The organism is Paenibacillus sp. Y916 (assembly GCF_056786435.1).
Genome location: NZ_JBXCJA010000003.1, coordinates 319,417 through 434,759, shown reverse-complemented (window position 1 = coordinate 434,759; position 115,343 = coordinate 319,417). Strand labels below are relative to the sequence as shown.

Here is a 115,343-nt window from a genome sequence, read left to right as displayed (position 1 = left end):
ACGTATCGTAACTTCGGCCTTTTTAACGGATCTCACAGACACTATTCCGCGAAAAGGCACCTGTATGAAGTTGTAACGGAAATGCAAGCCTCTATATGCGAATAAACGACCCCAACTTGGAGAAAAGGTCCAAATAAGGTCGCTCAGTTTCGTTAAAATTACAAAAGTGGCGTTTTTGCTAACATAAGGTCTGTGGCTTCCGTTAAATCTGTATAAGTCGCGTTTGGGGAGGGAAAGAGGAGGAATGGGGCGTGGCACACGACGGTAGCAGCTGTAGTGTGCACGTAGTGGTGGCCGATACGAGAAAGGGAGCCGTACAATATAACAAGCTGAATAGCAGGTGTGAGGTATTGATACATGCGAGCGCGGATACGCGGCGGTAGCCGACACAAGCTGCTAGTAGCGAAAAACCTGCGATTGTACATCCTTTCTTCGCATGATCTAGCCGTTGCGGGAGATGCCTGCGATAATACATCCTTTTCCCGCTGTAAAGACGATTCCAACCACTTATGGATGAAATACCTGCACAATTGTAGGCACTCTCGCTAGATTGTTCCTTTTGAAAGAAATACCTGCACTTTCGCGCGAATTTCTATTCATTTAGAATAACCCTTTGACCCAATCCACGATTCCACATAAAAAGTCCCATAGAAAGAAGCGCACTTCCGGATCTTGCTCGACAGTAGACGAAACTTGCTTTATGTTCGAACTATTAGAACCTTCTGGTCCAGTTACTTGTACCGAACCTTCTTCGGATTGAGCTACCGCATCACCACTTCCAGCATCAATGAAACATAATGGAGGGAATAGTACACACCACCAATTCTGACCTCTTCCTTCACCCAGGGTAACTCGCAAAGCTTCATATTCACCTGCCGGGTATACCATACCTCCGTACATTTTGGTTGGGAAAGGAACTACGCCTAACTCCACGTTATAAGAATAGTTAATTCCTCGATTGCGCAACTCTCTACCCACTAATATATTCAAGTCTACTATATGATTCTGAATGGTTTCTCTCGCCTGATCCAGATCTTGCGGATCTTCCAACTCTGCCACCCAACCGTTCATCTCTGCAACAATGGCATCTCTAATTTCTCTTTTGACAAGTTGGTCACCCACCGAATCTGAATTGGCCAGAATGCGCAACCGAATAGATTCCTGCGGAATCGAACCTCCTACAATTGAAGCATCTGTACGCTGTCCATCCCATGACATCACAAGCATAAATAATATACTAAAAATAATAGCTGTATTCTTCAACAATAAGCGCAGTTCATCTGCTTTCTTCTCATTCCACTGTATCGCATTCCATTTCACAGCAGCCGGCCCCTCTCTATCAGTTCATACTTGTTAGCATGTCCGGATCTGATAGAGTCTAAACCTATGAATCTACTAAACGGGAAGGAATGGGTTGCAGCATTTAGGGAAAGTCAAACCAGAATACGACCAGCTGTGAAAAAAATGATTGGCGAAGCAGTCAAAGTTGCACGCAATCATACAAGCGGGGACAACCCGATTGCCGATCTATTCGCTGATGTTATGGAGGAGTAGTGCACATAGAAATACCCCTCCAAGTTCACTCGTTCCTTCATAACTAAGTATGAGGGTGCTTTGAGTGTCCACTTAAAGGGGTTCGTAATATAAACGCTGAACCGAAGGCTATTGTCCATTCTAGTATTGGAGTAGCCTTACGTTCTCTGCTTCGTAACATTAGAGTAACTCAACGGTTGAACCACCATTTCTTCTTCCGTATCCTGCCCATGAACTCGCACACTCATCACGATGCCAATGCTAGCCATATTAATAAGCAGTGATGTTCCCCCGTAACTTATGAATGGTAGTGTAATCCCAGTTAAAGGCATGATTCCAAGAAAAGCACCAATATTCACGAAAATTTGATATAACATCATGGCCACGACGCCCACAATGAGATAGGGTCCTGCACGATCCCTACATTCTAATGCGATCAGAATTATTCGATGAATCATTACAAAATATAATAGTAGCAACACCGATGCTCCAACGAAGCCAAATTCCTCGGCAATTTGCACAAAGATAGAATCAGAATACGTATAAGGTACACGTTCGGTTTGAACCGATGTCCCTTTCGCATACCCTTCTCCACTCATTCCTCCAGAAGCAATAGCAAGCTTGGCATTGTCTGTATGGTAACTAGCTTTAGCCGTTGCCTTCTCAGGAACAAGCCAAGGATCAAGTCTTTCCACCCAGTGAGCCTTATCAATGGACTCCAGTGATACTTTGATCTCGTCATGGTAATGAATGTATCCTTGAATGCCACCAATGAGAGCTCCAATCATGATGACTACACCAATCAAGGCATGAGAAAACTTGATGTTCCCAATCCACAGCAGACCAATGAGAATAACAATATAACTGAATGAATTCCCCAGATCGTTCTGTGCAATAACGATAATAAATGGAATGAAGGCTATCACACTAATTGGTACAACATTTCTCCAAAAGGATAACTTATTCTTATTAACACGAACAAGGACGTAGGTTAAAAAAATGATTAAACATAATTTGAAAAGCTCTGCCGGTTGCAATGAAAGATTATCTCCAATTTTGATCCATCCCGTTGCTCCGTTCGTCGTTTCACCTATATAACTCGCTACTCCAAGTAAAACCAAACCAAGTAAAAAAATGACCCAGGCATATTTAATCAAAATTCTGTAATCAAAAAATACCAATATGATGAAGGCAACAAAAGAAATACCATAGAATATCAACATCTTCATGTGATGTCCATCTAAGCCGGTGCTAGTTCTTCCATTAGTCACGCTAAATAAAGACAAGATACTAATCACCATGAGGGCAATCAGGACAGCCACTATAATATAATCTATCTTTTTTAACTTCTGAAGCATGTGTCGCCCTCCTGTACTAAGGCTTCCCGCCCATTGTGCCCCAAAGTGCACTTCTTTCTATTGTATAGGATGTTCAGTACCTAATTCAATTGATTACTTGAACCAAATTCATGAATCATGAAAGAGGCGCACTACGGCGTCCTAAGTGAACAAGTTGTTTTGGTAGGCGGAATGCGAATGTAACAATACCCGTTAGTTGCATAAAGCGCACTTAAATTCGGCCAATCTCGCCTATCGCTACATTTAGTTGCACAGGGTACATCTAGATTACTCGAAAACCCTACTTTTCATGGATTCCCCTACTTTAAGTAGCACTTTTGCAACTATTCTACGTATCCTCTACTTTTCCATCAAAATAAGTGCAGTTTCTGCAGCTATTCCATCTTCAACTCTATATTAACTCCGAGTACATGCCGTTCAATTCCGGCAAGGTCAGGAACGATGATGATCTCATTCCAATGTCCCGCTTGACGCAGCAACTCGGCAACTTCTTCAGCTTGTCCCATACCCAATTCAAAGCCTATAAGCCGAGGCGGGGCGGCTAGCATCGCGATCTGCTCCATCATGATGCGGTAGGGCAGCAACCCATCCGCACCTCCATCCAGTGCGAGGCGCGGTTCGAAGTCGCGCACCTCACGCTGCAGACCGGCGATATCTTCAGCCGGTATATAGGGCGGGTTGGACACCAATATGTCCAACTTCATCCCGGCAAACGGCGCCAGCAGGTTGCCTTCCCGGAAGGCAACGGCTGCTGCATGCCGTGCCGCATTGCCCGCGGCTACGCGTAGCGCCGCGGGCGAGATGTCGCTGGCGTATACGCGCCAGCGAGGGGCATGCGCCGCGAGCGTCACGGCAATGGCACCGCTGCCGGTGCCGATGTCCGCGGCTACGAGCGGCGCGAGCTCGGCGGACGCTGCTGGCAGCATCGCTGCCGTGAGCGAGGCGCCAGCAGCGGCGAGCGCGCCCAGCGCAGCGGGCGGCACGGCTGCCGTGGCAGCATCGCTGCCTGGCTGTGGCGCCGCTAGCGTAGCGCGGCCAGGCCACAGCCGCTCGGCCTGCTGCAGGACGGCCTCGACTAGCAGCTCGGTCTCCGGTCGAGGGATCAGCACAGCCGGCGTCACTTCAAAGAGCAGGCCGTAGAATTCCTGCTCGCCCATGATGTATTGCGCGGGTTCACCTGCCGCTTTACGGGTGACCGCGTCTTCCCATGCAGTTATAGCAGCTGCAGGGAAGGGCTCTGGCAACGCCATGTAATAGGCGGTGCTAGACAAGCCCAGCACATGCTCCAGCAGAAGCTGGGCATTCCTTTGCGGCTCCATCACGCCGCAATTTATGAAAAAAGAGGAAGCCTCCGCGAAGGCTTCCCGTATACTGAGCTTTGGTGTCATGACAAATACGTCGTTGTTCAAAGCATTATTCCCCTTTATCCATCATTTCTGCCTGTTCAGCAATACTTAGAGCAGCAATAATATCTTCGATATCCCCATTCATGATCTGATCCAACTTATGAACGGTCAGTCCAATTCGGTGATCAGTTACCCGGCTCTGTGGGAAGTTATACGTACGAATCCGCTCACTTCGATCCCCCGTACCCACTTTCCCCTTACGTTCACCAGCATACTTCGCTTCTTCTTCCTGACGCTTCGTATCTGATATACGGGTACGTAGTACTTTAAGAGCCGACTCTTTATTCTTGTTCTGCGATTTACCATCTTGGCAAGTTGCCACAATGCCCGTAGGGATGTGTGTCACACGTACAGCAGATTTGGTCGTATTAACGGATTGTCCACCCGCACCACTAGAACAGAATGTATCTACACGAATATCTTTATCAAGAATTTCAATCTCAAAAGATTCCGCTTCTGGCAGTACTGCCACAGTCGATGTCGATGTATGAATCCGTCCACCCGACTCTGTCGTTGGGATGCGTTGCACACGATGTGCGCCACTTTCATATTTCATTTTGCTATATGCCCCACGACCGTTAATGGAGAAGATCACTTCTTTAAATCCGCCAAGATCATTGCTATTAACATCCATAATCTCTACTTGCCATCCCTGTGCATCCGCGTAACGAGTGTACATACGATAAAGATCAGCAGCAAACAAAGCCGCCTCATCTCCACCCGCAGCACCTCTAATTTCCACAATGACGTTCTTATCATCATTCGGATCTTTCGGTAATAGCAAGATACGAATATGACTATCTAACTCGACGTGCCGAGATGCTAATTCATCAATTTCCATCTTGACCATCTCACGCATGTCATCATCTAACTTCTCTGATTGCATCGCCTTCGCAGCATCTAGTTCTTCCGTCACGGTTCTATATTCAGTGAAAGCCTCAAACGCAGGCTGCAAATCCGATTGTTCTTTAGAATATTCCCGCAACTTTGCAGTATCACTTGCAACGTTAGGATCACAGAGCAGTTCGCTCAGCTTTTCATAGCGGTCCGCCAAGGATTGTAATTTGTCCAACATTGGGGGTCACCTCTCCTATTTAAAATACACCGATTATTATTTCGACTCTTTATTTTATCATAATTTTTAAAAAATAACTATATTTAATCACCCACTTACAAGATACCCTAATTAAGACATAATATATAAATTTCGTCCTTTAGTAAATGAGTATATATCGCTAGGATATGTCGTTAGGAAAATGGTTTAGTTGCAAAATGAATCATTACATCGGCCTTCTCCTTTCCACTTTTCATTATCTACACATCCAATATAAACAACAAATAAGCTTACCTAGCCCAAAGCCGGTAAGCTTATTCCTATCTATTCAGATCATTCACTACACGTTCTATACGTTGAAACGGAAATGCATAACGTCTCCATCTTTTACGATGTATTCCTTACCTTCAAGTCGAAGCTGGCCGCGCTCTTTAGCACCATTCATAGATCCTGCGGCAACAAGATCATCATACGATACTACCTCTGCACGAATAAATCCGCGTTCGAAATCGGTATGAATAACACCCGCTGCTTGTGGCGCTTTCGTCCCATTGATGATCGTCCATGCACGAACCTCTTGAACTCCTGCTGTGAAATACGTATACAAGCCTAGCAAGCGGTAAGCTGCTTTGATCAGAAGATTAAGACCAGACTCCGAAAGTCCTAGCTCTTCTAGGAACATCTCCTTATCTTCGCCATCCAGTTCGGCAATTTCCGATTCTACTTTAGCACTGATTGGCACAACTGCTGCGTTCTCTGCTGCTGCGAAATCCTTCACTTGCTGCACATACGGATTGTTGTCCGCATCCGCAACGCCATCTTCACTCACATTCGCTGCATACAGGACAGGCTTAAGTGTCAGCAAATGAAGATCGCGAATAATCGCTAGATCATCTTCACTAAGCTCAATACTACGCGCAGGCATATCGTTATAAAGTGCTTCTTTTACACGTTCAAGCACTTCAACTTCTAGCGCAACTTTCTTGTCACCGTTCTTAATGTTTTTACGAGAACGATCAATCTTCTTCTCAATACTTTCAAGATCGGCAAGAATAAGTTCCAGGTTAATCGTCTGGATATCGCTGACTGGATTTATTTTTCCATCCACATGCGTCACGTTCTCATCTTCAAAACATCTCACCACATGTACAATCGCATCCACTTCACGAATATGAGCTAGAAATTTATTACCCAACCCTTCGCCTTTGCTCGCACCACGCACTAATCCAGCAATATCAACAAATTCGAATGCCGTAGGCACCGTCTTGTTCGGCACAACTAACTCAGTCAACTTATCCAAACGCTCATCAGGTACTTCAACAACCCCAACGTTCGGATCGATCGTACAGAAAGGATAATTGGCAGCTTCTGCCCCTGCTTGTGTGATCGCATTAAACAACGTGGACTTTCCTACGTTCGGTAAACCGACGATTCCGGCTCTTAAAACCATTTATATGACAACTCCCATTTTAGGTGATAGATCTTACTATATTATACGGTTCAATCCTATCTATTATATATTAGAACACTTAACCCGGCAAGGATTACAGCATAGCCATCTATACGTGCGAGTAAATTTCTATATTCACAGCTACAATCTGCTCACACTTAGGTTCTTTTACCGTTAAATCGATTAAATATAAAAAAGACTGGTTCGTAGTTTCAGGTAAAAACGCTACCCGCTCACAGCGATATTCCAATTCATTATCGTCATAGTGTAACTTTGCAGAGATCCCATTCCCCGCTTGTAGCACAATTTCTCCATCCTTCTGAAGTACTGGCTCAATAAAAGTAACGAATCTTTCTGTAATCGAGACAGGCGTTCTAGCGAAGCTATATTCATCCTCTATACGAAGCGTATCGGTATGAAATCGACACCTTCGGGTCAATGATATGAGATTGTCCGTTTTGTACGCATTCGTTAAATCTAGAACTAAGACATCTCCTTCTTCAGAAGGAGCAATCTGAACCCATTGTGCCGCATATTGTTCTCCCTCCTGTTGACGGAGCCCTTCAATAATCGGGACGGAGTGCCCATGCGAACCATTATAGATCATGGAATAACGTTGATCACCGAAGTATTCCTTCGTGTACGTGCCGAGACCTGGATCAACAAAGATCGGTTGTTCTCCAGCATGGAGAATAAAGCTACCGATATCATTATGATTATGCGGTTCAGCATTATGGCCACCTTTTAAAGAGAAAGCGACGTTCGTACCGTTCCATTCACTACGACGAATGAAGATCTGCGCTTCTTCTAATACATAACAAGCTTCGGGTAGCTTATCTGTAACATAATCTTCTCTGCTCCACAGTAAATTACGAATACCATGAGAGAATCGGAAACAATGATCACCCCAAGGACCTGAATGAAACTCAAAGGGAGGTACATCGATTTCCTCAAAAAGAGATTTAAGATAATGAGTCAGACCGATCTGATACTGATATGTAAGAGGTGTGTCCGAATAACTGATTACGTAATTATTACTTAAATAACATTTCTGCTGAAACATCGCGATTGATTTGATCTTGTCATTATTGTGCATTAAGTCGATCTCTCCAGCAGTTCTCTGCTTCAACAGAACTGCGAAATAAACATAATATCCGAAACCATAGGCCCAGTATCCCACGCCTTCGCGACATGCCCCATCCGCTGCAAAGCCGTCTAAGAAACAATCCATAGTGTCCAACACTCGATGAAGCAGTGGCGCTAGCGTATCATCCTCTTGAATCAGGTACATCGCTGTCGCTCCAATAGACCCACCACATACCGCCGCCCAATTCATATCCGTCGTCTCCCACCAGCTTGATGGTTTGAGAGAAGCATAGGATTCTAATACTCGCTCCTTGATCTCCTTCACCACACGATGAACAACGATTTCTGATAAACGTTTCCCTAGTAAATGAATCACTTCGCTCAAAGAAAACGCTGTTTCAGTTGCAAATAAATCTAGCACCTCTCGATGTCCGCGTGCCTCATCATGTTTCAGCGATAGACTTCCGCCTAAGTGAGCAGGTAAACACCATGTATATTCATCACAAATAGCCCAAAGAACATCCTCTAAGGCGGCTATATACTTGTCATCCTCATCCAATAAGGATAGGAACACGAAGGCATCTAGCCTACGTCTTCGCTCGAAGTAAGCATTCTGGAATAATTCTCGGTCACCAGTTGTATCGAACATTTTGTACAATGAAAATGGAATGACAGGCATGGGCTCTTCTAGAAGACTCTCGCCAAGCTCACGAATTTCACAAATCATCTCAGAATAAAAGGAATCTGTGGAGATTCTACCCCAGGTTGCCTTGTTCCGCCCCTCTGAGAATAGAAGCTCTCTCCCATTCCCTCCAGCTATTTCCGTACCATATTGTAGCGCTTTCAACAATGACTTCATGATTTGCGTAAAGGACACTCGCGACTGTAGTCGTGAGGGGAATTCACGTTGCGTGTTCCCTTCTACGGATGAGTCTCGAATTCTTTACTTCCCTCCCTTCAAAGGATGTATTCACGAGTTAGCTACCCGGCCGCTCTATTTCTAATACCACAATAAGTAGTCCTATCTTCCCTAGTGTATCAAATCCCTTCACTTCCGCCACATATGTGGATACAAATATTTATTTCCTTATATAAAGATAAACGGCTTCACCGTCCTTCTCTTATGCGAAGAAGGGCCGTTTGTCCAAAAATATAGGGGATAAAAGTAACGAAAACTTATTCTTTCCTATATTTCAAGTAGAACTGGCTATGCCGTCCTTATTCAAAGAGATTATGCTTCCGATGCTAGCGATACTTCGTATTACTTTAAGGCATCCGTTTCAGCGGAAATATAAGAATTAGAGTATCAAGAATAAATTTCATCATTACGCAATCCAATTTAGCTGCTTTGGCGATTATGAAATTGATTCAAGTGAAACTTGTGCTTTCTTATATTTTAATAACAAATGCCCTCCCCCGCTTAGATTTCGAAATCCTGCGGTGGAGGGCGTCTGTTATTTCATTGTCCGCTTTCCTTATTTCTCTTGGGTATCCGATGCTTCTCAGGTTTCAGGTTGGCTCTCGGAATGATTCTCAAGGGCGAATTCAGTCATCTTCCATTCCGTTCTTCCTAGCACAAGATCGGAAGGGAACTCTTCCCCTCTACGCAAGTACATCTCTCGTCCTTCTTCATTCTCGTATACCCCTTCCACTTCGACCGTTTCCTACGACATTGGAAGCATATCTTCATCTTTATTGCTCATAACCTGGATGTCTCCCGGAGTGTGAATTAGTGAATATTACGCTTCTTTAATATATTCCAAATTAACTCACGTTATCCAAACCAAAGGAATTCCCCCTAGGTCTTCACAGAGATATTGCAATAGTTGCAAAAAGCACATCTAAATCCGACCAATTACCTCTAACGCTAATTTTAGTTGCACAGAGTACATCTAGATTACTCAAAACCTGGCTTTTCATCGTTATCGCCAATTTTAACTGTAGGTAGTGCAACTATTCCTCGCTAACACATCTTTTCCACTAATTTAAGTGCAGTTTACACATCTATTCCACTATGCGGGGATCACGGAGTACCTAGCTCAGGGAAGTCCCTGGATTCGACAGTTGCTCGACTACGACACTCATTGGTGCTTTCCGCATCTATCACAGCACCTTCCTGCACCTTCACATCACCTTCACAGCACCTTCCTGCACCTTCCTAGCATTTTACTAGCATCTTCACAGCACCTTCACAGCACCTTCCTGCACCTTCCTAGCATCTTACTACTAATTCACCCGCACTAAGCGCTGGGTTGAACGGAGTGCTGAAATATCCGCGACGCCAATGCCGAACATCGCTGTCCGTAGCTCCAACTCCACCCTCGCGAGGGTCGCGTCCAACGCTTCCTCGGACTCCACAGCGGCCGCCAACAAGCTGCGACCGAACCCCGCGAGATCGGCGCCAAGCGCTATTGCTTTAGCGGCATCCACACCGCTATTCAATCCGCCGCTGCCAATCAATCCTCCGTGCGGGGACACCTCTCGCACCTCCGTGATGCATTCCGCGGTGGGTATTCCCCACCCCGCAAAGGCATCCGCTGCCGCGCGCCGAACCTCGTCGCGGTTGCGGAACTTCTCGACTTGGCTCCACGAGGTGCCACCAGCACCTGCCACGTCTATGAATGCAACACCCGCATTATACAATCTCGACGCAGTCTCACCATCGATGCCCCAACCTACTTCTTTCACACCTACAGGGACAGTAAGTTCGCGACATACCTTCTCGATTTGTGATAATAATCCGCTGAAGTTCAGATTGCCTTCAGGCTGAAAAACCTCTTGCAGTCCGTTTAGATGCAATACCAGCATGTCCGCACCCGCAATCTCTACAGCACGCAAACAATGATCAGATCCAAATCCATAATTCAACTGTACCGCTCCCAGATTAGCAATGATAGGAATATTCGGTGCCTTATCTCTAACACGAAAGGTGTATGCTAAATCTTCTTGCTCCACCGCAGCACGAATCGATCCGACTCCAAGCGCCCAACCACGTCGCTCAGCAACCTCAGCCAGGCGTGCGTTAATAGCTCCCGTCGTCTCGCTTCCTCCAGTCATAGAGCTGATCAATAGCGGTGTGCGTAGCGAAGCTCCTAAGAAGGTTGACTTGATATTTATATCATCATAATTAATCTCTGGTAGCGCACAATGCTTGAAACGATATCGTTCGAAGCCTGCTGTTATACCGCTTGCATTTACTTCTTCTTCTAAGCATAAGCGTACATGTTCTATTTTGCGTTCACCCGTTGGTACTTCAGGCATTAAAGAGTTTATTGATTTATTTATCATCATGATTTCTCCTCCTTCATCCGCTATAAAGGTTGTCCAAAAAGGTCAACTTTTGTGAACTTCCTAGAGCAATGGTGACATTAAACGAGCAGCAGATTCTAGAATCCGCTCCCATACTTTCTTGCCTTTCAATTGTTCTGAGCTCATTAAATTAGCTGTTAATAGATCACGCTCAAAGTCGGCAACCATCTTCTGAACACTAGATGTCTTTACGAGAAGAGCATTCACTTCAAAATTTAAATTCAGGCTACGCATGTCCATGTTCGCCGTTCCTATAGTCGCTACTTCACCGTCGACGATCAACAGTTTAGAATGGAGGAACCCTTTCTCATACTCGTAGATCTTCACCCCAACTTCCATCAACGTTGGGAAATAGGAATGTGAAGCGAAGAACGGAACCCATTTGTCAGGTTTAGCAGGAAATAAAATTCTAACATCCACGCCACCTAGAGCAGCTACTCTCAGTGCCGTTAATATATCGTCATCCGGTATAAAATACGGAGTCGCTAACCATACACTCTTCTCCGCTGAAGTGATCATGGAGAAGAAGAGATTTCGAAGTACACGTCTCTCATTATCTGGACCACTCGCAATCATCTGAACAACACCATCATTCCCGCTAGTCAGTGTTGGTGACAAATACTCTTGCTCAAGGAATCGTTCTCCTGTCATATAAAGCCAGTCCCGCAAGAAAATAATTTGAAGTGTTCTAACCGCTTCTCCCTTAACAAGCATATGTGTATCTCGCCAGAATCCGTAAGTCTTACTTCTGCTTAGATACTCATCCCCCACGTTCAGCCCACCGATCAAGCCCACGCCCCCATCTATCACAACAATCTTGCGGTGATTTCGGAAATTCACGCGGCTAGAGAAGAAATTCGTCTTGACACTACCGAAAGCAACCAGCTTCACACCAGCCTCTTCCATCTCCTTCAAGAAGGTTTTGGGAATCTGAATGCTACCCACTGCATCATACATAAATCGTACCGCAACACCCAGCTTCGCTTTATTGATCAGGATTTGTTGAATTTGCGTTCCGATATCATCTGCTCGAAATATATAATATTCCATATGTATATGATGTTTGGCATTCTCAAGCTCGGTAAGCAAAGTTGAGAAGGTCTGTTGCCCATTCGTAAGAATCGTTGTTTCTGTAGAGAAAGAGATTGGAGTGCGTGCCAACCGTTGGGATAATTTCAGAAATTGTTGCTGACGCGTTGTAAATTTCGAAAGATCTTGATGAATTCGAAGTTCCTCATTCTCGATTCTTTCGTATGCTTCCATATCACGTAGCGCCTTTTTGTCGTACTTCCGACGGTTGAAGAAGTTCTGTCCGAACAAGAAATAGAATATTAAGCCCACAATAGGCACTAATGCAAGTAACAATATCCAGGACATCGTTGTCGAAGGATTCCGATTCTCCATAGAGATCATGAAACATAGAGAAATAACCGTTAGGGTTGAGAACACACTAACAATCGTTCCCGCAGTCCTCCCTACAACACCAAATCCAAAATAATAAAATGCGAATACAATTGCTGAAATTAATACAACTTGCAACCCGCGTCTCATATATTTCCTCACCTTTTCCATTCCCATTTGGATTAAACATATAACAATATCTATAACATATACCCTTAACTATTGTACATGATGCTTCCCATATTTGCCTATCTAGATGAATAGTAGATGAGAATGCTCGGCAGTGGACTTAGTGTTAGCGTATTCGGAGATCGCTTAGAGGATATTAAGCCAGTGTCCGATGAGATCCTGAGACTTGTACAAAAAGATACGACACATTTTGAATAGGCAAAGTCTAGTCTATCCACTTGCTATGATCAATACACGATTGTAGCTGATCAGCAGAAGTTAAGTTCACTAGGTCTTACGGCTGGGCAGATCACTCTGAAGCTAAGCCCTGTTCGGTAGCGTCCGGTTCTAACTGAAATTGAAGTTGAGAACAAAACCTATAAAGTTTATATTGAAACTGATAGATCTGTAAGTTATCGTACCTATCGTGTATGAATTACTAATAAAATTCAGCAAACCTAAAGTACTTAATTAAGATACCCATAATGACTATTGCATCAACAATAGGACGTACACCCATTTACTTCTGAAATGGGCGTATGTCCTTTTTCTTATAGTATGGGAAAGAGGAATAGCAGTGGAAATATAAGATACACAAGTAGAAACGGGTGCCTTAAAGCGATACTTCGTATCGCTTTAAGGCACCCGTTTCAGCGGAAATTTAAGAAATATAGTATCGAGTGAAACTTATACTTTCCTATATACCAAAAAAGCCGACTCCTGTTCACGCTTGAGGAATCAGCTTAAAGCTATCTTCATATATTTAATGGTCAAAGATGCCTTCTCAAGCAACTTCTACTAGGCAAGTTCCTCTCTCCATACACGTAACATAGCCATATCATACGGTATAAAGTCCTTCAGAATACTTCCAATAGCGGTATACATCGGACTTTGTGCTAGACACATTAAATCTTCACCGAAGGTTGGAATCCACTTCACTAGATGTTCCTCTAAGAACTGAATCTGATCATCAATTAATTCTAGTTGTGCCGTCCTGATTCGTCGATCATCTGATGCTCGTTCAGCAAGAATAGCCATGTACTCAAGCTCAAGCGAAATATTATCGTCCTGTTCATGGTTCAATTTATTGAATGCAATACCTGACTGAACGTAAATCTCACGAACGTCAGCAGTACAGTCCACATCCTTCTCACTCAACCTACTCACATAATCGCTTTCACATAGCGATGGGAATATGGGACGCATACAGTGAAATAAACGTTGGTACTCTGCCTTCTCCAATTCACAAACCTTTGCAAGTTGACCTGGCATAATATCGGATAAGTAACTCTTCAACAGTTGACCGCCTTCTGTTAACAGAATTTCCTCCCTAGTAACTATATGCTGTCGCCATTGTGCAACGAGTGACAAGTTTGGCGGACTCCCCAAGAAATCTATAAGCAATTGATATACCCAGCCTCTACCTTGCTTCCAGCGTACACATTCCTCAGTATCCTTAACAAGTTCCATGGTTAGTAACACAGAGTTCAACCCCCTTTATGTCCTAGCAATGAGTCGAGACGATACAATAAACATCATATATTTGTTCTTTTAAAGGTAGCGCTTTCTTATATATTCATAATACATCAAATGTTAGATATCTCATGTGACATTCTTCACGATATTATAACCATTTCTTTTTACTAGGAGAACCAACTAAGTCACCTTTTTTCAAAGATGGACCCGTCTCGAGGGATATATAAGAAATATCGTATTCTGTGAAACTTATACTTTTTTATATTTCGCAAAAAAAATGACTTCCATCAGCGATGGAAATCATATCAATTGAAATTCCGGCATACGATTACTAGGGGGAATCGTCACCTTATAAATATATAATAACTTATTTTGTAAGCGCTTACCAGTCCTTTTTATTTCTTTCCCTCCTTTTTTGCACTAAATGATGAATTTATGCTGATATGGAAATTTGTTGGTTTGAATCCCTTTTCAACACATGTTAAAGTGGAATGGTTGATCTAAACACCATAAATAACCATTAACAATTCGTATTTAGGATGATCTTTGGTTAAGCCAAGTATAATAGGGCTCAACTATTCCTCCTATGGAAAGGAATGTACATATTGAATGAACCCATAGAAACCAAATCTTCCTTAACGTCACTTAGACTTTTCAATTTCTTCCTATATGGCTCCATGGTGCTCTTTACTAGCTTTTTTCAACTTTATCTTCATGATGTCGGCATGACGAAATTTGAAATTGGTAGTCTAATGGCTCTCGGGCCCTTCGTCTCTTTGTTTGCTAATCCCTTTTGGAGAAGCTGGGGTGACCGCTTGCATAATATGAGACGTATTATCGTCATTATGATGAGTGGAAGCGTGTTGCTGATACAGTTTGTTTTTCAAGCTGATAGCTATCCTATGGTGTATTTAACAATGACCTTATTCTTTTTCTTTCAGACACCTCTCTTCTCTCATAGTAACAGTCTTATACTAGGATATATTCAGGATACACCTCATAAATTTGGTAGTTTCCGCATATGGGGGTCTATCGGTTGGGCAGTAACCGCCATTGCAGCAGGACAAATCCTTGACTCGACGGGGATATCACGAGTATCAACCCTATTTACTGCTCTTCTTATCTTGACCATTGGGATGGTAATGCTTCTTCCACCCTTGCATCGTTCTTCCTACACTCCAAAGTTAAATCTTAAAGGATTTGCAGCGATCATGACTAATCCATACTTTCTTTTCTTTATCCTTTTGGGTGTTCTAGTATCTGTTCCGAATGCTATGAATAATACATTTATGTCATTATATATAACGGAAATTGGTGGATCTAAACGAATTGTTGGATTAGCAGTATTCCTGTCTTCTTTGTTTGAAATGGGGATGTTCTTCTTGTTTGATCGTTTCATGAAACGTAAAATATCATGGCTATTCGGTTGCCTTGCCTTAGTAAGTCTGCTTTTCAGTCTGCGTTGGCTTCTCATGGCTGAGGCTACAGTTCCGTTAGAAGTCGCTGCCATTCAGATTCTGCACTGTGTGACATTCGGTGGATTCTTCTACGTGGGTACCCAGCTTACGATGCTGTTGATCCCTCGTCCTTTTCGTGCAACGGGCCAAGCCGTATATACTCTCTCATGGAGTGGTCTCTCAGGCGTGATTGGTGGATTTGTTGGAGGGTGGTTATTTCAAAGCTTTGGTGCAGAAGCCATGTATAAGACGGGTATGCTATTCTCCTTAATCGGCGCCGCTGGCTTTGCGCAGATCTGGTCACTCATTCGAAAACATGGTTATAAATTACCTGGTACAACTCACGAAGGGGAACCTGACGAGGATCCACTCTATTAGAGGAAGTTCAAAAGGGCATCTTTTGATCACGAGGTTAGTGAGAGGCGTATTCAACATCGAATATTGAATTCAGCCGGTCATTCTTAGTCAATAAACAAGCCCGCAGATACATCACTGCGGGCTTGTTTATACTTGTTAAGTTGTTGTCTTTATTTCGTTATTGGAAATGAACTTTTGAGTGAAACGACGCGATTAAATACCGGATGTCCTGGCGTCGAGTACTTAGAGTCTACGTTAAAGTATCCATGTCGGAAAAATTGGAACTTATCCTGAGCAACTACATCTCTCATACCAGGTTCTATATAGCCTTGGATAATTTCCATCGAATTCGGATTGATTTGATCAAGGAACGTCTTCTCTTGGGTCTCATCAATAGATTCTTCCGCTTCCTCATCCAATATAAGCGGCTCATACAAACGGAATTCAGCAGGAACAGCTTGAGTGGCCTCGACCCAATGGATCGTTCCCTTCACTTTGCGTCCAGTAAATCCACTTCCGCTCTTCGTCTCAACATCGTAGGTACAATGAATTTCGACAACATGACCTTCTTCATCCTTAATTACTTCATTGCATTTAATGAAATAGGCATTCTTTAATCTAACTTCATTACCAGGAAATAATCGGAAGTATTTGTTCGGTGGATTCTCCATGAAGTCCTCTTGCTCAATATATATTTCCCGAGAGAATGGAATTTGACGATTACCCATTTCAGGATTCTCGCTATTATTCTCCGCTTCCAGTAGCTCTACTTGATCCTCTGGATAGTTGGTAATTACGACTTTGAGTGGATTCAATACTGCCATCGTACGTGGTGCTTTCAGCTTCAGATCTTCGCGGACAAAATGCTCCATCATTTGTCGATCTACGACACCTTGGCTCTTAGAGATACCCGTCTCATAAATAAAGCTACGGATCGCCTCAGGAGTGTATCCCAGACGACGCAAGCCCGAGATCGTCGGCATCCGTGGATCGTCCCAGCCATCCACATGATGCTGATCTACAAGTAACTTCAGCTTCCGTTTACTCGTTAGAGTCTGCCCCACGTTCAGACGACCGAATTCGTATTGATGAGGAATATTCGGCATTTCACATTCTGTTACAACCCAATCATAGAAAGGACGTTGATCTTCAAATTCCAACGAACAAAGGGAGTGTGTTATAGCTTCAATAGCATCTTCTAATGGATGAGCGAAAGTATACATCGGATAGATACACCATTTATCCCCTGTATTATGATGATGAGTGTGAGAAATACGGTAGATCACCGGATCACGCAAGTTTATATTAGGTGACGACATATCAATTTTGGCACGTAATACTTTTGCACCATCACTAAATTCGCCTGCGCGCATCCCTTCAAACATAGCCAAATTCTCTTCCACACTACGATCGCGATAAGGACTATTACTCCCAGGTTCCGTCAATGTTCCACGAGTCTCCCGAATTTGATCGGCACTGAGATCATCAATGTAGGCTTTGCCTTTCTTGATCAAGATGACTGCACGATCATACATCTCATCGAAATAGTCTGAGGCGAAACGTAACTCGTCCCACTCATATCCGAGCCACTTCACATCTTCCTGAATGGATTTCACATATTCTGTATCCTCTTTAATCGGGTTGGTATCATCGAATCGTAGATTCGTCTTCCCGCCAAACTCAGCTGCTAAAGTAAAGCTAATCCAGATCGCTTTAGCATGTCCGATATGTAAATACCCGTTAGGTTCTGGTGGAAAACGCGTCAAAATTTCCTTCACCTTACCGGATTTCAGATCATCCGTAATAATAGTCTTAATAAAATTGGGAGGTGTACTTGGGTTCTCCATTACAATCAACCTTTCATCCTTGAGTTTTCTGTCTCGTCCTTTATACACTAGCTTCATACAAATATACCTGTTATATGCGTATTGTTCAATCATGACACCTTGATACATTCCTTGAAAGCATATGCTAAGAGCGGTCGAATTCATTCTTCGATCACGAAGTATTGACTTCCTATTACAATAGGTACCCCATCAGAATATCATCTACATACCTTCCGCCCACATGGAATTCGTTAACAAGCCGACCTTCTCTAACAAATCCACATTTATCATAAAACTCCAAAGCAGCCGAATTAGAAGCCAGAACTCGCAAACTAAGCTTCTTCATCCCCTGTTCAGTTGCCCATTCCTTTACCGTTTCCATCAGCCTTGTTCCAACTCCCCCATGCTGATATTGTGGGTGAACGGCTATATTAATCTCATATACATGGCGATTACTTTTAATCAATGTGGGATAGCGAAAGCCAACATAACCACAAAGTCTTTGATCAATGAAGGCTACAAACTGCGAACCAGGTTGGCAATGTCGTAGGAAGTCCTCGCGAGAAGTCCAATTTAATGGTTCCGGAGAGCTATAATCATCCCATACAACAGCGTCTAAATCCATAATCTGCTGCGCATCTTTCATTTCTGAAAGGCGGATCGTTAACATTTGTTCATTAAGCTTCATCTTTTTCACCTCTTTTCAAAACCTTACTTCCGAAACTAGACCGCTACTGGCCAGCATCTCAAAATTATTATCGTTGATTCTATCATAAGTCCCCTGCAATTATTGTGCAAAGTCTAAAACAAGTACCATATCTACAACTATTTCATCGCCGTCACTATCCTCGCTAACGTCAACATCGATCATTCAGTATCCGTCTCAGACGAATTATAAGAAATAGGGTATCCAATCTCTTCTATTTAAATAAAAGAACTACAGTATAAGCTCAATTTCATACTGTAGTCCTTTTATTATGTGTTCCCTAAGCATGCTTACGCAGTGCATTTACTTGTGAAGATTGAACTTTATGTGCTACTGGGACTACTTGAGGATCACGTAGATAGGCCACCCAATACGCAAGAGCAACGAAAATTGCCCCACCGGTTAAATTACCTAGCCACACAGGAACGAAATTCATTACATATTCTCCCCAAGAATAGTAACCTGCAAAGATAGCCGCCGGGATCAGGAACATATTCGCGACAACGTGTTGAAAGCCTATAGCCACAAAAGCCATCGTCGGGAACCAAATTCCCATGATTTTCCCACTCATACTATCCGCTCCATAGGACAGCCATACAGCTAATGCCACTAACCAGTTACAACCGATCCCCGAAACAAATGCCTGAAGGAATGTCACGTCTAACTTGTGCCCTGCCATTTCCACCACTTTCTCTAAATACATGCCCGTTTCCGTTAAACCAACGATATGTCCGAAGAAGTAAGCAACGAATACAGCTCCTATAAAGTTACTCAATGTGATCAATATAAGGTTCTTAAATGTCTCTCTTGTAGAAATCTTCTTCGCTATACGCGCTAAAGGCACTGCCATCATATTCCCCGTTAGTAATTCCCCACCAGCTAAAAGTACAAGTATGAGTCCTACAGGAAACACCGCTGCTCCAATCAAATTAGAAAGAGAACTCCATTCTTCTGAAGTTCCTGCAGTAACACGAATATCCAGTAAATATCCTAGCGCAATAAATGCGCCTCCCAAGAAACCAAGAACAAGTACCGTCGAAAGTCGATTATGTGCCTTCTTCGTCCCGCTCTCTACTGTTACTTCAGCAATTTGCTGAGGTTTATAATAGGTCATGATCCTATCCCCTATTCCTTTTGATGTTAAAGTGATATATCAAGTCCATTAGTTAAAATTTAAAATGAAAATAAGTTAATGATAAATGATTTGTTAATCATATCATTTCTGAAATACCATTAAAATGATCTAAGTTACAGAAAATTATGAAACTTGCATTCGCAGGGTTTGTTCCATCTTTTTCATCTATATTTATAACTGTTTATTGTAAGGAAAAAAATGGGATTCACTATGCGTGAAAAAAATAACGGGAACCCTTATATATTCACGGATTTTCCATATTTAAATTTACTTAAATTTGTGATATATCTAATAGTTACTACTCATAAGCCATGATTAAATAGGGGTTAATGATATTTCATAATTATAGAGGAGAGAATACGTCATGAAGACAAAAAACCGCTGGTTAATTGCCTGCTCTGCAATTGCCATACATTTATCCATTGGTTCTACTTATGCCTACAGTGTATTTAAAAATCCGCTGTCTGAAAAATTAGGTTGGGAAGGGACACAGGTTGCCTTCTCATTTACAATTGCCATATTCTTCTTAGGTTTATCAGCTGCAACCTTTGGCCAATTTGTTGAAAAGAAGGGCCCAAAAGTGTCCGCCATGCTCGCAGCTTGTTTATTCACTGCGGGTCTGATTGGTAGTGGAATTGCAATATCTGCTGGATCTCTAATCGGATTCTATTTGACCTATGGAGTACTTGGCGGAATGGGATTAGGGATTGGGTATATCTCTCCCGTGTCTACCTTAGTTAAATGGTTCCCAGATAGAAGAGGATTAGCTACAGGTATGGCTGTTATGGGTTTTGGAGCAGGTGCCTTAATTGCAAGTCCTGTTGCAGCTAAATTAATCGTGTCGGTAGGTCTTTCTAACACTTTCTTTATCTTGGGGGCATGTTACGCCGTCCTTATGTTCTTAGGAGCATCTTACATTAGTAAGCCACCAGAAGGCTGGATGCCAGATTCAATGAAACAAGCAGTAAAGGAAAAACCGATTGTTGTCAAACAGGATCTAGCTCAATTGACAGCAACGGAATCGATCAAGACTTCTCGCTTTTGGTTACTATGGTTTATGATGTTCGTTAATATATCAGCAGGTATTATGCTTATATCCGTCGCTTCTCCTATGGCTCAGAATAAAGTGAGTATGACACCCATCGCAGCTGCTGCAATGGTTGGAATTATGGGGTTATTTAACGGTGGAGGCCGAATTGCATGGGCCGCACTTTCCGACTATTTAGGCCGATCAAACATATTTGTAGCATTCTTTGCAGTTCAACTTATTGCATTTCTCATTCTTCCTAACGTATCCAATCAGTTTGCCTTTGAAGCCTTAATATTCCTGATCATTACTATGTATGGCGGCGGATTCTCCATGCTACCTGCCTTTATCGGTGATCTGTTCGGAACGAAGCAACTGAGTGCAATACATGGTTATCTTCTCACTGCCTGGTCTATGGCTGGGATTGCAGGACCGCTAGTTGTAGCATATATTTTCGACACAACGAACAGCTATAATCAAGCCTTCTATATATTTGCAATCATGCTAGGTTTTGCTCTATTCGCTTCAATAGCAATGAAATTAAATATTCATAAAATCCAAGCCGGTAAACTAGATCAACCGAAACAAACGACTAAGGCATCTGCCTAATAACCGAACGGATAACGAATATATAAAAAAGCGCCCTGGTGATAGAAAATGACCAGGGCGCTTTTGTTTGACTACGTACTTTGCTATACGTCGTAGTTAACAATATAGTGTTGCATGTCTGAATTATAATGACCCACGCTGTATTCAATTAACCTGCCATTGGCATCGTAGGAATAACGTAGACGTTTGAGCATCGCTGTTCCTGCTGGAACAGACAGCCATTCTTCTATCTCAGCGGTTGCAGCTGCTACAGTGAAATGATCTCCTTCTCAAGAGCGTGTCGATGACTGCCGTAGCTATAAGCGGTATCTGCTGCAATGGCGTTGGGGCGAACGTGATGTTCGTGACAGACCGCTTCAATAAGTTCAAGCAAGCGTTGACCATCGTCTTCATTACCTGCAATCGGTTCAGCATCGAGGACCAACCAGGAGTCAGCCTCAAGTACAACCTGTATTTAATCGCCCAGAAATGGCGCATGTTTGTTTTTGTAACCGGCTCGCACATCAGGATCTATTGCGCTTACCAATCGATCCTTCGGACGGTCTTTACGCGCTTTCTTCTTATACACGGTATCCGAATCATCAGATGAATCGGCATAGGTATTTTCATTCAGGATGCGGTAAAGGAAAGCCTGAAGCTCCAATGATACGAGTTGACGTTTAGAATCTACCCATGACCAAAACAGAGGTTGAATCGTCTCATTTTCAAATCCATAGAGTACATTATAGGCAAGGATGACCAGCTTGCTAAAGGCCACTTCCAGTTCTGCCTGTGTCGGCTTGCTAGGCAGTTTCGGTTTTAATTCTTCTACATCGCACACGGAAATGAACCGGTTATACAATGAGCGGTTAGAAAGATTGTAATAACGCTGTACGATGTGAAGCTTCAGTTTGAGAGAAGGGGCATAAGGTCTAGCACCACGGGAAGTGTATAACGGTGCGCAAATGCGATCGGCAAAGCTGAAATCGAGCAGTTGTTCCGCGCGACTCCATATGGGATGAACAGGCAAAACCGAATACACCTCAATATCTCCAAATGAGAGCTGCTCAACCAGCTGTAATTAATCGACAGTCTCATAAGTACATCTAAAATCAACCCACTCCCTCTTAAGCTAACTTTAGTTGCATGGAGTACATCTAAATTACTGGAAACTCCACTTTTCAGCGTTATCGCCATTTTTAACTGTCCTTTTTACAACTAAATCTCCCTTCCCCTACTTTTCCTGCTAATTAAATGCATGGAGTACATCTAAATTCAGCCCAATCCCTCTGAAGCTAACTTTAGGTGCATGGAGTACATCTAATTTCAACACAATCCCTCTGAAGCTAACTTTAGGTGCATGGAGTACATCTAATTTACTGGAAACTCTACTTTTCAGCGTTTTCGCCATTTTTAACTGTAGTTTTGACAACTAATTCTCCCTTCCCCTACTTTTCCTGCTAATTAAATGCACTTTACGCATCTATTTGAGCCTCAGCTAAACTACCTTCATGCGTGAAGCATTATTCATCACTTTAACGTTGCCACTCTATGCAATTCCACTGATTTACATCCGGAATTTGAGATTATCCATGGAATATGGTGGGTCGAACGGGAAATCCTCAAAAATACATACACTTTCTATTATGTTAAAAAAAACAGTAAGCCAAAGGGAATCCCCATGACTTACTGTTTTTAAAAATATCAACCTTTTCATATCATTCTTAGACTAAAGCAGTCTCTTTCTTAGCGATAGCAGGCAATGCCTGTAAACCTGCGGTGTTCAAGAAATTCCAAGGCTTGTTATAATGCGGTTGGAAGAAGAAATCAATAAATCCAAGCTGATCAATGGTCATTCGGTTCTGGATGCATACCGAGATCGTATTAATCGATTGTGTCAGATCTACCTTCGACATCAGTTGGGCACCTAGAATACGACGCGAATCTTTTTCAAATACAACCTTCAAGGTTACATTCTCTGCATCAGGCATGAAATCCGGACGGTATTGATCGGTAATGGTCACCGTCTCTACTTGCAAGCCTTCTTCTTTGGCAGCTAATTCCGTCAACCCAGTAGCAGCGATGTTATCTTCATAAATTTTAATACCCGATGTACCCTGCGTTCCCATATAAGGAATGGTCTGTGCCATCAAGTTGCGAGCAACGAGCGTCCCCATCCGTACAGCATTCGTAGCTAGTGGTATATAGGCACTCTTACCAGTTGGGTTGTAACGAATCGCACAACTATCTCCCGCGGCGTAGACGTCCTTCTTGCTCGTCTGCATATAGTCATCAACGATGATCGCGCCGTTTGGAAGCATATCCACTTGCCCTTTCAGCAACTCCGTATTTGGACGGAAGCCTATGCACAGGATGACAAGGTCTGTCTCATACTCCCCTTGCGTTGTAATAACTTTATTCACATGACCATTCTTTCCTTCAAAAGCAGTCACCGTCTGGTTCAATGCAAGCTTGATGCCTTTATTCTGGAATGTCTCTTGAATAGCATCTGTGAATTCAGGATCCAAATATTTGTTAAGAATACGGTCGACACCGTCAATCAATGTCACTTCTTTACCATTCATTTGAAAAGCTTCTACGAGCTCGACTCCAATATAACCTGCGCCGACAACCGTTATACGTTTAGCTTGACTTGCTTTTTCGATAATCGTATTCGAGTGGTTATAGTTTTTACAAAGTAATATATTGTCCAACTCAATTCCTTCAAGCTTCGGAATAATCGGCCATGATCCCGTCGTCATAATTAATTTATCGTAAGTATCTTCAAATTGTTCACCACTGACCAAGTTGAGTACTGTGAGTTTCTTATTATCCGTATCTATACCTGTCACTTCATGACGCATATTTGTGTTGACTCCAAGCGTGGCTAATTGATCTGGGGAAGAGTAGAACAGTCCATGTGGATCTTTCACGACACCACCTACATATAACGCTATTCCACACGACAAGAAAGATATATTATCATTACGCTCATATACGGTAATTTCAGCTTCTGGGTATAATTGAGCGGTGTTTACAATGGCTGCGGTTCCGGCATGTGTACATCCTACGACGACTACTTTCATTATTTATTCCTCCTCCAAAATGGGGTGATCTATTTCTTGTTATGTTGTGAAATGTTTCACTTGATACTCCTTATTATAGTGTGATATTTTTCACATTGCAATAGAGTTTGATAAAGTTTTCACATTGTTCACATTTTCGACTTTACCACAACCACACCTTTTGCAGGATTAAAATAGAGGATTCCTTGTTCCAATGCGCCTTACCAGTGATTATTGTCATATCCAGAGTGTGAAACGTCTTTCACAGCAAACGCCTTTTATATAACGGATTGTTAAGCCATGTGCGACGGGATTTGAGCATCCGTTATGTTATTAACCTATACTCTAGAATTTGCTTTAGGCTCGAAACTTATGCATGGCTTACCTGATGAGGACAAAACCGTCTGGCTGGGCATACTATTCGTTTTAAATCCGAATGCTCTGCACCCTTTAGGGTATTGAGGATCCCATGTAACATAGAAATGCTGACATTTCATACAATTGATACGTTCATTCTTAGTCATTTAAATTCTCCATTATGTAAGATGAATCTATTATACCATTAGGTACAAGGCAGCCTATTATACAAGCGGTTAATTGGGTACAATTAACATAGAATATAATTAGAGGGGAAGTAGATGATATGAAAATCAAATACCATGGACATTCATGCGTTCAAATTTTTACAGGGGGGAAATCCCTAATTATTGATCCATTCCTACGTGGCAACGAAATGGCCGTTACAACACCAGAAGAAATTAAGACCGATGCCGTGTTATTAACACATGCACATATGGATCACATTCTAGACGCAGAACCGATCGCCAAAGCAAATGATATTCCAGTGGTGGCTAATGTAGAGCTCGCAACGTATATGTCCTGGAAAGGTGTACAAACGATTGATATGAACATTGGAGGTACCATTGATCTAGGATTTGCTAAAGCAAAAATGATTCAAGCTTTTCACAGTTCAGGTATCGTATTAGATGACGAACAACGGATTATGTATGCAGGAATGCCAGGTGGCTATATTATATTCGCAGAGGGTCTTACGATTCTTCATGCAGGCGACACAAGTCTCTTCGGGGATATGCGAATGTTCGGGGAGCTTTATGACATTGATGTGGTCTTCATCCCCATCGGAGATAGATACACTATGGGTGTTGAAGATGCTCTACATGCTGCGGAATGGTATAACGCCAAGATGACGGTGCCTATTCATTACAACACCTTCCCGCTCATTCAGCAGGATTCACACGCATTTGTTCATTCACTGAAGGATAAGGGATTGCGTGGACAAGTTCTAGCTCCTGGTGAACAACTTGAAGTTTCGAGCAACGGTAATCTATTGTAGGGCCGATGTCCCTACCTCCCGCCCCCTCACTTCACTAGCCGTCACCAATAGTTGTCAATTGTACACCTAAATTTGGTGAAATCCCGCTAATGTTAACTTTAGTTGCATGGAGTACATTTAATTACTGGAAAACTATCACTTATCACCATTTCCCTTATTTTAAATGTACTTTTGCAACTACTCCTCTCTAACCCATCTTTACCTCTGAAATAAGTGCTCTTTCTTCAACTACTCCATCCTCATCTGTCTATCTGGAATTTGAGATCACGAATATGACTTATACTTTCTCGTATATGATAAGAAAAAAGGCTTATATCCCCAGGCACTTCCTAGGATATAAACCTTTCATTTATGAAACAGATTGATTACCAAGTCCTGTCGTATCTGGCTTGACAACCCATCATATACTAATCTCAGAACAATCCGTTAATAACACCCTGCTCATCCAAGGCGATCTGCTCAGCTGCAGGTGACTTAGGTAGGCCTGGCATGGTCACGATGTTCCCCGTATGAACGACGACAAACCCTGCTCCGGCTGATAAGGAGATATCTCTAATATGGATCGTAAACCCTTCAGGTGCTCCCAGTAAGCGCGGCTGATCCGAGAAGGAATACGGTGTCTTCGCCATACATACAGGTAAGTTCCCGTACCCCAGTCGATCTATCTCCGCAAGACCCCGCTGAGCGGCTGGTGAGTAAGAAACATCTTGTCCACGATAGATCTCCTTCACCACCTTCTCAATCTTCGCACGAATATTTAATTCCAGTTCATATAGTGGTGCAAAGGTCGTCATCTCACGGTCCAGAATCTCAACCAACTTCTCCGCTAACTTCCGTCCACCTACACTTCCTTCTGCCCATACCGTGGAGGTCTCTACCATTACCCCAAGCTTGCAACAACGCTCCTTCACTAGTTCTATTTCCTCGGATGTATCTTCTGCATATTGATTAATAGCAACCATGACAGGAACTCCGAATTTGCTAAGGTTCTCGATATGTCTCTCCATATTGACTAGCCCTAACTTGAGCGCCTCTGAATTTGCATAGTCTAACTCTCTATTCGGAACTCCGCCATTATACTTAAGTGCCTTCACTGTAACGACAAGTACTGCTGCTGCCGGAGCAAGACCCGCTTGACGACATTTGATATCAAAAAACTTCTCAGCACCTAGATCAGCTCCAAATCCAGCCTCTGTTACAATAATTCGGGCTAACTTCAAAGCTAATCGGGTTCCGACTACGCTGCTACAACCATGAGCTATATTGGCAAAAGGTCCCCCATGCACCATCACCGGAGTGCCCTCTAATGTCTGCACAAGATTCGGCTTAATCGCTTCCTTGAGCAGAACGACCATCGCTTCGACCGCTCCCAACTGATCCGCTGTCACAGCCTCTCCCTCTTCGTTATAACCAATTAACATTCTACCGAGTCTACCCCTAAGATCAGACAAATCTTCACTCAGACAAAGAATGGCCATCACTTCCGAAGCCGTCGTAATAAGAAAACCAGACTCTCTCGCATTTCCGTTCCCGCTTCCAAGCCCAGTCACGATACTACGTAAGCTCCGATCATTCATATCCATCGCTCGTTTCCAAACAATCCGCCCTGGATTCAAGCGGAGGACATTCCCATGAAACAGGTGATTATCAATCATCGCGGACAACAAATTATGCGCCGATGTCACAGCATGAATATCCCCTGTGAAATGAAGATTGATATCATCTGCTGGGACGATCTGGGCTTTGCCACTCCCCGTTGCTCCACCCTTCATTCCAAAACATGGACCGAGCGAAGGCTCTCTAAGCGAAGCGATCGTTGGCTCTCCTATCGCATTCAATGCCTGTGTTAGTCCTATCGTAGTTAATGTCTTTCCTTCACCTGCAGGTGTCGGATTCATAGCAGTCACAAGGACTAACTTACCATCTGAGCGATTCTTTACTTCTTCCCAAAGTGAGGGGTTTATTTTACATTTATATTTACCGTATAGTTCCAGATGGTCTTCTGCAATACCCATAGCTTGGGCAACTTCAATAATAGGCTTCATGCTGTTTTCGTAACCTCCAATAATCATTTCACTCATATATTTGATAAATCACATAACCATTATTGTACCCGAATAGTTCATGATATTATATATTATAACTCTCAATTCACATCTATTCTGTGCAAGAAAGGGGCCCAACGGTAAGATACCGTTAGGCCCCATATATGTGTCTACCTTATTCTCTAAACCTGTTAAAGTAATTTTTCAATATCCTGGGTCATCGTTTCTGGCGATGTCTTCGGTTCGAAGCGTCCAACTACTTTCCCCTCACGGTTCACTAAGAATTTAGTAAAGTTCCATTGAATATGGGCATCTTCACCCTCACCTGGTTGTTGTTCTTTCAAGTACTGAAATAGTGGATGTGTTCCTTCACCATTGACGTCCACCTTAGCGAAGATTGGGAAAGTTACACCAAAGTTCACCTGACAAAAATCTGCTGCCTCTTCACTGGTTCCTGGTTCCTGAGTCCCGAACTGATTACATGGGAATCCTAGAATTTCCAACCCTTGTTCATGGTACTCTGTGTACAACTTTTCAAGATCTCCATACTGTGGCGTTAATCCACACTTACTAGCTGTATTAGCGATAATGAGAACTTTACCTTTATATCGCTCCAATGACACCTCTTTGTTCGCAGGAGTAACTGCTGAAAACTCGTAAACTGACATATTGGGTACCCTCGCTTTCGTGAAATGAACAAATTGAACTTTACCTATTCAATCTATCCTTTTCATCATATAGGAAAAAAGCCATATTCCCAAATGAATGAGTCATATGACTTACGAGAATATTAACGGGATGCTACCGCCGCTTCGATTTCTGCCTTCTTAACCTCTCTTTGTTCACGGGTAAGTTTAGGACACACGTAGCAATAGGTGCACTCACCAATCCGATACGCTTGACAACATGCAGGTCTAATCCAATATGGCTCAGATGGGTTATACGGGTTATCAATCTCTCTAAACTTCATCTCGAAGGGATTCCGTTTACGTTTAAAAGTCTCTGGTGACATCTCGTTTCTTATGTACAGATAATCCTCATCAATACGGAGTTGATCTACCTCATCTGTTACCATAGAATGCATCTTCTGTGTAAAACTCCACAACGTCAGAGGCAATTGCCCCCATAGCTGACCCAACGGAGCACTTCCTGCATTCGCCATACTCTCCATCAATGGAGTGACTGTAGTGCCATAGAATCTCTCTAATGTAAGGTTACGAAAGCGTTCATGCTGACCTGCATCAGGCACATATTCTGTAGCATCATTTAGTTGAAAGCAAATGTTGGCATATCCATTCCTCATCAGAATGTGAACCGTTAAATTCTCTATGGATAAATCGACTTGTCTACTACACAAGGAAACCATATATTGTTGGGCCATTGTCAATCCTCTAATCCAATTTGCAAAAAAGGTTGCAGCGGCATTTAAATCCTGCGCTTTAATTATATCTCCATAAGTTTCCAGGAAAAGACGAGCCACACTAGGATCCGTGAGCTCCACAGCAGACTTCGTGAGTACAACTTCAGGAGGAGCAATCGTTGTAATGTTTCCATGCTGCTCAAGTAATGTATAGTCGATCTGCAACACATTTATCCCCTCCTATTAGAGATACCTTACAAATCCAGTTCATTTAGTTACCTGAAGCTTTGCGAATGTCATTCGTGCGAAGATCATCCTTCAATATTTCTGTCTTTTGAAGAGTGGAACGGTTCATATGCTCAGCTCCCATCGACTGACCAACAAGTGCATATGGAAGACAAAGTGGAAGCCCTGAGCGTGGATCCACAACAATATCAGCTTCAATTCCGAATACCTCTCGCAATACATCTGCTGTCATGACCTCTACAGGCGAGCCAGATGCCACCGCTTTACCCTGCTTAATAGCAATCATATGATGGGCATATCGAGAAGCATGATTTAAATCATGCACAACCATCACTATCGTACGTTTGGCTGTACGGTTCAAATCCTCCAATAAGTGAAGTACTTCCAACTGGTGAGCCATATCTAGAAATGTTGTCGGTTCATCTAAAAATAATATATCCGTATCTTGAGCCAATGACATCGCAATCCATGCACGTTGACGTTGACCACCTGACAAGTGATCAATCGGACGATCATGAAATTCAGTCATCCCAGTCACTTCTATAGCCCATTGAACCATTTCCTTATCTTCTGGCTTAAGAGAACCGAACCCCTTCTGATATGGGAATCGACCAAAGGATATAAGTTCCGCTACGGTCAGACCCTCTGGAGCCGTTGGATTCTGCGGTAGAATAGCCATTTGCTTAGCAACTTCTCGTGTAGACTGTTTATGAATAGACTTACCATCTAGCAGAACACTTCCACCCTTAGGTTGCATGATCCGCGCCATGGCTTTAAGTATCGTTGATTTACCTGAGCCGTTGGCCCCGACAAGTGCTGTAATTTGCCCATCGGGAATTTGTATGTTCAAATCCTCTACAATGGTGCGATGCTCATATGCTATTTCCAATTGAACTGTATTTAGACGAAACAACTCTTCACCCTCTTCTTCCAAGGATATATCACTCAAAATATTTGATCCAAACATTTAACTTTCAATAACTATATGATATTGAGAATCATTATCGAAGTCAAGGTTTATTATATTAGTTACATACGAAGCGATAGATGACGATATATAATAAGTAAGACTACATCATTTGTATGGAATCATTCTCTCATCTTATTACAATACGGAGGAACTAACTTGGCAAATATTATCGTGGTTGATGATGCTTTATTTATGCGAATGATACTTAAGGAAATCATCTTGAATATGGGACACACTGTCATTGCAGAAGCAGAAGATGGATATGAAGCTATTCTGAAATATTCTGAACTGCGTCCAGACCTAGTCACAATGGATATCAACATGCCTAAAATGAGCGGGGTCTCGGCCCTCAAGGAAATCATTAATATTGATCCAAAAGCTAATATCCTGATCTGCTCTGCGCTAGGTCAACAGTCAATGATTACCGAAGCCATACGGGCAGGTGCCAAAGACTTTATCGTCAAACCTATTGAGGAACAGCGTGTCATAGGAGCTATTCAAAAGATTCTTAACGGTTAAGAGCTTGTTCGAAAAGTTGACCTTTCAAACAAGCTCGTTATGTGAAATTCCTTATCTTTAAGCCGTAGCTGCTCCTCTAACACATCATGTGATGACGCGAAGTTTTCACCTCATCCAAGATGTCGTAGTAGTAAGCATTATCAACTTTGTCGTAACCATAAAGAAGAACACCAGTCGGTGCCCTCGATGAAAGAGTTCTTATGGTGGTGGAATTAGAATGGACACATCCATAGTTATGGGTGGCATATGAACCTTTAGCTTCATCCACCCCCTACTTTTGTTCTATTCTGAGGGGCTTCTACTTCCCTATAAATCATCAACACCAACACTACTCATTGGTACCTCTTGCCTCCTTCAATCACCAATACTACTCATAGCCACCTCCTGCCTTCTTCAATCACCAATAGTTGTATAAAGAACACTTAAATTGGGCCAAATTCCCCTGGGACTAACTTTAGTTGCATTAGTACATCTAGTTACTGAAGAATTAGCACTTTTCATCGTATCCCCCACTTTTAACTGTTGTTTATGCAACTATTTCTCCCTCCCTTACATTTCCTTCTGAATTAAGTGTACTGTAGGCATCTATTAGACAGTATGGTTAACTATGAAGGGATTGGACCATTGAAAAGTTATATATGCTGGGATGTAAAGTCAAAAAAAGGAGAGAGGGAATCGAATCCCTCTCTCCTTCAATTAGGTTGGTACCTATTTCTTACGCGAATAGCCTTTACTTCCGCCACCACTGGAGCTTCGGCTAGAAGAACGCCCCGCCGATGAACCGTAGCCCCCGCGTGCTGCTCCGCCACGCGTTTCACTGCCGCGTGCTGCTCCGCCACGCGATTCACTACCGCGTGCTGCTCCGCCACGCGTTTCACTACCGCGTGCTGCTCCGCCACGCGATTCACTACCGCGTGCTGCTCCGCCACGCGTTTCACTGCCGCGTGCTGCGCCGCCACGCGATTCACTACCGCGTGCTGCGCCGCCACGCGATTCACTACCGCGTGCTGCTCCGCCACGCGTTTCACTACCGCGTGCTGCTCCGCCACGCGTTTCACTGCCGCGTGCTGCTCCGCCACGCGATTCACTGCCGCGTGCTGCTCCGCCACGCGATTCACTGCCGCGTGCTGCTCCGCCACGCGTTTCACTGCCGCGTGCTGCTCCGCCACGCGTTTCACTGCCGCGTGCTGCTCCGCCACGCGATTCACTACCGCGTGCTGCTCCGCCACGCGTTTCACTGCCGCGTGCTGCTCCGCCACGCGATTCACTACCGCGTGCTGCGCCGCCAATGCCAGCTCCGCCACTGCCGGCTTCGCCTCGGCGTCCAGTTCCACTGAGGGATTTGCCTCCGCGACCACCAGACTTACCGCGGGAACTAAGTTCGCCGTCGCGGCCACCTTTAGGTTTTTTCCCAGAGGAATTGAATGTGCTCATTTTCTTGAATTCAATCTTGCCATCATTATTCTCATAACGTAGCTTTTCAATATTATGATGAATTTCAAGCTCAATACGCTGAACTTCTGGCTTATCCTTAGGATCCGCTAATGTAATCGCAAGGCCTTTATCTCCTGCACGACCTGTACGACCAATCCGGTGGATATAACTATCAACATCATGAGGAATATCGTAGTTAAATACATGTGAAATACCTTCAACGTCCAATCCGCGTGCCGCTACATCTGTTGCAACTAGAATGTGTAACTTAGCCTCACGGAATTTACGCATCACGGATTCTCTTTTTGCTTGTGAAAGATCGCCATGAAGCTCGTCCGAATTATATCCTTTATCTCGCAGTGCCGTATTCAGTATCTTCGCACGACGTTTCGTACGACAGAACACCAGCGCCAAATAAGGATTATATTCATTAATCATAGTGATCAACGCATCTTGCTTGTTGCGGTCAGAACACTCGATAACCACTTGACGAATATTCTCGAGCGGCACCAGTGAATTCTCACCCTTAATAATAATATCTTCAGCATCCGTCGTATAAGCGCCAGCAATTCTTTTAATCTCAGAAGGCATTGTTGCTGAGAATAGCATCGTTTGGCGGCGATATGGAAGTGCTTGAATCAGCGTCTCAACATCGTTCAAGAAACCCATATGGAGCATTTGATCCGCTTCATCCAATACTAGCATTTTCACTCCACCAAGATCCAACGTACCGCGTCCTAGATGGTCCAACAAACGTCCCGGCGTACCTATGATGAGATGGCGTCCGCCCTCAAGCTTACGTAGCTGTTTCTCAACATCTTGTCCTCCATAAACTGCAAGGATTTTAACTTCTGTATGCCTAGTTAGCTTCCGTGCTTCTTCCGTAATTTGCAGTGCCAACTCCCGTGTTGGAGCCACAATCAGAGCTTGTGGAAATTGACGATCCGGATCAATCTTCATCAATATTGGCAACAAGAATGCTAGTGTCTTTCCTGTTCCCGTACGAGCTCGAGCGATGACATCTCTTCCTGCTAGTAGCAACGGAATCGCTTCATGTTGTACTGGTGTTGGTTCTGTTATACCTTGATTCTGAATAAGCTTATCTAACTCTGCCGTAATGCCTAACTTTTGAAATTTGGGCAAACTCTTCACCTCGTTCTATTTATTTTTAAACGAACTCTTCTTACTGTTCTTTATAAGTTACAACATATACAGATCACTTTCACAATTAGAAACGGCTGTGACTTCCTTATGGAGGAAGTTCAAAAAGTCATCTTTTGATCCCGAAGTATAATAAGAGGCGTATTCGACACCTTCATCCAATCTTCTCGGTGCTGAAAACCTAACTCTTTGAACTCGAACCTATATTAAGAAGTTTATACTTCCGATGCTAGCGATACTTCGTATCACTTTTTATATTGAACTTAACCCCCATTGTAACACGCTAGCACTCAAGTAGAAACGGCTTTGCCGTCATTTAAGACGACAAGGCCGTTTTCAATTAAACTTGAACTATAATATGGCTAATCACCCAACAAGTATTAACCTAGAATCTCCCTGATTTGATTATTCCATACAGTAACCATAGAAACATAAATAAAGCAACGGTGAACCCAATCCCAATCACAGGAAATTGCCACAATATCGACGATTGATTATTCATAGCAGCACCGATAATGAGTCCAGCCATAATAATACTGAATGCAAGTAAAACGATACTTATAGATAGCCTATTACTAACTTGATCAAGCTTATGCATCAACGCTTGAAGTTCAGGCACACTAATCTCAAGCTTCAATTTGCCTTTACTAATAAGAGATGACAATTGGCGAGCTTGTCCAGGAAGATCCAATACCCCTTCAAGCAAACCGCCTAATCCCCCAAATAATTTCTTCCTTAAGTTCTCTGTACTAAAGCGTTCCTTCGCAAGTTTCCTCCCAAAAGGTTCCGCCATATCAATAATACTTAAAGATGGGTCCAAACTTTCTACAACACCCTCTAGCGTCAGTAATGCCTTTCCAAGAAGTGTAAGGTCTGGAGGTATGATTATCTGATGTTGTCTAGCTACGCCAAATAGATCATTTAACGCCTTCCCCATACTAATCTCCGCAAAAGGGATATCATAATATGTTTCTTGCAATCGATCCAGGTCCGCTCGTAAAGCTGCTATCTCTCCCTCATCTGGAAATAAGCCCAGTTTGAGAATAGCACGAACCATACCCTCACTATTTTTACGCATCAATGCAATAATTAGAGCAGATAGATGCTCCTTCATCTCTGTACTTATCCGACCAACCATTCCGAAATCAATGAAGGCAATACTCCCATTCTTCCTAACTAAAATGTTACCTGGATGAGGATCACCATGAAAGAAACCCTCTATAAAAATCTGATGGAGCATTCCATTGGTAATACGTTCAGCGATCTCCTTCAGAACATAGCCTTTGTCTAGAAGTTCATCCTTATTCCTTACCATAATACCATCTATATATTCCATCGTAAGTACCCGCGAAGATGTAAGCTCCCAATAGATTTGAGGAATGTAGATATGGCGATTATTCTGGAATTGTAGTGCTATTTTCTCCGTATTTCGTGCTTCTTGACTGTAATCCAGCTCAGCTATCATAGACTTAGATAATTCCTGTACAATGCGGGTCAATTGATATTGCTTCGCCCATTCCCAGCGCTTCTCAATTACGATAGCTAGATCACTAATAATATCAAGATCCCGGCTGACCATTTTCACAACGCCTGGGCGCTGTATTTTAATAGCTACGGCTTCTCCACTTCTAAGCTTGCCCAAATGAACTTGTCCAATGGAAGCAGCTGCAATCGCTGTATCCTCGAACCAAGAGAAGGCCTCATCAATCGTTGTATCTAATTCTTGACTAAGTATTCCCTTGGCCGTTTCTGATGAAAAAGAAGGGACCTGAGCTTGCAGCTTCACCAGCTCCTGAATGATCGGATCTGGAAGTAGGTCAGCTCGTGTACTTGCCAATTGACCCAACTTAATAAAGGTCGGCCCCAAATCCTCTAAAACATGCCGAATCCTCTCTCCTAGCGTCTTAGTCTCCAACGATTCATGTGTAATCCAGCGCCGTGGGAGCGTAAGGAATTGGAATAGTTCAATTTCCTCCACCATATAACCAAAACCATGGCGTATCAACGCCATGGCAATTTCTCGATAACGTCCGGTATGTCTAATACGTATAGCCATTATTCAGCCTTCGGTGATTCCAGCTCCGCAATTCGGTTCTCCAAGGCAGCAATCCGTTGCTCTAAACCAGCCACATCACTCTCTGTAGGTACATGAAGTTCTTTCAGAATACGGTCTACCTGCTCATGTATGACGTTTTTGATCTGACCTTGTTCTTCCTCTCCCCGTTCAATAAGTCGGTTCACCAACGCCTTCGACTCATCGGGTGCAAGTTCACCACGGGTTACAAGTTCTTCTACGATCTTCTCAACCTTCTCCTTGCTCACCACAGTTAGACCCAAACCTAAAGATATAGCTTTCTTAAATAGATCACTCATAACTTATTACCTCCCGATGGCTACTAACAGCCTTATTATACTCTGAAAAGACTTCCTACTATAAAGGATGTTCAAAAAATCAGATTTTGATCACGACGTATACCAAGAAGTGTACTCGACATCGAAGATTGAATTCAGCCGGTCCTTCCGGTGCTCACGTAGGTACTGCCTACGCTACGCTCCGCTCCTCACTCCCTATCTTCATTCAATCTTCTCGGTGCTGAAAATCTAACTTTTTGAACTCTCACTAAAAATAAGGATGTTCAAAAAGTCAGATTGTGATCACGTTGTATAACAAGAAGCGTATTCGACATCGAATATTACCAAGAAGTGTACTCGGCCTTAACGAGAAGTCCACTCGGCTGCTTGAAGAATAAACTTCCGTAATTCAGGTTGTTTAAATGTAGGTTCATGGTGTCCAGGCATCAAGAATGTTACACGTCCTAGCCCGTAAGTAAGGCTCCATGCAGCTGGGTACCATTGGTCATCCATCTGATACTCTAATAGAATCTGCTTCTCCGTAAATGGATTGAATTCAAATTGATGAGGTTCTTCTTCTATTGTAAAAGGTTCTATTCCTTCTATAATTGTATGGTCATTTCCACTTGTGCGGAAAGTAAGAGATTGATATGGCGGGTGTCCGGTGAACTTCCCACCTATTAATTGAGCTAATTCGAAACGCCCATCAATAGATATGCCATTATGGATAACGAATAGACCCCCACCTTGACTAACATAAGACAGTAACCCAGCTGTTTGCTTAGGAGAGACTTTCTCATCCCATAGATCAATATAGGAAATGCAAAGATCGAATTGCTTAATATTGCTGTCCAATAACATATTCTTATTCTCACTGCATTGAACCGTCATCACATCGTTTAATATATGGCTAATCTGCGCATCCACCCCTTGTAGCGGATGAAACTTAGGATGTGTATAATCCCCAAGCAATAAACATTTTTTCGTTGTATTCATATTCATTTATTCCTCCTTAATTATTACCAGGAAAGTGATTGTCCCTTATAGTCCACAAAAACAGCACGCTCTCCTTTAAATTCATCATTTCTTAATAGAAGCTCCATAATATGCGATGCAGACTGAACTGGTGTTAATTCGCCTTGTTGATCGAGCTTCCCGTTCATATACGTCTGCACCCAGCCCAGATGAATGACATGCACCTGCCCACCTACATCCCTGATTCCATTATGGATCAATTGAGATTGCATATTCAATGCCGACTTGGACATGCAATAGGCAAACCAGCTATTCCGTTTAACATAACCAACTGAAGCGTATCTGGATATTGCTCCTTCAGTTTATCTAGGCATTTCATTTCTCCGAGATATTTACCTGCAAATACGTGCATCCCACGCTCCAACAATTCCCTAACCAGACTTAGACCTACACCTCTGTCTGCTCCAGTTACACACGCCGTTGTTACCATTCTCGTTACCCTACTTTAATCTAAATTAAGATGACTAAGCGGCTGTGCAGCGAAGTAACGTCCCAGTGCTACCATCATACTACCCATACGCTCTTCTTCCGGAATGACAACACGTTCAATTCCTTCGTCCAGTAGCGCTTGAGCTGTAACCTTACCTACGGCCACGGCCACAACAGGTCCTTCGAACGCCTTCCGCATTGCGGTCATTCCATCATGTTCACGAGCATACGCCATTAAGAAATGAAACTGTGGTGCACTAGTGAAGGTCACAGCATCCACATTGGCCTGCACAATATCTTCAAAGAGTTGCTCTAATTGACGTTCTTCTGGTGGCACATGACGATATGGTAATAATGATGTCGTTGTTACTCCCTGCTCTTCTAGCCACTTCGTAAGCTTTGGTGCGGATTCACCGTGTAGCTGTAGAATGACACTAGCCCCTTCAAGATGATGCGGTTTAAATGAACGAATCAGGCCTGCACTACTTCCATCATCATCTCTAACCGTAATCATTAGATCGCGTTTTTTCAAAGCATTCGCCGTCTTGTAACCACGAGCAGCTATGGATGATTTCGATAGTATTTCAAGAAACTCGTCTGCTACTCCCATATTCTCTGCCATATTAAATAGTGCTTCGAGACCTGTCCCCGTCGTGAAGATAACCCACTGCGGTGGATGCTCTATCCATGAAGTGATTCCCTCGCGAAGCTTCTCATCATCCAGATATACCGTTCCTTGCGCAGGACGAAGAAGCGATGATCCTCCCATGTTCTCCACTAATTTCGCCATTTCAGAAACTTTACGAGAAGCAGCTATGGCAATAACTTTGCCCTGCATATTCTGAGCCATTTATATTCTCTCCTTATCATCTCTAGTGAAAGTTACATTGTTCTATACGTCGCTACATGATTACCGATACACCATTATGTGTTTAATTATACCATCTTTATCCTCGCGTGTTTATTATTTCATAGAAAGACACTCTAGGATAAATTATGACAAATTTCTAATTGAGTTAATACACCAAAAAGAAAAAAGCGCTCCTTTTGAATTGGTTGCGAATGCTTCCATTTACCAAAGAAAACGTTTTTTCATGTTGTTTTCAATCAACAACTTAAGAGCGCACTCCGATAATTAATCGGGGGCGCTCTTGAGTTGTTCTATATAAACTTTCATTCAATCTATTTACTTGACGGGTGACCCGTCATATTTATTCTATCGTTTATTTAGGATCTATGATCAGAATCCACTGGAACATCCCCATCATGATTCGGGGTCATGTCCGTATCTTTCTTCTTACCTTTTCCACGCAGAAATTTAAATAATCCACCGATAGCAACTACTACTATAATCCCAAACTTCTTGAGAAATACGACAAGCATAGCAATTAATCCTGCCTTCTTCGCCACGACTAATCCAGCTCCACCCACAATGAGTCCGCTGAGTCCCATTTCAGCCAATTTATCAGTCGACTTATCATAGTCTGCGTAACCCTGACCTGAATTCACTGAAAAGTTGGATAATACGATATTCTCAAATGACTTACGATCCTCAGCCAAGTGTTCAGGATCCGATACGAGGACAGCAGAGATATAGCCTTCTCTCGTCAATATACGAACATTGTAATTGATAATTGTCTCATTATTATTATCATGAGCAAGAAGTGACCATTTCAAACTATGTAGATTGTCATCATAGGTCGGTGGAACGTCCCAACGATCTACGAATAAGTGGTTTGCTTCTTCTTTTTCCTTATTGGCTTCTTTCGTTCCGTCCTTATAACTTTGGAGCAATGCATCCGCGTCGATATCGTTCTTCTCGTCATCAGCAATATGGCCAACATCATCATAATCAAAGAACACGGCCCATGTTTCATTCTCATCCAATGGAAAGACAGATCCAATCTCCTTGTAACTTGGGACTCCACCGTAGGATAGCTCATTGGCCACCGTATCATCTTTGTCTAGAAATATCAGACCCGGCTGTAATGTAAGTGTTGCTATCGTGCCAAGTTCTACTTCTTGCCCTGTGCCCTCTACCCAATTAATTTCTGTACTTTCCGCATGAACTACACTTGTAACACTCATCATGACGCTTAATACCATCATGAAAGCCAATGCCATGTTAAAGCCTGTTCGAACTGCCGTTCTAAATCTTCCATCTCTACGATTTCTCACCAATAATCTCCCCTAGTTATTATTTACCAACAGTAACTAAATATCGGTGAGAATAACCTAATATTGAATAGATTTGAAATATTTCCTCCTTAAGACCTATGAAAAGGGGGACTTTCTATGCCATCACAACTTGCTTGTACCCTAACCTCTCTCTATCGAGTAGCGAATAATCATAAAGGGGGCCTTCGTACATTATTTCAAAAGCTGGATGACATAGAAAGTCGTTAGGCGTTACTAGTGTTGACGGTCGCTCCCATAGATGAAGCCCTATATTTCTAAGTATTTCGGCCACGAATTGTGAGCAGAAATAGGCATTCTTCGCCTCTAAGTTACGATTCATCAGTACACCTATTAATCCAATGAGATTATATCGATATGCTTGCTTCTCCTTCTGAAAGGCCCGAACAATTCGAATCGCATCAATATATTGCTCCTTCGACACCTGTAATCGGAGCAGTGCACAGCGAGTACTAGGAAAGTGACGGAAGGTTCCCTCATAGACATCCTCTTCGACAAAGCCTCCAGCCCAAGGATTGTTTGGACGCTTGCGTCCGAAGCTGAACAACTCTTTCAGTTCTAAGTCCAGTGCGAAAGATGCATGATTATAAGGAGCTGCTGTAAATTTCTTAATCAACGTTGTGAACATGGTACCGGTATCGGTCAACAATACATATACGCTACTCTCCGCATGTTTATCCTCTATATTTCTGATTATTCTGTCCACCTCATCGTAGTCATTCTTCATTTATCCAGTGTATCAAAAGGATATCTTAGATATAACTGTCCGAGGTCTAGCTCGATACTGGACTTTAGTCTCAGGACAATACAGAAAGCCCTTGTAACGATACGCTTTCATGTATCATTACAAGGGTCTTTAAATTGATATATTATATTTGGACTCGCACTTTACGCTAGTATTTGCTCAACTCGCGTAAGCACATCTTCCGATAATGTAATACCCGAAGCTTTCACATTCTGCACTACTTGCTCGGGGCGACTTGCCCCAACCAAGGCGCTAGATACGTTATCCTGACGAAGTATCCAAGCGAGCGCTAACTGGCCGACTTGTATACCTAGTTCCTTCGCTATGATCTCAAGTTGTTGAACTTTGGCAATCCGTACATCACTGATCTTATCCTCATTCCATCCAAGCTTAGCAGCACGACTATTCTCTGGAATGTTACCTGCAGAACTATATTTTCCCGTCAATAAGCCTTGTGCTAATGGTGAGTATACGACTTGTCCGATACCCTTCTTCTCACCGAGTGGAATAATCTCCTTCTCGATCTCGCGCTCGAACATATTGTAAAGGGGTTGATTCACAACGATACGGTCTAGCAAATAACGGTCAGCTACAGCAAGTGCTGCTTCCATCTGCGCCGCCGTCCATTGACTCACACCAACATAAAGCACTTTACCTTGACGCACTAAGTCATCTAGTGCACGTAATGTTTCTTCTATTGGAGTCTCTGGATGAAAGCGGTGACAATAATAGATATCAATATAATCTGTATCTAGACGCTTCAGACTCGCATGACATTGCTCCATAATATGTTTACGGGATAACCCTGAATCATTAGGTCCATCTCCCATAGTACCAAATACTTTCGTAGCCAATACATATGATTCTCGAGGATATGCCTTAAGCGTTGGGCCTAGTAACTGTTCCGCCGCTCCACGTTCATATACATTAGCCGTATCGAAGAAGTTGACCCCTGCATCATATGCTGCTTGAATCGCCTTAACGGCATTCTCTTGTTCCACATATCCACCGTAAGTTAACCAACTGCCCAGACTGATCTCACTGACCTTCAATCCGCTTGCTCCAAGTCTCCGGTATTTCATGATCGTCTTATCCTCCTCTAAACATATGCTATAGTCGTTCTGTGGTACAACCTTATTGTAAACATTCCGCATGTGCTTTGGAAGGTTTATTCAAAATCAAAGAGATAAGTCGAATCTCAATTGCTCCACCTTCACTGATGCTGGATACACGTGATTCAAATCTAGAAACACTATCTCCATAAAACTCAACCTTTCTTATATTTTCAGAGCTAGTAATAATTAACCAATATTAAGGCACACTAATTCCCAAACACTACATCATTTGGAGGGGCCTAATGTGAATAACCCAACACCATCTACACAACAATTACCTCAATATCCTGAGTCTCTATGGAGAGTCTCAACAGAAGTGCCCAGTTTCCCCCGATTAAATGAAGATATCACCGTGGATGTAGCGATTGTAGGAGCTGGGATTGCAGGGATCACTACAGCCTATTTGTTATCTAAAGAAGGATTCAAAGTCGCTGTATTGGATGCAGGCCAAATATTACAAGGTACTACTGGACATACGACTGCTAAAGTTACTGCGCAGCACGGCTTGATTTATGACGAATTAATACAACATCTCGGAGAAGCTCAAGCCTCCAAATACTATCAGGCTAACCATGATGCCCTCGAATGGATTGCACGGACTGTGAAGGAGCTTAATATAGACTGTGAATGGCAACAGGAGGATGCCTATTTATATGCGGAAAGTAGTCAGGCGATTGCCAAGCTTAAGAAAGAGTTTAAAGCATATGAGAAACTAGGTATCCCTGGTCAGTGGAAAGATAATGTACCTGTCCCGCTTCATATAAAGGGAGCGATTCAACTACCCGGACAAGCCCAGTTCCATCCTTTAGCTTATTTAAAAGCTTTAGTGGATGCTATTATCAAAGCAGGTGGAGTTATTTATGAGAACACAACCGTGAGTAAACGGTTAGAAGGGGAACGTCCCTTCACTCTCTCAACCCTTCACGGAGATCACAACGTCACTTGTCAACATATCGTCTCAGCCTCCCACTTTCCATTCAGTGATGGGGGCGGACTCTTCTTCTCACGTCTGCATGCGGAACGATCTTATGTGATTGCTATGAAACCACAGACACCTTTTGCAGGCGGGATGTATATCAGCGTCGATGAGCCAACGCGTTCTCTCAGATCCGCCTCATGGAATGGAGAACAACTCGTTCTCGTTGGCGGAGAAAGCCATAAGACTGGACAGGGGATTTGCACCTACCGCCATTATGAGAATTTAGAGGAGTTCGGCGCAAAGTTGTTAGGGAATCAAGGAATCCCTTTCCGTTGGTCTACGCAAGACTTGGTCACACTCGATAAAGTACCCTATATTGGTCAGATCACATCGAAAGACGAGGGTATTTATGTAGCAACTGGGTTTGCTAAGTGGGGAATGACAACCAGCGCCGTAGCCGCTAGGATCATTACTGATCAAATTCTAGGAAAGGATAACCGCTTTTCTGATCTTTTCACCCCTTCACGCTTCAACGCTAATCCTAGTGTTAAGAATCTCGTCGTTCAGAATGCCAATGTGGCCAAAGAAATGCTAACGGGTAAGATAGGTATTGTCTTCACTAAAGCAGATGAACTCGAGAATGATACTGGCTCTGTCGTTACGCATGATGGAAAAAGAGCTGGCGCCTACCGCGACTCCGAAGGCCTACTGCATCTCGTAGACACCACATGCACACATATGGGCTGCGAAGTAGAATGGAACGAAGGCGAACGCACCTGGGATTGTCCTTGCCACGGTTCTAGATTCGGCTATGATGGAAATGTATTAGAGGGTCCAGCGCAAGAAGCACTGAAGAAGTTGGATTAGAACATATTATTCAGATTTGCACAACTCGCTTAAGGTATGCCATGTAGTTTATAAATGACAAACCCGCTCAATTTCCCGTATGATAACCTGTCTAACGGGTTATTCTAAGTATGTCGTAGCAACAATAAGGTTGGAAAAGGAGGGCATCCTATTGGAACATCAAACAGAAGATCAAGTGCGAAATAAAGAAAACAAAGACGGAGATTCTCTTGCGGAAAGAAAGAAAATGGAGAATGGCGTTGATATTGAACCGCAAGCAGATGATTGGGTCGCCAAACCTGTAGCCTATAGCGAAACGGAATCAAAAAAGGACTAAAATGTAAATTTACAAAGAGAAACGGCTGTGCATACCTAAGAAAAAGTATGCACAGCCGTTTCTTTGAAAGTCACCCATAGCATAGGGATCTTTTACTGTTTCAATAACTTATCGTCTATTGACTAAGCTCCTCTTGACGCTCAATCTCTGTGTACTTCCCAGGCCAGAAAGCGACGCGTCCACACAGCTTAGTGATCGCGGGAACTAAGAATGGGCGCACAATGAATGTATCTAGAAGTACCCCTATAGCCGTGACGATTCCAAACTGTACTAATGCTTGAATCGGTAATGATGCTAACACTGCAAATGTACCCGCTAAAATGATACCTGCAGAAGTAATAACAGAACTGGTCTCGCCTACCCCTTCTTTAATCGCTTGCTTCAGAGGCAAATGTCTGCTCTTCTTCCAGATGCTTGAAATCATAAAGATATTATAATCCTCACCCAGAGCTACCAGAAATACAAAAGAGTAAAGAGGGATTGCGCCTTGTATGGCATCCGCGCCAAGACCATAGTGAATAATAATCCAACCTAAGCCTAACGCTGAGAAATAGGATAGAATGACCGTTCCCACCAAATAGATGGTTGCTACAATAGAGCGCAAGTAGACCAATAGTAATAAGCTAATTAGACCAATCACGACAGGTATAACCACTCGCGTATCTCGGTCAGTCATTACTTTAGTATCGTACTGTGTAGCGGTCTGTCCACTAATCCACACTTGATCTACAGGAGCATCGATACCTGAATCCTTCAGAGCTTGCTCTGCTACTATACGTAAATCTGGAATGTGATTCATAGCTTCTGAGGAGTATGGGTTCATACTCAACTCTATATCATAACCAACGATGTTTGGATTCTGCGCTCCTCGTGCTGATTCAGACACGACAGCTACGTATGGAAGTGCAACTAACTTTTCACCTAGGTTATCTTCCTTCCCCTCCGTATCCACCATGATTTTCACTGGAGCTAGCTCACCTGGTGTAAACTTGTCACCTATTAAATCAAAGCCTTCTCTTGAAGCCATATCTTTCGGAAAAGTAGACATAAGATCATACGTCGTTCTTACTTGAGTTGAAAAGGTAGCCAATCCTCCGAGCAGTACAACAGTAACGATTACAACCGTCCAAGGCTTGCTGACAACCAGCCGACCTATTCGGCTATCATGATCAGCCCTACGGATAGGTATTGGTTGACCTTTCTTGCGAGCACGTTCCACCTCCATTTCTGAAGTACGTGGAATGAATGGATAGAATGAGGTGCGTCCTAAGATAGCAAGTAATGCAGGTACTAATGTTAGACTCGCTACACCCATAATTAGAATAGAGACACTGAATGGTATAGCGAAGCGGTGGTAAGCGCCATACTCAGCCAGAAGAAGAGCAAACAAAGCAAGAACGACCGTAAACCCACTCATAGCAATGGCTCCTGAGGCATCCGTGATGGACTTCAACAATGCCTTCCCCTTGCTCTCTTCATGCTTTAGCACTTGGCGGAAGCGCGAGATAAGGAATAGACAATAATCCGTTCCTGCACCGAATAGCAGTACGGTCATGATCGATATCGCTTGTGAATCTACAACAATCCAGCCTTTACTTGCCATGAACCCAAGGATAGGACTAGTCAGACCGTAAGCAAACCCAACAGCAATCAATGGAATCAATGCAAGGACAGGAGAACGATATATAAGAAGTAGGAAGAATAGCACTAGAATGACCGTCCCCAACATGAGCTTAAAGTCAGCATTCTTGAACAATCCTACTGCATCAATTGAAATACCGACAGGACCTGTGACCCGGGCCCTTAGTTGACTCCCTTCATCTTGACTTACAGCGAATGGATCACTTCCCATTTCATCCGTCGCCTGCGCCTTGATCTGTTCCACTCCTTCCTTTAATTGATCACTTTCCACCCCTTTACTGAACAAAACCGGTGTAACTAGGGTGCTCTGATCTTCGGAAAGAAGTGTCTTCAATGCAGGCAGTGGCATCTTATCAAAAGGTGGAACACTATCTTGATACGGCAATGGGGTGGATCCCCATAATGCATATAGATGTTGCACCTTTACGATATCCTCGTCTGTCATACCTCCTTCACGATGCCATACGAGAAGAGCTGGTATTCCAGATCCGCCTGGGAATTCCCGATTTGCTATTTCCTCTGCTTGAACAGAGGCAACATGTTCCTTCAAATTAGGAGAGTTGTTAATCTCCTCACTACCGACACTAGGCCATGCAATGGTTAGTACTCCTACGACCATAATCCAGACCAAGAGTGTAACCCACTTACTTCGTTTGCCCGTAACCCATCTACCGTATCCTAAATGCTGTTTCATGTATGATCCTCCTTGAATCCTTTTTTTAAAAAGTATGTAATGTATGACGGTTCCCTGTATAATCGATATAATTATATATACCGGTTGGTTAATTATCAATCTAATTTTGTGGAGGGTGTCGTATACATGATGAATGCACCAAAGACCAAACGCTCACCAGGTCGGCCAAAACTTAAAGAAGACGATTCACCTATAGATCAGATGATTCTACGTACCGCTTCCAGACTATTCATGGATTACGGTTATGAGGCGGTCTCCCTGCAGCAGATTTCCAAAGCATGTGGTGTAACGAAGGCTTCCATTTATTATTACTTTGAGAATAAAGCCCAATTATTCACGGCATCTGTTGCCGCCATGATGATACAAGCAAGGATTCAGACGCAACGCATTATGGAACAGGATGCTCCACTCATGGACAGATTACGTCATTTAGCTGAAGCGAAATTAGCCAATCCTCACGGAGAATTTGGAACCATTATGCATGAAGCTCGGTCTTCACTATCACCAGAACAACTTCAAGAAATAATGTCCTCTGAGGAAGCTATTCACGGCGTACTTATTTCCAGCTTCCAACAAGCGATGGATCGTGGAGAAATCCGCACGGGCAATACCCCATTTCTTGCCTATACCTTCTCCTCACTACTGATGCTGGGAAATCGTGAAGCAACGGAAGACTATAACCATTCCTATGCTAATTTAGCCCAAGAAATTATTGATTTATTCTGGAATGGCGTTGCAGCTAAATAACACAATCATTCATCCACGTTTCCTATACTGGTAATTTCCCCCTTGAATATTCACTCAATAGGCACCTTAAGAGTAGGCGCGCATATGTTATATAAGCCTAATCTGAAGGGAGAGAATGCGTAGATGTTATCATATCATGATCAAGTTCGAGCAACAGCAGACGCACAGCTGATTCGAGATCTCCTGACGTCACTGAATGGAGAATATAGTTCTATTACCTGCTACGAGAAGTTAGCTGCATGTTCACCAACCGAGGAAATTAGGAAGAGAATTCTGGAGATACGTCAAGATGAGATCAAACACTTTCAACAATTTGCGCATCTTTACACATGCTTAACGGGTTGTATACCTGCACCCGAGTTAACCGAAGTTTGTGCATCCGAATTTAGAGCAGGTGTGAAAGCTTCGTTTAAGGACGAACAGAACACCGTCGATTATTACCTTAAGATATCTGACCAAGTACGAGATCCGTACGTGAAAGAACTATTCAGACGTACGGCTGCGGATGAACAGAATCATGCTGTCTGGTTTTTGTCTTTTCTATGCTAACAAGCCTGATCAATTTCACCACGTCATAAACATTACACAAGAAAAATGCCTTTTGGCGTCTTTGGTCAAGAAGCTTATGTGGTGGATTAGTAGTAATGAACTATGGGCTGTATCCCCTTCTCTTGTTCTACTTTCTAGGCTTTACTATCACCATTCCCTCCGTTCACCTGCAGAACGTACAGCTAATGACTCACAAACTCTCCCTTTTCGCTGTTCTTCCATTTTGAATTATAGCACTTATTTCTCGCCCCCCCATTCTGCTAATTTTAGTGTTGTTTAGACTCATATTCGCCGACGGTAGATTTCTAACGGAAGCCACAGACCTTATTCTACGAAAAAACACCACAATGAAATTTTAACGGAAATACAGGCCTCTATATGCACATTAACAGCTCAAATCCGAAGGAAAAGCCCAAATAAGGTCGCTCACTTCCGTTAGAATTCCAAAAGTGACGATTTAGGCAAAATAGAGGCTGCTATTTCCGTTAGAAAATATACGTGGTTACTCTCCATGATGCCACTACAAGCGGTGCCTCCATAGAAATTTATACAACATTAAAAAGCGGGCAATCCTTCGGTTCTCCCAAAAACATATAAATTCTTATATATAAATTAAGAAGAGTACTTCACTGCTTCCAGTGCGTACTCTTCTTTGTTGTGTAACAATTAATAGCAGGTATTGTTTACCCTACGTCTTGTTGAATGCCTTTTGAAAATTGACTGTTATACAGGTCTGCATAGAAGCCATCCCGCTCCAGTAACTCTTCATGGTTACCCTTCTCAATGACACTACCATGATTCATAACTAGAATAAGATCGGCATCTTTTATCGTAGATAAACGGTGCGCGATGACGAAGCTCGTTCTACCCTTCATCATCTCATTCATCGCCTTCTGAATGTAAATCTCGGTACGCGTATCCACGCTACTCGTCGCTTCATCCAGTATAAGAATCGATGGATTGGCTAGAATGGCTCTGGCAATAGTGAGAAGCTGCTTCTGCCCTTGTGATATATTCGAAGCTTCTTCATTTAGAATCGTCTCATAACCATCTGGAAGGGTGCGAATGAAATGATCCGCATGAGCTGCCTTCGAGGCTTGAATAACATCTTCTGCTGTCGCATTCTCACGACCATAAGCAATATTTTCCCTGATCGTTCCATTAAAGAGCCAAGTATCTTGTAGCACCATGCCGAACTTACTACGCAGATCGCCGCGTTTCATGTCAGCAATATTCACACCATCGATCTTAATATCGCCGCCATTTAGCTCATAGAAGCGCATTAGAAGATTGATAAGTGTTGTCTTCCCTGCTCCGGTCGGACCTACAATAGCAATTGTCTGGCCTGGTCTGACATCAATATTCATATCCTCAATCAAGATCGAATCTTCCTTGTATCCAAACTTCACATGATTGAATTGAACAGCACCCTGTGGATATTGAATCGTCTTCGCATTCTGAAGCTCAGGTACTTCTTCTTCTTCATCCAATAACTCGAATACACGTTCAGCAGATGCTATCGTAGATTGAATGACATTAGCAATATTAGCTGTTTGCGCAATCGGCATCGAGAACTGTCTTGTGTATTGAATGAAGGCTTGAACATCCCCGATGGTAATACTCTTATTAGTAACGAATATTCCCCCAACGACACATACCAACACATAACCCAGATTACTCACTAGGCTCATTAACGGCATGATCATTCCAGATAGGAATTGTGCCTTCCAACCTGACTGATATAATTTCTCGTTAATGTCATCGAATTCCTTCATCGACTGTTCTTCGCGCCCAAAAGCTTTGACAATCTTATGTCCCGTGTACATTTCTTCCACATGTCCGTTAAGATCACCTAGTGACTTCTGTTGGCCCATGAAGTGTTTCTGTGATCTGGATGCCACACCTTTGACGACTAGTACGCTAAGCGGTAACGTTATAATCGTAATTAACGTTAGCCATGGACTAATGGTCAACATCATGATAACAACCCCAATAATCGTCACGACAGATGTAATCAGTTGCGTTAAGCTCTGTTGCAGCGTCGTACTTATATTATCGACATCATTCGTAGCCCTGCTCAGTATTTCACCATGCGTCTTAGAATCGAAATACTTGAGTGGTAAGCGAGACAGCTTACTATTAATCTGTGTCCGCATATCAAGTACAACCTTCTGTGCCACGCCAGCCATTAGATACTGCTGTGCATAGCTGAATAGCGCACTAATGATATAGAATCCAGCCAATATGAGCAATATCTGTGTAATATAATCGAAATCAATGGCCGCTCCGGGAACATCATTCATCATTCCCATAATACCTTCAAATAGTTTCGTTGTTGCTTTCCCCAGAATCTTCGGGCTAACGATACTAAATAATGTACTCAGAATAGCCATCAAAAGAATAAATATTAATATAACTTTACGTGGAGCCAAATAACGAATTAATCTCTTCAAAGACCCCTTAAAGTCTTTGGCCTTCTCACCAGGGATGACCACTCCAGGCGGTCCTCCAGGATGTCCTCCTCCAGATCTACGGGGAGGCTTATGTTCTCTCTGATTCTCACTCATGCGCTTTCCTCCTCTGACAACTGTGAGGATACAATCTCACGGTAGACATCACAAGTATCCATCAAGTCACGATGTGTACCTATTCCGACGATAGAGCCTTCATCCAATACGATAATACGATCTGCATCCATCACTGTGCTCACACGCTGTGCAACCAATAATACGGTAGCATCCATTGTAATCTCCTTGAGTGATGCACGAAGCTTGGAATCGGTCTTGAAATCAAGGGCAGAGAAACTGTCATCAAATACATAGACCTCTGGCTTACGCACCAATGCACGCGCAATGGATAGTCTTTGCTTCTGTCCTCCAGAGACATTATTGCCCCCTTGGGCAATTTCCGATTGGAATCCGTCTTTCATCTCTGCTATGAATTCTGTCGCCTGAGCTATATCAGCCGCATATTGAATTTCCGCATCAGTGGCATCTTCCTTACCATAGCGAATATTATCGGCGACGGTCCCCGTAAATAGAACTGACTTCTGTGGTACGAAACCAATCTTCTCTCGTAATTGTTCCTGGGTAAGTTCTCGAACATCGACACCATCAATCAGTACTTTACCACTCCCCACATCATAGAATCGCGGAATTAGACTAAGTAATGTTGATTTGCCCGATCCAGTTCCTCCAATGATCGCTGTAGTCTCACCCGGTCCAGCTTCAAAGGTAATGTTAGCAATCGCTGGCTGTTCGGCACCCGGATAACTAAAACTTACATCCTCGAATCTAAGGAAGCCATGTTGACTATTCGCTTGCTTGGGCTGTGCAGGATCATTGATTTCTGGAACCATATCCAATACCTCATTAATCCGTATCGCGGAAGCAGAAGCCCGTGGAACGATAACAAAGATGACCGATAGCATAATAAGGGAGAACATAATTTGCATCGCATATTGAATGAACGCCATTAAGGAACCCACCTGCATTTCACCATTGCTGATACGAATTCCACCGAACCACACGATCGCAATCGTTGCGAAGTTCATAACAAGCATCATAATCGGCATCATCGCCGCCATAATCTTATTCACTTTAATAGCTGTATCTGTTAAATCTACATTGGCATCGTTGAAGCGCTTCGTCTCATAATCCGTACGATTAAATGAACGAATAACTCGCATTCCTGTGAGATTCTCGCGTAAAACGCGATTCAACGTATCTAATTTAACCTGCATTACTTTGAATAGTGGGAGTCCCTTCAACGCTATAATCGCTATAGCACCAATTAATACAGGAATAACAACCACAATAACGAGAGAAAGCTTAGCATCTCGATTGACTGCCATGATGATCCCACCAATACACATCAGTGGTGCACTAACCATCATTCTCAGTAACATCATTAGGACCTGCTGAACTTGGTTAATATCATTGGTTGTACGTGTGATTAGCGAAGCGGTTCCGATCTTATCGAACTCCTGCAAAGAGAAGTTCTGTACATGACCGAATACTTTATTACGTAGTCGTTGGCCGAAGCCCACCGCTACACGTGAGGAGTAATAACTTGCTACAATGGAACATATCGCTCCTACCGCAGTGATCAGTAGCATGATACCACCGATTTTCCAAATGTATGGGATATCTTCGTTTATAATTCCCTTATCCACGATATCTGCCATCAAGGTAGGTAAATACAGATCAGATAGGGATTGAATAAAGATCAGTATAAGTACTAGAGCGATAGGCAGCCGATAGGGGCTCAGACCTTTAAATAATTTCAACATATATTATCATCCCCACTCTGAATCAAGTTCGTATCTTTCTGTTCATAAAACTGATAAGCCTTAATCAGAAGATCTGCCAGCTGGTTGCTGTCTTCTTCTCCTAAGTGATTGATTAATTCATTAAAAGAAGCCTCTGTTACCTCCATCGCCTTCTGAATTACTAATTCCCCTTCAACACTCAGCTTAACCCGAACAACTCTGCGATCATTCTGATCAGCAGTTCGTTCTATCCATCCTTTGGCCTTCAACGCGTTCAATGATTGGGTAATTGTCGGAGAAGTCACTCCCATCATTTCACTGATCTCAGACACCTTCAGACCCTCTGCATTGGACTTGGATGACTTCTTGACATAGAACATCAGAATCATTTCGCTACGTCTGACACCATCAATCATACGTTGTTTGAACTGCGCCTTATTGAACCTCTTCATCGCTTCGAATAACTTTTGTGCAATTAAATTTTCCATTATGAAAGGCCATACTCCCCCTTGTTGTCATAATACATAGGTTACCTATTAATTAGGCTACCTATGTATTATAATTCCATCTAAAGTGCTATGTCAAACATGACATGAGTTCTCAGATAAGAACTGGATCACTATCCTTTATTTCTATTTAGTATCAGGACTTCTCCTTGAAAATATCCTGCGTAAAATGGATCCATTCCTGTGCAGCAAAAGACTGATAACGTTCCTTACGCCAGATCATCCCGAGCTGCCATGGAATGGTCGGATTAACAAGCGGTACAATACGAATCCGAGATTGATCTACTTCTCGACATATCGTCTCAGGCAGAAGGGCTATCCCTAGATTCGCAGCTACCATTCCACTAATTAAATCCCATTGCGAACTTTCATAGACAACATGTGGCTGGAACCCCAATCGAACACATTCTGTAATAATCCGATCATGCATCGCGAAGTCTTCCCTGAACAATACGAAAGGCTCCGATTCAAGAGCGGATAAGGATACACTCTCCCTGTCAGCTAGGGCATGTGTTGGGTGAACAAGTAGCATTAACTTCTCCTGTACAAAAGAAAACGAATGAAATAACTTGTCATCCGTTGGCAATACGGTCACACCGATATCTAGTAGTCCGCTCTCAACGTCGAGTTCTACTTTCTTGGCACCGTCCTCGAAGATTTGAATCGTTACATCGGGATATTGTTCGTGGAATTGACCGATCACCTCTGGAAAGAAACTGGAACCAACCATCGGTGGCAAGCCAATCCGAATATGACCTTTCTTCAGATTTTGTAGATCCTGTAGCTCTGATGAAAGGTTCTGAAAAGATTTCACAATATGGCGTCCTTGTTCATACATAATCTTTCCCGCATCCGTTAGTTCAATCTTTTTACTTGCACGATCAAATAATACGATATGAAACTCCTCTTCCATATTCTTAATCGTCTTACTGATCGTTGGCTGAGTTATGTAAAGTGCTTCTGCTGCTTTCGTAAAACTCTTATGACGGGCTACTGCCATAAAATACTGCAATTGTCGTATATCCATGCTGTGTTGCCCTCCCTCTCCACTCTATTGTATGAGCATTTGATGCCCCATCATCTGATCAATTATGAAGCTTTGCGGTACTTAGCTTTATGATCTTCCATAGCTAAATGGAATGATATCCATTCCTTATATTCATTTTACCTATGAAAGAATGTGATGTAAAATTTTCATAACGAATGAAAGGAGCGGAACATGATGAGAAATATGCTAAAGGGAATCATTCAAGTCGGGGCTTTAATGGGCTTCTCCATACTGATGAATCAACTAACACAATGGCTTCAATGGAGTGTACCTGGGAGCATCTTGGGTATCTTAGTGATCTTCATTCTGTTGGAGACGCACATTATTCGCCTAGAATGGATCGACATTGGCGCTACTTGGTTGCTTGCTGAGCTACTACTATTCTTCATCCCCGCCGCAGTTGGTGTTATGAAATACATTCCGATGCTGCAAAATAATGGCATTCAGATATTGCTTGTTGTCATCATTAGTACATTTATCGTCATGGTTAGCACCGGCCTTATGGCAAGCAGGATATCTAATAGGAAGGAGCGACGTATATCATGATAATTGGAATGCTGTATCTCATACTAACCCTCGGCGTTTATTATACGACTAAATATATGTATAAGAAGTGGTCTAAAGTGTACTTATCGCCATTATTAATAACACCCTTGGTTCTCGTTGTCTTCCTACTATCTGCGAGGATCCCTTATGAATCCTATAATATGGGTGGTCAATGGCTCAGCGATTTACTGCAACCGGCAACTGTAGCATTTGCTGTCCCTTTATATAAACATTTTAAGGTATTAAAAAAGCACGCCATCGAAATTATCGCCAGCGTACTCTTCGGATCTATCGTAGCTATGATCTCATCGGTCTATCTTGCGAAATGGATGCATCTAAGCAGCTCACTTGTGACAAGTCTTATTCCGCGATCGATTACGACACCCATTGCCATTAATGTGTCTGAAGTCATCGGTGGTGTCCCTAATATAACTGCCGTATTCGTTATTATGACAGGGCTTCTTGGAACGATCATCGGACCCTCTGTTCTAAAAATTTTCCACTTTGACAATGAGGTTGCAAGAGGTATTCTGCTTGGTACCAGTGCCCATGGAATGGGTACATCAAAAGCATTTGAGCTTAGCTCGCTCAGTGGTACTATTTCTAGTATCTCCATGATTCTCGCTGCCCTGTTCACCTTGGGAATGGCCCCCTACATGATGACCATATTACTACATTGATAACGTGGCTCACGTTCTAATATTGTATCCTTATTGGTAATCCTGTATTGGCAGATTCTAATGCAGCATAGGCGACCAATTGCGTCTTGAATGCATCAGCATAATCAGAACGGATCTGAGAGGAATCACCTGTGCGTAGTGCGTTAATAAACGTCTCACTCTCCAACACATAAGGATTCGTGGGATTATTATATTCTGTAGTAACATTCGGTGTCACCACCTTCAACCGGCTAGGATTCCAGTCTAGCAGACCTTCACCTGTGTAGAATGTAATACCCGATGAGCCTACGTTGCCTGGTAGAATACAAGTATTAGATACGTTAGCAATCACTCCATTAGCGAGCTTCAGCGTTACTGTACCAACGTCGGAAACGCCTACATTATCATGTTGCTCGTGCATCACACGGTTGCCATACATCGCATATACTTCTTCAACTTCTCCTAAACAGTACCGCAGAATATCAACAATATGTGTTGTCTGCTCTATGAATTGTCCACCTGATCCTTCCTGTTGTCTCCACCACGCCACGCCAGGCATGCCGCCCATCCATTGCCCCAAAGCCATACCCACTTTTTGTTCAGTAAGTAATTGTTTCATTTGAGCGACGGTTTCATTATAACGGTGTTGATATCCGACAGATGTTAGTAACGACTTCTCTTCAATCTGTCTCAGTAAACGACGGGGTAATTCTGAATTAATCCCAATAGGTTTCTCCACCAAAAAGGGTACTCCCCGTTCAATTAACTTCTCTTCAATCTCCCCATGTGCCATTGGAGGAACACAAATGTACACAGCATCCAACCGCTCCGTTTCCAACATAACCGTAACATCCCCATAACCCGTTGCTCCATAGTGTATTGCCATTCGCTCTCCCTTCTCTAGGCTACTACCGCACACGGCCTGAAGCTTAATCCCTTCCATAGCGATTAGATTATCTGCATGAACTTGGGAGAACCAACCCGTTCCAATAATACCTATCCGTAATTGTTGCATAACTCCTCTTCCCTTCGAGGTAATTTAATGTATAGAGGTTGTTCAAAAAGTCGACTTTTTGAACTCGAACATATAGCGTGCAAGATTATATTAGTAGTATGCCAATCCCTCCTTCTAAATTCAAGTTTACCAGAACGGTTCTAAACCTATCCCCTCCATTCTTCAGGCAGTAACTCCTGATATTGGCGCTGCAAGAACCGATCATCCACCAGCATGAGAATGCCTGTGTCTTGTTCAGAGCGAATGAGCCTTCCGCCAGCTTGCTGTACTTTGTTCATACCTGGATATACATAAGCGTAGTCATAACCATTCTTCCCAATACGATTGAAGTAGTCTTTCATTAGATCCCGCTCCATCCCTATCTGAGGAAGACCTACACCTACAACTGCAACACCATTCAATCGATCTCCTTGTAGATCAATACCTTCGGAGAAGATACCTCCTAGCACAGCAAATCCTACGAGAGTATCAGGATTATCAGATCGAAAGCTTGCTAAGAATGCCTCCCTTTCCTCTTCAGCCATCCCCGTTCCTTGCACAATCGTAGCTACATCCAAGTTCTCAGAGTGAAATTGAGCATATACATCCTGTAAATATTGATAAGACGGCAAGAAGATCAGATAATTCCCTCGACGTTCCCGAACCATCTGACTTAATAAACTTACCAATGGCTCTTGGGTGCTCTCGCGATCCCGAAATCTTGTCGAGAGAGACTCAATTCGAACATCTAATTGTTCCCGATGGAATGGCGATGCCACGCTCAAACTGTAATCATCTTCTCCCGCCCCGATCATATCTCTGTAATAATGCAGAGGAGACAACGTGGCAGAGAAAAATATCGTTGAGCGGAAACCTTTTCCCGCTTGAGCTAGCAAGAATGAAGGATCCATACAGAACATTCTGATGGACATCCCATTTCGGATCACTTCTGCATAAGTCACGTAGCGTTCATCATATAGTTTAGAAATCCGAATCATATGTTGCGCAGCAAAATATGTATTCAACAACAGTTGACGCGATTCATCCTCTCCATGTCCGATCCCTTGAAGTTCTTGCTCAGCCTCTTGAACAAAGAGGTCTAACTTATTCATCAGGTCCTCAGGAAGCTCTTTCCACAATTTACGCTTTATCTCGCCACACTCTTTTTTTAAAGCAATGAAATATTGATTGACAGCACGAGACGTCTCATGAATACGATTGTTCTTACCTTTGTAGCCTCTTTGTAGCTCGAGAAATTCTGCCTTACCTAGCGTTGCAGAGAACATTTCCCTCCCGCGATCAACCAAATTATGAGCTTCATCCACTAGTAATACAGTCTTCTTCTTCCGTTCTTCGAATAATCGTTTCAGAGATACACGGGGATCGAAGACATAATTGTAATCACATATGACCGCATCTGCCACATAAGCAGCATCCAGCGAGAACTCAAAGGGACATAGTTGATGCTTGCGAGCATAATGCTCAATTACGGTCCTATCCATCAAGGTCTCATTCGACAGCATATCCATCATTCCTACGTTAATGCGATCGTAATAGCCATCTGCAAATGGACAGTCTTCCTTCTTGCAAGAGACCGTTTCTTGGAAACATATTTTATCCTTTGCCGTCAAGGTCACCGTTTGTAAGTTCAGTCCCTTTGACTGCATCAAGCTTAGTGCCTGTTCCGCGGCTGTGCGGGTCGTCGTTCTAGCCGTTAAGTAAAATATATGTTGCAGTAGCCCTTCTCCAATCGCCTTTACCGATGGAAACAAGGTCGATACCGTCTTCCCGATACCCGTAGGCGCCTTCACAAAGAGCTTCTGACCCTCCTTGACGGTCTGGTACACTGCACCTGCTAACTTCCGTTGCCCTTCACGGTAACAATCAAAGGGGAACGGCATAGAACGAATACTATCATCCCTCCGACGGATATGTTCCAACTTTAAAGAAGCAAAGGGGTTATAACTGGCCAAAACATCCAATACAAATGACTCCAACTCAATAAAAGTAAGCGATTTCCTAAACTGTTTCACCTCACTCGTAACCACTTGAATATATGTTAATTGAATATTCATTTGACTAAGTCCCTGTTCTTTCGCTACCATATAAGCATAGATCTGCGCTTGAGCCCAGTGAACTGGATAGCCTTCTTCCATAAAATTTATGTCCGAAGAGGTCGACTTGATCTCATCCACCATCCAACCATCCTCCAAGAGGATTAGACCGTCACACCTTCCTTCAATCAGGTATAGAATATCCGCGTATAACATTTCTGTCTTGAGAGTTACTTCTTTCAGATCACCTTCTTCATACATTCCCTGCATTTGTTGATGTATTCTAGTTCCTTCATGGAGCGCAGCCACACCTCTGAATCCTGATTCAATGTCTCCGCTGCTATACACATATTCCACCAAAGGTCGGACGGAAATTTTCACCTGTCTGAGTTCATCATTATGCTCCAACAATAGGATCACCCGTTCTCATATTTTGTTGTATCATACCATGAATATAGTTGTGCAGTTACATCCTTTTTAGGGTCGTATAAACAAAACCCGCATATGGTAATAAAAAATTAAAATGTGTATTTATTGCTCAAAAGTGTTGTAGTGGCGCTTAAAAAGTGTATAATTTCACTATCCAATAGAGAATATAAACTATAAGAGAAGAGGTTAATATTATGACATTTTTAAGAGTTAACGAACCAACTGAGGCCGTCGCAAAGCAATATGTGAACAAGATTTTTGAATCGGTACAAAAACGCAATCCTAATGAACTGGAATTCCATCAAGCGGTTAAGGAAATATTGGAATCTTTAGTTCCCGCATTAGCTAAACAACCAAAATATATGGAGACTGGCATCTTAGAAAGACTCGTGGAGCCAGAAAGACTCATCATGTTCCGAGTACCTTGGGTAGATGATCAAGGCAAGGTTAGAGTTAACCGTGGTTATCGCGTACAGTTTAATAGCGCCATTGGACCTTACAAAGGGGGACTTCGTTTTCACCCTTCTGTCAATTCCAGCATCATTAAATTTCTAGGATTTGAACAAATATTCAAGAACTCTCTTACAGGTCAACCTATCGGTGGGGGTAAGGGTGGATCAGATTTTAATCCTAAAGAGAAATCAGATGGCGAGATCATGAGATTTACACAAAGCTTCATGACGGAACTTTATAAATATATCGGTCCAGATACCGATGTTCCTGCTGGGGATATCGGAGTTGGAGCCAGAGAAATCGGTTATATGTTCGGGCAATACAAGAGAATCCACGGTGGCAATCAAGCAGGTGTTCTTACAGGTAAAGGAATTCATTACGGTGGTAGCTTAGCACGCCCAGAAGCAACTGGCTATGGTACTGTGTATTTCGTAAATGAGATGCTGCAAGCCCAAGATCAAACACTAGAAGGTAGTACGGTTGTCGTATCTGGTTCAGGTAATGTAGCGATCTACGCGATTGAGAAAGCGACTCAGTTCGGAGCAAAGGTTGTTGCATGTAGTGATTCTAATGGATATGTCTATGACCCTGATGGTATCCAATACGAAACCGTTCAAAGACTGAAGGAAGTAGAAAGAAAACGTATCAGTGAATACGTCAAGGAACATCCTAATGCTACTTACCATCCCGGTTGCGAAGGTATTTGGTCCCTTCCATGTGATATTGCCCTCCCTTGTGCTACACAGAATGAGATTGATGAGGATGCAGCTAGATTGCTTGTGAAGAATGGCGTCAAGGCCGTTGCTGAAGGTGCTAACATGCCATCCACATTGGCAGCTATCGATGTATTCCTTGAGAATGGTGTTCTCTTCGGTCCTGCAAAGGCAGCTAATGCTGGTGGCGTAGCCGTCTCTTCACTGGAAATGTCCCAAAACAGTATGAGATTAGCTTGGACCTTTGAAGAAGTCGATGCGAAGCTTCACGAAATTATGATTAATATTCATAAGAGATGCGCTGAAGCTGCTGATACCAATGGATATCCCGGAAACCTAGTGGTTGGTGCGAATATTGCCGGATTCACTAAAGTCGCTGATGCTATGTTGGATCAAGGCATCATTTAATGACCGATACAATAAATGTATAGAGTGCAACTTATACTTTCTTACATTTTCAAATAATGCATCCCATCATCAGCGAGTAGCTGGTGTACGGGATGCATTTTTGACATCTATCTTATCAGGGAGCATAATAATATAGAGTTTCTTTATTAGGTGATTTGTAATTATATACCACATTTGGTTATTTATTTTTTGGAAGGAAGTTATTTATATGTCTTGGTCAGCATTATCCAAAGGTCTTCTAAAGAAACCTTTCGTACTATTCTCTATTATTTTATTGCTGAAAGGTTATTTAACATGGGCTGTAACCTTTAGCGATCCACTTCCGTGGAAGCTACTTCTCACCGAGCTCCCATTCATTTGGATCTTATTCAGTCTGGTCGAATGGTTCGCTAGCAAACGTAAATTCACCTATTATATGATTATCAATTTAGTTGTCACTGCCATATACTTTGCGGTCATCATGTATTATAAATATTATGGTGTCATTGTGACTTATCATGCGCTGGAACAGGTCAATCAAGTCACTGCAGTAAGTAACAGTGTCTTCTCACTGCTTGCGCCTTATTATTTGTTTATCTTTACTGATATTATTCTTTTTTTTCTATTATCTTTTCGCAACAAGAAGTTCAAATCCTGGAAGTTGCACATTTCAATCAAGCGGAGAAATAAAGTTGTCTCGATACTATTTGTTGTATCGTTAGTAGTATGTCTGTTCAACGTTCTCCCCAATCGTGCGAGTATGAATGAAATTACCCAAGCTCAAGAGATGGGGATTCTTAGTTATGAAGCCTATACAATTCTTGCAAAAGATAATACCGAATGGATTCCAAATAGCGACATCTCCCAAGGGGTCATTGATCAGTTAAAAGGAACTAGTATACCTGCAACTCCTGCATACTGGCAGACGGCTCAAGGAAAGAATGTCATTATTATTCAAATGGAGTCTTTCCAGACCTTCCTGATGAACCTAACCATTGATGGACAGGAAATCACACCGAATATGAATAAACTTGCCCAAGATAGCCTTTACTTCCCTAACTTTTACCAACAGGTAGGGCAAGGCAATACTTCTGATGCCGAGTTTGTTGTGAATACGTCCTTCTATATTCCACCAAAAGGGGCTGCCTCACAGGTCTATTCCAACAAGTCATTACCGAGCCTTCCTAAGCTTTTGAAGGAGCTCGGATACCAAAGCGCAACATTCCACACGAATAATGTAGAGTTCTGGAATCGTAAAGAACTATATGCTGCACTTGGGTTCGATCATTATTATGCCCAACCTTTCTTCGAGGATGAGGATGTTATTTTCTTCGGATCTTCAGATGAAGTTCTATACACCAAAACGGCAGGAAAACTTCAAGAAATGGATGAATCGCCAGATCCTTTCTACGCTCAAATCATTTCAATGACGGCACATCATCCATTCACGATCCCAGAAGACAAGTACCAAATGACATTACCGGAACGCTATGAGGGTACGTTCGTTGGTGATTATATTCGTTCACAGAATTACGCAGATTATGCACTTGGCTTGTTCATCGAGGATCTAAAGAAGAATGGTGTATGGGATAACAGCTTAATCGTGACTTACGGAGACCATATGGGCCTACCTTTGTATTCCCTAGATCGCCGCGATAAAGAACTAATGCAAGAAATCTATGAGCACGAGTATAGTTATGCAGATATGATGAATATTCCACTCATTATTAGCGGTAATGACATCGTATCACCTGCCGTTCTAACGCCATTGGGTGGACAAATAGACGTGTTGCCTACGATCGCCAATCTGGTTGGGGCACCACTTGACCATCAGATTCACTTCGGACAGGATTTATTGAACCACGATTATAATTTATTACCTGAAAGATACTACCTCCCTAGTGGTTCTTTCATGAGTGACAAAGCCTTGTTCCTGCCAGGTAACGGATATGAGGATGGAACCCACTATCCATTCGTTGGAGAGAACGGGAACTCCAAGGGGGCAACGGAAGCCGAATACGAACGAGCATTGAAGCTTCTACACCTATCAGATAGCTATGTAAGCCAGCTACCCGATCGACAGCAGGAATAACTACGGTGGTTTGCTCAAAGAAATTCATAAAGAATTGAATTTGGGCGATGCCGAAGATGGCGATTTGATTCACATCGATGAGGATTCAGATGAAGTTGCGAACGGTGCTGTTGATGTGATGGCTTACTGGCATGTTGGTTTAAATAATTATGTGATTTCTAGGGGGAATGACAATGCTTAAACCAGGTGAAAGATTTTATTATTGTCCAGGTTGTAAAAGATTTCATGAACATGGTTCACAAGATCATAAAGGTGTAAATCGGAAATCCCTGAATTTTCTAGCCATGAGTTAGCCCGTGAATATTTTAAAAATAGGTATGGTAATCATTTTGTGATGATGAATTCTGAAATGATCGGTGACGAAAAGGTTTATTTTTATAGTTTGATATTGGACAGAAAAGTTTTTGAAAATGGTCAGAAACAAATGTTGAAAGATGGGTTTATGGTTGATGCACTTGATTTCATGAATAGTTATCAGCCAGTCGAAATTTTTGAAGATGGTAGGATACATATAATTCATTGAAAATTGTTGGTTAACAAATGGGCCAGATTATGGAAGAAACAATAGCGTTCTTCTGCATTTAACACAATTGCAACTATAAATTGACAAAGTGCAATCGATATAGGATAGAGCTTAGTACTTTGTTTTAATACAATTTATTTATTAGAGCAAAGGAGGTTGTACCGTGACATTTGGTGAGAAACTTTTAAAACTAAGAAAAGGGAAAGGATACTCCCAAGAAGCCTTGGCAGAAAAACTAAACACTTCAAGACAGGCTATTAGCAAATGGGAAAATGATCAAGGGTTTCCTGAAACTGAAAAACTTTTAATGATTGGAAATATCTTTGAGGTTTCCATTGATTATTTGATTAAAGATACTGTTGAGCAAAATGATGATAATCAAGAAAAGTATTATGTTAGTAAGGAAATGGGAGATGGATTTTTACTCCAAATACCTAAGGTTGCTAACCCTATTGCTTTTGGAGTTAGTTTGTTGATTTTATCCACCGTTCCGTATTTTGTTTTTAAAGGTAATCCAGAAATATATACATTCCTTATCATTATCATTGCTACTTTAGGGATTATCGCTATTTTAAGAGGAGTAACTAGAGTAGATGATAGGTATAGTGTTCTCGAGGAACGACCATTAATTTTGGACCATAACTATCTCAAGGAATTAACAGTAAGATATAAAAATATGCAAAAAAGGTACACTTTTATAACGGTTACTGGAATTAGCTTAATTATAGTTGCTGTAATTTCCTTTCTTTTGGAAAAGAAGCATATATCTTTAGGTGTACTTGAACCTTATTATCCAATTTTAATCACTTTTATTGCCATTGGTGCTTATATTTTAATTCGTGTACTACTTTTGGCAATTGGATATGAACTGCTAGTAAAAAATGACGAACACATTAAAGAGTTAAATGCTAAATCAGAAAAAAAGTGGAGAAAAAAATTAAATGAATGGTTTTGATATAGAAATTATTGTGCCATAATCGGGCGCGATTGTTTAATAAGTAAAATTAAGAGTGGCTGCGGCTACTCTTTTTTTGTCGAAGTTCAGAGGGATAAATAAGGGGAAGTGTCAACGGTAAATGTCTGACCGAAGGGAATTTAAGGAGTTGATACGAGAGGTTGTTTTCACCCTTTTTTGTTAAACAAACCAAATTTCAGAGGATGTCTTGCAGCTATGAATATGGTTGTAAGATATCCTCTTTTTGTTATACGTCTCAATTAACATTTAACTTGTTATTATAACAAAATGATAACTTAATAATAACTAAACGCTTCCATTTTCAATAGATATAAGCTTGAAGGATATAATTTATTTACATTATTCAAGATTATGTCTTGATATTTAGGACAAATAGGATTATAAATAAGATAGCAAATAAATATAACACAACACTAACAAATTCGGATTCTTGTTAGCTTAAAAAGGAGATTACACGATGAAGACTCTTAGGTTAACTGGAATTTGGCAACTTCAAGATAATCATGAACTTATCCCTCAGGAGGTTCAAGTCCCAGGGTCCGTTTATAATGATCTACTTCAAGCAGAAATTATTGAAGACCCTTACTATCGTGACAACGAAAAGAATGCTAAAGATATCATGAACCGAGAGTATCGATATTCTCGCAACTTTGACGTATCAGATGATCTATTCCAAAGTGATCGCTTAGAATTAGTATGTGAAGGGCTCGACACATTAGCTACCATTCATATCAATGGGCATTTCATTGCCGATACCGATAATATGCACCGTACTTATGTGCTCAACATTAAGCCTTTCATCCAACTCGGGACAAATGAAATTTCTATTCTGTTCCATAATACGTTAGATTATATCGCTGAGAAACAAGAGGCATCTCATCTATGGGGCGTAGACACAACGATGGATGGCTTCCCCCATATTCGTAAAGCACATTCCAGCTACGGATGGGATTGGGGACCACAATTGCCGGATGCCGGGATTTGGCGTGATATTTATTTGAAGGCATATAATACTGCTCGGATTCAGGATGTCTACATAACCCAGCACCATACGAAGGAGCAAGTCGAACTTGAGCTACGTCTTAAGTTAGAGTCATGGAATACGCAACATTTAAATTTAGATATATGTGTAACGAATCCTGATGGAGAAACGATTACAGCACGGAATCAAGCTCAGAATGGTATCCAAACATTGACGATGATGATTGATCAACCACAACTATGGTGGCCTAATGGCTATGGCGCACAACCTCTCTATAAGGTAGTCATTGGACTTTTTGACGGAGACCTTCTAGTCGATCAGCAAGATTACACCATCGGTCTGCGGACCATTCGCGTCAGACAAGAGCCAGATGCCTGGGGTGAATCATTCGAATTCGAGATTAACGGCATATCTATATTTGCAATGGGTGCAAATTATATTCCTGAAGATAATCTATTACCTAGAACCTCTACTGCTAAGACGGAGATTCTAATTCGCGACTGTATCGAAGCGAACTTTAACTGTATTCGCATCTGGGGTGGCGGTATTTATCCGGATCAGGGTTTCTATGATCTGTGTGACCGTTATGGACTCATCGTTTGGCAGGACTTCATGTTCGCTTGTGCTGTATACGACCTGACAGATGCATTCGCTGCCAACATCAAACAAGAAGCTATCGATAATATTCAGCGCTTACGGCACCACGCTTCTCTAGGAATATGGTGTGGCAATAACGAGATTGAATCTGCCATCGTCGATTGGGGATTTCCTAAGACGGAGAAGATGAAGGAAGATTATATTAAACAATTCGAAGTTCTCCTTGCAGATGTGGCTGCAGAGTACGATCCCAACACATTCTACTGGGCTTCTTCCCCATCATCCGGCGGTAGCTTTGATCATCCAAGCGATCCGAACCGCGGTGATGCTCATTACTGGGAAGTATGGCATGGTCTAAAACCCTTTACAGAATATCGCTCTTTCCACTTTCGATTCTGTTCTGAGTTTGGATTCCAATCATTTCCAAGTGTGAAAACGATTGAGAGCTTTACTGAGCCAGAGGATCGTAATATTTTCTCCTATGTTATGGAACGTCATCAGAAAAATGATGGAGCGAACGGAAAGATCATGTACTACTTATCTCAGAACTTCAAATATCCTAAGGACTTCTCTTCCCTTGTCTACGCTTCCCAGATATTACAGGCAGAAGCGATGAAATATGGTGTAGAGCATTGGAGACGCAATCGAGGGCGCTGTATGGGAGCGATTTACTGGCAGCTGAATGACTGTTGGCCAGTTGCCTCATGGTCGAGTATCGATTACTACGGTCGCTGGAAGGCACTTCATTATTTCGCTAAACGATTCTACTCACCTATTCTTCTCTCTGCTTGCGAAGAAGGTAAGAACGTAGCCTTACACGTATCCAATGAAACGATGAACTCCTTCGATGGCACCGTATCTTGGAAACTTCGTAGCACGTCATCACATCTTAACCATCAAGGCCGACAATCAGTTGAAGCGAGTTCACTTAGCTCTACCTCTGTCGTTGAACTTGATTTCACATCACAGCTAACCGACGATGAGATGCGCTCTGCTTATTTAGAGTATCGTTTAGAAAATGTGGCTGGAGATGTGGTAAGTGAAGGCGTTCTACTATTCGCTGCCGCTAAGCATTTCCAATTGAATCCAACTATGATAGCTGCCGAATGGTCGGAACAAGAGGAAACCTTTGAACTGAAATTAACGTCACAGGAACTTGCCAAATACGTGGAGCTAGAATTTGCGAACTTGGATGTCAAATGGAGCGATAATTACTTCGACTTATGTCCTGATCAGGTGAAGACTGTCATCCTACGTAAAGATACATTGTCTTCCTCTGTTACGTTTGAGTCGCTTCAATCCGCACTTCAAATTCGTAGTGCGGTAGATATGGCGGACTAAAGTAACACTAACTAGCGTATTAGTAACGAACTACTAGAAAGAAACGGTCTGGCTGTCCTTTGAAGGGCAGCGGCCGTCTCTACATAGATATAAGGATTAGAGCATCAAGCGCAACTCTTACTATTTTAAATTTCAAATAATGTGTAGGTGGGACTCTGATGAATATTAATAACCAAGTTACAACATGGAAGTCTGATATAGAGCGAGAATTGAAAGATAACATCCTAGAATTCTGGATGAAGTATTCCTTGGATGAAGAACACGGAGGCTTCCTCGGTGAGATTACACCAGATCTACAAGTAATTGTAGGAGCGGAGAAGAGTCTCGTTCTGAACACTCGGATTCTCTGGACTTTCTCGGCTGCATATCGGATCTTTAAGAATAGCAAATACTTGAGTATGGCAGAGCGCGCTTATCAATATATTTGCGACCACTTCGTAGATAAGGAATATGACGGACTGTTCTGGATGCTTAACGCCGACGGTAGCCCTTCAGAAGACAAGAAGCAGGTCTATGGTCAGGCTTTTGCGATCTATGCCCTAGCCGAATATCACCGAGCTACTGGACATCAGGAATCTTTGGCAAATGCCATTCAATTGTTTCATATTGTTGAGAAACATAGTTATGACCCTATTCATCAAGGCTACTTCGAAGCCCTTTCTCGCAACTGGACCGTCACCGATGACTTAAGTCTAAGTGATAAAGATCTGAACGAGAAAAAATCGATGAATACCCATCTACATGTTATGGAGGCTTATACCAATTTATTCCGCATATGGCCATCCCCCATTCTTCGTGATCAGCTTCATGAATTAATTGAAGTGACACTTGATCGTATCGTTAATCCCGCTACGAATCACTTCCATCTATTCTTCGATGAGGAATGGCATGTGAAATCCGATCATATCTCGTATGGTCATGATATTGAAGGCAGTTGGTTGCTATTAGAAGCAGCCGAAGTTCTAGGAGATGCCGTTCTTCTGAAACGCACGAAGAAGGTAGCCATTGCGATGGCCGAAGTCACCTATGCCGAAGGTATAGATCCCGATGGTGGTATTCTGAATGAATCTTCTGCTGGAGAGTTTATAGACACCAATAAAGATTGGTGGCCACAGGCAGAGGCAATGGTCGGATTCTATAATGCTTTTCAAATGACGGGTGATACGAAGTTCGAGCAAGCCGCCCTCCACTCTTGGTCTTTCATTCAGGAATATATCGTTGACCACGAGCATGGTGAATGGTTCTGGAGTGTCAATCGCGAAGGCGTTCCCAACCTAGAGCAATCCAAGGTTAGCGCTTGGAAATGCCCTTATCATAATGGGAGAGCTTGTATGGAGATGTTAGAGCGATTGAAGTAGTCGCGTAAAGAATGGTGTAGGATGACCGCTACGGTGGCGGATTGTCCTTACGATCGCTGTTGCCCTCAGATTTCTTGATTGTATACCACCTAAAGCGGTTGAAATCCGAGGGCAAAGCATATGCTTCCGAAGTAGCTTTCCTGCGGAAAGCTTGTAGGCGAGCGCTAACGCTTCTTCAGGACAATTCCGACACCTTCGCTACTTCGAACAACATCCATTGTTTACTACGAGCAAATACTGATTATAGTAATGCTCAAAAACTTAAGTACATGCTTCCGATGCTAGCTTTCTCGAAGTATATCAGGAAGTATCGCTCGAAAACTTTTAGGAGGTTAACAATCTATGGATTCGTTATTTAATACACGCAAACAACAACTTACAGGGCGCTATGATGCATTAATCAACCGCAAGAATGAGAAGGTTCCCTTGGGGAATGGGATATATGATCGATATCAGCACCCTGTGCTGACGGCAGATCATTCCCCGTTAATATGGAAATATGATTTCAATCCTGAGACCAATCCATATTTCATGGAACGCCTCGGTATTAATGGTGTGTTCAACTCAGGTGCTATTCATCTCAATGGGAAGTTCTATTTAGTCGCACGTGTTGAAGGTGTGGATCGTAAGTCGTTCTTCGCTGTAGCTGAGAGTGATAACGGAGTTGATGGCTTCCGCTTCTGGGATCACCCTGTTGTTCTGCCTGAGACAGAGGTTCCAGATATCAATGTCTATGACATGCGCCTTGTACAGCACGAAGACGGTTGGATCTACGGGTTGTTCTGCACAGAACGCAAAGATCCGGATGCACCGAGAGGCGACCTATCCAGTGCAACTGCTCAATGTGGAATTGCACGTACGAAGGATCTCATCACCTGGGAACGTTTAGCCGATCTCAAGACACCTTCTGCTCAACAGCGCAATGTTGTTGTTCATCCTGAATTTGTTGAAGGTAAATATGCCTTCTATACTCGCCCACAAGATGGCTTTATTGACACTGGATCAGGTGGCGGGATCGGCTTCGGATTGTCAGCTTCCATCGAGAATGCTGTCATTGAGGAAGAGATTATTATCGACGAAAGATACTATCATACGATTAAGGAAGTCAAGAATGGTCAAGGCCCTGCTCCAATTAAGACCGACAAGGGCTGGTTGCATATCGCTCATGGCGTAAGGAATACAGCGGCTGGCCTCCGTTATGTGCTCTACGTCTTCTTGTCTGATCTAGCTAAGCCACAAGTGGTTACCCATCGTCCAGGAGGCCATTTCATTGCCCCTGATGGTGAGGAGCGTGTCGGTGACGTATCCAACGTTGTATTCTCCAACGGCGTTATCGCTCTGGATAATGGCGAAGTGTACATCTACTATGCTTCCTCCGATACAAGACTTCATGTCGCTACAACGACGGTGGATCAATTGCTAGACTACGTCATCAACACGCCCGAGGATCCTTACCGTTCTTACGCTTGCGTTCAGCAACGTATTGAATTGGTGAATCGTAATTTGAAAGTATAAGACCTTAAGTATATAGTGATGAAAAAGAGTCGACAGCTTCCCGGTACGAACGGAGAAGACGTCGACTCTTTATTATTCGATAGGCTTGTCAGAGCACCGGAAGGCATACCTCCAATGAACAATCGGCCTTTTCTTGTCCTAATTCGTTATGTGTATGTCCTATACTTTGGAGGATATTGAATTGCTCAAGGCGAATGTATACTCAGAATGTCACTATTTCATGCTAAACGCTATTTAATATCTACTGCCACTATCGATCCAATGTCTATTAGATCAAGCGACTTCAGCCTTAGAACACGAACATCAGCTTCGTCTATCACCTTACGGAGGAGGATTAAAGCGAATTCGCCTATCCCGCTGTATGAGTGGGATAGGCGAGTTCGTGGATTAGGAGTTATCCGAAAACCTCGGTATTTAAAATCTATAAGAAAATTAAAATTATCTTGTTTGGTATCTTGTTTGGTAATGTAACTGAGGTATTACAATACTAGCTTTTTTAACAACTTATGAATTCTTCACATAAAATCAAATAATAAATTATTACAAATACTGAATGTGAATAGATTTAATCAAAAAAATAGTTGAAGTAGCACCAAAAAAGATTGATAAATAAGGAGCTGATTATTATGAATACTTGGATAAATAAGTATCATGATTGGAAAAAGAGACATCCACAATTGGTTATCTATTATCTGGTAACTTTTGTTGCCCTTTTACTTTTATTACTATTTAACTCTTCTGTTAAAGTAGGAGAAGTTATTGGAAATATTATTTGGGGGTGATTAATAATCAAAGAAGATTCACCCTAATAAAAACCATAATCAACCTATTAAGAACTGAAGAACTCCGGGAAAACTATTAATTATTTGGCTTTAAAATTATTATCCAATTGATTTATAGGCAGATGTTAAAGGGCTATGAGATTTTTGAAGGAAGATTCGAAGAGGTCGAGGTCATCGGATAACACAGCATTCCTACATCGTCGCCTTTGCTCCTCGGTCGCCAAGTTGAATTTCGGAGGAGTTAATTCAGGCGACACATTCAACCAGCTAAGTCTGACGACCCGTTCCCTTCAGTCACTTAAGCTGCTTGAACGTCAGGAATGCCAAACGTTATCGGAAAGCCCTGTGAATCATATGAATAACAAAATCAATCAAAGAAACAGTAGAGGAGGAAATTGATGGAAGAGAATAAAATACAAGCAGTGTTTATCGATCGGGATGGAACAATTGGAGGAACCGATGAAGTACTTTATCCGGGTTCATTTGAATTGTTTAAGTATACTCATGAAGCTTTAAATAGGCTAAAAAAAGAAGGGATAAAACTACTTGGATTTACAAATCAACCGGGTATTTCAAGAGGCGAAGCTACAGAGGAATCCTTTAGAAACGAAATGATAGATTTTGGCTTTGATGCAGTGTACATTTGCCCACATCAACATACTGAAGGATGTAACTGTCGTAAACCTAATCCAGGGATGCTATTCAAAGCAGCAGAAGAGAATAAACTAGATTTAACTAGATGTATTGTAATCGGAGATAGATGGTCAGATATTTTGGCCGGATATAATGCTGGGTGTATGAAGGTTTTAGTATTAACAGGTGCAGGAAATGAAGCACTAAATAAATATAGACATAAATGGTCAAATACAGAAGTGGACTATATTGCGAGAGATTTCGAGGATGCGGTAAACTACATAGTGAATTTCGTGAGTGATATCGAAGAAGACAGGGCCATCCGATAACACAGTATTCACGCAGCGGATCCGCCTTGGTCACCCTGATGCTTTTGGCAGAAGTAGTAGATTCAGTGACAACTTGCTGCGCAAGTTCGTGAATACCTGAACGTTATAGGCATCCATAGCAAGAAAATATACAAATTCAAAAGGAGGTCGTCTTAATGGAATTCAGAAAAATAACTTGGGATAATTTTATTGAATGCATTGAGCTACGTGTGGCTAATGAACAACAAAGATTTATCTCCTCAAATCAACATGCTCTTGCCGAAGCATATATTGCCTCCGATGAGGGTCAGGTAATTATTACATTTGCAGTCTATAAAGAAAATAGCATGGTAGGCTTCATTTCAATGTACTATGATGACGGGGATGGAAACTTTGATTACAGTAGTTACGGCATATTTAAGATGATGATCGATAAGCATTACCAGGGTAAGGGGTATGGTAAAGAGATGGTGGTAAAAGCGATTGAATATGCGAGGACTTTTCCACGCGGGGAAGCTAAAGTTATTGAACTTACATATAAACCCGAGAATATGGTTGCGAAGAGGATTTATGACTCTCTTGGTTTTATGGAAACAGGTGAAAAATTGGCGTGTGGTGAAGTTCGCGCAGTATTAACATTATAATCGTGGGGCGTTCGCCCCTTGATCGCCAAGGGGATTTTCTGAGCAGTAGATTCATGCGATACACTCAACCAGCTAAGTCTAACGCCCCGTTCCCTTCGGTCACTTAAGCTGCTTGAACGTCAGGAACACATGATTACAATGATAAGCGATTAGGGAATCTAACCATTTTTAATCTGAATAGTGTGCAAGAGTATGAGACTATCCTTATTTTCAAGAACGGGAAAGGGACCGTATTTGATCTAGTGGGTGGATGACGATAGGAACACTGGAGAATCAACCTCAAAGATAGAATCCACCACGAGGGGGAGATTGCCTCTTAGCGAACTGGCACCCATGACTGACCGAGCGTGAACCCCCTTCTCACCAAACACTTCCTGCATCAGATCAGAGAAACCATTCAGAACGACATGATGCTCGTCAAATTGTGAACCGGCATTTACAAAACCTTGAACTTTAATGACCCGCTTCACCTTATTTAAGCTACCCAATGCCTGTTTCAGTACTGCGAGCACTTCTATTCCTGCCTGCCGGGCGAACTGATATCCCTCTTCTGTTGAAAAGTCACACCCCAATTTCCCCTTAGGATGACCAGCTGGCCCTTTCCCGGACACAAATAGTAAGCCGTTCACGATGCTGTAGTTCATATAGTTTGCTGCTGGCTCACTTCCGCTTGGCAGTACAATCTCTAACTCGTCTAACCTTGCCTCAACGGATTCTTTCAACAATAACTTCGTCATCAATACGATCTGCCCTGTATGATATCCAACATGTTCTGCTATGTACACTAAATGGCTTTGAATGGATCTGCTGACACACGGCTCCGAATATTCAGCATCTATCCCCTTCATTCGTTTCCAATCTTCAGGATTGAAATAAATCTTTACTTGTCTTTGTAAATCTTCATCTGTCAGCCCATTCAACACCTGAATGGATTCCCTACGAACGGCGTGAAGTTGTTCCATTAATTTCTTTTTAGAGTACCCGCCTATTCTATCAAACTCCTGCGACCTTTCTCTTATAAAAGGCTTATTTCCCATTCCACTTACAAAATGCTGATACTCACTTCCTGCTAAATGAATGCATAAATTAGCAACACTATTCATATCTGGCTCTATTCTCGACCACACATCTTCTTCCGATAAACGATTCACATGGTCTTCAATTCTTTCAAGCTGCGCATTCATCTGATCAATTACGATCTGAACGATCTTAGACATAGGATTCCTTCTTTCTCCGGATCGGTTGTTATATTCCTAATGCCTAGTCTATAATAAATTTGACCTCTCAAAAAGAATCAGTTAAGCAATATTATTAGGGGTCAGATGGAGGTTGCTATGTTTGATATTATGCTTTCCAAAGATGAGCAAGGCCCTTTATATATGCAGTTATATAGACATATTCGTAGACTTATTCAAAATGATGACATTAAAGATGGTACGAAGTTGCCTTCTATCCGTTCTCTTCGCCAGCAATCCTCTCTTAGCAAAACAACGATCGAAACAGCCTATCACCTGTTGCTAGAAGAGGGCTATGTCATTAGTAAACCTCGTTCAGGTCTCTACGTGGTTAATCCTCAATCAACCCAACCCATGACGATTCGCGACGTTACCGAGAATGAGAACACCAACCTAGATCATCGCTTACATAGAAACCTTGATGCACCACATTCCAAGAATGACGGGGTGATTGACTTCAATCTCTTAGCTGTGGACGGCAATTCATTTCCACTTCAAGCTTGGAGGTCCGTCTTGACTGAGTCTCTTTCCCTAAACGGAGGTAGCATTCATCAATATGGAGACCTTCAGGGGGAATATGCTTTACGATTACAACTCACACAGTATTTGAAAAATTCACGTGGCGTATCATGCTCACCCAATCAAATTGTGATAGGTTCGAGTATCTCCTATAGTATCCATATCCTCACTCGACTCTTAGGACAGCCCATTACTGTTGCTTTCGAACAGGATGGAATTGCTCAGGTCGGAGATCTTTTCTCACAACATGGTTGTCACATCGTTCCTTTCCCACTTCATGACCATCAACTTTCGATAACTGAATTAGAAGATCAGAATATCGATGCCATATACGTTACGCCCTCGCATCGTCCTACAGGTAATCCCTTGTCCTATCCTATAAGACAGCAAATGCTTCAATGGGCAAACAACCATCATACTTATATTATTGAGGACGATTACGATGGAGAATTTCGTTATACCGGTAAAACCATTCCCTCACTTCAAGGACTTGATCACGAGGGTGTCGTCATCTACATAGGTACATTCTCAAAAGCATTCACACCTGCGTTACGCATGAACTACATGGTTCTCCCCCATCATCTGATGAAGAGACTTCAGACCATGGAACATATTCTCTCTTGCCCATCACGCATTGACCAATTAGCCATGAGTCTATTCATAGAGCGTGGTCACTGGTTCCGTCATATTCGGCGAATTCGTCATGTTTATCGTAGAAAGCATGAAAAACTAACGCAATTACTCCAACAATATTTCTCAGATCATATTCGTATCAACGGGGATAGCGCTGGACTTCACATTGAAGTAACTGTGAACACCAACTGCAGTGCAACCCAATTAATAGAACTAGCCTTATCCAAAGGGGTTCATGTATACGGTTCTCAACATGTGGGGATTGTTCCAAGCAAATCTCAGCCTAAGATCTATATGGGATTCGGTGGGATTGATCTGAAGGATATGGAACGGGGCATTCAACAATTGAAAAAGGCATGGTTACCTGTGTTAGCATAACCATAACATTAGATTTACAAGATAGGACAAACTCCTAACCATGTCCGTGGTGATTAAGTTATTGCGATGGGCGGGTGGAAATTAAACTGGAAGGGAGAGTACCATCACCAATCACCAACAGTTGTACAAGACACATCTAAATTGGGCCGAATTTCGCTAACACCGATTTCAGTTGCATAAGTGCATCTAAATTCTAGAAAATCACATATTTTCGCTGTTATCCCCATTTTAGATGTCCTTTGTGCAACTATTTCCCCCTCCCATGCCTTTCCCATTAAAATAAGTGCCCTTTGTGCAACTATTTCACTTTAACTGCAGCGGTCGAGTCGCGAAAAACTACATCCCCAGCTAGCATAATCTTCTCCATAGGCTCGTCTCGTTTTACTAATCGTTCAAGTAGCTTCTCTACGGCACGGCGACCCATAGCCTCCTTCGGGACATGGACGGTAGTCAAAGCGGGAAGTTCACTGTAACCGATCTCAATATTATCAAATCCAGTAACAGATATATCTCCTGGAACATTCAACCCTAGTTCGATCAAGGTATTCATGGTCGTCTGGGCTATATAATCGTTCGCGCACACTAGAACCGACGGCATCGTTCCGGACTTCTTCTGATTAAGCAACCAAGATCGTATTTCATCGGCAATTTCCCCACCTTCAAGTCCTTTTAGGTTCTCCATTGCTTCACCTCCACCTTGCAGTTTCAGCCCTTGCTCCTCCATCGCGGAGCGGAAACCAATAAATCTGTCCCTGAAGCTTCTCGAGAAGCGCAGATTACCAATGAACTGCAACTGCTGATGACCCGTTCCCATTAAATGATTCGTTAACCGAGTCATAGCATCAACATTATTTACAAATATAGTGTCCGTAGGAATCAATGGATCTTCATGATCTACTAGAACAATAGGAAGTCCAATTCGATGGAGCTCTAGCAAAAGGGGCGTAGAGATCTGCCCCACGCCGATCAAACCTAATATGGCGTTCGGATTCAATATATCAAGGACACTGTCCACGCTCTGCTCTGAAATGATGACCATTCCAAGCCCTTCTTCTTCCAATCGCAAAGAGATTCCTTCCATAATCTTGCCCCAATAGAGTGACTCTCGTGTTTGTGATCGAATATTGGGCATGAGCACAATAACCGATTGTTTACTATTAGAGTACGCTAACTTTCGATCAGGCTTCTTCACGTAGGCATTCTTCTGAGAGAAATATCCTAACTGGGACGCCGCCTCAATAACTCGCTCTTTCGTCGCCTCATTGACTCCACTTTTACCAGATAACGCTTTAGAAACAACAAATTTAGACACACCCAAATGGTCGGCAATTTGTTGCATTGTTATTTTCTTAGCCACCGTTGTATCCCACCTCTAATCAATAACTACTGGCACTCATCTACTTTTGTTATTGTTAATTATTAATTTTATTATAACAAATATAGAATGTAGATCATATAGTAGCATTCATTTCCCATATTGTATTGACAATTTTTATTTATAAATATACATTTGTATACATAGCAATTTCGTATACGATCGTATACAACTAACGCAAAATGAAAGGATGGATTAGCATGCGACGTCGTTCAACCTTACAAGGGATAAGTTCAGATAGTGGACTACATTCCCCTTCACACCATAGTAAACGAAGAGAAATCAACAATCTGGATCGAGCAGAGGTACACGGAGGTCGAGGTTCAAGTGATCGCAGGCGAGCTCCTGGTCGCCCGAGTGATCGTGATCATCGTGGAGGTCAAAGAGTTCAACAGGCAGATCAAAATGTTCATTCCGAACGAAATCACCGGAGTTCACATCATGCGCATACAGAAGATTGGTTAGCTCCACGTCCTGTAGACCGAGATGACAAGAACATTCAAAGTGCAAAGACCTTTCGCCGAGGTCGCATTATTATTTTTCTAAGACAATTACAAGTAAAGCGTGACACCTTGGTGAATCAACTTCAACAGCCAGAATTCAAATCCATTGAGCAAGTCATTAGTGGAGAATTAAAAGCAGTCGATGAAATGATTCAACAGTTCACTCATTTATTTGAGCTTCGCGAAATTGAATCTGATGATTCTACGAAATCGTGAGGTAGATCTCTATGCGGAAATTTATATCTTATTTAAAGCCTTACTGGTTATCCAGTATATTGGCTCCTCTATGCATGGTGCTTGAGGTGTGGATGGATCTATTACAACCTATGATGATGGCGAGCATAGTCAATGATGGCATCATGAAAGGCGACCTTGCTCATATCCAGCGGACGGGACTCATGATGCTTGGAATCGCACTCATTGGTATCCTTGCAGGGGCTGGTTGCTCGGTCTTCTCTAGTATTGCTTCACAAAACTTCGGCAGAGATCTACGGAACAGCTTATTCGAGAAAGTGCAAACTTTCTCCTTCCGCAATCTTGATCAAATAAAAACAGGTTCACTCATTACCCGCTTAACAAATGATGTTATGCAGATGCAGACTTTTGTTCAAATGATTATGCGTGGCTTCATCCGTTCACCGCTCCTGTTTGTTGGAAGCTTCATCATGGCGGTATCCATCAGTCCAAGACTAACACTCATTCTAGCGGTAGTCACGCCGCTATTGTTCATTTTATTGGTCTTTCTCATCCGGAAGTCCTTTCCTTTGTTTACTAAAGTCCAGTCTAAACTCGATGGTGTGAATAGCGTCCTTCAGGAGAATTTATCAGGGATTCGGGTTGTGAAGGCTTTCGTCAGAGCGAACCACGAACGTAAACGTTTCGGTAAAGCTAATGAGGATTATACTCATATCGCTATTAAAGCCGCACGATTGATGGCTTTGAACATGCCCATCATGACGCTTATTCTAAATGCCAGTGTGGTTGCGGTATTGTGGTATGGCGGAGGACTTACCCGAGGTGGTTCTCTATCAACAGGAGATTTAATCGCCTTTATCAACTATGTTACCCAATTGTTGTTCTCTATGCTTATGATTAGTAATCTACTGCCCTTCGTATCTCGTGCGAAAGTATCTTCTGAGCGCATTAATGAGGTGCTTGAAACTGTTAGCGAGGTTACAGATCACAACCATACGAAACAAGCCATTATTCACTCCGGACATATTCAATTCAAGAATGTATCCTTTGCCTATGACACGGCACAGGAGGAGCTCATACTTAAAAATATATCATTCCAAGCAGAAGCAGGTCAGACTCTAGCCATTCTTGGTGCTACTGGCTCGGGCAAGTCATCATTGATCAGTCTTATCCCCCGCTTATACGATACGACTAGCGGAAGTGTGCTTATTGACGGTACAGATGTTAAAGATATCCCATTAGATCATCTGAGAGTTCAGGTTGGGCTGGTTTTGCAGCAGTCCATTCTGTTCACTGGTACGATCCGCGATAACATTAGCTTCGGTAACGCTGAGGCGAGTCAAGAAGAGATTGAGCTTGCAGCCCAAGCAGCTGAAGCACATGGCTTCATTCAGCAAATGCCAGATGGATACGATACCGTTCTCGGCCAAAAAGGAGTCAATCTATCCGGCGGGCAGAAACAACGTATCTCTATCGCGAGGGCATTACTTGTTCGTCCCGCTATATTAATTCTGGACGACAGCACCAGCGCCGTAGACTTAGGAACCGAATCCCGAATACAGCAAGCGCTCAGAGAGCTTATGAAAGATACGACTACTATTATTATCGCTCAGCGGATCTCTTCCGTCATCGATGCGGATCACATTCTTATCCTTGATGATAACGGTACAATTGCAGCTGAAGGTACCCATGATGAGCTTCTTCGGAACAGCTCGATCTATCAGGATATTTATCGATCTCAATGGAAGGAGGATGACGTACATGTCTAAGTCAACTAACGGAAACTCTAATCCGTCCTTTAAGCCAATGGGAGGCGGCATGATGGGGATGCCCGGAAGAGGTCCTGGTGGATTGGGAGCTATCCCTAAAGTACGTCCCAAGAATACAGGCGCCACGATCAAGAAACTATGGACCTATTTACAACGCCAACGTACAGGGCTTATCATCGTCTATATTTCCACCTTTTTAAGCGCAGTCATCTCCCTTATCGGTCCTTACCTCATCGGTAAAGCAATCGATGAATACATCATACCTAAAGACCATAACGGTCTGTTGTGGCTATGTATGATGATGGTAGCGATCTATATCCTTGGAAGCATCATATCGTGGGTGCAGGCCTATGTCATGAGTGGTGTATCCCAACGAACTGTGCTTGAGCTTAGACATGACATTTTTGAAAAATACCAACAGTTACCTCTAAAGTTCTTCGACACCAATAATACCGGGGAACTGATGAGCCGAACTACGAATGATATCGAGAATGTCTCTAATTCACTTAATCAGAGCGTCATCCAATTACTGACTAGTATTATCACCCTTTCGGGTTCACTCGTCATTATGTTAAGCCTGAATCTTTCATTAACCTTAGTTAGCTTAATCACGATTCCGCTTGTTCTATTCGCAACCCGCAAGATCTCCACCCTGACACGAAGGTATTTTAAAGGTCAGCAGAAGCATCTTGGAGAACTGAATGGATTCATTGAAGAGACTATCCAAGGACAGAAGGTAGTGAAGTTATATCGCCGCGAAGCTACCGAGATCAAGCGATTCAAAGATATCAATCAGCAGTTAAATACGATGGGTACCAAAGCACAGATCGTCTCGGGTCTTGTCGGCCCAGTCATGAACGGTGTCAACAACCTTAACTTCGCACTTATCGCCGCTGTTGGTGGTTGGATGGTATTCAAAGATCTAACAACCGTAGGCGTGATCGTCAGTTTCCTCAACTATTCCAAACAGTTCGGACGCCCAATTACGGAACTTGCCAATCAATATAATCTGATTCAATCGGCTGTAGCTGGGGCTGAGCGTGTATTCGAAATATTGGAATTAGAATCGGAGTATACAGAAGATGAAGGCATCATCGTCTCCAATGATATGCACGGTGAAGTAACATTTGATAACGTATCTTTCAGTTATAGACAAGATTCACCTATTCTACAGCAGGTATCTTTTGTAGCTCACCCTGGTCAGAAGATTGCTCTCGTCGGACCCACAGGTGCGGGGAAAACGACCATCGTCAACTTGTTAACTCGGTTCTATGACATTGATGAAGGTAGCATCAGCATTGACGGGATCGACATTCGCCGGATTGACAAGAACCATCTTCGTACGAATCTGGGTATGGTCCTGCAGGATGCGTATGTATTCTCTGGCAGCATTCGTGATAACATCCGCTTCGGGCGATTAGATGCTTCGGATGAAGAAATTCAAGTAGCAGCTAAACTGGCAAACGCAGATGGTTTTATATCACGGCTTCCTCAAGGTTACGATATGATCTTACAAGCCGAAGGAAGTAATCTAAGTCATGGACAGCGGCAACTCCTTACGATTGCTAGAGCCATTCTAGCCAATCCAGCCGTACTCATTCTCGATGAAGCGACGAGTAGCGTGGATACCCGAACAGAGATGCATATTCAAGAAGCCATGAAGAATTTGATGAAGGGCAGAACTAGCTTCGTGATTGCCCATCGTCTAAGCACGATTCAGGATGCCGATCAGATATTGGTCATGAATGGTGGTCGAATTATTGAACGCGGCAACCATGAGCAACTCCTCGCTGCGGAAGGGTTCTATTTCGAGCTGTATTGTAGTCAATTTCGGAGAGTTGTGTGAAATAGAGGATCGAGACCATAACGTAAGTTAACAACAATAAGCCCCGGCAGAGAATGCCTGGGCTATTTCCTATTCCCCTCATATAGTGTGTTCATCACATCTTCTTTCAATGCTTCATATTGTGACATACTACCGGCTGCTAATAATTCCTTCGTATCTTTTTTATCAATGTTAAACTTCCCTTGTTCTAAAGACATAATCCAATAAGCATTCTGAGTATCATCCCAAGCTAGAAACAAAACATAATCTAATCCAGCTTTCATAGGAGTATATTTACCATAATTATACCTAGTAACACCGGGAACAATCCCTTTGTTATTTATAGTATATGTTGGCTCCAAGACATCAATTATACTTCCAACTTCTTTATCACTTGAATTACCAAAAACTTGTTCCACTTTAACCTTAGACACCGTATGACCTATTTGCAAGTCCGCATTACCCTTTAAAAAATTTGAAGATTTATCTAATGCTGTGATTTCTACAATGAAGTCGGCTTGTTCAGCGAGTTCATTATAACTGTAAAATATTTGATGATTAGCTATTACACTTTCAGCTTGCTCGATAGTACGATCTGCATATGTATATCCAATAACTGCAATACCCAATCCCATTATTATTCCAATTAGCTTCTTATTGTTCATTCGTTACCACCTCCCTTTACGTATATTAATGCACATCCCATTGCTCAATTCCTGAATTTCATATATTGATGCTCACATATTAGTAAACGTAATAAAAGAGTGTTCGTATCTCATGACATCCATCATGAATTACGAACACTCTTTTGTTCAGAACACATACCGACTCACAAATGACGTTAACTTGTTACCATACCCTTCTTTGTCTGCAAAATAGGCATTGCCGTGCTGCGCATTAGGGACCGATAGCAATTCCTTCTCACTGCCTGCGGCCGCGTACAATCGGTGTACCATGTCATAGGGAACGAATTTATCTTCGTCACCATGAATGAAGAGGATCGGAAGTTTCGTTCGACTTACTTGATCTAAGGCAGATGCCTCCCCGAAGAAATACCCTGCCTTCAATCTACATACTAGACTCGTCAACGGAATCAGAGGGAATGCAGGTAGCTTATACATTGTTTTTAATTGATACGTTAGAATATCTTTCACCGAAGTATAGGCGCAGTCAGAAACGATACATTTCACCTGTTCTGGCAAAAGTTCCCCACTGGCCATCAGCACGGTAGATCCGCCCATGGAGATCCCATGAAGAATAATTTGCGAATTTTCTCCCTCGCTTTTGATAACATAATCAATCCATTTCAGGTAATCCTTGCGATCATGCCATCCGAACCCGATGTAGTTCCCCTCGCTCTGACCATGCCCCCTATCGTCTGGCATTAGCACATGATATCCCAGTTCCTGATACATCTTCGCGAAGTTCGACATGTCTCTACCTTGCCCTGAATATCCGTGTGCCAGAATAACAACCTTATCGCTATCCGTTTGCGCAGGAACATAATAGCCCGTCAGCTGCAACCCATCATCTGATTGAATTCTAATCGTCTCCATTGGTTGTTCTTGCAACCAGTCTGTTGACGTTTCCCAAGGGTGGGTTGTTTTAATCAAGTTAGGGTCTATATTTAGGAAGTCCTTTTTGCTACGATAAATGCTTATTTTATATAAGTAAAGGCTTGCTGCTAAAAGAACCAGCATCAGTACGATAACGACAGCCATCATCACAAACATTGCAGTCTTCATTTATATCTTCCCTCTCCTCATCCATTATGGCTTACTTCTAAAATACTACGTTATCTACCCCAATAGCAATATAGATTAAGAAAATGATCGGCGGCGGCCTTCGTATACATATAGTCACCTTCCGTCCCCACCAATAGGTGCCTAAAGTACGCTTAAATCCGGTCATATTCCCCTATCACTAAGTTTAATTGCACAAAGGGTATCTAATTACTGCAAACTCACCCATTATCACGATTTCCTCTGTTTTAAGTGTCGTTTGTGCAACTATTCCCCTCATTATTGCTTTTCATTCAAAATAAGGGCCCTTTCTGCAACTGCTATTCTCATCTGTCACCCTTAGGAGAGAGGTGTTCTTCATGAACGTAACTTCGCCACTCTAATACATAATCCGATCGATTTCAAGTATTAGTCTTCTTAATTATATTGTCCATTCAGCCATTTCTCCATTCTCAAAGAAATGGCTTTTCCATTTCACCCCCAAATTATGATATATTGCCTATGTAGGAATGATTATGTTAGAGGAGGATGACGTACAGATGGAATACAGAATCGAGAAGGATACTATTGGGGAAATAAAGGTACCTACGGACAAGTTATGGGCTGCACAGACCCAACGAAGCTTCGAGAACTTTCAAATTGGTATAGAGAAAATGCCTATGGATCTTATCCGAGCATTTGCTATTCTAAAGAAAAGTGCAGCATTAGCTAATGGTAAGCTTGGTAAAATGAACTCAATCAAAGTGGATGCAATCGTTGCCGCCGCTAACGAGATTATCGAAGGTAAACTCGATGAACACTTTCCGCTCGTTGTCTGGCAGACAGGCAGCGGTACCCAGTCCAATATGAATGTCAACGAGGTCATTGCAAACCGTGCGAACCAACTTCTAGCTCTTAAAGATAGTACCGTGCGCATTCACCCTAACGATGATGTGAACAAATCACAAAGTTCAAATGATACATTCCCAACCGCGATGCATATGGCTGCGTTGGTCGCAATAGAAGATCAATTATTGCCTTCTATAGCACAACTTAAAGAAACGTTACGTCTCAAAACCGAACAATTTCAAGATATCATCAAGATTGGAAGAACCCATCTGCAAGACGCTACACCCATTACCTTAGGGCAAGAAGTTAGCGGCTGGCATCGTATGCTTGAGAAGACGGAGACAATGATTCAAAGTAGTGTTGAGTATGTTCGTGAACTTGCCATTGGTGGAACAGCGGTTGGAACCGGAATTAATGCCCATCCTATATTTGGTGACATGGTCGCTGAGGAGATCAGTAGCATAACAGGTAAAACCTTCACTTCAGCAAGTAACAAATTTCATTCCCTTACGAGCCATGATGAACTCGTCTATGTTCACGGCGCACTGAAAGCGCTTGCCGCTGATCTTATGAAAATTGCTAACGATGTAAGATGGTTAGCCAGTGGGCCACGGTGTGGAATCGGGGAATTGATTATTCCAGCAAATGAACCCGGAAGCTCAATTATGCCAGGTAAAGTGAATCCAACACAAAGTGAAGCATTAACGATGGTCGTATGCCAAGTCATGGGTAACGATGCAGCGATCGGATTCGCCGCAAGCCAAGGTAACTTCGAACTGAATGTGTTCAAGCCTGTTATCATCTATAACTTTCTTCAATCCGTAGGACTGTTAGCAGATGCCATTAGATCATTCAACGATCATTGTGCCGTTGGAATTGAACCGAACCTTGCTATCATTGAGCGTAATCTCAATCAATCCCTTATGCTCGTTACCGCTCTTAATCCACATATCGGATATGAGAATGCAGCCGCTGTAGCTAAGCTGGCGCATAAAGAGGGTCTCACACTGAAAGAAGCTGCTTTGCGTAGCAATCTGCTAACAGAAGAACAATTTGACGAAGTTGTAAGACCAGAGCAAATGATTCATCCGAAAGAAGACTAATTGATTTAACATCAGTACCCCGTCCACGTAGCCTATGAAAAACTACATGGACGGGGCATTATTATATTGAGTTGCGCCCCGAATGAATTCCCACAAACGTTGAAATCCAATAGTCCCAGCGGAATAGCTGCAAAAACTGCACTTAAAATAGCGGGAAATAGATGCATAACCTACAGTTAAAAGTGGCGATAACGATGAAAAGAGGGAATTTGATTAATCTAGATGTACTCTGTGCAGCTAAAATTAGGGTTAGAGGAAATTGGTCGGATTTAGATGTACTTCTGCATCTGTTGATTAACGAAAAGGTGGAGTACATCTAATGGTCTCCCACAAACTTATACTACTATGCAAGAAGGACGCCTTACGGCGTCCTTCTTGTTATTTTATAGAAAAATTCATTGAATTAGGTGGAATGAACATTAAATCGATCACAATGCTTCAAGAAAACTCTCAGGACGATCTAGATGATACAGATTACGATACCGCGGATATTTCTCCATGAGTTCAACATGGGAACCTCTCATTTCAATCTTCCCATGTTCCATAAAGATGATCTCATCCATATGCTCAGCACCTACTAAATGATGAGTTACCCATATAAGCGATTTACCTGCAAGCGTCTCAAAAATCGTAGAGAGCAGTTCATTCTCTGTTCGAGGATCAAGACCCACTGTCGGTTCATCTAGAATGACAACAGGCGTATCTTGTAGAAGAACACGAGCTAACGCGATCCGTTGCCGTTCGCCACCAGAGAATCGTTGGCCTGTCTCATGCATAGCCGTCTTGTACCCCTTAGGAAGGGATTCAATGAGTTGATCCATTCTGACTTTCTTGGCCACTTCACTTATTTCCTCATCAGTTGCATCCAATTTCCCTAAGCGAATATTATTCGTCACGGAAGTATCGAATAGATGAGGGCTCTGGTTCAATACCGCGATAAGACTAGGAATATGTTCACCAAATTGACTAGCATCAGTCCCATGGATTGTTGCAGTACCCTGTTCAGGTACGATAGCTCCGAGGACCAGCTTCAACAAGGTTGACTTCCCTGCGCCACTCCGTCCTATAATAGCTACTTTCTTTCCTTGCGGAATATCTAGCGTAATGTCATGGAAAGACCATGCGCCTTCTGCATCATAACGATAGGACGCATGATCAATCATAATATGCGCGTCATTCTTTGCCTCATCCACAACCTCTTCACTAACCATTTCCACCTGGGAGGACTTAGCAGTCTCTCCGGATTTCCCCAACTCGCCAGACTCACCAGAGTTACCGGACTCACCGGACTTACCGGATTTCCCAGACTCACCAGACTCACTAGACTTACCAGCACCAGCAGAGTCCCGCTTGCCTCTTCCCTCAACCTTTTCACCCGCATCCGTAATCTCGGCCAATCGGGCAAATGAACCTTGATAACGCGGGATTTTCTCGACAGCTTCAGAGATCGGCAGAAATGCATCCATTAACGGAAATACTACAAGTACAAAGGCAGCTATCATCGTTGAAGCGATCATACCATCTGCATATTGCTGTCCTGCCCAGTACAATACACCTACGACAACGATCCCCACCGTAGCTTGCCCGATCAAATTTCTCCATCTTGCCCAAGTGCTTAACTTACGATCAATATTCGCTACTTCTAATTCATCATTCTCATACAGATTGACGAATTGAGCCGGTCTACCACTGATCACCCAGTCACTCATACCCAGTACAGCATCCGTCAACGTCTGATACAACCGGCCACGCTTCTGCTGCGACTGTTTGTTCTTCTTCTTCGTAAGCCACAGGGAGATCCAAGGTAGCACGAGGATGAGAATGAGCAGATACAGTGCCATGAACAGTGCGAATTGTACATCAAATTGCCCTAAGGCCGTAATCGATATCGTATATAAGACCAAAGCTACTACGCTTGGAAAAATAGTACGCAGGTACACATCTTGTAGCTTCTCAATATCCTCTGCAAGAACACCGAGAATATCCCCCGCTCGGAAGCGTGATGAAATAAATAGCGCTTGTGGTTCTAGAATACGATATAACTGTACACGCATTTTCGATAAAATTCTGAGAATCGTATCATGCCCAACGAGTCGCTCTACATAATGAACGACTGATCTACTTGTTCCAAAGGTTCTCACAATGACGATCTGCACATACACCATCAAAATATTCTCTGGGCGTAATGCAGACTTAGAGATGAGATAACCTGATGAGAACATCAAACTACTAGCTGTGAATACCGTCAAGGCACCCAAAGCTACAATAATTATAAATCGCCAGAAGTAAGAAGTAATATAAGGTCTCAGCCATTGTTCGCGTCTCATAGTACACCCTCCAACTGGGTTCTAATTAATTCATAATACACACCCTTACAGGCTAGCAACTCCTCATGTGTACCGATCTCAGCTACCTTACCTTGATCCATAACGATAATCTGATCCATATCCGGCATCCAGTGTAGACGGTGCGTAGCTAGAAACACTAGCTTTCCTTCAAAAAGAGAACGCATCGTCTCCTTCAGCTCATATTCAGTCTCGATATCTAAATGTGCCGTTGGTTCGTCTAGTAGAATGACTGGCCGATCGCTAAGAAATGCACGCGCAAGCGCCACTCGTTGTGCTTGACCACCACTCAAAGCACGACCTCCACCACCAATAATCTCGTCGTACCCCTCGTTTAAATCATTCACAAGATCAGATAGACCTGCGTTCATAACCGCTTGCTCCACTTGAGATTGACTTGCCTCTGGCGTGTAGAATTTCACATTATCTGCAAGACTACTGCTGAACAAGTATGGATTCTGAGGGATATACGTCATCTGATTCTGCCACGCCACATCTGTTAGGGCAGGAAATTGTTGCCCATTCAGCATGATGTTGCCTGATGACGGTCGTAGAAATCCACTTAGAACATCAATTAACGTTGATTTACCAGCTCCACTCTCACCAATAATCCCTATCTTCTTCATTCCTTGAATATGCAGGGTTACATCGTGCAAGGAATGAGGACCCTCTGCTTCGTGCTGCACCTGAACATGAGATAGCGTCAATTGACTGTCAACATTCCAAGCATAAGAGAATCCAACGGGTAAAGTTACATCTAGCTTTTCTATTGGCATATCGATTATAGCTTGGATCGCTTCTCCCGCCTCTTTCCCATTCAAGGTTGCATGGTAATCTGATCCTACCATTCGGACTGGCAGGAAGTATTCTGGGGCTAGAATAAGGATCGTCAACGCTGTTACAAGCATCATATCTCCATTAATCAAACGAAGACCTAGACCCACGGCTACGGATGCTACGGATAACATCGTAAAGAAGTCTAAAGCGAATGAAGATAGAAAGGCGACTCGCAAAGTTCGCATCGTAGCTTTTCTGTACTTATCACTGACTGCGCCAATTGTACTGATATGTGATTTACTTCGCCCTAAGTATTTCAGCGTCTCCAATCCACGCAATGAATCCACGAAGTGATTGGCTAAATTACGGTAGGAATCCATCTGATTATCCACTTGTTTACGTGAAGAAAGACCGATAAGAATCATAAACACGATGAGTATCGGCATCGTAACTAAGAGTATAATCGCAGACTGAATATCCTGTGTGAATACATAAACAAAGATTACCGCTGGGATCACCGCCGTCGCGACGGTACGCGGAATAATCAGTTCCAAATAGAGTCTGAATTTGGATGTTCCGTCCAATACAAGCGTTACAAGCTTCCCTGTTCCTTCCGTCTTGGCAAACCGCGGCCCAAGCTGAAATAGCTTGTCCATTAATTGTTTGCGCAATAACGTACCAGTACGCTCGGCATATCGGTACGTTATTTTTTGTTGCAGGAAATTCACGACATGTCGAGCCATAAATGAAACTAGAAATATAGCTATTCCATTAGTCTGATCTTGTAGCGCATCCCCAGCAAATAAGGCAGAGACGACTTCCGACAACGCTCTTGCCATCCATAGTATAGACATGCTTTGCACTAAGGTCAGCAGTGCCACCGCTACCAGAATGGGTTTGATACCTTTAAATGCTAATAAATTTCGACCCATCAGTATTCCATATGATCTTTCGCATTTACTCGTTTATTAAAAATATAGTAACTCCACACTTGATATCCGAGTACAAACGGAAGCAAGGTAAGCGCAACGATGGACATGACCTTTAATGAATATTGTCCTGAAGCAGCGTTGGTAATTGTCAAACTAAAGGCATCACTAATCGAACTGACCATCACTCTTGGGAACAACCCAATAAATATGGATGCGAATGATATGATGATTACTGCGCCCGTCATACCAAAAGCCCAACCATCCCTTTTACGAGACATGAAATAACCGGCTAGGAAGTACGCGATTACTCCAATAATCGCAGTTACGCTTAGAATACCACCACGAACTTCAAATATATCTGTCACAAAATATGTCATCACAGAAAACCCGACTAATAATACTGCGAGTGGAATCAGTAACTTCTTAGCCATCACACGTGCTCGGTCCTGTAAATCACCTAACACTCTTAAGGTAGTAAACATGAGACCATGTACTAGGCAAAGAACAACTACCGTGATCCCACCAAGTAAAGTATAGCCATTCACAATATCAAAGAATCCAGCATTCATATTCATATCTTCACCGATAGGAACGCCCTGTATAAGACAAGCGAATACAACTCCGAACAACAACGGTGGAAGTAAGCTACCGAAGAAAATAATGACATCCCATGTTTTTTTCCACGTTTCAGAAGCTACCTTACCTCTAAATTCGAAAGCTACACCACGACCAATCAAAGCTAATAACACAAATACGAGCGCAGTATAGAATCCACTAAATAATGTAGCATACCAATGTGGAAAGGCAGCGAACATCGCTCCCCCCGCTGTAATCAGCCACACTTCATTTGCATCCCAGAAAGGGCCAATTGAATTAATCAATACACGACGCTCCGAATCATTCTTCGCTAGAACCGCTGTTGACATGCCCACACCAAAGTCGAAACCTTCCAAGAAGAAAAAGCCAATGAATAATACGGCAATCAACAAGAACCACAACTCATTAAGAGACATGATTAACCTCCTTATCAAATGGGTCGTGAGATTCTTCCTCAGGGGTACCCGAATCATTCGGTCCCTTCTTAATCACACGAATGAACAGATATACTAAGATCACAGCTAATACAGTATAAGCAAGTGAGAACGTAATTAATGAGAATAGAATTTGCCCAGCCGATACGTTAGGAGAAATACTATCTTCCGTCTTGAATAATCCAAATACAGTCCACGGTTGGCGACCCATCTCCGTCATAATCCAACCTGCTGAGTTCGCGATAAAAGGTAATGAAATCGACCATATCATAATACGCATAAACCATTTGTTAGTCTGTTCTAGCTTCTTACGAGCTACCAAATAGACACCATACATACTTAGAAGTATGAGTACAGATCCACTTGCTACCATGATCCGGAAGCTCCAGAACGTCGTGCGTACAGGTGGAATATAGTCCCCCGGACCATATTTCTCTTCATACTCTGCTTGTAGCTGGTTCATCCCAACCACTTCACCAGAGAACTTACTATAAGACAAGAAGCTTAGTAAATATGGAATTTGTATAACCATACCATTCTCTTTCTTCTCCGGATCTATTGTCGCAAAGACCGTCCAAGGAGCCGGGTCAGAACTTGTATCCCATAGTCCTTCCGAAGCCGCCATCTTCATCGGTTGCGTCTCTACTAGGTATTGGGCTTGACTATGTCCTACAAGCGCGACACCAATCGATGAGACCATTCCTACGATAATAGCAATAATGAAAGACTTCTTGAAAAATTGAAAATCTTGACGTTTCAACATTTTATAGGCGCTGACACCTGTAACGAAGAAGGCCCCTGTCATGAATGCGGCTAGAATGGTATGTGGAATTTCCACTAATGCCTGTCCGTTCGTAATCAGAGCAAAGAAGTCATTCATCTCGGCTCGACCATTATTAATCTCAAATCCAACAGGTCTCTGCATAAAGGAATTCGCGATTAGAATCCAAACAGCGGACATCATAGTACCAAAAGATACTAACCAAATACACGCTAAGTGAAGCTTCTTAGACAAGCGGTCCCACCCAAAAATCCATATCCCAAGAAATGTGGACTCTAGGAAAAAAGCCAGTAATGCTTCGATTGCTAGCGGTGCTCCAAATACATCTCCTACAAATCTAGAATAATCCGACCAATTCATCCCAAACTGAAATTCTTGTAGTATTCCTGTTACGATACCTACAGCAAAGTTTATAAGAAACAAATGACCCCAGAATTTGGCCATCTTTTTGTACTCTTCTTTTCCTTTGATAACATACATTGTCTCCATAATGGCGATCAGTAATGCCAATCCTATGGACAATGGTACAAAAATAAAGTGAAACAGCGTTGTTGACGCAAATTGGATGCGTGCGAGCATGACCGGATCCATAATTATTATCCCTCTTCCCTTTTTATATCTTTATATTTTGTCAGACCCTCCTCCAAGAGCATGTGATATTTATCACACTTAAAGGAAAAAGTTATCCACATTGTGAAGTTTGTCACACAATATTAAAAATTGATCTGTTAATCTTATTTTATTTGCAATTTTATACTAACAACTTATACACATTAGATACTGGAGGCTACAACGTGAGATTAGCTACGAAGATCACATTAATGTTGATCGCCCTACTCTTTGCAGTAGGTGTATCGGTCAGCAGCTTTGCTTATAATATAACCTATCGCCAGATTGATGAAGCACTCGGAATCGAAACGGTTGGATGTGCAGACATCACTTCAGGGTTAGTTGATCCACAAGATATTATAGCACTCGTTCAAGGAGATACTACTTCACGTCACACAGTGGAGACTAACATTGATTGGATTATACATAAGAAGCCCTTGTTTAAAGAAGCTTTCGTCCTATCTTTGGATGGCACCATTCTAGCTGCTGATACCAGTCTGAAAAGCAGAGGATATCAAGCAGGCGACTCCTTCTACTTAGATCAAGATGCTCGTGAAATGATTATTAATATGAAGCATTCCAGCTATTCCAGCGTATACACATATGATGATATCCACCTAAAGACAGGATACGGGCCCATTTATAAAGACAATGACTCTACTCAAGAAATCATCGCTCTTCTCGCCATCAATGTTGACGCTTCGCTCATTCAACAACGCACGATTAACACGCTCTTATATCCTTTCATTGTAGGTGCTTCTTTATTTCTTGCCGCTGCACTAGTTATTTATCTGATCATTCAGAGAATGATCCGTCCAATAGCTCTTCTATCAGCGCATGTGCACCAAATTACTAAAGGTGATCTGACTGTGAAACCATTGATGTTTAAAAGCACAGATGAAATCGGACAGCTCTCCGCAGATTTCAATATGATGACTCGCAATCTACAAGAACTCATTCAAGAGGTCAACGATACTTCAATTCAAGTTGCAGCCTCTTCCCAACAATTATCTGCAAGCTCTAAGCAGACGGAAGAAGCCGGACGACAAACCGTCTTGATCATTGGCGAAATGGCTGATGGCGCAGAGAAGCAGCTACTGAACTTAGAAGTAAGCTCTGAGAAGATCGCAGAAATATCAACCTTTATTTCAAATATCTCGTTAAGCACTGAACAAGCGCTCGTATCCGCTGCTGATAATTTACATCAAGCCCGGGCGGGGAAGCTATCAATACATGAAACTGTTGATCAAATGACAAATATAAATCAAAGCATACAGGAATTATCATCTACGATTCAGAACTTAAAGGATCATTCGCAGGAAATAAGACATATGCTTGATGTTATGACAGGAATAGCAGCAGAAACTAACCTACTAGCTTTAAATGCAGCGATCGAGGCTGCCCGTGCCGGCGTGCATGGCCAAGGATTCTCCGTAGTAGCTAGTTCAGTAAGGAAATTGTCTGAGAGCTCATCCCAATCAGCTAAAGAAATTTCCGAAGTCGTAACAGCGACCTTAATACTAATAGAAACTGCTAGTCAAGGCATGTTAGATACAGCTATGCAAGTAACACAAGAAATGACACGTATCTCTGAGCTTGAAGCTTCCCTCGAACAAATTGAATGCTCAGCCGACAATATTACGGAGCAGAATAAACACGTCTCCTCAGCCATCCATCAACTGTCCAACAATGCTAATCTACTTGTTGAAACAGCACAAGTTATCGTTGAACTAGCCAATCAGACGTATGATGGAACGCAAAGTGTGTCTGCTGCCTCAGAGCAACAGCTTGCATCCATGGAGGAGGTCGATGCTTCCGCTACTCTCCTTGCAGAAATGTCCGAGAAGCTTCATCGTCTTATTGAACGATTCAAAGTACATTAATTAACTTCAAAAAAAAAGGAGCAGCTACCGGATCTTTCGTCGTAGCTGTTCCTTGTGTATTGTCGCAATGTATTTCTATGATTCCCGATCTACAAAATACTTATTCGTCATGTACCAGGCCTCACCTTTGTCTGTGGGAACCTTACCTTTCTTCTTATCCATAAATACAATCTCTTTACACTTCGAGCAAAACCACTTCGTCGTATAGTATTGCGAATAGGTTGTATATGTCGTCCCACATTTGCAGTCCACCTTGAAGAATACAAGATTCTCTTCATAGGCTTGCGAGAGTTCATCATTCTTCTCTTGATCACCTATCGATATAGGTCTAATTATCTCCACGTAGTTGGAGAATCGATTCTGCACCTTAAAGTCTGCAACTAGATCTGGATTAAGGCCAAAGAACTCTTTGCCAATCGCTGTAATAAATTTCGTATTTGATCTGTAACTTTCCATCCATTCTTGAATCTGTTTATTCGATAAAGGAACAGTCCCTTTAATGCCACTGTTAAGTGTGTATGTCATGATAGTCAAATTCTCACTGTCTTCGTAATACATTATATCCCGAACCTCCTAACTAGTATCTATCTAAATGTACTACTTCTTTCAAATATAATCAAAAGGTGGAAGGAGGGATTTACCCCTGTTTCTTCCTCACTTAATCTAGTGACGATCTAGTTACGTTATCCCAAGTGGTTCTAAAAGCTCGACTCCAGCTAAGAAAATTCAACATTATTAGGAGGATCATATACATATATACGCCATAACTCACTAAGGTACTCAAGAGATGAGCACCTGCAAGAATAGCAAGAATAGCCATCAGTAGAAACAATCTCATGGTTTCGGCTCCTCTCGCAACCCGATAAGGTTCCGAGAAGGGTAGTGCCTTTCTTAATATAAGAAACGAAATGACAGTGTAAATACATATACTCAATAGAAATACCACCAAGTCAGGTAGTATTCTTAGTCCAAATATCACTATAAACAGGATGCTTATTAATATAAATAACGGTAAGAACAACTTCACTAAGATGGCTTTAAGACTTCCTTTAAATATAGGAGATAGATTTGGGATAGGCATCATCCTATATATCCAGGCTCCCTTATAGCTTTCTGAGAATTTCATCATTATGATAACCGTTGGAATAAATAAAGCCGCGGCATACATCAGCAAATAACTTTTACTAGAAGATATATTATCCCATTCCTGAAACTGTACAAAATTAAATAGAAATATAAATGGAAGTACTAGAGAAAGACCCAAAGATGGGTATATTTTCAACTTGAAATTCCGGTCATTTCTTATCATGTCTGTGGTAAATCGGAAGAATATTCTTTCTTCATGAATCGAACACAACCATCTTGATATTCCCGCCCCTCTGGTGCGAGTTCCCCCTTTCTTCGTCCCGCTATTGTTCATGAGTTTCTGTAAATTCCTCTCAAATGTAGGCATATACCTAACATATATGTAGACAGCTACTATTGGCACCAGCACGGCTATAAGAGAAAAGATCAGAATAGTCTTGCTATGATCACTATGAATAAACAGTTCAAATGGTGCAGCGAACCATACAGGTACAATAAAATACTGCCACCACTTTCCATCAAACACATAATTAAAATCTACAATATGAAATAATCGTGAAATGAATTGATATCCAATGGCCATGGTTAGAGTTAAACCAATTTGCACATAGTTAATCATATCCTTCAACTTTTCTCCGTCAAAAAACTGAAGTACAACAAGGTACAATAGTGCCGTTAATACCACAATAAATATATCTATGAATACCAGCGCGATGAGGAAGAGAATTAGAAAGACAACTCCATGCCGGATGGTACCGCCAATAAGTGGAGCAACAGCAAGAGAACTTGTAACGAAGAATAGATATATACACACATGCATAATCTTAGCAGCATGAATGGTCCTTGCATTCACTGGTTTCGAGTCCAGTATATTGATATCACGAATATCTAAGAGTACCGATGAGAAGTCAGATATCAGGGAGGTCAGCACCATAAACATCAGCGCCCCAAATACGATACTCATTTGAAATATAAAGTTGTCCCCCATCATTACCATGGGCGCTAAGGCTACTACACCCAATAAGAGGTACAACCACAAGGATCTCAAAAACTTATTCTTCCCTTCTTCCTCATCCTGAAGGGATGCTACATTTCCACTAATAGTAGGTACTCTTCTGCCATCCATCGTCAATTTGATATGAAGTATTCTTCTCATAATCATATAATGAATACCCATTTTCTCGAAAATCACACGAAACCGATCTAATACCTTCAACGATTTGAAATCTTCCATAGTTTACACCTCTTGTACAATGGAGACCATTCGTTCTGCGACATCCTTATGGTCGTGAAATCCAGTAAGTTGATTGAATATTTGCTCCAGTGATCCTTCCTTGGATTGTTCCTGCAGCTCATGAAAGCTTCCATCTGCTATAATCTTTCCGTCATCTAGTAGAATAATTCGATTGCTGATCTTCTCCACCACATCCATGATGTGTGAGGAATAGAATATCGTCTTCCCTTGAGCGGCTAAACAAGCTAATATCTCCTTCACAACCATGACGCTATTGGCATCTAGTCCGCTGAGTGGCTCGTCCAAGAACAAAATATCAGGATTATGTATCATGCTTGAAATCAACAGCACCTTCTGCTTCATCCCTTTGGAGAAGGAGGAGATGCGCGTACGGTACATCGATTTCAACTCGAAATTGGTCATCAACTGTTGTGCTTTATGATCTGCTTTATTATATTCCAATCCATATAGTTGTCCGATAAACGTTAGATACTCTTGTGCTGTGAGGCTATCATAAATATCAGCGACTTCGGGTACATATCCGATCTTTCTCTTATACTCAACATTTCCATCTGATATATCTTTACCAAAGATCTTCACTTCTCCCATATATCCTTCTATGAGTCCTAACAATATCTTCACCGTTGTACTCTTTCCTGCGCCGTTGGGTCCAATATATCCTATAATCTGTCCTTTAAATACATCTAAGTTGATATAGCGTAGAATCATCTTGTTTCCATAGCTCATCGTTAGATTACGAACGGAGATGATGGGTTCACCTAATTGCTCCAATTACAATCACTCCTCTCTAAGTAAATATACTTGTATAGTATAACATTTCTATACATGCTATAAATATCCTTTTATTATAAATAAAATATTTGCATTACCCGATACTTCATTTATACATTTCTCGCAAGAATAAGTATGCCGTCCTTACTTATAGGATGACATACTCATTTCTTGCTTCATTTATTTATTTCAGTCCTTCATTTACAGTTAAAGTGAGAAACCAAGAATAATGCTGGAGAATTCCAATAGATCGTCACTTCATTAGTAGAGTAGCTATCCTCATGATCTGCATAACACTGCGCGGCAGGCATGCCCAGTAAATGTTCTCTCACATAATCATCGTGAAGCCCTCGATCCGGACCTCCAATAACCATGCCAGGTACTGGATTAACCACATCATCCCCTACAGATGGTCGGTGGTGGGGATTCATAACAGATCGATCTCCAAATCCTGTGACATAGCTTGTATCTAGCACGTTACGGCCCATGAGATAATGAAGATGATCCAATGCACATGACTCAAACTTAGGATTCTCATGTATATGATAGGCAATGAGTAGGTGCATAGCATTGTTCATGACTAGCATGTTGCTTCCCCATATATAATCTTCAGTTCGTAGTGATATGTTATAACCATCCTGTTCGCTCTGATGGACAAGGCGTTCTGCTTCTTGTAGCCAATCCTTCTTCAACTCATTGTACAATGGGTCCGTTACTTGCTCCTCTCCTTGCAATAAGTATGCAATCGTACCATAGCCACCCATGTCGGCCCAACCCAGACTGGTCTTAGAGAAAGATTTCTTGGATAATGACTGAAATACACGATGGTAGGACTCGTCACCCGTTGAGCGGAACAATTCTGCAGCAGCCCAAAAACGCTCGTCTAGGTCCTGCTCATCACCGTATTCACCAGTCGTAATCTCCGATGGATTCTTGAAGCCAGGTACGTCTGGGTTCTGCCCCAGCCATTTCCAAGCGGCCATTGCCGCTTTCATGCAAGATACAGCAAACTCTGAATCAAATGGCATATAAATACGAGAAGCCATAGCCATCACTGCGGCGAAGCAACCTGTCGCAGTTGCCGAGATTGGCGAGAAATACAACTCAGCCGTATCATCCTCAGGCATGACATCTAAAGAAGGAAACTGTAATGTCGTCAGCTTATGGAATACGCCACCTGTTGTAGTGTCTTGCATTGTGAATAACCATTCCAATTCAACACGACACTCATGTAGTACATCCGGCGTTTCGTTATCACTTTCCGGGAGTGGAACAGGCTCGCTAAATGCATTGGGATATAACTCGTAAGCCAGTAGCAAATCAGCAACTGCTTTAGCACCTGGCCCTGCATACTTCCCATAATCACCAGCATCATGCCAACCACCATTACTATGTAGCAAGATATCCGGTTGACCATAGACTTTAACCTTCGTTAAATGACAAGCTTTATGCTTCCAAGGTCCTGCAAATTCCTCTACTAAATCTACACCACAACGATAGTAATAGAACGCTTTCAAGAGGCCCTTATGAAGCTGATGATATGGGCGATCCGAAATCAAGAAGGATGCTGATGGTTCTCTTCCCTCCTGTTCAATATGGTACTGCCCAGTCTTTACTATATCTGAGAACTTTCCAGAATAAACGGTGACTCCACTAGCCTCATCCTTCATTTGACCTTCGGTCTCACCCTGAAAGACGACCTCCTTCGTGTGATCATTTACAACCCGGTAAGTCCCTCCACGTCCTTTGAATAAAGCTATCTTCTCACTATTTGTCACATAGCCAATCTGATTAACCGTAATGCTGCGGATTCCACTGTTACTCATTCATTCTTCCTCCTCTTCCCTATTTCCAAATGACACGTCTAATATATCTTAAATACCAACAATTGTATATCATTTAGAAAGTCATCAAATCAAGAGGATATACCAAAGCCATTACAGTTGGCTAGATATACCCTCTTGATTGTACGCGAGCACGATAGGTGTTCATGAATCTAGGCTGAACTAGCGATGCAGACGTCTATACTTCATTACTTTTCGATACATTGATTTATCTGTAAGCTTGTTAAATATATATGGATTAGGGCTCGTGTTCACCTCTATAATCCATGGCTTCATAGACAGATCAAGCCCCACATCCACACCAATTTGATGAATATTAGGTTGCCTTTGTCTCAGCTTTTTAGCAATCATAACGCCTAACACACTCATTTTTTCAATTTGAGATTTCTGCTCATTCACTGTTAAATAAGGTGCTAACAGCTTCTCAATAGCTACTAGTTTACCACCACTATGATAGTTCGTTACTATTTTTCCAGGATGCGCTACTCTACCAATGATGCCCGTCGTCTCCCACATCCCTTTTGGACTTAACTGTACCATGACTCGAATGTCAAATCTACGCTTCTGATACTTCAATAGATGGATACCCATCTGTACTAAATAGCTCTTCTTCTTCGTGATCTTCCGCAAAGATTGATAGAAGGTATCATAATCCTTGAAGTTATTCGAACGGGTGCCCAACTGATATTGAAATGAGCCTATTCCCTCCCTAAGCATCTCAGCACGAATAACTCCATTTCCATGCATACCCTTTTCTGGCTTAATGTACACCATCCCATACGTAGCGAGCATGTTCGATAAACTTTCCCTCGTTAATCTACGAGTCTGAGGAATATAACGCTTAATCTCTCTGTTTCCCAGTAGCGCATTGGTCTTCGTCCATTTACTTGTTATTGTTCCCATTCGCTTCCCCTTCCTGTTCGATTTCTTCTGTACATCCTATTCACCCGCTCACTCATTTGCATAGGTCGTTTTTACTAGGGTTACTCTAAAAGTCATCTTTTGATCACGAAGTATTCCAAGAAGCTTAATTGACATGGTAAGCATACTTCTGTTCACTTAGTTATCGTAGGAAGAGGATCTGCGTCCTTGGTATAAGAGGTCATATGATAGCAAAAACTGCCGAGATCATGATCTCGGCAGTTTTTGCGAAATAAGCTATTAACGATAATAACGTCTTCTTCTTAGAGAAGATTACACGGGATGGAGAACGGTATTCGCGTTCCTTATTGGATCGCTGCACCGATTTCGTTGATCATCTCTGCCATAGATACAAGCCCACCACCAGATAGGTACCAGTAGTTCGGATCTAGATAGACGATATGTCCTTCTTTGAACGCGTTCGTATTCTTTACCAATTCATTCTCAATGGTATCCTTAGCAGATACTGACTCTGCACCATCAGCAGCTACTACACTGCTACGATCTACAACAAATAGATAGTCTGGATTCTTCTCCGCAATAAACTCAGGAGCAATTTTATCTCCATGTGTAGATACTTTAACAGTAGCGTCTACAGGTGCAAATCCTAGCACATCATGAATAATTCCAAATCTTGAACCGGCACCATAGGCACTCAGTTTACCTTCGTTAGCAAGCACGATAAGTCCATTCTTGCCATTTGCCGTTGCTTTATCATGAATGTTTTTAATTGATGCCTCAATCTGAGCTACTTCCTCATCAATTTGAGCTTGTTTATCAAAGATTTGGCCTAGTGTATTCATATTTTCTTTGAAAGACTCTACTAATTTCGTATTGTCTACTCCTAAGAAAATCGTTGGAGCAATCTTTGATAACTCATCGTAAGCTTCACTTTGTCTTCCCGAGATGATGATAAGATCAGGACCAAGTGCATTAATTTTTTCGAAATCAGGCTCTTTCAAGCTACCAACGTTAGCATATTTAGCATCTTCGTATTTCGCAAGGTATGGAGGTATGTTCGCTTGCGGTACACCCGTCACTTCAACACCCAGCTTATCTAGCGAATCTAGAATACCGAAGTCAAACACAACTACTTTCTCAGGATTCGTCTTTACTGGTGTTGTACCCAATTGATGCGTAATCGTTAATTCTTTGCTCTCGACGAGCTCTGTAGGTGCTGCTGCGTTTGTTGTGTTCGTTGCAGTTCCAGCGTTTCCGTTACTTGCTTCTTTGTTCGTATTGTTGCCGCATGCAGCCACTAGTACAGCTAACATGACAGTCATTATGATCATGAGTACACTTTTCTTCAATCCAATCACTCCTAGACTTTTTTTGGTGATGCTATTAAAATCATTGACGCTAATACCATACTGGCGCCTATACATATGGTATGTCACATCATAATTCCCTAAGGTTACGGGTCAATCATTAAGCAAAATAAACACATATCTTATTACACATGATGTTCTCAATATGGATATCCATTCCATACACATCTTTAAGGACGCCTGAATCGATAATGTCAGCTGTAGCACCCTCTTTAATGATTCGTCCATTCTTAAGGGCAACGATATAATCGGAATAGACAGAGGCGAAGTTAATATCATGAATGACGATAATGACCGTTTTACCCAGTTCTACGACCATTCGTCTTAACACCTTCATAATCTGCACAGAATGCTTCATATCTAAATTATTCAACGGTTCATCAAGCAGAATATAATCCGTATTCTGTGCAATGACCATGGCAATATAAGCTCGTTGGTTCTGCCCACCACTCAATTGATCTAAGTATTTATCTTGAATATCCCCCAGATCCATATACTCGATTGCCTCATTCACATACTTCCAATCTTCGGCGGTCAACTTCCCTTTAGAATAAGGGAATCTCCCGAAGCTCACGAGCTCCTTAATGGTCAAGCGAATATTAATGTGATTTGACTGTTTCAGAATGGAAATTTGCTTAGCTAGATCACTACTCTTAATTTTGCTAATATCCTGTCCATCAATCATCACATTCCCTTGATCCATCGTAATGAGCCGACTGATCATCGATAGCAGCGTACTTTTCCCTGCACCGTTTGGCCCGATAAAGGAAGTAATAGCCCCCTTGGGAATCTGAACTGAAACTTCATCAACAACAGGATTACCATCATATTTCTTAGATACATTTCTTACCTCTATCACGACTTATTCTCCTTTAGCAGAAGATATATAAAGTACGCCCCTCCAACAAAGTTAATAATGACACTTAGTGTGGTGGAGAATGTAAATACCTTCTCTACAATGAACTGTCCTCCGATTAATGCAATGATACTAATTAGAATGGAGCCAAAGATTAAATATTTATGTTTATATGTTTTGAGGAATTGATGAGCTACATTGGCAACCAGAAGTCCTAGAAAAGTAATTGGCCCGACTAAGGCTGTTGCAATAGACATCAAGATGGCTACGACCACGAGTAATCTTTTGACAACATAATCGTAATTCACACCTAGATTGACAGCCTGATCTCTTCCTAATGAGATGACATCAAGGTACTTAACGAATCTCAAAAAGTAAACACTCACTCCAGCAATCCCAATAATCGATATGATTAACAAGTCCGTATTCACATTGTTGAAGCTTGCGAACATCTTATCCTGCAACATCAAGAACTCATTAGGGTCAATAAGAACCTCCATAAATGAAGATACGCTACCAAAGAACGTCCCTAAGATCATCCCGATTAATAACAAAAAGTAGATATTGCTCTGACCTTCTTTGCGAAAAAGAATTTTGTAAAATACACCTGAGAATCCAATCATTAACGCAACAGAAATCAAGAAATTAACATTTCGATCCATCGCTGTTAAATGTGTAGATCCAAAAGCATAAATAATAAAGGTCTGAAACAACATATATAGTGAATCTAATCCTAGAATACTAGGTGTCAATATACGATTGTTCGTAATGGTCTGGAACACAATCGTAGAGAATGCAATGGCGCTCCCTGTAAGAATCATAGCTAGAACCTTCTTACTTCTCCTTGGAAGAACATAATCCCAGTGACCACCCACATCATACAAAAGAAATAAAGCAATAAGTGCTAACACGATAACGAATAAAATACTAAGCTTAACCTTCATTATGCATATGCCTTTCTTCTAATAAGTAAGTAGATAAATATCCCGCTTCCTAACACGCCCACAGTGAGACCAATTGAAATTTCATAAGGATATATAATAAGTCGTCCTAGAATGTCACAGAACAGTAGAAATACAGCTCCTAATAATGCGGTATGTGAGAGGCTCTTCTTGAGATTATCCCCCTGATAGATCGTCACAATATTCGGAACAACGAGTCCTAGGAAGGGAATCATTCCGACCGTTAAAATCACGATAGAGGACACCGCTGCTACAATGACCAGCCCAATATTTACGACTTGCTTATAGTTCAAGCCTAAGTTCTTAGCGAATTCTTCACCCATACCAGCAATAGTGAACCGATTCGCAAATATGTACGCGATAATGACGAGCGGAATGCTAATATATAGCATCTCATATCGTCCTTTCAAGATGACTGAAAAGTCTCCTTGCAGCCATGAAGCCATATTCTGAATGAGATCGTTCTTATAGGCAAAGAATGTTGTGATTGAACCGACGACATTCCCGAACATAATCCCTACCAGCGGAATGAAAATGGCATCCTTATATTTCACCTTGTCTAAAATTCTCATAAAGATAAAGGTACCTATAAGTGCAAAAATGAATGCGACGAACATCTTCTGCAACGATGTAACATTGGGAAATACCATCATCGCAACAAGGATTCCGAATCTCGCTGAATCCATCGTTCCCGCCGTCGTTGGCGATACGAATTTATTACGTGTTAACTGTTGCATAATTAATCCCACGATGCTCATACTCATTCCAGCTATAATAATGCTGACTAGACGTGGAATACGACTCACAATTAGCGTTTGATATTGTTGATCTGTTAAGTGAAAGATATCCAATGGAGAGATGTCTTTCACTCCGATAAATATCGAAATAAATGAAAAAACAACTAGTGCTATGACCAAATATCTTTTCTTCATATCAGTTCCTTACTCTTCCCTTCATTACAAGGGGTTAATGTCTTTTGACGATAATGATATTCATTATCATTGATAATGTTATTTTTAATTATACTGCTTTACTAGGAATTGTCAAACCAAAAATGATATTTAAAATTGAACCTCATAAAATGAATCTACATTACACATCATACATAAAGCGATCTCAACTAAACTATATTCGTATTGGAGTGTACCTCGATGTTGCAACAAACTAAAGTAATCCGTCACCTACTTATGCTATTAATAACCTGTATCACCTTAAGCACATGTATCTCCTGTAATAATCCGAAGAAAGATCATACCCAAGCTGCGGATAAACCCACTCATTTCACAGATCAGGATCTATACATTGATACTTTAGGAACGACCTGGGTGCCATTACAGTCCGTTGTGCAGTCACTCGGACTTCGTATGAAGGATTCTGAGAATTTGGTTCAAATAGGCTACACCGATCCTATGTATGAGGTTTATCCGGGACAGAAGCAAGCTCTTTCCTTGGGATCATCCACGCTGTTACAAGAAGCTCCCATTCGTTGGAAGGGACAGCCCTATATGACTCTTGATTCCGTTTCACGTTTACTCCTCACGCCAGTGAATTGGAATCAACTACAACATAGGGTGGAGATCTCACCGCTCCATGATACTCAGGCACCCCCAACGGGTCAAATCCAAGAGAAATCTATACGGATGGCCAGCACATCCATCAATACGAACGAATTGATATCTTTTGCCAAAAAGTTCTTAGGTGTCCCTTATGAATTTGGAGCTGAGCCATATGCACAATCGAAGACCTTTGATTGCTCCTCCTATACCCAACACGTATTCAAAAAATTTAGTATCGATTTGCCTAGACTTGCCAGAACTCAAGGTAAAGAAGGGGTTAACGTCAGCCGAAATAACCTGAAGGCGGGGGATTTAATATTCTTCACCGTTCCCGACCGATTCGAGAGCAACGCAATTCCTGGCCATGTAGGAATCTATATTGGAGATGGAAAGTTCATTCATACTTGGGGAGAGCCGGGTGTACAAATAAGTAACGTCGACTCCGGTTATTGGAGTACAGTGATCCTGTACATGCGTAGTGTCCTTTGATCCGAAAATACTACTAGCTGTAATCACTCAATCATCATAAAATAGGCTGTTCTAGGAAATACTACGCGGAGTACAACTAAGGAGGGTGGAGCAGATGGATAACACGCATGAGTTTGTTAAGAAGTTACATGATACGCAAGCCAAGGATGAGCGCAATAAGGAGCATCAGGGAAAAGGAGCCCCTAGTAATAAATTACCTAACAAACAGCATAGTAAGACCAAATAGACATGCCAAAGACGGTTTCGTTTCTGTGAGTATATGGAGACGATGCCGTTATACAATGACCAAATCGAGATTAATGACAGATCCCTTCTTGTGCATGCCCAGTGCTTGTGTCTATCTTTCTATTCTGCATTATATTAAACTGCTGTCTTATCCTCTCTTGGGATCCCTTCTTCCGAATGTATACATTCAGAATACGATCAAGTCGGACCGACTTCTCAAGTACTCGCTGATCTCCAATGCCGTAGACATTAGCTAATGTATTTAATTCTGTCCGCCTACATTCTATTAATCTATAAACGGTTCTTATGTCCATTATACTCCCCTCCTATCTTTCTAATAGATTACTATAGGTTACCAAATTATTGATTTATTGTTATTACTATTATTTCTATTTACCCTTATTGATGTAAGTTAAACAGGTCATATAAAATATTCATGCTGGCGCATCAAAAAATCCCTTTGGAAGACTTCCCAAAGGGATTTAAGAAATCACTAAATTGTAAATAGTATCGATTATTAAGAGCCAATACCATGTGCTAATGGTTTCACAATATTAGAATCAATAGGTTGTCCAATCAGAATGAAGCTGCTTAAGCTAATAACTAGAATTAACGAAGCTACTATTTCCTTCATAATTGTATCCTCCTTTTATAATCTGATCATACTCTCCTAGTTCTTCTACAGAAGCGAAACTTCTATACCGCTCAAATAATGACATAGAATCTATAATTTCGCCTTTTTTATTTATTTTAGCATTAATTGTTAGACTTTGTAAAGTATTTCGCATTCCTTCTCTGTATCTCTTATTACTAAATTGGTATTTGGCAATCTCAAAACATAGATTCGCAAAACTTACCCTGTTAATGACATCCGAGTATCCATTATTAATATTGGAGAAGGGATCTTTCTGGTATTCTTGAAAAACATCACTAAACAACTCTAGAATGTCATCTACGGAAAAGCCATGTCGGTTCGCCGATCTCATAATGGTTAGAAGACCGGTAAGTATCTCCTTCGGATTATCTTTCAGAATCTGGGTGTAACCAGGAAGAATATCCACATTTCCCATAAGAATCTCTAATGAATACGTGTTAGCTATTGCCCACATACGGTATTGCTCTACTATTAAGAGACCTTCTTGATCTAGTCCTTCTATCCAGCTTAAATCCGCATATACAGCAACATACTTCATCGCTTCTTCGTAGCGTTCTAGTGATTCTAACGCTGATCCCTTCATTAAATAACCATAAGCGTAATAGACGAATATTGGCTTCTCGGTCACTAACGGCTCATAAGATCTCCTACCTAACCTTCTATGCTTCTCGTTTTCTAATACAATGTTAGAGAGAATAATCAATTCATCTGCATACTGCTCTACTCTCTCATACTTTCCCATCGTGTAGTAGATGTTCATTAGCTGATACAATGCATCCAAGTGATAATTCTCCGGTAGTCTCTTGCGATATGAAACAAACTGAAGCGTGGCCTCCATATTATGTTCCGAATCAAGCCCGAGTGAAGCTCTAAATATGCGATACTGGCTAATCGCTAATCTCTCAGAATGCTGATACTTCTCATGCTCAGCTACGCATTGGTAGAATATAATGGATTCCTTCTCCATCCCACTCATATATAATTTCTCAGCTATGGAGAATATCAACGTTACATAGATCAGGTTCTCCATCAACCTAGATAATACCTCCGCAATGCAGTCCTCTTTACCTATCTCTGCACAGCGAATGAGAAATGCACTAATCCTTCTACCATTCGGCTTCTCATTGAAGAAGCATTCTTCCACATACAAGTCATATAGCTCTCCTTCAGCATAACCCAGCCCTTTTGTAATTAAATCGATCTGCCGCACGGAAATAGGCTTAGGCGGATTATTGTTAAGAATGGCGCTAATCACACCCTTATTGATCCCTGAACTCTGCCCAAAACTACTATATGTATGTCCATTACCTTCCAGATAATTAATAATCTCCGCTCGAATCGTAGTTGCAGAACTCATTCCATCACCCCTATCACAAAAAGGATCATTCTAACCGCCGACACTATTTTAGTATCATCTACTATATAATTACAATTATACGAATATATTGATAGCTGGTCAATTAAAAATTTCCATCAATCGTTTCTATCATTTCTAGGGGTGATTAAACTTTCATTTCCTTGTACACTATAATGATAAAACCTAAGAGGTGATCTGTTGTGAGAATTGGAATCCCCAAAGAAATTAAGAAAAATGAAAATCGAGTAGCCCTTACACCCGCAGGCGTAACAGAATTCCTGCAGCATGGACATACCGTATATGTAGAGCGATCTGCTGGCGTGGAGAGTGGCTTCCCTGATCATGAATACGCCGCTGCTGGCGCTATCATCGTAGAAGAAGCTAAAGATCTGTGGGATCAATCTGATCTAATTATGAAAGTTAAAGAGCCTGTCTCAGATGAGTACGGCTATCTCCGCAAGGACCTTCTTCTTTTCACATATCTTCACCTAGCTAATGAGCCTGCACTTGCCCAAGCTTTGATAAGCTCCGGGGCAACTGCTATCGCCTATGAGACTGTTACTGCAGAAGGTAGCCTCCCCTTACTAACTCCTATGAGTGAAGTAGCTGGACGTATGGCTGTTCAGATTGGTGCACAACTTCTGGAAAGGCATCGGGGAGGTAAAGGTATACTATTATCTGGCGTCCCTGGGGTTAGACGTGGGAAAGTAACGATTATTGGTGGTGGTATCGTTGGAACCAACGCAGCCAAGATTGCCATTGGGCTCGGTGCAGATGTTACCCTACTGGACCTGAGTGTAGGCAGGTTACGCCAGTTGGATGACATATTCGGCAACCAAATTACGACGTTAGTATCCAACTCATCTAACATTGCCCAGTCTGTAGCAGATGCGGATCTACTCATTGGGGCAGTTCTTATTCCAGGTGCGAAGGCACCTAAGTTAGTGACTGAACAAATGGTGAAATCGATGGCCACAGGATCAGTTATTGTAGATGTTGCCATCGATCAAGGTGGAATTGTGGAGACGATTGATCATATAACCACTCATGACAATCCAACCTATGTCAAACATGGTGTGATTCATTATGCTGTTGCTAACATGCCCGGTGCTGTACCTCAAACATCCACGATTGCGCTAACAAATGCCACGATGCCGTTCGCATTGCTACTTGCAAATCAAGATATTCGGGAACTCTGCATTCATCATCCTTCCATTGCAAGTGGTGCTAATGTCATTAATGGCTGCATCACTCATCAAGCTGTCGCTCGGGATTTAGGCTATGAATATGTTCCTGCTGACAAGGCATTTACCCGCGGAAATATCTAAGTTGCTATTGCTCCCTATCACCAAGCAGAAACGGCTATGCCGTCCTTTTTAAGGACGGCATAGCCGAAATATAAGAATTAGAGTATCAAGTAATACTAGTGACCTCATATTTCTACAGAATGATATACTTCCTATTTATTATGAAAAGAACGGGTTACAGCGCCATCACAACTGCCACACTGAAGACAAGAATACGCGCCATATTCGTAATAAGAAAATTCTGAACAGCCAATCCGAAAGTATGCTGTTTCGTTTGTTTATTCATAAATGTGGCTATGTTCTTCTTTACAGGTATCAATGTGAGGAGAATAAGGAGAACGATAACTGGATTCACCTTCAAGAAGAGCAACACGATCAGATCTAAGAAGGAAGCATAGTAGATCCAACGAAACAGAATTAAAGCATAGTCTTTGCCGATGTACACCGGAAGGGTGTATCTTTTATTCTCAACATCCTCATCCATGTCACATATGTTGTTAGCTAGCATAATATTGGAGATGCCCAGGATAGCTGGTATTGAAATAAGGAAAATCAATAACAATTCTAGTATATTAATATGAACGTCCATAAATTGTTGGTCGAAAGTCAACAATATCAACTGATCTCCCACATGAATAAATATGGACACAAAAATAATAACAAATCCCATAAACAATCCAGAGAATAACTCTCCTAGTGGCATTCTAGAAATAGGAATCGGGCCGAACGAATATAATATCCCCACGCAGAATGACAAGCCTCCTACAAGGAAAACAACGACCCCCGTATTAAACACTAACCACATCCCCGTACCCACAGCCGTTATAAAGAGGGTAATAATCATTGCTACTACTGTTAACTCTTTCAACCCAAACTTCACAATCGCATTATGCTCTTGGTAACCGTAGCCTTCTTTTTTTTGTGCTTTTTTAAAATCATAATAATTATTCATCGCTGTTGTAAACATATCGAATGTGAGCAATGATACGAACATTAATATGAAATTCGCTATTTGAAATTCTTCGAATCGGAACACTACATAGACACTCCCTAGGAAAAAAGGGATCATACTTGCGAGCTTCGTCCTAATTTCGACTAGACTCAGAAAACTCTTCACTGTCATATCTATCATCCTTTAGTTAATTTCTGATGGTCTTGACCCTCCATCATCTCTAAAAACATGATATATTATTCTTTAAACTTTAGACAGCTATATATATCGTTGACGACAGCAGAATAGCAGGTATAAGCAACAATAACTACAACAGCGACAACATACCTATAATCCACTGCCGCCTTCACCATTCACTTCTAGCTGCAATAAGTACATCTAAATTCAACTAAATCCCTCTGAAGCTAACTTTAGTTGCACGGAGTACATCTAAATGACTGGAAACTCTACTTTTCAGCGTTATCGCCATTATTAACTGTATTTTTACAGCTAATTCTCTCCTTCCCTACCTCCATTACCTCCATTACCTTCAGCCATCCAGGAAGTCTTCCAATAACTTATACTTTTTAGAAAGCAAAAAATAAACGGCAGCGCCATCCTCTTCCCGGGACAGCACTACCGTTTCTTATGTGTGCGAGTTCAAAAGGTCAGCCTTCCAGTACTAAAGCTAAACCGTATCACTTACGATCAAGGATTGCATCTCTACGCACGCCATAACGAACGCGCCCACCCCATGTAGATCATTCTTACTTGTAGGACGAGTCACATAGTTCTCATAATCTCCTGCCGAAGTACCAATACAAATATCGGGCAGAATGATTCCGCCATTCTCGTCCCACTCCAATACTTGAATTAATCCTTCATAACCTTTCTTAGCTGCTTCCAAGTATTCCTTACCTACAATGCCATGCTTCACAGCCTTAGCAATCGTGTATACGAATAGGCAACTACCGGAGGTCTCTAGCCAATTATCAGCAAGATGACCTTTATCAACAACTTGATACCACAATCCACTGTCCTGATCTTGATAACGAACTATCGCTTCTACGAATTCCCCCAATTCCAATGATAGCTCTGTGTATCCCGGATCACTCTCAGGCAAATGATCTAGAAATTGTGATAATGCGAGACCATACCACCCCAATGATCTACCCCAGAATTCAGGGGAGCAACCTGTTTCGGGGTTAGCCCAAGGCATACGACGACTTTCATCCCATGCATGATACAGCAAGCCTGTTGCGTCATCTTTCATGTATTTACGCATCAACCGCTCCTGATGCAATACGGTCTCGCGCAGGCCCACTTCTCCATATACATTCGCATACTTCAAAGAGAATACCCCAGCCATATAAAGCCCATCCAACCACATTTGGTTAGGATACTTATCCTTGTGCCAGAAGCCACCCTCCGCCGTTAAGTTAAGGGTATGCAACAAGCTTCTCAGCTTCGTAGCCGCAATGCGATATTTGGGGTTACCTGTCCGCTCATGAAGTTGAAAGAGCAGAAGCCCTGCCTGAACAGCATCGAGCTCGTCTCGAGCGAAATATAAGTTTCCGTATTCATCCACGAGATCGTCCACGTATTGTTGAATATAATCAATATAGCGATCTTCTTGAACGGATTCCCACAAGAGTTCCATTCCACATAGAAATACCCCTTGATGGTAATGCCATCGATGCGCAGGAGGAAGCTCCCTAGCTTCGTAAGTATTCATTAAAGAATCGCAAGCCTTCTTCGCCCATTCAATCGGCGTTCTCGGTATACTACTAGTCATTTCAAACTTCCTCTCTAATGGATATATCCCTATCTTAGCTCTCTTTCTTAGCCTTTCATCGATCCCAACATAGCTCCTTTAGCAAAGTGCTTCTGCAAGAACGGATACACCATCAGAATAGGTAGCGTTGCTACAACAATAACAGCCATTTTAATCGTTTGATCTGGTGGTGGAACTGATGCGTCCAATGTCGAGCTATAATCCATACCGCTAGCAAGAACAACAATTTGTCTTAATAGTACCTGTATAGGCCATTTAGCACTATCATCCAAATATAGAATCGCCGTCATGTACGTATTCCAATAGGTTACAGCATAGAACAAAGAGATGGTTGCAATCGCTGGCAAAGATAAAGGTAATACTATTCTGAAAAATATGCCGAAGTCGCTACACCCATCAATTTTAGCTGATTCCTCTAACCCCTCAGGAATATTACGGAAAAAGTTTTTGAGAATAATCATATTAAATGCACTGATCGCTGACGGTAGAATAAGTGCTGCATAGGAATCGATGAGCCCCAATTCCTTCACGACTAGAAATGTTGGGATCATCCCACCATGGAACAGCATCGTAAACACAACCAGGAAGTTAATGACTGTACGTCCATCCAAATCCCTTCTGGAAAGACCATATGCCATAAGAGCAGTCACAAACATACTGAACAGTGTACCTATGGCCGTAACCCCAATTGAAACTCCCATCGCTTTAAAAATCGTATTCGTAGAGAAAATAAACTTGTAAGCTTCTAGACTCCATACTTTTGGAATGAGAACAAATTTATTGGCCGCCATCTCCGCACTTGTTGTGAAGGAGCCTGCTACAACGTGCATGAATGGAAGCACCGTAACTAAAGCAATAATGGCTAGCAACGTAAAGTTTATCGCAGCAAAGAGTTTGCCGCTGAATGATCTATCTTCTACCATTTCAATTCCTCCCACGACATATCAATAGACGCCTTCTTCTCCCATTTTTTTGGATATTTTATTGACCGACATGACCATAATCAACCCAATAATCGATTTAAAAAATCCGATAGCAGTACTATAACTGAACTGGCCTTGTCTCAAACCAGCGGTATATACATACGTATCTATAATTTCAGCAACTTCTCGGTTCATGGAATTAAGCAGTAGATACACATGTTCAAATCCAAGATCGAGTACGGAACCAATTTTCAAAATAAACAATGTGATAATGACACCTCTAATGGAAGGTAGTGTAATATGCCAGATTTGTCTCATCCGACCGGCACCATCCATACGCGCTGCTTCATAGAGCCCAGGGTCTATTGCCGCAATAGAGGCTAGATAAATGATCGTCCCCCAACCTGCTTCTCTCCAGATCACCTGAATGATATACATTGGCCTGAACCAGCCTGGATTAAGTAGAAAGTTTACCTTTTCAAATCCAAAAAAAACAAGTAGTTCGTTGATAATTCCTCCATCCATCGTTACCATAACGAACGAGATCGAGACGACGATAACCCATGACATGAAATGGGGTAAATAGACGAGTGTCTGAAAGAATCTTTTGAAAAAGGTACCTCTAAGTTCATTCAACATGAGAGCAAGTATAATAGGTATCGGAAAATATATAAGAATGTTCAATCCGAATAAAATAAGGGTATTCATCAAAATATTCAAGAAATCTGGCTCTGTAAATAACCGATTGAAATGCTTCATCCCCACCCAATCACTACCCATAATTCCTTTATAGGGTTTGTAATCCTGAAATGAAATAATTAATCCGTACATCGGAAAATATTTAAAGATAATAAAATACAGTATTCCTGGTGTAACCATGACATAGAGCCATTTATTTCTCCACAGACGCTTTTTGAGCTCACTACTGCTCTTACCACTCACACGTTGCGGTTCAGGAGCATTGCTGGGTTGAACGGCCACTTCCTGCATGATACTCTTCCTTTCTCCATCATAATCCAAACTTAATATATCTATTAGTGGTAGTCCAAACGTTGACTTTTCAATAATGAACGAGGCTGTTGAAATCCATCAACAGCCTCTTCTGTTCTACCTTACAGTCATCCATTCAAGCTAGATTACTATTTCTTATATACAGCGTTATACTCTTCAATAATTTGTGCCCCGCCACGGCTCTTCCAGCTCTCAACCTCTTTTTCAAAACCAGCCTTGTCAAGCTGTCCATACATATACTTGTATGTTGCATCCGTAATAATCTGCTGAAGTTCAACTCCTTTTTCCGTAAAGGTAGCTGAATCTAGAGCAGCTGTTGGATCTGGCACACCCACCTTAACATTCGCAAGTACTAATTCTTCTGCATGAATTCTACCCGGAAGAAGGTTCAAGCTTTCATACATACCATTTGTTTCTGATTCACCGATGACGCTATCTTTGAAGCCTTTCACTTCACGTTCGATCAGTTCTTTATCATCTGCTGGTTTAGCTTTACCATCCTCAACAGTATAGTGTACGCCTTCAATTCCCCAGAACATCATATTAGAAACTTCAGGAGTCATCATTTTGTCAAAGAACGCTAGTATCTTTTTGAGCTCTGCCTCATCCTTCACTGCATCTTTCGGAAACAAGACCACGTTGTTATAACCTGGAATCATCCATTGAGCGAAGTTTCCGTCCGGACCTGCAACCATACTATGCGTATCCAGAACAGCATCCGGAAAGTTCTTAACTAAGTCCTTGTTAAGTGAATCAATATCTTGCATGGATCCTCCGATATAGAGACCCGCTTTACCACTTTTGAACATATTCACAGCATCTGTTTTACTAGTCGCCGCGAAATCCTGATTCATGTAACCGGATTCACGTATCTTCTTGAAGAAGTCCATCGTGTCGATATACTGAGAGAACGTAAATTCCGGTGCTAGTTGACCGTCTATCTCACCCCATGTGTTTGGTGTTCCGAACCATGCTGATACTGTTTTGAAAGCACCATAGATCAATTCATTCCGATCAACAATACCCGTCGTATCCTTCTGACCATTACCATCTGGATCTTGCTCTGTGAACGCTTTCGCCATTTCGAACAATTCATCTACATTGGCCGGTGCACTGAGTCCAAGTTTATCTGCCCAGTCTTTACGATAGATAATTCCTTGACGCGCAAGCGGTCTACCGATATACAGTGTGTATAACTTATCATCCACCTTGGTGTTATTAAGTATTTCAGGTTTTAATTTGTTCAAGTTCGGGAATTCGCTTAAATAAGGACCTATTTCCCAGAATTGTCCGTCTTTGATTGCTTCTTTCATCTGAATGAATGTCGTCTGATTCTTCAGATAGGTTACTTGTGGTAAGGATCCGGTGGCAAATGACGAGTTCAATTTCTCTTCATACGTGTCTGCTGGGAAGAATTGATATGTCAGTTTCGTGTTCGTTAATTTCTCAAGTTCATTCTTTATCGTGTCTGGTGGTGCCTCTGAGGTGTTCAATGGGAGCATGATCTTAATCTCTGTCGGTTTCTCTGGTTCTGGCTCTTTCTCTACCACCGCTGTGGTGGTCCCCTCATTGTTAGATGCAGTTGGAGCATTTGTTCCACCGTTGTTTCCACCTGAACAAGCAGATAATACGGCACTGAACATGAACAGCGCAGTAAGCAACATGGAAAATGATTTTTTCTTCATACCCTCTTGACCTCCATTTAACTTGTAATGTTTACAAGTCCCACACTACACACCTTATCTGATTACGAAAACAATCATTTACTCATAAAGGGTCATAAATAGGCATTCCCACACTCATCTGTTCAAATGATTATCATGATAATCATTCATCCCACCTCAGTTATATATACCTATCTTCGCTAGGTATATAGTTGCATATGTACATCTAAATTCAGCCCTTTTCCTCTTTAGCCAACTTTAATTGCAAAACTGCATCTAAATTACTGGAAATTCCACTTTTCAGCGTTATCGCCATTTTTAAGTGTAATTTTGACAACTATCTTCTAAGACCTCCACCTTTCCTGCTTATTAAGTGTACTTTTACATCTACTCTAGCCGCACCTTCACTGCCTTCATGCGCGAAACATTGTTCATCACTCTAATAAGGGGTAAGCCTCGCTTACTCCACAACATATAAATTCTTATATATTCAAACAAAGGACGCCTTGCGGCGTCCTTTGTTGAGGATTTCAGATCATTTGATTGTACATCACTATTTCAACGCTTCCGTTCGTTCTTTATCCTCATGATATTGTTGCATTATAAGGTTCCCACCATTACGCTTCCATCTCTCAACCTCTTGTTGGAATCCATCCACTGTTAAATTGCCAAGGATATAATTATACGTAGCATCCGTAATGATCGTAGTCAGCTCAATATTTCTCTCATCATACGTTTGGGAGCTCAACTGAAGCGTTGGGTCATTAACTAAAAAGTGTTCATTATCTTCACTCAACTCATCTGCAAGAGCTGTCATCAATTCTTTCTCACCGACCTCCATAATGTTAGGATTACTAAGCCCGGCAATGATCATCGTATACAAAGGATTAACTTCCTTCACTCTCAGCTGCGAAGTTTCCTCTGGGAGAATAACTAAGTCATCCTTCATACTATAGTGTTTCCCCTCGAAACCATACATCATCAGATTAACAACATCACTATCCATCGTTCGATCAAAAAATCCAAGAATTGTTCTCAATTCAACTTCCGTTTTTATCGCCTTTTTAGAAAAGACATACAGTCCATTATAATTGGGAATAGACCATACTTTATATCCACTTGGTCCTTCAATACGATTAATCAAACCTAATCTAGCCTCTGGGTTAATAGCCTTGACCTCATTGGATAGTCTTTGAACATCGGTCATACTTCCAATATATACGCCCGCTTTCCCTCGAATAAGTAGATCCCGCTGAACTTCCTTGCTCGTAAAGACGAAATCCTGATTCAGAATTTTCTCATCGTATAATTTCTTCATAAAATTCATTGTATTCTTATATTCTACTGTTTCAAATTCAGGAATAAATTGATTATTATCTATTTTCCAATTGTTTGGTGTTCCGAAATAGGAACTAAGTGTCTTGAACACACCATATACTAGATCATTGCGATCAACCAAGCCAATCGTATCATTACTTCCATTCTGATCTGGATCATTAAACGTGAATTGTTTCATAACCTCATATAGCTCATCTAACGTCTGGGGCTTATTGAGGTGAAGGTTATCCAACCAATCCTCTCTAATGATAATTCCTTGCCTTGATGACGGACGTTCCGTGTATAATCCATAAATTTTGTTATCTACTGCAGCCTGCTCCAGAAAAACTGAGTTCAGCTCTTTTAGGTTAGGAAAGTCTTTCAAATACGGACCAATTTCCCAAAAGGCTTCAGATCTGATCTCATTCTTCACTAGGGTGTAATCTGTAAATTTCACAAAAGTGGCCTTTTTTAGGGAGTTCGTCGTTAATGCGGTATTCATTTTATCTGTATATATGCCCTCTGGTACCCAACCGATATCGAGCTTTGTGTCTGTTAGCTTCTCAATCTCTTGAATAATCTCATCTGTCGGTGGATGGGGAAAATGAAGTGGCGCCATAATAGAAATGCTCGGACGCTCATCATTCTTAGCCGATGTCCGGGCTCCCCCTCCTTCATTCGAACATGCGCTAATTAGAAAAACCGAAAGAATCATAAATATTAGATACGAAATGGCGGTACTTCTACTCCGATATGTATTAACCATTCTTATCCTCCCTTGATGAAACTAAATTATCTCGTCATAATAAGCTAAAGTAACTCTAATTCTAAGATAATGATTATCTTCATGGTAGATGATTATTGTCCTAACACTGCCTACTCTATAAAATTAAGATGTATCTATTTCCTCATGATGGGTGTTGAATCGTGTGAAGTCATTAAGCTTTTTGCGAAAACTAACAATGTTCACCTTTGTATTGAGCACTCTTCCTGTCATATTTATCGGCTCATTCTCCTATTTCACCTCCTCCAGTGAAATACAGAAAAATGTAAACAAAGGGAAAATGGAACTTATCTCTCAAATTAATTCCAATGTAGAGCATAAATTAACGACTGTCAACCATACTTTGAATCAAGTCGTTAACTCATCTATGTTGAAAAATGCTCTAACTAAACAACTAAATGTAAACGATTTCACATTATATAATGATTTAAGGAATGAGATGCGCAACATGCAATCCTTTGATACGAAATTAGAGGATGTCATCTTGATCAATAAACGCCAAAATTGGATGATCAAAAATTCAGGTCTATACCGATTCAATGAGTATAAATATGTTGATAACTTGACTGGATTGATGGGTAGCCCCAATAGCACATCATGGATAATCAATCCATCGATCTGGTTCTATAGCGAAGAGAATACCCGTGTAACAGATTGCAACTATAGCATCAGTCTTATTAAAAAATTGCCGACAGCCGATCTTGAGAAATATGGGCTTGCGATCGCGAATATCCCTGCCTGCGATTTACAAGATTTCATCACTTCGGATACAAGTCAATCAGATAGCATTATTATTGCGAATGAGCATAATATCATCCTACTTCATCCCGACCGTTCCTTGATTGGGCAATCCTTAAGCAAAAGTGGAATCGAGAATCTCACCTTATTGACGGACGAGACGAAACCTTCTGGGCAATTGACTGCAAAAATTCATAAT

General features: G+C 42.0%; 97 protein-coding genes and 1 pseudogene (1 of these 98 running past the window's edge). 33 read left to right on the top strand and 65 right to left on the bottom strand.

Annotated features, from left to right (window positions below):
* Positions 1 to 600: 600 nt before the first annotated feature.
* A complete protein-coding gene (gene spoIIR / locus AC1TO9_RS09985; protein ID WP_482059150.1) occupies positions 601 to 1,275 on the bottom strand; it encodes a stage II sporulation protein R in 675 nt (224 codons plus the stop codon).
* Between the two features lie 111 nt (positions 1,276 to 1,386).
* Between spoIIR and AC1TO9_RS09980 the strand changes: the two genes are divergently transcribed.
* Entirely contained in the window at positions 1,387 to 1,554 is a 168-nt protein-coding gene (locus tag AC1TO9_RS09980) for a hypothetical protein (protein ID WP_482056529.1), read from the top strand.
* A 137-nt stretch (positions 1,555 to 1,691) separates the two neighbouring features.
* On the opposite strand, the gene AC1TO9_RS09975 is transcribed toward AC1TO9_RS09980, so the two are convergent.
* The 9 genes from AC1TO9_RS09975 to AC1TO9_RS09935 all read right to left on the bottom strand — a co-directional run bounded on the left by AC1TO9_RS09975 (position 1,692) and on the right by AC1TO9_RS09935 (position 14,247).
* The gene (locus AC1TO9_RS09975) at positions 1,692 to 2,891 is read right to left on the bottom strand and encodes an FtsW/RodA/SpoVE family cell cycle protein (RefSeq protein ID WP_482059051.1); all 1,200 of its coding nucleotides are present in this window, start codon (positions 2,889 to 2,891) and stop codon (positions 1,692 to 1,694) included.
* Between the two features lie 374 nt (positions 2,892 to 3,265).
* Positions 3,266 to 4,300 (bottom strand): HemK/PrmC family methyltransferase, encoded by a 1,035-nt coding sequence (locus AC1TO9_RS09970; RefSeq protein WP_482059050.1) that lies wholly within the window; start codon positions 4,298 to 4,300, stop codon positions 3,266 to 3,268.
* Positions 4,301 to 4,304: 4 nt separating this feature from the next.
* Positions 4,305 to 5,372 (bottom strand): peptide chain release factor 1, encoded by a 1,068-nt coding sequence (gene prfA / locus AC1TO9_RS09965; RefSeq protein WP_482056526.1) that lies wholly within the window; start codon positions 5,370 to 5,372, stop codon positions 4,305 to 4,307.
* 328 nt (positions 5,373 to 5,700) lie between these two features.
* On the bottom strand, positions 5,701 to 6,801 hold the full coding sequence (gene ychF / locus AC1TO9_RS09960; RefSeq protein WP_482056525.1) for a redox-regulated ATPase YchF: 1,101 nt from the start codon (positions 6,799 to 6,801) through the stop codon (positions 5,701 to 5,703).
* Positions 6,802 to 6,910: 109 nt separating this feature from the next.
* Positions 6,911 to 8,746 (bottom strand): heparinase II/III domain-containing protein, encoded by a 1,836-nt coding sequence (locus AC1TO9_RS09955; RefSeq protein ID WP_482059049.1) that lies wholly within the window; start codon positions 8,744 to 8,746, stop codon positions 6,911 to 6,913.
* A gap of 643 nt (positions 8,747 to 9,389) precedes the next feature.
* Positions 9,390 to 9,539: a hypothetical protein gene (locus AC1TO9_RS09950; protein ID WP_482059048.1), complete on the bottom strand. Its 150-nt coding sequence runs from the start codon at positions 9,537 to 9,539 to the stop codon at positions 9,390 to 9,392.
* A gap of 574 nt (positions 9,540 to 10,113) precedes the next feature.
* Positions 10,114 to 11,178, bottom strand: coding sequence for a type 2 isopentenyl-diphosphate Delta-isomerase (gene fni / locus AC1TO9_RS09945; RefSeq protein WP_482059047.1), 1,065 nt, complete (start codon positions 11,176 to 11,178; stop codon positions 10,114 to 10,116).
* A gap of 60 nt (positions 11,179 to 11,238) precedes the next feature.
* On the bottom strand, positions 11,239 to 12,747 hold the full coding sequence (cls, locus tag AC1TO9_RS09940) for a cardiolipin synthase (protein WP_482059046.1): 1,509 nt from the start codon (positions 12,745 to 12,747) through the stop codon (positions 11,239 to 11,241).
* Positions 12,748 to 13,563: 816 nt separating this feature from the next.
* On the bottom strand, positions 13,564 to 14,247 hold the full coding sequence (locus AC1TO9_RS09935; RefSeq protein ID WP_482059045.1) for a TorD/DmsD family molecular chaperone: 684 nt from the start codon (positions 14,245 to 14,247) through the stop codon (positions 13,564 to 13,566).
* Between the two features lie 590 nt (positions 14,248 to 14,837).
* Between AC1TO9_RS09935 and AC1TO9_RS09930 the strand changes: the two genes are divergently transcribed.
* Positions 14,838 to 16,076, top strand: coding sequence for an MFS transporter (locus AC1TO9_RS09930; protein ID WP_482056519.1), 1,239 nt, complete (start codon positions 14,838 to 14,840; stop codon positions 16,074 to 16,076).
* Between the two features lie 149 nt (positions 16,077 to 16,225).
* On the opposite strand, the gene AC1TO9_RS09925 is transcribed toward AC1TO9_RS09930, so the two are convergent.
* The 3 genes from AC1TO9_RS09925 to AC1TO9_RS09915 all read right to left on the bottom strand — a co-directional run bounded on the left by AC1TO9_RS09925 (position 16,226) and on the right by AC1TO9_RS09915 (position 19,701).
* A complete protein-coding gene (locus tag AC1TO9_RS09925) occupies positions 16,226 to 17,902 on the bottom strand; it encodes a glutamine--tRNA ligase/YqeY domain fusion protein (protein WP_482056657.1) in 1,677 nt (558 codons plus the stop codon).
* A 172-nt stretch (positions 17,903 to 18,074) separates the two neighbouring features.
* Positions 18,075 to 18,569 carry an N-acetyltransferase family protein gene (locus AC1TO9_RS09920; protein WP_482056518.1) on the bottom strand — a complete coding sequence of 165 codons (495 nt, stop codon included), beginning with the start codon at positions 18,567 to 18,569 and terminating at the stop codon, positions 18,075 to 18,077.
* Positions 18,570 to 18,867: 298 nt separating this feature from the next.
* The gene (locus AC1TO9_RS09915) at positions 18,868 to 19,701 is read right to left on the bottom strand and encodes a formate/nitrite transporter family protein (protein ID WP_482056517.1); all 834 of its coding nucleotides are present in this window, start codon (positions 19,699 to 19,701) and stop codon (positions 18,868 to 18,870) included.
* Between the two features lie 385 nt (positions 19,702 to 20,086).
* On the opposite strand from AC1TO9_RS09915, the gene AC1TO9_RS09910 reads away from it, so the two are divergent.
* On the top strand, positions 20,087 to 21,358 hold the full coding sequence (locus tag AC1TO9_RS09910; protein WP_482056516.1) for an L-lactate MFS transporter: 1,272 nt from the start codon (positions 20,087 to 20,089) through the stop codon (positions 21,356 to 21,358).
* A gap of 83 nt (positions 21,359 to 21,441) precedes the next feature.
* Here the strand turns inward: AC1TO9_RS09910 and AC1TO9_RS09905 are convergent, their stop codons facing one another.
* The 5 genes from AC1TO9_RS09905 to AC1TO9_RS09885 all read right to left on the bottom strand — a co-directional run bounded on the left by AC1TO9_RS09905 (position 21,442) and on the right by AC1TO9_RS09885 (position 24,423).
* Positions 21,442 to 21,576 carry a UTRA domain-containing protein gene (locus AC1TO9_RS09905; protein WP_482056656.1) on the bottom strand — a complete coding sequence of 45 codons (135 nt, stop codon included), beginning with the start codon at positions 21,574 to 21,576 and terminating at the stop codon, positions 21,442 to 21,444.
* A gap of 29 nt (positions 21,577 to 21,605) precedes the next feature.
* Complete coding sequence (locus AC1TO9_RS09900; RefSeq protein WP_482059044.1) at positions 21,606 to 21,782, bottom strand: hypothetical protein; 177 nt, start codon at positions 21,780 to 21,782, stop codon at positions 21,606 to 21,608.
* Between the two features lie 30 nt (positions 21,783 to 21,812).
* The gene (locus AC1TO9_RS09895; protein WP_482059043.1) at positions 21,813 to 22,379 is read right to left on the bottom strand and encodes a transposase; all 567 of its coding nucleotides are present in this window, start codon (positions 22,377 to 22,379) and stop codon (positions 21,813 to 21,815) included.
* A 204-nt stretch (positions 22,380 to 22,583) separates the two neighbouring features.
* Positions 22,584 to 22,748: a hypothetical protein gene (locus AC1TO9_RS09890; protein ID WP_482059042.1), complete on the bottom strand. Its 165-nt coding sequence runs from the start codon at positions 22,746 to 22,748 to the stop codon at positions 22,584 to 22,586.
* 313 nt (positions 22,749 to 23,061) lie between these two features.
* Positions 23,062 to 24,423 carry an FAD-dependent oxidoreductase gene (locus tag AC1TO9_RS09885; protein WP_482059041.1) on the bottom strand — a complete coding sequence of 454 codons (1,362 nt, stop codon included), beginning with the start codon at positions 24,421 to 24,423 and terminating at the stop codon, positions 23,062 to 23,064.
* A gap of 622 nt (positions 24,424 to 25,045) precedes the next feature.
* Here AC1TO9_RS09885 and AC1TO9_RS09880 point away from each other — a divergent pair.
* Positions 25,046 to 25,756 (top strand): metal-dependent hydrolase, encoded by a 711-nt coding sequence (locus AC1TO9_RS09880; protein WP_482059040.1) that lies wholly within the window; start codon positions 25,046 to 25,048, stop codon positions 25,754 to 25,756.
* A gap of 413 nt (positions 25,757 to 26,169) precedes the next feature.
* On the opposite strand, the gene AC1TO9_RS09875 is transcribed toward AC1TO9_RS09880, so the two are convergent.
* From AC1TO9_RS09875 to AC1TO9_RS09860, 4 genes are all read right to left on the bottom strand, one after another.
* Positions 26,170 to 27,801, bottom strand: a complete 1,632-nt coding sequence (locus tag AC1TO9_RS09875) for a formate--tetrahydrofolate ligase (RefSeq protein WP_482059149.1) — start codon at positions 27,799 to 27,801, stop codon at positions 26,170 to 26,172.
* A 191-nt stretch (positions 27,802 to 27,992) separates the two neighbouring features.
* Positions 27,993 to 28,469, bottom strand: a complete 477-nt coding sequence (locus tag AC1TO9_RS09870) for a glutathione peroxidase (RefSeq protein ID WP_482059039.1) — start codon at positions 28,467 to 28,469, stop codon at positions 27,993 to 27,995.
* Positions 28,470 to 28,591: 122 nt separating this feature from the next.
* Complete coding sequence (locus tag AC1TO9_RS09865; RefSeq protein ID WP_482056510.1) at positions 28,592 to 29,389, bottom strand: hypothetical protein; 798 nt, start codon at positions 29,387 to 29,389, stop codon at positions 28,592 to 28,594.
* Positions 29,390 to 29,432: 43 nt separating this feature from the next.
* A complete protein-coding gene (locus AC1TO9_RS09860) occupies positions 29,433 to 30,320 on the bottom strand; it encodes an ABC transporter ATP-binding protein (protein WP_482056655.1) in 888 nt (295 codons plus the stop codon).
* Positions 30,321 to 30,533: 213 nt separating this feature from the next.
* Here AC1TO9_RS09860 and AC1TO9_RS09855 point away from each other — a divergent pair, with 213 nt between their 5' ends.
* The gene (locus AC1TO9_RS09855; protein WP_482056509.1) at positions 30,534 to 30,896 is read left to right on the top strand and encodes a response regulator; all 363 of its coding nucleotides are present in this window, start codon (positions 30,534 to 30,536) and stop codon (positions 30,894 to 30,896) included.
* 708 nt (positions 30,897 to 31,604) lie between these two features.
* Here AC1TO9_RS09855 and AC1TO9_RS09850 read toward each other — a convergent pair.
* The 10 genes from AC1TO9_RS09850 to AC1TO9_RS09805 form a co-directional block, all read right to left on the bottom strand.
* Positions 31,605 to 33,473 (bottom strand): DEAD/DEAH box helicase, encoded by a 1,869-nt coding sequence (locus tag AC1TO9_RS09850; RefSeq protein WP_482059038.1) that lies wholly within the window; start codon positions 33,471 to 33,473, stop codon positions 31,605 to 31,607.
* 403 nt (positions 33,474 to 33,876) lie between these two features.
* Entirely contained in the window at positions 33,877 to 35,547 is a 1,671-nt protein-coding gene (locus tag AC1TO9_RS09845) for an ABC1 kinase family protein (RefSeq protein ID WP_482059037.1), read from the bottom strand.
* Positions 35,547 to 35,864, bottom strand: coding sequence for a phasin family protein (locus tag AC1TO9_RS09840; RefSeq protein WP_482056506.1), 318 nt, complete (start codon positions 35,862 to 35,864; stop codon positions 35,547 to 35,549). The genes AC1TO9_RS09845 and AC1TO9_RS09840 overlap by 1 nt, the downstream gene beginning before the upstream one ends.
* Positions 35,865 to 36,206: 342 nt before the next feature.
* A complete protein-coding gene (locus AC1TO9_RS09835) occupies positions 36,207 to 36,839 on the bottom strand; it encodes a ThuA domain-containing protein (RefSeq protein ID WP_482056505.1) in 633 nt (210 codons plus the stop codon).
* A gap of 23 nt (positions 36,840 to 36,862) precedes the next feature.
* Positions 36,863 to 37,096, bottom strand: coding sequence for a hypothetical protein (locus AC1TO9_RS09830; protein WP_482056504.1), 234 nt, complete (start codon positions 37,094 to 37,096; stop codon positions 36,863 to 36,865).
* Positions 37,093 to 37,308, bottom strand: a complete 216-nt coding sequence (locus tag AC1TO9_RS09825) for a hypothetical protein (RefSeq protein ID WP_482059036.1) — start codon at positions 37,306 to 37,308, stop codon at positions 37,093 to 37,095. The genes AC1TO9_RS09830 and AC1TO9_RS09825 overlap by 4 nt, the downstream gene beginning before the upstream one ends.
* Before the next feature lie 15 nt (positions 37,309 to 37,323).
* Entirely contained in the window at positions 37,324 to 38,157 is an 834-nt protein-coding gene (locus tag AC1TO9_RS09820; protein WP_482059035.1) for a uroporphyrinogen-III synthase, read from the bottom strand.
* A 377-nt stretch (positions 38,158 to 38,534) separates the two neighbouring features.
* A complete protein-coding gene (locus AC1TO9_RS09815; RefSeq protein WP_482056501.1) occupies positions 38,535 to 39,485 on the bottom strand; it encodes a DUF2167 domain-containing protein in 951 nt (316 codons plus the stop codon).
* Between the two features lie 115 nt (positions 39,486 to 39,600).
* Complete coding sequence (locus tag AC1TO9_RS09810; RefSeq protein WP_482056500.1) at positions 39,601 to 40,209, bottom strand: hypothetical protein; 609 nt, start codon at positions 40,207 to 40,209, stop codon at positions 39,601 to 39,603.
* A gap of 182 nt (positions 40,210 to 40,391) precedes the next feature.
* Positions 40,392 to 41,330, bottom strand: coding sequence for an aldo/keto reductase family protein (locus AC1TO9_RS09805; RefSeq protein WP_482056499.1), 939 nt, complete (start codon positions 41,328 to 41,330; stop codon positions 40,392 to 40,394).
* A gap of 277 nt (positions 41,331 to 41,607) precedes the next feature.
* Here AC1TO9_RS09805 and AC1TO9_RS09800 point away from each other — a divergent pair, with 277 nt between their 5' ends.
* Complete coding sequence (locus AC1TO9_RS09800) at positions 41,608 to 43,149, top strand: FAD-dependent oxidoreductase (RefSeq protein WP_482059034.1); 1,542 nt, start codon at positions 41,608 to 41,610, stop codon at positions 43,147 to 43,149.
* Between the two features lie 151 nt (positions 43,150 to 43,300).
* The gene (locus AC1TO9_RS09795) at positions 43,301 to 43,465 is read left to right on the top strand and encodes a hypothetical protein (RefSeq protein WP_482056497.1); all 165 of its coding nucleotides are present in this window, start codon (positions 43,301 to 43,303) and stop codon (positions 43,463 to 43,465) included.
* A 115-nt stretch (positions 43,466 to 43,580) separates the two neighbouring features.
* On the opposite strand, the gene AC1TO9_RS09790 is transcribed toward AC1TO9_RS09795, so the two are convergent.
* Positions 43,581 to 45,800: an MMPL family transporter gene (locus AC1TO9_RS09790; protein ID WP_482059033.1), complete on the bottom strand. Its 2,220-nt coding sequence runs from the start codon at positions 45,798 to 45,800 to the stop codon at positions 43,581 to 43,583.
* Positions 45,801 to 45,926: 126 nt separating this feature from the next.
* On the opposite strand from AC1TO9_RS09790, the gene AC1TO9_RS09785 reads away from it, so the two are divergent.
* Positions 45,927 to 46,547 carry a TetR/AcrR family transcriptional regulator gene (locus tag AC1TO9_RS09785; RefSeq protein ID WP_482056495.1) on the top strand — a complete coding sequence of 207 codons (621 nt, stop codon included), beginning with the start codon at positions 45,927 to 45,929 and terminating at the stop codon, positions 46,545 to 46,547.
* 123 nt (positions 46,548 to 46,670) lie between these two features.
* Positions 46,671 to 47,096, top strand: coding sequence for a ferritin-like domain-containing protein (locus AC1TO9_RS09780; RefSeq protein WP_482059032.1), 426 nt, complete (start codon positions 46,671 to 46,673; stop codon positions 47,094 to 47,096).
* Between the two features lie 683 nt (positions 47,097 to 47,779).
* On the opposite strand, the gene AC1TO9_RS09775 is transcribed toward AC1TO9_RS09780, so the two are convergent.
* From AC1TO9_RS09775 to cidR, 4 genes are all read right to left on the bottom strand, one after another.
* A complete protein-coding gene (locus AC1TO9_RS09775) occupies positions 47,780 to 49,663 on the bottom strand; it encodes an ABC transporter ATP-binding protein (RefSeq protein ID WP_482056493.1) in 1,884 nt (627 codons plus the stop codon).
* Positions 49,660 to 51,387 carry an ABC transporter ATP-binding protein gene (locus tag AC1TO9_RS09770; RefSeq protein WP_482059031.1) on the bottom strand — a complete coding sequence of 576 codons (1,728 nt, stop codon included), beginning with the start codon at positions 51,385 to 51,387 and terminating at the stop codon, positions 49,660 to 49,662. Before AC1TO9_RS09770 ends, AC1TO9_RS09775 begins: the two co-directional genes overlap by 4 nt.
* Positions 51,381 to 51,854, bottom strand: a complete 474-nt coding sequence (locus AC1TO9_RS09765; protein WP_482056491.1) for a MarR family winged helix-turn-helix transcriptional regulator — start codon at positions 51,852 to 51,854, stop codon at positions 51,381 to 51,383. The genes AC1TO9_RS09770 and AC1TO9_RS09765 overlap by 7 nt, the downstream gene beginning before the upstream one ends.
* A 154-nt stretch (positions 51,855 to 52,008) precedes the next feature.
* Positions 52,009 to 52,899, bottom strand: a complete 891-nt coding sequence (cidR, locus tag AC1TO9_RS09760; protein WP_482056490.1) for a cidABC operon transcriptional activator CidR — start codon at positions 52,897 to 52,899, stop codon at positions 52,009 to 52,011.
* 195 nt (positions 52,900 to 53,094) lie between these two features.
* On the opposite strand from cidR, the gene AC1TO9_RS09755 reads away from it, so the two are divergent.
* Together AC1TO9_RS09755 and AC1TO9_RS09750 are read left to right on the top strand one after the other, a co-directional pair.
* Positions 53,095 to 53,466: a CidA/LrgA family protein gene (locus AC1TO9_RS09755; protein WP_482059148.1), complete on the top strand. Its 372-nt coding sequence runs from the start codon at positions 53,095 to 53,097 to the stop codon at positions 53,464 to 53,466.
* Entirely contained in the window at positions 53,463 to 54,146 is a 684-nt protein-coding gene (locus AC1TO9_RS09750; protein WP_482056489.1) for a CidB/LrgB family autolysis modulator, read from the top strand. The genes AC1TO9_RS09755 and AC1TO9_RS09750 overlap by 4 nt, the downstream gene beginning before the upstream one ends.
* Before the next feature lie 16 nt (positions 54,147 to 54,162).
* Here the strand turns inward: AC1TO9_RS09750 and AC1TO9_RS09745 are convergent, their stop codons facing one another.
* Together AC1TO9_RS09745 and AC1TO9_RS09740 are read right to left on the bottom strand one after the other, a co-directional pair.
* Positions 54,163 to 55,140, bottom strand: a complete 978-nt coding sequence (locus AC1TO9_RS09745) for a Gfo/Idh/MocA family protein (RefSeq protein ID WP_482059030.1) — start codon at positions 55,138 to 55,140, stop codon at positions 54,163 to 54,165.
* A gap of 146 nt (positions 55,141 to 55,286) precedes the next feature.
* Entirely contained in the window at positions 55,287 to 57,581 is a 2,295-nt protein-coding gene (locus AC1TO9_RS09740; RefSeq protein ID WP_482059029.1) for an ATP-dependent DNA helicase, read from the bottom strand.
* A gap of 215 nt (positions 57,582 to 57,796) precedes the next feature.
* Here AC1TO9_RS09740 and gdhA point away from each other — a divergent pair, with 215 nt between their 5' ends.
* The 11 genes and pseudogenes from gdhA to AC1TO9_RS09685 all read left to right on the top strand — a co-directional run bounded on the left by gdhA (position 57,797) and on the right by AC1TO9_RS09685 (position 70,906).
* A complete protein-coding gene (gdhA, locus tag AC1TO9_RS09735) occupies positions 57,797 to 59,176 on the top strand; it encodes an NADP-specific glutamate dehydrogenase (RefSeq protein WP_482056486.1) in 1,380 nt (459 codons plus the stop codon).
* A 208-nt stretch (positions 59,177 to 59,384) separates the two neighbouring features.
* Positions 59,385 to 61,247: an LTA synthase family protein gene (locus tag AC1TO9_RS09730; RefSeq protein ID WP_482059028.1), complete on the top strand. Its 1,863-nt coding sequence runs from the start codon at positions 59,385 to 59,387 to the stop codon at positions 61,245 to 61,247.
* 1 nt (position 61,248) lies between these two features.
* Positions 61,249 to 61,428 (top strand): annotated as a pseudogene (locus tag AC1TO9_RS09725) (hypothetical protein); the annotation flags it as partial.
* Positions 61,429 to 61,581: 153 nt separating this feature from the next.
* Positions 61,582 to 61,770, top strand: coding sequence for a hypothetical protein (locus AC1TO9_RS09720; protein ID WP_482059027.1), 189 nt, complete (start codon positions 61,582 to 61,584; stop codon positions 61,768 to 61,770).
* 163 nt (positions 61,771 to 61,933) lie between these two features.
* Positions 61,934 to 62,725, top strand: a complete 792-nt coding sequence (locus AC1TO9_RS09715) for a helix-turn-helix domain-containing protein (RefSeq protein ID WP_482059026.1) — start codon at positions 61,934 to 61,936, stop codon at positions 62,723 to 62,725.
* Between the two features lie 478 nt (positions 62,726 to 63,203).
* Positions 63,204 to 65,666, top strand: a complete 2,463-nt coding sequence (locus tag AC1TO9_RS09710; RefSeq protein ID WP_482059025.1) for a beta-mannosidase — start codon at positions 63,204 to 63,206, stop codon at positions 65,664 to 65,666.
* Positions 65,667 to 65,824: 158 nt separating this feature from the next.
* Positions 65,825 to 67,024 (top strand): AGE family epimerase/isomerase, encoded by a 1,200-nt coding sequence (locus tag AC1TO9_RS09705; RefSeq protein ID WP_482056483.1) that lies wholly within the window; start codon positions 65,825 to 65,827, stop codon positions 67,022 to 67,024.
* A gap of 342 nt (positions 67,025 to 67,366) precedes the next feature.
* Positions 67,367 to 68,539, top strand: a complete 1,173-nt coding sequence (locus AC1TO9_RS09700; protein ID WP_482056482.1) for a glycoside hydrolase family 130 protein — start codon at positions 67,367 to 67,369, stop codon at positions 68,537 to 68,539.
* 626 nt (positions 68,540 to 69,165) lie between these two features.
* The gene (locus AC1TO9_RS09695) at positions 69,166 to 69,321 is read left to right on the top strand and encodes a hypothetical protein (protein ID WP_482056481.1); all 156 of its coding nucleotides are present in this window, start codon (positions 69,166 to 69,168) and stop codon (positions 69,319 to 69,321) included.
* Positions 69,322 to 69,719: 398 nt separating this feature from the next.
* Positions 69,720 to 70,283, top strand: a complete 564-nt coding sequence (locus tag AC1TO9_RS09690) for an HAD-IIIA family hydrolase (protein ID WP_482058071.1) — start codon at positions 69,720 to 69,722, stop codon at positions 70,281 to 70,283.
* Positions 70,284 to 70,438: 155 nt separating this feature from the next.
* Positions 70,439 to 70,906, top strand: coding sequence for a GNAT family N-acetyltransferase (locus tag AC1TO9_RS09685; protein ID WP_482055951.1), 468 nt, complete (start codon positions 70,439 to 70,441; stop codon positions 70,904 to 70,906).
* A gap of 239 nt (positions 70,907 to 71,145) precedes the next feature.
* On the opposite strand, the gene AC1TO9_RS09680 is transcribed toward AC1TO9_RS09685, so the two are convergent.
* Complete coding sequence (locus AC1TO9_RS09680) at positions 71,146 to 72,123, bottom strand: Atu1372/SO_1960 family protein (protein ID WP_482059024.1); 978 nt, start codon at positions 72,121 to 72,123, stop codon at positions 71,146 to 71,148.
* Positions 72,124 to 72,240: 117 nt separating this feature from the next.
* Between AC1TO9_RS09680 and pdxR the strand changes: the two genes are divergently transcribed.
* Positions 72,241 to 73,671, top strand: coding sequence for a MocR-like pyridoxine biosynthesis transcription factor PdxR (pdxR, locus tag AC1TO9_RS09675; protein WP_482059023.1), 1,431 nt, complete (start codon positions 72,241 to 72,243; stop codon positions 73,669 to 73,671).
* Positions 73,672 to 73,775: 104 nt separating this feature from the next.
* Here the strand turns inward: pdxR and AC1TO9_RS09670 are convergent, their stop codons facing one another.
* On the bottom strand, positions 73,776 to 73,946 hold the full coding sequence (locus AC1TO9_RS09670; RefSeq protein ID WP_482059022.1) for a hypothetical protein: 171 nt from the start codon (positions 73,944 to 73,946) through the stop codon (positions 73,776 to 73,778).
* 23 nt (positions 73,947 to 73,969) lie between these two features.
* Positions 73,970 to 75,028 (bottom strand): LacI family DNA-binding transcriptional regulator, encoded by a 1,059-nt coding sequence (locus tag AC1TO9_RS09665; protein ID WP_482055948.1) that lies wholly within the window; start codon positions 75,026 to 75,028, stop codon positions 73,970 to 73,972.
* A gap of 218 nt (positions 75,029 to 75,246) precedes the next feature.
* Here AC1TO9_RS09665 and AC1TO9_RS09660 point away from each other — a divergent pair, with 218 nt between their 5' ends.
* The 3 genes from AC1TO9_RS09660 to AC1TO9_RS09650 are packed head-to-tail and all read left to right on the top strand — an operon-like array spanning position 75,247 to position 79,359.
* Positions 75,247 to 75,765: a hypothetical protein gene (locus tag AC1TO9_RS09660; RefSeq protein ID WP_482055947.1), complete on the top strand. Its 519-nt coding sequence runs from the start codon at positions 75,247 to 75,249 to the stop codon at positions 75,763 to 75,765.
* Positions 75,766 to 75,776: 11 nt separating this feature from the next.
* Positions 75,777 to 77,513, top strand: coding sequence for an ABC transporter ATP-binding protein (locus tag AC1TO9_RS09655; RefSeq protein WP_482059021.1), 1,737 nt, complete (start codon positions 75,777 to 75,779; stop codon positions 77,511 to 77,513).
* Positions 77,506 to 79,359: an ABC transporter ATP-binding protein gene (locus tag AC1TO9_RS09650; protein ID WP_482059020.1), complete on the top strand. Its 1,854-nt coding sequence runs from the start codon at positions 77,506 to 77,508 to the stop codon at positions 79,357 to 79,359. The genes AC1TO9_RS09655 and AC1TO9_RS09650 overlap by 8 nt, the downstream gene beginning before the upstream one ends.
* A gap of 62 nt (positions 79,360 to 79,421) precedes the next feature.
* On the opposite strand, the gene AC1TO9_RS09645 is transcribed toward AC1TO9_RS09650, so the two are convergent.
* Positions 79,422 to 80,003, bottom strand: a complete 582-nt coding sequence (locus AC1TO9_RS09645; RefSeq protein ID WP_482059019.1) for a hypothetical protein — start codon at positions 80,001 to 80,003, stop codon at positions 79,422 to 79,424.
* 147 nt (positions 80,004 to 80,150) lie between these two features.
* On the bottom strand, positions 80,151 to 81,083 hold the full coding sequence (locus AC1TO9_RS09640; RefSeq protein ID WP_482059018.1) for an alpha/beta hydrolase: 933 nt from the start codon (positions 81,081 to 81,083) through the stop codon (positions 80,151 to 80,153).
* A gap of 536 nt (positions 81,084 to 81,619) precedes the next feature.
* Between AC1TO9_RS09640 and fumC the strand changes: the two genes are divergently transcribed.
* Together fumC and AC1TO9_RS09630 are read left to right on the top strand one after the other, a co-directional pair.
* Positions 81,620 to 83,011, top strand: coding sequence for a class II fumarate hydratase (gene fumC / locus AC1TO9_RS09635; RefSeq protein ID WP_482059017.1), 1,392 nt, complete (start codon positions 81,620 to 81,622; stop codon positions 83,009 to 83,011).
* A 194-nt stretch (positions 83,012 to 83,205) separates the two neighbouring features.
* The gene (locus tag AC1TO9_RS09630) at positions 83,206 to 83,331 is read left to right on the top strand and encodes a hypothetical protein (RefSeq protein ID WP_482059016.1); all 126 of its coding nucleotides are present in this window, start codon (positions 83,206 to 83,208) and stop codon (positions 83,329 to 83,331) included.
* Positions 83,332 to 83,439: 108 nt separating this feature from the next.
* Here AC1TO9_RS09630 and AC1TO9_RS09625 read toward each other — a convergent pair whose 3' ends face one another.
* The 4 genes from AC1TO9_RS09625 to AC1TO9_RS09610 are packed head-to-tail and all read right to left on the bottom strand — an operon-like array spanning position 83,440 to position 89,468.
* Positions 83,440 to 85,338, bottom strand: coding sequence for an amino acid ABC transporter ATP-binding/permease protein (locus AC1TO9_RS09625; protein WP_482059015.1), 1,899 nt, complete (start codon positions 85,336 to 85,338; stop codon positions 83,440 to 83,442).
* A complete protein-coding gene (gene cydD / locus AC1TO9_RS09620; protein ID WP_482059014.1) occupies positions 85,335 to 87,065 on the bottom strand; it encodes a thiol reductant ABC exporter subunit CydD in 1,731 nt (576 codons plus the stop codon). Before cydD ends, AC1TO9_RS09625 begins: the two co-directional genes overlap by 4 nt.
* Positions 87,065 to 88,081, bottom strand: coding sequence for a cytochrome d ubiquinol oxidase subunit II (cydB, locus tag AC1TO9_RS09615; RefSeq protein ID WP_482059147.1), 1,017 nt, complete (start codon positions 88,079 to 88,081; stop codon positions 87,065 to 87,067). Before cydB ends, cydD begins: the two co-directional genes overlap by 1 nt.
* Positions 88,068 to 89,468: a cytochrome ubiquinol oxidase subunit I gene (locus tag AC1TO9_RS09610; protein WP_482059013.1), complete on the bottom strand. Its 1,401-nt coding sequence runs from the start codon at positions 89,466 to 89,468 to the stop codon at positions 88,068 to 88,070. Before AC1TO9_RS09610 ends, cydB begins: the two co-directional genes overlap by 14 nt.
* Positions 89,469 to 89,671: 203 nt before the next feature.
* Between AC1TO9_RS09610 and AC1TO9_RS09605 the strand changes: the two genes are divergently transcribed.
* Entirely contained in the window at positions 89,672 to 91,369 is a 1,698-nt protein-coding gene (locus AC1TO9_RS09605; RefSeq protein ID WP_482055937.1) for a methyl-accepting chemotaxis protein, read from the top strand.
* Between the two features lie 75 nt (positions 91,370 to 91,444).
* On the opposite strand, the gene AC1TO9_RS09600 is transcribed toward AC1TO9_RS09605, so the two are convergent.
* The 9 genes from AC1TO9_RS09600 to AC1TO9_RS09560 all read right to left on the bottom strand — a co-directional run bounded on the left by AC1TO9_RS09600 (position 91,445) and on the right by AC1TO9_RS09560 (position 101,324).
* Positions 91,445 to 91,927 carry a hypothetical protein gene (locus AC1TO9_RS09600; protein WP_482055936.1) on the bottom strand — a complete coding sequence of 161 codons (483 nt, stop codon included), beginning with the start codon at positions 91,925 to 91,927 and terminating at the stop codon, positions 91,445 to 91,447.
* Between the two features lie 100 nt (positions 91,928 to 92,027).
* Positions 92,028 to 93,689, bottom strand: coding sequence for a hypothetical protein (locus AC1TO9_RS09595; protein ID WP_482059012.1), 1,662 nt, complete (start codon positions 93,687 to 93,689; stop codon positions 92,028 to 92,030).
* A 3-nt stretch (positions 93,690 to 93,692) separates the two neighbouring features.
* Positions 93,693 to 94,436, bottom strand: a complete 744-nt coding sequence (locus tag AC1TO9_RS09590; protein ID WP_482055967.1) for an ABC transporter ATP-binding protein — start codon at positions 94,434 to 94,436, stop codon at positions 93,693 to 93,695.
* Positions 94,437 to 94,678: 242 nt separating this feature from the next.
* The gene (locus tag AC1TO9_RS09585) at positions 94,679 to 96,307 is read right to left on the bottom strand and encodes a glycoside hydrolase family 9 protein (RefSeq protein WP_482059011.1); all 1,629 of its coding nucleotides are present in this window, start codon (positions 96,305 to 96,307) and stop codon (positions 94,679 to 94,681) included.
* A gap of 180 nt (positions 96,308 to 96,487) precedes the next feature.
* Complete coding sequence (locus AC1TO9_RS09580) at positions 96,488 to 97,228, bottom strand: YheC/YheD family protein (RefSeq protein WP_482059010.1); 741 nt, start codon at positions 97,226 to 97,228, stop codon at positions 96,488 to 96,490.
* Positions 97,229 to 97,551: 323 nt separating this feature from the next.
* On the bottom strand, positions 97,552 to 98,556 hold the full coding sequence (locus tag AC1TO9_RS09575) for a siderophore ABC transporter substrate-binding protein (RefSeq protein ID WP_482059009.1): 1,005 nt from the start codon (positions 98,554 to 98,556) through the stop codon (positions 97,552 to 97,554).
* 118 nt (positions 98,557 to 98,674) lie between these two features.
* Entirely contained in the window at positions 98,675 to 99,433 is a 759-nt protein-coding gene (locus AC1TO9_RS09570) for an iron ABC transporter ATP-binding protein (RefSeq protein WP_482055931.1), read from the bottom strand.
* Positions 99,430 to 100,374, bottom strand: coding sequence for an iron chelate uptake ABC transporter family permease subunit (locus AC1TO9_RS09565; protein WP_482059008.1), 945 nt, complete (start codon positions 100,372 to 100,374; stop codon positions 99,430 to 99,432). Before AC1TO9_RS09565 ends, AC1TO9_RS09570 begins: the two co-directional genes overlap by 4 nt.
* A complete protein-coding gene (locus AC1TO9_RS09560) occupies positions 100,374 to 101,324 on the bottom strand; it encodes an ABC transporter permease (RefSeq protein WP_482059007.1) in 951 nt (316 codons plus the stop codon). Before AC1TO9_RS09560 ends, AC1TO9_RS09565 begins: the two co-directional genes overlap by 1 nt.
* A 219-nt stretch (positions 101,325 to 101,543) precedes the next feature.
* Between AC1TO9_RS09560 and AC1TO9_RS09555 the strand changes: the two genes are divergently transcribed.
* Together AC1TO9_RS09555 and AC1TO9_RS09550 are read left to right on the top strand one after the other, a co-directional pair.
* Complete coding sequence (locus AC1TO9_RS09555) at positions 101,544 to 102,437, top strand: C40 family peptidase (protein ID WP_482059006.1); 894 nt, start codon at positions 101,544 to 101,546, stop codon at positions 102,435 to 102,437.
* Positions 102,438 to 102,531: 94 nt separating this feature from the next.
* On the top strand, positions 102,532 to 102,663 hold the full coding sequence (locus AC1TO9_RS09550) for a DUF4023 domain-containing protein (RefSeq protein ID WP_482055927.1): 132 nt from the start codon (positions 102,532 to 102,534) through the stop codon (positions 102,661 to 102,663).
* Positions 102,664 to 102,733: 70 nt separating this feature from the next.
* On the opposite strand, the gene AC1TO9_RS09545 is transcribed toward AC1TO9_RS09550, so the two are convergent.
* The gene (locus AC1TO9_RS09545) at positions 102,734 to 102,976 is read right to left on the bottom strand and encodes a Spo0E family sporulation regulatory protein-aspartic acid phosphatase (RefSeq protein WP_482055926.1); all 243 of its coding nucleotides are present in this window, start codon (positions 102,974 to 102,976) and stop codon (positions 102,734 to 102,736) included.
* Positions 102,977 to 103,258: 282 nt separating this feature from the next.
* Complete coding sequence (locus AC1TO9_RS09540) at positions 103,259 to 104,674, bottom strand: DNA-binding protein (protein ID WP_482059005.1); 1,416 nt, start codon at positions 104,672 to 104,674, stop codon at positions 103,259 to 103,261.
* A gap of 200 nt (positions 104,675 to 104,874) precedes the next feature.
* On the opposite strand from AC1TO9_RS09540, the gene ald reads away from it, so the two are divergent.
* Positions 104,875 to 106,002, top strand: coding sequence for an alanine dehydrogenase (ald, locus tag AC1TO9_RS09535; protein WP_482059004.1), 1,128 nt, complete (start codon positions 104,875 to 104,877; stop codon positions 106,000 to 106,002).
* Positions 106,003 to 106,156: 154 nt separating this feature from the next.
* On the opposite strand, the gene AC1TO9_RS09530 is transcribed toward ald, so the two are convergent.
* The 6 genes from AC1TO9_RS09530 to AC1TO9_RS09505 all read right to left on the bottom strand — a co-directional run bounded on the left by AC1TO9_RS09530 (position 106,157) and on the right by AC1TO9_RS09505 (position 114,388).
* Positions 106,157 to 107,104: a 1,4-dihydroxy-2-naphthoate polyprenyltransferase gene (locus AC1TO9_RS09530; RefSeq protein ID WP_482059003.1), complete on the bottom strand. Its 948-nt coding sequence runs from the start codon at positions 107,102 to 107,104 to the stop codon at positions 106,157 to 106,159.
* 496 nt (positions 107,105 to 107,600) lie between these two features.
* Entirely contained in the window at positions 107,601 to 108,707 is a 1,107-nt protein-coding gene (locus AC1TO9_RS09525) for a glycoside hydrolase family 88/105 protein (RefSeq protein ID WP_482059002.1), read from the bottom strand.
* A gap of 47 nt (positions 108,708 to 108,754) precedes the next feature.
* On the bottom strand, positions 108,755 to 109,630 hold the full coding sequence (locus AC1TO9_RS09520) for a carbohydrate ABC transporter permease (protein WP_482055920.1): 876 nt from the start codon (positions 109,628 to 109,630) through the stop codon (positions 108,755 to 108,757).
* A 21-nt stretch (positions 109,631 to 109,651) separates the two neighbouring features.
* Positions 109,652 to 110,620: an ABC transporter permease gene (locus AC1TO9_RS09515; RefSeq protein WP_482059001.1), complete on the bottom strand. Its 969-nt coding sequence runs from the start codon at positions 110,618 to 110,620 to the stop codon at positions 109,652 to 109,654.
* Positions 110,621 to 110,769: 149 nt separating this feature from the next.
* Complete coding sequence (locus tag AC1TO9_RS09510) at positions 110,770 to 112,326, bottom strand: extracellular solute-binding protein (protein ID WP_482055918.1); 1,557 nt, start codon at positions 112,324 to 112,326, stop codon at positions 110,770 to 110,772.
* A 532-nt stretch (positions 112,327 to 112,858) separates the two neighbouring features.
* On the bottom strand, positions 112,859 to 114,388 hold the full coding sequence (locus tag AC1TO9_RS09505) for an extracellular solute-binding protein (protein ID WP_482059000.1): 1,530 nt from the start codon (positions 114,386 to 114,388) through the stop codon (positions 112,859 to 112,861).
* Positions 114,389 to 114,569: 181 nt separating this feature from the next.
* Between AC1TO9_RS09505 and AC1TO9_RS09500 the strand changes: the two genes are divergently transcribed.
* Positions 114,570 to 115,343, top strand: partial view of a helix-turn-helix domain-containing protein gene (locus AC1TO9_RS09500; RefSeq protein WP_482058999.1) — the beginning only. It continues 1,527 nt past the right edge of the window; only the first 774 of its 2,301 coding nucleotides appear in the window; it begins with the start codon at positions 114,570 to 114,572; its stop codon lies beyond the right edge, outside the window.

Coding starts and splice junctions, on each gene's coding strand:
- AC1TO9_RS09980 (WP_482056529.1), top strand. CDS start 1,387: ATGAATCTACTAAACGGGAAGGAATGGGTTGCAGCATTTAGGGAAAGT.
- AC1TO9_RS09975 (WP_482059051.1), bottom strand. CDS start 2,891: ATGCTTCAGAAGTTAAAAAAGATAGATTATATTATAGTGGCTGTCCTG.
- prfA (WP_482056526.1), bottom strand. CDS start 5,372: ATGTTGGACAAATTACAATCCTTGGCGGACCGCTATGAAAAGCTGAGC.
- ychF (WP_482056525.1), bottom strand. CDS start 6,801: ATGGTTTTAAGAGCCGGAATCGTCGGTTTACCGAACGTAGGAAAGTCC.
- AC1TO9_RS09955 (WP_482059049.1), bottom strand. CDS start 8,746: ATGAAGTCATTGTTGAAAGCGCTACAATATGGTACGGAAATAGCTGGA.
- fni (WP_482059047.1), bottom strand. CDS start 11,178: ATGATGATAAATAAATCAATAAACTCTTTAATGCCTGAAGTACCAACG.
- cls (WP_482059046.1), bottom strand. CDS start 12,747: ATGAGACGCGGGTTGCAAGTTGTATTAATTTCAGCAATTGTATTCGCA.
- AC1TO9_RS09930 (WP_482056519.1), top strand. CDS start 14,838: ATGTACATATTGAATGAACCCATAGAAACCAAATCTTCCTTAACGTCA.
- AC1TO9_RS09925 (WP_482056657.1), bottom strand. CDS start 17,902: ATGGAGAACCCAAGTACACCTCCCAATTTTATTAAGACTATTATTACG.
- AC1TO9_RS09920 (WP_482056518.1), bottom strand. CDS start 18,569: ATGAAGCTTAATGAACAAATGTTAACGATCCGCCTTTCAGAAATGAAA.
- AC1TO9_RS09915 (WP_482056517.1), bottom strand. CDS start 19,701: ATGACCTATTATAAACCTCAGCAAATTGCTGAAGTAACAGTAGAGAGC.
- AC1TO9_RS09910 (WP_482056516.1), top strand. CDS start 20,087: ATGAAGACAAAAAACCGCTGGTTAATTGCCTGCTCTGCAATTGCCATA.
- AC1TO9_RS09890 (WP_482059042.1), bottom strand. CDS start 22,748: ATGGCGAAAACGCTGAAAAGTAGAGTTTCCAGTAAATTAGATGTACTC.
- AC1TO9_RS09885 (WP_482059041.1), bottom strand. CDS start 24,423: ATGAAAGTAGTCGTCGTAGGATGTACACATGCCGGAACCGCAGCCATT.
- AC1TO9_RS09880 (WP_482059040.1), top strand. CDS start 25,046: ATGAAAATCAAATACCATGGACATTCATGCGTTCAAATTTTTACAGGG.
- AC1TO9_RS09875 (WP_482059149.1), bottom strand. CDS start 27,801: ATGAAGCCTATTATTGAAGTTGCCCAAGCTATGGGTATTGCAGAAGAC.
- AC1TO9_RS09870 (WP_482059039.1), bottom strand. CDS start 28,469: ATGTCAGTTTACGAGTTTTCAGCAGTTACTCCTGCGAACAAAGAGGTG.
- AC1TO9_RS09845 (WP_482059037.1), bottom strand. CDS start 35,547: ATGGCTATACGTATTAGACATACCGGACGTTATCGAGAAATTGCCATG.
- AC1TO9_RS09840 (WP_482056506.1), bottom strand. CDS start 35,864: ATGAGTGATCTATTTAAGAAAGCTATATCTTTAGGTTTGGGTCTAACT.
- AC1TO9_RS09835 (WP_482056505.1), bottom strand. CDS start 36,839: ATGAATACAACGAAAAAATGTTTATTGCTTGGGGATTATACACATCCT.
- AC1TO9_RS09825 (WP_482059036.1), bottom strand. CDS start 37,308: ATGGTAACAACGGCGTGTGTAACTGGAGCAGACAGAGGTGTAGGTCTA.
- AC1TO9_RS09820 (WP_482059035.1), bottom strand. CDS start 38,157: ATGGCTCAGAATATGCAGGGCAAAGTTATTGCCATAGCTGCTTCTCGT.
- AC1TO9_RS09805 (WP_482056499.1), bottom strand. CDS start 41,330: ATGAAATACCGGAGACTTGGAGCAAGCGGATTGAAGGTCAGTGAGATC.
- AC1TO9_RS09790 (WP_482059033.1), bottom strand. CDS start 45,800: ATGAAACAGCATTTAGGATACGGTAGATGGGTTACGGGCAAACGAAGT.
- AC1TO9_RS09785 (WP_482056495.1), top strand. CDS start 45,927: ATGATGAATGCACCAAAGACCAAACGCTCACCAGGTCGGCCAAAACTT.
- AC1TO9_RS09780 (WP_482059032.1), top strand. CDS start 46,671: ATGTTATCATATCATGATCAAGTTCGAGCAACAGCAGACGCACAGCTG.
- AC1TO9_RS09775 (WP_482056493.1), bottom strand. CDS start 49,663: ATGAGTGAGAATCAGAGAGAACATAAGCCTCCCCGTAGATCTGGAGGA.
- AC1TO9_RS09770 (WP_482059031.1), bottom strand. CDS start 51,387: ATGTTGAAATTATTTAAAGGTCTGAGCCCCTATCGGCTGCCTATCGCT.
- AC1TO9_RS09765 (WP_482056491.1), bottom strand. CDS start 51,854: ATGGAAAATTTAATTGCACAAAAGTTATTCGAAGCGATGAAGAGGTTC.
- cidR (WP_482056490.1), bottom strand. CDS start 52,899: ATGGATATACGACAATTGCAGTATTTTATGGCAGTAGCCCGTCATAAG.
- AC1TO9_RS09755 (WP_482059148.1), top strand. CDS start 53,095: ATGAGAAATATGCTAAAGGGAATCATTCAAGTCGGGGCTTTAATGGGC.
- AC1TO9_RS09750 (WP_482056489.1), top strand. CDS start 53,463: ATGATAATTGGAATGCTGTATCTCATACTAACCCTCGGCGTTTATTAT.
- AC1TO9_RS09745 (WP_482059030.1), bottom strand. CDS start 55,140: ATGCAACAATTACGGATAGGTATTATTGGAACGGGTTGGTTCTCCCAA.
- gdhA (WP_482056486.1), top strand. CDS start 57,797: ATGACATTTTTAAGAGTTAACGAACCAACTGAGGCCGTCGCAAAGCAA.
- AC1TO9_RS09730 (WP_482059028.1), top strand. CDS start 59,385: ATGTCTTGGTCAGCATTATCCAAAGGTCTTCTAAAGAAACCTTTCGTA.
- AC1TO9_RS09720 (WP_482059027.1), top strand. CDS start 61,582: ATGATGAATTCTGAAATGATCGGTGACGAAAAGGTTTATTTTTATAGT.
- AC1TO9_RS09710 (WP_482059025.1), top strand. CDS start 63,204: ATGAAGACTCTTAGGTTAACTGGAATTTGGCAACTTCAAGATAATCAT.
- AC1TO9_RS09705 (WP_482056483.1), top strand. CDS start 65,825: ATGAATATTAATAACCAAGTTACAACATGGAAGTCTGATATAGAGCGA.
- AC1TO9_RS09700 (WP_482056482.1), top strand. CDS start 67,367: ATGGATTCGTTATTTAATACACGCAAACAACAACTTACAGGGCGCTAT.
- AC1TO9_RS09695 (WP_482056481.1), top strand. CDS start 69,166: ATGAATACTTGGATAAATAAGTATCATGATTGGAAAAAGAGACATCCA.
- AC1TO9_RS09690 (WP_482058071.1), top strand. CDS start 69,720: ATGGAAGAGAATAAAATACAAGCAGTGTTTATCGATCGGGATGGAACA.
- AC1TO9_RS09685 (WP_482055951.1), top strand. CDS start 70,439: ATGGAATTCAGAAAAATAACTTGGGATAATTTTATTGAATGCATTGAG.
- AC1TO9_RS09680 (WP_482059024.1), bottom strand. CDS start 72,123: ATGTCTAAGATCGTTCAGATCGTAATTGATCAGATGAATGCGCAGCTT.
- pdxR (WP_482059023.1), top strand. CDS start 72,241: ATGTTTGATATTATGCTTTCCAAAGATGAGCAAGGCCCTTTATATATG.
- AC1TO9_RS09670 (WP_482059022.1), bottom strand. CDS start 73,946: ATGGGAAAGGCATGGGAGGGGGAAATAGTTGCACAAAGGACATCTAAA.
- AC1TO9_RS09660 (WP_482055947.1), top strand. CDS start 75,247: ATGCGACGTCGTTCAACCTTACAAGGGATAAGTTCAGATAGTGGACTA.
- AC1TO9_RS09655 (WP_482059021.1), top strand. CDS start 75,777: ATGCGGAAATTTATATCTTATTTAAAGCCTTACTGGTTATCCAGTATA.
- AC1TO9_RS09650 (WP_482059020.1), top strand. CDS start 77,506: ATGTCTAAGTCAACTAACGGAAACTCTAATCCGTCCTTTAAGCCAATG.
- AC1TO9_RS09645 (WP_482059019.1), bottom strand. CDS start 80,003: ATGAACAATAAGAAGCTAATTGGAATAATAATGGGATTGGGTATTGCA.
- AC1TO9_RS09640 (WP_482059018.1), bottom strand. CDS start 81,083: ATGAAGACTGCAATGTTTGTGATGATGGCTGTCGTTATCGTACTGATG.
- fumC (WP_482059017.1), top strand. CDS start 81,620: ATGGAATACAGAATCGAGAAGGATACTATTGGGGAAATAAAGGTACCT.
- AC1TO9_RS09630 (WP_482059016.1), top strand. CDS start 83,206: ATGAAAAGAGGGAATTTGATTAATCTAGATGTACTCTGTGCAGCTAAA.
- AC1TO9_RS09625 (WP_482059015.1), bottom strand. CDS start 85,338: ATGAGACGCGAACAATGGCTGAGACCTTATATTACTTCTTACTTCTGG.
- cydD (WP_482059014.1), bottom strand. CDS start 87,065: ATGGGTCGAAATTTATTAGCATTTAAAGGTATCAAACCCATTCTGGTA.
- AC1TO9_RS09610 (WP_482059013.1), bottom strand. CDS start 89,468: ATGGATCCGGTCATGCTCGCACGCATCCAATTTGCGTCAACAACGCTG.
- AC1TO9_RS09600 (WP_482055936.1), bottom strand. CDS start 91,927: ATGTATTACGAAGACAGTGAGAATTTGACTATCATGACATACACACTT.
- AC1TO9_RS09595 (WP_482059012.1), bottom strand. CDS start 93,689: ATGGAAGATTTCAAATCGTTGAAGGTATTAGATCGGTTTCGTGTGATT.
- AC1TO9_RS09590 (WP_482055967.1), bottom strand. CDS start 94,436: ATGAGCTATGGAAACAAGATGATTCTACGCTATATCAACTTAGATGTA.
- AC1TO9_RS09585 (WP_482059011.1), bottom strand. CDS start 96,307: ATGAGTAACAGTGGAATCCGCAGCATTACGGTTAATCAGATTGGCTAT.
- AC1TO9_RS09580 (WP_482059010.1), bottom strand. CDS start 97,228: ATGGGAACAATAACAAGTAAATGGACGAAGACCAATGCGCTACTGGGA.
- AC1TO9_RS09565 (WP_482059008.1), bottom strand. CDS start 100,374: ATGAAGGTTAAGCTTAGTATTTTATTCGTTATCGTGTTAGCACTTATT.
- AC1TO9_RS09560 (WP_482059007.1), bottom strand. CDS start 101,324: ATGAAGAAAAGATATTTGGTCATAGCACTAGTTGTTTTTTCATTTATT.
- AC1TO9_RS09555 (WP_482059006.1), top strand. CDS start 101,544: ATGTTGCAACAAACTAAAGTAATCCGTCACCTACTTATGCTATTAATA.
- AC1TO9_RS09550 (WP_482055927.1), top strand. CDS start 102,532: ATGGATAACACGCATGAGTTTGTTAAGAAGTTACATGATACGCAAGCC.
- AC1TO9_RS09545 (WP_482055926.1), bottom strand. CDS start 102,976: ATGGACATAAGAACCGTTTATAGATTAATAGAATGTAGGCGGACAGAA.
- AC1TO9_RS09540 (WP_482059005.1), bottom strand. CDS start 104,674: ATGAGTTCTGCAACTACGATTCGAGCGGAGATTATTAATTATCTGGAA.
- AC1TO9_RS09530 (WP_482059003.1), bottom strand. CDS start 107,104: ATGACAGTGAAGAGTTTTCTGAGTCTAGTCGAAATTAGGACGAAGCTC.
- AC1TO9_RS09525 (WP_482059002.1), bottom strand. CDS start 108,707: ATGACTAGTAGTATACCGAGAACGCCGATTGAATGGGCGAAGAAGGCT.
- AC1TO9_RS09520 (WP_482055920.1), bottom strand. CDS start 109,630: ATGGTAGAAGATAGATCATTCAGCGGCAAACTCTTTGCTGCGATAAAC.
- AC1TO9_RS09515 (WP_482059001.1), bottom strand. CDS start 110,620: ATGCAGGAAGTGGCCGTTCAACCCAGCAATGCTCCTGAACCGCAACGT.
- AC1TO9_RS09510 (WP_482055918.1), bottom strand. CDS start 112,326: ATGAAGAAAAAATCATTTTCCATGTTGCTTACTGCGCTGTTCATGTTC.
- AC1TO9_RS09505 (WP_482059000.1), bottom strand. CDS start 114,388: ATGGTTAATACATATCGGAGTAGAAGTACCGCCATTTCGTATCTAATA.